Source organism: Alloalcanivorax gelatiniphagus, from assembly GCF_005938655.1.
In the GTDB taxonomy this organism is placed as follows: domain Bacteria; phylum Pseudomonadota; class Gammaproteobacteria; order Pseudomonadales; family Alcanivoracaceae; genus Alloalcanivorax; species Alloalcanivorax gelatiniphagus.
In genome coordinates this window covers 1-109,720 of the sequence record NZ_VCQT01000012.1, presented here as the reverse complement: position 1 = coordinate 109,720, position 109,720 = coordinate 1, and the positions used below count along the sequence as shown (strand labels likewise).

117 protein-coding genes and 1 pseudogene (1 of these 118 cut by a window edge) are annotated in these 109,720 nt (G+C 63.8%); 31 read left to right on the top strand and 87 right to left on the bottom strand.

Going from position 1 to position 109,720, the window contains the following annotated elements; translation table 11 throughout:
- The 3 genes in view from FGS76_RS02485 to FGS76_RS02475 are tightly spaced (at most 17 nt apart) and all read right to left on the bottom strand, a layout consistent with a single transcriptional unit that may run on beyond the window.
- Window positions 1-39, bottom strand: partial view of a fumarylacetoacetate hydrolase family protein gene (locus FGS76_RS02485; protein WP_138771040.1) — the start only. It extends 648 nt beyond the left edge of the window; the window shows 39 of its 687 coding nt (coding positions 1-39); its start codon is at window positions 37-39; its stop codon lies off the left edge, out of view.
- Between the two features lie 17 nt (window positions 40-56).
- Window positions 57-905, bottom strand: a complete 849-nt coding sequence (locus tag FGS76_RS02480; RefSeq protein WP_138771039.1) for an IclR family transcriptional regulator — start codon at window positions 903-905, stop codon at window positions 57-59.
- The gene (locus tag FGS76_RS02475) at window positions 902-1,531 is read right to left on the bottom strand and encodes a flavin reductase family protein (protein ID WP_138771038.1); all 630 of its coding nucleotides are present in this window, start codon (window positions 1,529-1,531) and stop codon (window positions 902-904) included. Before FGS76_RS02475 ends, FGS76_RS02480 begins: the two co-directional genes overlap by 4 nt.
- A gap of 337 nt (window positions 1,532-1,868) precedes the next feature.
- Between FGS76_RS02475 and FGS76_RS02470 the strand changes: the two genes are divergently transcribed.
- The 4 genes from FGS76_RS02470 (at window position 1,869) to FGS76_RS02455 (ending at window position 6,082) form a co-directional block, all read left to right on the top strand.
- Window positions 1,869-2,834 carry a Bug family tripartite tricarboxylate transporter substrate binding protein gene (locus FGS76_RS02470; protein ID WP_138771037.1) on the top strand — a complete coding sequence of 322 codons (966 nt, stop codon included), beginning with the start codon at window positions 1,869-1,871 and terminating at the stop codon, window positions 2,832-2,834.
- 28 nt (window positions 2,835-2,862) lie between these two features.
- Window positions 2,863-3,255, top strand: coding sequence for a RidA family protein (locus tag FGS76_RS02465; protein WP_138771036.1), 393 nt, complete (start codon window positions 2,863-2,865; stop codon window positions 3,253-3,255).
- 57 nt (window positions 3,256-3,312) lie between these two features.
- On the top strand, window positions 3,313-4,188 hold the full coding sequence (locus tag FGS76_RS02460) for an amidohydrolase family protein (RefSeq protein WP_138771035.1): 876 nt from the start codon (window positions 3,313-3,315) through the stop codon (window positions 4,186-4,188).
- Between the two features lie 823 nt (window positions 4,189-5,011).
- Window positions 5,012-6,082: a porin gene (locus FGS76_RS02455; RefSeq protein ID WP_138771034.1), complete on the top strand. Its 1,071-nt coding sequence runs from the start codon at window positions 5,012-5,014 to the stop codon at window positions 6,080-6,082.
- Between the two features lie 63 nt (window positions 6,083-6,145).
- Here FGS76_RS02455 and FGS76_RS02450 read toward each other — a convergent pair whose 3' ends face one another.
- The 3 genes from FGS76_RS02450 to FGS76_RS02440 all read right to left on the bottom strand — a co-directional run bounded on the left by FGS76_RS02450 (window position 6,146) and on the right by FGS76_RS02440 (window position 8,624).
- Complete coding sequence (locus FGS76_RS02450) at window positions 6,146-6,733, bottom strand: LysE family translocator (protein WP_138771033.1); 588 nt, start codon at window positions 6,731-6,733, stop codon at window positions 6,146-6,148.
- Window positions 6,734-6,782: 49 nt separating this feature from the next.
- Window positions 6,783-7,628, bottom strand: a complete 846-nt coding sequence (locus FGS76_RS02445; protein WP_138771032.1) for an AraC family transcriptional regulator — start codon at window positions 7,626-7,628, stop codon at window positions 6,783-6,785.
- A gap of 90 nt (window positions 7,629-7,718) precedes the next feature.
- Window positions 7,719-8,624: a LysR family transcriptional regulator gene (locus FGS76_RS02440; protein ID WP_138771031.1), complete on the bottom strand. Its 906-nt coding sequence runs from the start codon at window positions 8,622-8,624 to the stop codon at window positions 7,719-7,721.
- A gap of 114 nt (window positions 8,625-8,738) precedes the next feature.
- Between FGS76_RS02440 and FGS76_RS02435 the strand changes: the two genes are divergently transcribed.
- Window positions 8,739-9,491 (top strand): SDR family NAD(P)-dependent oxidoreductase, encoded by a 753-nt coding sequence (locus tag FGS76_RS02435; RefSeq protein ID WP_138771030.1) that lies wholly within the window; start codon window positions 8,739-8,741, stop codon window positions 9,489-9,491.
- Between the two features lie 12 nt (window positions 9,492-9,503).
- Here FGS76_RS02435 and FGS76_RS02430 read toward each other — a convergent pair whose 3' ends face one another.
- Window positions 9,504-10,820, bottom strand: coding sequence for an NTP/NDP exchange transporter (locus FGS76_RS02430; RefSeq protein WP_138771029.1), 1,317 nt, complete (start codon window positions 10,818-10,820; stop codon window positions 9,504-9,506).
- Between the two features lie 2 nt (window positions 10,821-10,822).
- Window positions 10,823-11,740 carry an aldo/keto reductase gene (locus FGS76_RS02425; RefSeq protein WP_138771028.1) on the bottom strand — a complete coding sequence of 306 codons (918 nt, stop codon included), beginning with the start codon at window positions 11,738-11,740 and terminating at the stop codon, window positions 10,823-10,825.
- A gap of 150 nt (window positions 11,741-11,890) precedes the next feature.
- On the opposite strand from FGS76_RS02425, the gene FGS76_RS02420 reads away from it, so the two are divergent.
- Entirely contained in the window at window positions 11,891-13,456 is a 1,566-nt protein-coding gene (locus FGS76_RS02420) for an MFS transporter (RefSeq protein WP_138771027.1), read from the top strand.
- On the opposite strand, the gene FGS76_RS02415 is transcribed toward FGS76_RS02420, so the two are convergent.
- The 21 genes from FGS76_RS02415 to FGS76_RS02315 form a co-directional block, all read right to left on the bottom strand.
- A complete protein-coding gene (locus tag FGS76_RS02415; protein ID WP_138771026.1) occupies window positions 13,405-14,400 on the bottom strand; it encodes an ABC transporter substrate-binding protein in 996 nt (331 codons plus the stop codon). The genes FGS76_RS02420 and FGS76_RS02415 overlap by 52 nt on opposite strands.
- A 61-nt stretch (window positions 14,401-14,461) precedes the next feature.
- Window positions 14,462-15,475: an ABC transporter substrate-binding protein gene (locus FGS76_RS02410; RefSeq protein ID WP_138771025.1), complete on the bottom strand. Its 1,014-nt coding sequence runs from the start codon at window positions 15,473-15,475 to the stop codon at window positions 14,462-14,464.
- A 23-nt stretch (window positions 15,476-15,498) separates the two neighbouring features.
- A complete protein-coding gene (locus FGS76_RS02405) occupies window positions 15,499-16,305 on the bottom strand; it encodes an ABC transporter ATP-binding protein (RefSeq protein WP_138771024.1) in 807 nt (268 codons plus the stop codon).
- Window positions 16,302-17,045: an ABC transporter permease gene (locus FGS76_RS02400; protein WP_138771023.1), complete on the bottom strand. Its 744-nt coding sequence runs from the start codon at window positions 17,043-17,045 to the stop codon at window positions 16,302-16,304. Before FGS76_RS02400 ends, FGS76_RS02405 begins: the two co-directional genes overlap by 4 nt.
- Before the next feature lie 14 nt (window positions 17,046-17,059).
- Window positions 17,060-18,448, bottom strand: a complete 1,389-nt coding sequence (locus FGS76_RS02395; RefSeq protein ID WP_170214383.1) for an amidohydrolase family protein — start codon at window positions 18,446-18,448, stop codon at window positions 17,060-17,062.
- A 20-nt stretch (window positions 18,449-18,468) separates the two neighbouring features.
- Complete coding sequence (locus tag FGS76_RS02390; RefSeq protein ID WP_138771021.1) at window positions 18,469-19,248, bottom strand: IclR family transcriptional regulator; 780 nt, start codon at window positions 19,246-19,248, stop codon at window positions 18,469-18,471.
- Between the two features lie 223 nt (window positions 19,249-19,471).
- Window positions 19,472-19,918 carry a RidA family protein gene (locus FGS76_RS02385; RefSeq protein ID WP_138771020.1) on the bottom strand — a complete coding sequence of 149 codons (447 nt, stop codon included), beginning with the start codon at window positions 19,916-19,918 and terminating at the stop codon, window positions 19,472-19,474.
- A gap of 10 nt (window positions 19,919-19,928) precedes the next feature.
- On the bottom strand, window positions 19,929-20,747 hold the full coding sequence (locus FGS76_RS02380; protein ID WP_240692375.1) for a 2-keto-4-pentenoate hydratase: 819 nt from the start codon (window positions 20,745-20,747) through the stop codon (window positions 19,929-19,931).
- Complete coding sequence (gene dmpG, locus FGS76_RS02375; RefSeq protein WP_138771019.1) at window positions 20,740-21,771, bottom strand: 4-hydroxy-2-oxovalerate aldolase; 1,032 nt, start codon at window positions 21,769-21,771, stop codon at window positions 20,740-20,742. Before dmpG ends, FGS76_RS02380 begins: the two co-directional genes overlap by 8 nt.
- Window positions 21,772-21,791: 20 nt before the next feature.
- Entirely contained in the window at window positions 21,792-22,736 is a 945-nt protein-coding gene (locus tag FGS76_RS02370) for an acetaldehyde dehydrogenase (acetylating) (RefSeq protein ID WP_205717156.1), read from the bottom strand.
- Window positions 22,729-23,538 carry a 2-keto-4-pentenoate hydratase gene (gene mhpD / locus FGS76_RS02365; protein WP_138771017.1) on the bottom strand — a complete coding sequence of 270 codons (810 nt, stop codon included), beginning with the start codon at window positions 23,536-23,538 and terminating at the stop codon, window positions 22,729-22,731. The genes FGS76_RS02370 and mhpD overlap by 8 nt, the downstream gene beginning before the upstream one ends.
- A gap of 17 nt (window positions 23,539-23,555) precedes the next feature.
- On the bottom strand, window positions 23,556-25,013 hold the full coding sequence (locus tag FGS76_RS02360) for a 2-hydroxymuconic semialdehyde dehydrogenase (protein ID WP_240692374.1): 1,458 nt from the start codon (window positions 25,011-25,013) through the stop codon (window positions 23,556-23,558).
- Window positions 25,014-25,097: 84 nt separating this feature from the next.
- The gene (locus FGS76_RS02355) at window positions 25,098-25,907 is read right to left on the bottom strand and encodes a DODA-type extradiol aromatic ring-opening family dioxygenase (RefSeq protein WP_138771015.1); all 810 of its coding nucleotides are present in this window, start codon (window positions 25,905-25,907) and stop codon (window positions 25,098-25,100) included.
- Window positions 25,908-25,937: 30 nt separating this feature from the next.
- Complete coding sequence (locus FGS76_RS02350; RefSeq protein WP_138771014.1) at window positions 25,938-26,849, bottom strand: DODA-type extradiol aromatic ring-opening family dioxygenase; 912 nt, start codon at window positions 26,847-26,849, stop codon at window positions 25,938-25,940.
- Between the two features lie 88 nt (window positions 26,850-26,937).
- The gene (locus FGS76_RS02345; RefSeq protein ID WP_138771013.1) at window positions 26,938-27,285 is read right to left on the bottom strand and encodes a nuclear transport factor 2 family protein; all 348 of its coding nucleotides are present in this window, start codon (window positions 27,283-27,285) and stop codon (window positions 26,938-26,940) included.
- A gap of 22 nt (window positions 27,286-27,307) precedes the next feature.
- Window positions 27,308-28,201: an alpha/beta hydrolase gene (locus FGS76_RS02340; protein ID WP_138771012.1), complete on the bottom strand. Its 894-nt coding sequence runs from the start codon at window positions 28,199-28,201 to the stop codon at window positions 27,308-27,310.
- Between the two features lie 79 nt (window positions 28,202-28,280).
- The gene (locus FGS76_RS02335) at window positions 28,281-29,276 is read right to left on the bottom strand and encodes an ABC transporter substrate-binding protein (RefSeq protein WP_138771011.1); all 996 of its coding nucleotides are present in this window, start codon (window positions 29,274-29,276) and stop codon (window positions 28,281-28,283) included.
- A 41-nt stretch (window positions 29,277-29,317) separates the two neighbouring features.
- Window positions 29,318-30,121: an ABC transporter ATP-binding protein gene (locus tag FGS76_RS02330; protein ID WP_138771010.1), complete on the bottom strand. Its 804-nt coding sequence runs from the start codon at window positions 30,119-30,121 to the stop codon at window positions 29,318-29,320.
- On the bottom strand, window positions 30,121-30,864 hold the full coding sequence (locus FGS76_RS02325; protein ID WP_170214382.1) for an ABC transporter permease: 744 nt from the start codon (window positions 30,862-30,864) through the stop codon (window positions 30,121-30,123). The genes FGS76_RS02330 and FGS76_RS02325 overlap by 1 nt, the downstream gene beginning before the upstream one ends.
- A 10-nt stretch (window positions 30,865-30,874) precedes the next feature.
- Window positions 30,875-32,245 carry an amidohydrolase family protein gene (locus FGS76_RS02320; protein ID WP_138771008.1) on the bottom strand — a complete coding sequence of 457 codons (1,371 nt, stop codon included), beginning with the start codon at window positions 32,243-32,245 and terminating at the stop codon, window positions 30,875-30,877.
- Between the two features lie 5 nt (window positions 32,246-32,250).
- A complete protein-coding gene (locus tag FGS76_RS02315) occupies window positions 32,251-33,033 on the bottom strand; it encodes an IclR family transcriptional regulator (protein WP_170214381.1) in 783 nt (260 codons plus the stop codon).
- A 668-nt stretch (window positions 33,034-33,701) separates the two neighbouring features.
- Here FGS76_RS02315 and FGS76_RS02310 point away from each other — a divergent pair.
- Window positions 33,702-34,754: a porin gene (locus FGS76_RS02310; protein WP_138771006.1), complete on the top strand. Its 1,053-nt coding sequence runs from the start codon at window positions 33,702-33,704 to the stop codon at window positions 34,752-34,754.
- 33 nt (window positions 34,755-34,787) lie between these two features.
- On the opposite strand, the gene FGS76_RS02305 is transcribed toward FGS76_RS02310, so the two are convergent.
- The 10 genes from FGS76_RS02305 to FGS76_RS02265 form a co-directional block, all read right to left on the bottom strand.
- A complete protein-coding gene (locus tag FGS76_RS02305) occupies window positions 34,788-35,144 on the bottom strand; it encodes a thioredoxin family protein (RefSeq protein ID WP_138771005.1) in 357 nt (118 codons plus the stop codon).
- 100 nt (window positions 35,145-35,244) lie between these two features.
- Window positions 35,245-36,573 (bottom strand): acetamidase/formamidase family protein, encoded by a 1,329-nt coding sequence (locus FGS76_RS02300; RefSeq protein ID WP_138771004.1) that lies wholly within the window; start codon window positions 36,571-36,573, stop codon window positions 35,245-35,247.
- Window positions 36,574-36,705: 132 nt separating this feature from the next.
- Window positions 36,706-37,323 (bottom strand): immunity protein Imm33 domain-containing protein, encoded by a 618-nt coding sequence (locus FGS76_RS02295; protein ID WP_138771003.1) that lies wholly within the window; start codon window positions 37,321-37,323, stop codon window positions 36,706-36,708.
- Window positions 37,320-38,132, bottom strand: a complete 813-nt coding sequence (locus FGS76_RS02290) for a nucleotidyltransferase domain-containing protein (RefSeq protein WP_240692373.1) — start codon at window positions 38,130-38,132, stop codon at window positions 37,320-37,322. Before FGS76_RS02290 ends, FGS76_RS02295 begins: the two co-directional genes overlap by 4 nt.
- Window positions 38,133-38,216: 84 nt before the next feature.
- Window positions 38,217-38,609 (bottom strand): Imm10 family immunity protein, encoded by a 393-nt coding sequence (locus FGS76_RS19405; protein WP_170214380.1) that lies wholly within the window; start codon window positions 38,607-38,609, stop codon window positions 38,217-38,219.
- 7 nt (window positions 38,610-38,616) lie between these two features.
- A complete protein-coding gene (locus FGS76_RS19400) occupies window positions 38,617-39,039 on the bottom strand; it encodes a hypothetical protein (protein WP_170214379.1) in 423 nt (140 codons plus the stop codon).
- Between the two features lie 65 nt (window positions 39,040-39,104).
- Complete coding sequence (locus tag FGS76_RS02280; protein ID WP_138771001.1) at window positions 39,105-39,437, bottom strand: hypothetical protein; 333 nt, start codon at window positions 39,435-39,437, stop codon at window positions 39,105-39,107.
- Window positions 39,434-40,078 (bottom strand): alpha/beta hydrolase, encoded by a 645-nt coding sequence (locus FGS76_RS02275; protein WP_138771000.1) that lies wholly within the window; start codon window positions 40,076-40,078, stop codon window positions 39,434-39,436. The genes FGS76_RS02280 and FGS76_RS02275 overlap by 4 nt, the downstream gene beginning before the upstream one ends.
- A 71-nt stretch (window positions 40,079-40,149) precedes the next feature.
- Window positions 40,150-41,490 carry a bifunctional diguanylate cyclase/phosphodiesterase gene (locus FGS76_RS02270; RefSeq protein ID WP_170214378.1) on the bottom strand — a complete coding sequence of 447 codons (1,341 nt, stop codon included), beginning with the start codon at window positions 41,488-41,490 and terminating at the stop codon, window positions 40,150-40,152.
- Window positions 41,491-41,684: 194 nt separating this feature from the next.
- Entirely contained in the window at window positions 41,685-42,503 is an 819-nt protein-coding gene (locus tag FGS76_RS02265) for a helix-turn-helix transcriptional regulator (RefSeq protein ID WP_170214377.1), read from the bottom strand.
- Window positions 42,504-42,764: 261 nt separating this feature from the next.
- On the opposite strand from FGS76_RS02265, the gene FGS76_RS02260 reads away from it, so the two are divergent.
- The 3 genes from FGS76_RS02260 (at window position 42,765) to FGS76_RS02250 (ending at window position 48,320) form a co-directional block, all read left to right on the top strand.
- Entirely contained in the window at window positions 42,765-44,765 is a 2,001-nt protein-coding gene (locus FGS76_RS02260; RefSeq protein WP_138770997.1) for a carboxylesterase/lipase family protein, read from the top strand.
- Window positions 44,766-44,801: 36 nt separating this feature from the next.
- Window positions 44,802-46,802, top strand: coding sequence for a carboxylesterase/lipase family protein (locus FGS76_RS02255; protein WP_138770996.1), 2,001 nt, complete (start codon window positions 44,802-44,804; stop codon window positions 46,800-46,802).
- A 111-nt stretch (window positions 46,803-46,913) separates the two neighbouring features.
- Window positions 46,914-48,320: a carotenoid oxygenase family protein gene (locus FGS76_RS02250; protein ID WP_138770995.1), complete on the top strand. Its 1,407-nt coding sequence runs from the start codon at window positions 46,914-46,916 to the stop codon at window positions 48,318-48,320.
- A gap of 13 nt (window positions 48,321-48,333) precedes the next feature.
- On the opposite strand, the gene FGS76_RS02245 is transcribed toward FGS76_RS02250, so the two are convergent.
- The 8 genes from FGS76_RS02245 to FGS76_RS02210 all read right to left on the bottom strand — a co-directional run bounded on the left by FGS76_RS02245 (window position 48,334) and on the right by FGS76_RS02210 (window position 55,890).
- Window positions 48,334-48,873 carry a hypothetical protein gene (locus FGS76_RS02245; RefSeq protein WP_138770994.1) on the bottom strand — a complete coding sequence of 180 codons (540 nt, stop codon included), beginning with the start codon at window positions 48,871-48,873 and terminating at the stop codon, window positions 48,334-48,336.
- Between the two features lie 89 nt (window positions 48,874-48,962).
- Window positions 48,963-49,274 carry a helix-turn-helix domain-containing protein gene (locus FGS76_RS02240; protein WP_138770993.1) on the bottom strand — a complete coding sequence of 104 codons (312 nt, stop codon included), beginning with the start codon at window positions 49,272-49,274 and terminating at the stop codon, window positions 48,963-48,965.
- A 142-nt stretch (window positions 49,275-49,416) separates the two neighbouring features.
- Window positions 49,417-49,632, bottom strand: a complete 216-nt coding sequence (locus tag FGS76_RS19515) for a hypothetical protein (RefSeq protein WP_205717155.1) — start codon at window positions 49,630-49,632, stop codon at window positions 49,417-49,419.
- Between the two features lie 172 nt (window positions 49,633-49,804).
- Window positions 49,805-50,560 carry a DUF72 domain-containing protein gene (locus FGS76_RS02230; protein ID WP_240692372.1) on the bottom strand — a complete coding sequence of 252 codons (756 nt, stop codon included), beginning with the start codon at window positions 50,558-50,560 and terminating at the stop codon, window positions 49,805-49,807.
- A 320-nt stretch (window positions 50,561-50,880) separates the two neighbouring features.
- Complete coding sequence (paoC, locus tag FGS76_RS02225; RefSeq protein WP_138770992.1) at window positions 50,881-53,082, bottom strand: aldehyde oxidoreductase molybdenum-binding subunit PaoC; 2,202 nt, start codon at window positions 53,080-53,082, stop codon at window positions 50,881-50,883.
- A gap of 3 nt (window positions 53,083-53,085) precedes the next feature.
- On the bottom strand, window positions 53,086-54,036 hold the full coding sequence (locus tag FGS76_RS02220; RefSeq protein ID WP_138770991.1) for an FAD binding domain-containing protein: 951 nt from the start codon (window positions 54,034-54,036) through the stop codon (window positions 53,086-53,088).
- Entirely contained in the window at window positions 54,033-54,695 is a 663-nt protein-coding gene (paoA, locus tag FGS76_RS02215; RefSeq protein ID WP_138770990.1) for an aldehyde dehydrogenase iron-sulfur subunit PaoA, read from the bottom strand. Before paoA ends, FGS76_RS02220 begins: the two co-directional genes overlap by 4 nt.
- A gap of 154 nt (window positions 54,696-54,849) precedes the next feature.
- Window positions 54,850-55,890: an NAD-dependent epimerase/dehydratase family protein gene (locus FGS76_RS02210; protein ID WP_138770989.1), complete on the bottom strand. Its 1,041-nt coding sequence runs from the start codon at window positions 55,888-55,890 to the stop codon at window positions 54,850-54,852.
- Between the two features lie 240 nt (window positions 55,891-56,130).
- Between FGS76_RS02210 and FGS76_RS02205 the strand changes: the two genes are divergently transcribed.
- Together FGS76_RS02205 and FGS76_RS02200 are read left to right on the top strand one after the other, a co-directional pair.
- Entirely contained in the window at window positions 56,131-57,378 is a 1,248-nt protein-coding gene (locus FGS76_RS02205; RefSeq protein ID WP_138770988.1) for an MFS transporter, read from the top strand.
- A gap of 7 nt (window positions 57,379-57,385) precedes the next feature.
- A complete protein-coding gene (locus FGS76_RS02200) occupies window positions 57,386-58,279 on the top strand; it encodes a DMT family transporter (RefSeq protein ID WP_138770987.1) in 894 nt (297 codons plus the stop codon).
- A 16-nt stretch (window positions 58,280-58,295) separates the two neighbouring features.
- On the opposite strand, the gene FGS76_RS02195 is transcribed toward FGS76_RS02200, so the two are convergent.
- Window positions 58,296-59,159, bottom strand: coding sequence for an SDR family NAD(P)-dependent oxidoreductase (locus FGS76_RS02195; RefSeq protein WP_138770986.1), 864 nt, complete (start codon window positions 59,157-59,159; stop codon window positions 58,296-58,298).
- A gap of 118 nt (window positions 59,160-59,277) precedes the next feature.
- Here FGS76_RS02195 and FGS76_RS02190 point away from each other — a divergent pair, with 118 nt between their 5' ends.
- Window positions 59,278-60,165, top strand: a complete 888-nt coding sequence (locus tag FGS76_RS02190; RefSeq protein ID WP_138770985.1) for a LysR family transcriptional regulator — start codon at window positions 59,278-59,280, stop codon at window positions 60,163-60,165.
- Here FGS76_RS02190 and FGS76_RS02185 read toward each other — a convergent pair.
- Entirely contained in the window at window positions 60,162-60,584 is a 423-nt protein-coding gene (locus FGS76_RS02185; protein WP_138770984.1) for a helix-turn-helix domain-containing protein, read from the bottom strand. The genes FGS76_RS02190 and FGS76_RS02185 overlap by 4 nt on opposite strands.
- Window positions 60,585-60,660: 76 nt before the next feature.
- Between FGS76_RS02185 and FGS76_RS02180 the strand changes: the two genes are divergently transcribed.
- Window positions 60,661-61,152 carry a DUF2938 domain-containing protein gene (locus tag FGS76_RS02180; protein WP_138770983.1) on the top strand — a complete coding sequence of 164 codons (492 nt, stop codon included), beginning with the start codon at window positions 60,661-60,663 and terminating at the stop codon, window positions 61,150-61,152.
- Between the two features lie 18 nt (window positions 61,153-61,170).
- Here FGS76_RS02180 and FGS76_RS19750 read toward each other — a convergent pair whose 3' ends face one another.
- The 6 genes from FGS76_RS19750 to FGS76_RS02155 all read right to left on the bottom strand — a co-directional run bounded on the left by FGS76_RS19750 (window position 61,171) and on the right by FGS76_RS02155 (window position 63,831).
- Window positions 61,171-61,305, bottom strand: coding sequence for a hypothetical protein (locus tag FGS76_RS19750; protein ID WP_276607919.1), 135 nt, complete (start codon window positions 61,303-61,305; stop codon window positions 61,171-61,173).
- Between the two features lie 17 nt (window positions 61,306-61,322).
- Window positions 61,323-61,790 carry a hypothetical protein gene (locus tag FGS76_RS02175; protein WP_138770982.1) on the bottom strand — a complete coding sequence of 156 codons (468 nt, stop codon included), beginning with the start codon at window positions 61,788-61,790 and terminating at the stop codon, window positions 61,323-61,325.
- Window positions 61,791-61,793: 3 nt separating this feature from the next.
- The gene (locus FGS76_RS02170) at window positions 61,794-62,369 is read right to left on the bottom strand and encodes an NnrU family protein (RefSeq protein ID WP_138770981.1); all 576 of its coding nucleotides are present in this window, start codon (window positions 62,367-62,369) and stop codon (window positions 61,794-61,796) included.
- A 102-nt stretch (window positions 62,370-62,471) separates the two neighbouring features.
- Window positions 62,472-62,702, bottom strand: a complete 231-nt coding sequence (locus FGS76_RS02165) for a DUF1413 domain-containing protein (protein ID WP_138770980.1) — start codon at window positions 62,700-62,702, stop codon at window positions 62,472-62,474.
- 20 nt (window positions 62,703-62,722) lie between these two features.
- A complete protein-coding gene (locus FGS76_RS02160; RefSeq protein ID WP_205717154.1) occupies window positions 62,723-63,265 on the bottom strand; it encodes a hypothetical protein in 543 nt (180 codons plus the stop codon).
- A complete protein-coding gene (locus FGS76_RS02155; RefSeq protein WP_138770979.1) occupies window positions 63,262-63,831 on the bottom strand; it encodes a hypothetical protein in 570 nt (189 codons plus the stop codon). Before FGS76_RS02155 ends, FGS76_RS02160 begins: the two co-directional genes overlap by 4 nt.
- 254 nt (window positions 63,832-64,085) lie before the next feature.
- Between FGS76_RS02155 and FGS76_RS02150 the strand changes: the two genes are divergently transcribed.
- On the top strand, window positions 64,086-65,897 hold the full coding sequence (locus FGS76_RS02150) for a hypothetical protein (RefSeq protein ID WP_138770978.1): 1,812 nt from the start codon (window positions 64,086-64,088) through the stop codon (window positions 65,895-65,897).
- A 75-nt stretch (window positions 65,898-65,972) separates the two neighbouring features.
- Window positions 65,973-67,244, top strand: a complete 1,272-nt coding sequence (locus tag FGS76_RS02145; RefSeq protein WP_276607918.1) for an NAD(P)/FAD-dependent oxidoreductase — start codon at window positions 65,973-65,975, stop codon at window positions 67,242-67,244.
- A 1-nt stretch (window position 67,245) separates the two neighbouring features.
- Here the strand turns inward: FGS76_RS02145 and FGS76_RS02140 are convergent, their stop codons facing one another.
- Window positions 67,246-67,941, bottom strand: coding sequence for a class I SAM-dependent methyltransferase (locus FGS76_RS02140; RefSeq protein WP_138770977.1), 696 nt, complete (start codon window positions 67,939-67,941; stop codon window positions 67,246-67,248).
- 74 nt (window positions 67,942-68,015) lie between these two features.
- Complete coding sequence (locus tag FGS76_RS02135) at window positions 68,016-68,585, bottom strand: TetR/AcrR family transcriptional regulator (RefSeq protein ID WP_420837407.1); 570 nt, start codon at window positions 68,583-68,585, stop codon at window positions 68,016-68,018.
- On the opposite strand from FGS76_RS02135, the gene FGS76_RS02130 reads away from it, so the two are divergent.
- Window positions 68,586-68,813, top strand: a complete 228-nt coding sequence (locus tag FGS76_RS02130; protein ID WP_205717153.1) for an MBL fold metallo-hydrolase — start codon at window positions 68,586-68,588, stop codon at window positions 68,811-68,813. It begins immediately after the preceding gene.
- Between the two features lie 32 nt (window positions 68,814-68,845).
- On the opposite strand, the gene FGS76_RS02125 is transcribed toward FGS76_RS02130, so the two are convergent.
- From FGS76_RS02125 to FGS76_RS02115, 3 genes are all read right to left on the bottom strand, one after another.
- The gene (locus FGS76_RS02125) at window positions 68,846-70,675 is read right to left on the bottom strand and encodes a hypothetical protein (protein ID WP_138770975.1); all 1,830 of its coding nucleotides are present in this window, start codon (window positions 70,673-70,675) and stop codon (window positions 68,846-68,848) included.
- A gap of 143 nt (window positions 70,676-70,818) precedes the next feature.
- Window positions 70,819-71,211 (bottom strand): VOC family protein, encoded by a 393-nt coding sequence (locus FGS76_RS02120; RefSeq protein WP_138770974.1) that lies wholly within the window; start codon window positions 71,209-71,211, stop codon window positions 70,819-70,821.
- Between the two features lie 72 nt (window positions 71,212-71,283).
- Window positions 71,284-71,823: a hypothetical protein gene (locus FGS76_RS02115; RefSeq protein WP_138770973.1), complete on the bottom strand. Its 540-nt coding sequence runs from the start codon at window positions 71,821-71,823 to the stop codon at window positions 71,284-71,286.
- Window positions 71,824-72,124: 301 nt separating this feature from the next.
- Between FGS76_RS02115 and FGS76_RS02110 the strand changes: the two genes are divergently transcribed.
- The 4 genes from FGS76_RS02110 to FGS76_RS02095 are packed head-to-tail and all read left to right on the top strand — an operon-like array spanning window position 72,125 to window position 76,816.
- A complete protein-coding gene (locus FGS76_RS02110) occupies window positions 72,125-73,180 on the top strand; it encodes a TAXI family TRAP transporter solute-binding subunit (RefSeq protein ID WP_138770972.1) in 1,056 nt (351 codons plus the stop codon).
- 22 nt (window positions 73,181-73,202) lie between these two features.
- Window positions 73,203-73,718: a DUF1850 domain-containing protein gene (locus tag FGS76_RS02105; protein ID WP_170214376.1), complete on the top strand. Its 516-nt coding sequence runs from the start codon at window positions 73,203-73,205 to the stop codon at window positions 73,716-73,718.
- Window positions 73,715-75,898: a TRAP transporter permease gene (locus FGS76_RS02100; protein ID WP_138770971.1), complete on the top strand. Its 2,184-nt coding sequence runs from the start codon at window positions 73,715-73,717 to the stop codon at window positions 75,896-75,898. The genes FGS76_RS02105 and FGS76_RS02100 overlap by 4 nt, the downstream gene beginning before the upstream one ends.
- A 51-nt stretch (window positions 75,899-75,949) precedes the next feature.
- Window positions 75,950-76,816 (top strand): PA4780 family RIO1-like protein kinase, encoded by an 867-nt coding sequence (locus tag FGS76_RS02095; protein ID WP_138770970.1) that lies wholly within the window; start codon window positions 75,950-75,952, stop codon window positions 76,814-76,816.
- A 24-nt stretch (window positions 76,817-76,840) separates the two neighbouring features.
- Here the strand turns inward: FGS76_RS02095 and FGS76_RS02090 are convergent, their stop codons facing one another.
- On the bottom strand, window positions 76,841-77,674 hold the full coding sequence (locus tag FGS76_RS02090; protein WP_138770969.1) for an oxidoreductase: 834 nt from the start codon (window positions 77,672-77,674) through the stop codon (window positions 76,841-76,843).
- A 130-nt stretch (window positions 77,675-77,804) separates the two neighbouring features.
- Here FGS76_RS02090 and FGS76_RS02085 point away from each other — a divergent pair, with 130 nt between their 5' ends.
- Window positions 77,805-78,749: an AraC family transcriptional regulator gene (locus FGS76_RS02085; RefSeq protein ID WP_240692371.1), complete on the top strand. Its 945-nt coding sequence runs from the start codon at window positions 77,805-77,807 to the stop codon at window positions 78,747-78,749.
- 127 nt (window positions 78,750-78,876) lie between these two features.
- Here the strand turns inward: FGS76_RS02085 and FGS76_RS02080 are convergent, their stop codons facing one another.
- A complete protein-coding gene (locus FGS76_RS02080; protein ID WP_170214375.1) occupies window positions 78,877-80,379 on the bottom strand; it encodes a hypothetical protein in 1,503 nt (500 codons plus the stop codon).
- A gap of 353 nt (window positions 80,380-80,732) precedes the next feature.
- Between FGS76_RS02080 and FGS76_RS02075 the strand changes: the two genes are divergently transcribed.
- The 3 genes from FGS76_RS02075 to FGS76_RS02065 are packed head-to-tail and all read left to right on the top strand — an operon-like array spanning window position 80,733 to window position 83,209.
- On the top strand, window positions 80,733-81,098 hold the full coding sequence (locus FGS76_RS02075) for a helix-turn-helix domain-containing protein (protein WP_138770967.1): 366 nt from the start codon (window positions 80,733-80,735) through the stop codon (window positions 81,096-81,098).
- Window positions 81,088-82,350, top strand: a complete 1,263-nt coding sequence (locus FGS76_RS02070; protein WP_138770966.1) for a type II toxin-antitoxin system HipA family toxin — start codon at window positions 81,088-81,090, stop codon at window positions 82,348-82,350. Before FGS76_RS02075 ends, FGS76_RS02070 begins: the two co-directional genes overlap by 11 nt.
- A 25-nt stretch (window positions 82,351-82,375) precedes the next feature.
- The gene (locus FGS76_RS02065; RefSeq protein ID WP_138770965.1) at window positions 82,376-83,209 is read left to right on the top strand and encodes a hypothetical protein; all 834 of its coding nucleotides are present in this window, start codon (window positions 82,376-82,378) and stop codon (window positions 83,207-83,209) included.
- Between the two features lie 42 nt (window positions 83,210-83,251).
- On the opposite strand, the pseudogene FGS76_RS02060 reads toward FGS76_RS02065, so the two are convergent.
- The 5 genes and pseudogenes from FGS76_RS02060 to lldD all read right to left on the bottom strand — a co-directional run.
- Window positions 83,252-83,670 (bottom strand): annotated as a pseudogene (locus FGS76_RS02060) (alpha-hydroxy-acid oxidizing protein); the annotation flags it as partial.
- Window positions 83,671-83,717: 47 nt separating this feature from the next.
- The gene (locus FGS76_RS02055) at window positions 83,718-84,443 is read right to left on the bottom strand and encodes a hypothetical protein (protein ID WP_138770964.1); all 726 of its coding nucleotides are present in this window, start codon (window positions 84,441-84,443) and stop codon (window positions 83,718-83,720) included.
- A 5-nt stretch (window positions 84,444-84,448) separates the two neighbouring features.
- Window positions 84,449-85,150, bottom strand: a complete 702-nt coding sequence (locus tag FGS76_RS02050; protein WP_205717152.1) for a hypothetical protein — start codon at window positions 85,148-85,150, stop codon at window positions 84,449-84,451.
- 15 nt (window positions 85,151-85,165) lie between these two features.
- Window positions 85,166-85,819 carry a hypothetical protein gene (locus tag FGS76_RS02045; protein WP_138770962.1) on the bottom strand — a complete coding sequence of 218 codons (654 nt, stop codon included), beginning with the start codon at window positions 85,817-85,819 and terminating at the stop codon, window positions 85,166-85,168.
- A 68-nt stretch (window positions 85,820-85,887) separates the two neighbouring features.
- Complete coding sequence (gene lldD, locus FGS76_RS02040) at window positions 85,888-87,036, bottom strand: FMN-dependent L-lactate dehydrogenase LldD (RefSeq protein WP_138770961.1); 1,149 nt, start codon at window positions 87,034-87,036, stop codon at window positions 85,888-85,890.
- Between the two features lie 110 nt (window positions 87,037-87,146).
- Here lldD and FGS76_RS02035 point away from each other — a divergent pair, with 110 nt between their 5' ends.
- Complete coding sequence (locus FGS76_RS02035; protein WP_138770960.1) at window positions 87,147-87,371, top strand: hypothetical protein; 225 nt, start codon at window positions 87,147-87,149, stop codon at window positions 87,369-87,371.
- A gap of 301 nt (window positions 87,372-87,672) precedes the next feature.
- On the opposite strand, the gene FGS76_RS02030 is transcribed toward FGS76_RS02035, so the two are convergent.
- The 6 genes from FGS76_RS02030 to FGS76_RS02005 all read right to left on the bottom strand — a co-directional run bounded on the left by FGS76_RS02030 (window position 87,673) and on the right by FGS76_RS02005 (window position 91,650).
- Window positions 87,673-88,257 carry a hypothetical protein gene (locus FGS76_RS02030; protein ID WP_138770959.1) on the bottom strand — a complete coding sequence of 195 codons (585 nt, stop codon included), beginning with the start codon at window positions 88,255-88,257 and terminating at the stop codon, window positions 87,673-87,675.
- Window positions 88,258-88,312: 55 nt separating this feature from the next.
- Entirely contained in the window at window positions 88,313-89,197 is an 885-nt protein-coding gene (locus FGS76_RS02025) for a DUF4868 domain-containing protein (protein WP_138770958.1), read from the bottom strand.
- A 3-nt stretch (window positions 89,198-89,200) separates the two neighbouring features.
- Complete coding sequence (locus FGS76_RS02020; RefSeq protein ID WP_205717151.1) at window positions 89,201-89,698, bottom strand: hypothetical protein; 498 nt, start codon at window positions 89,696-89,698, stop codon at window positions 89,201-89,203.
- A 638-nt stretch (window positions 89,699-90,336) separates the two neighbouring features.
- The gene (locus FGS76_RS19825; protein WP_338081320.1) at window positions 90,337-90,891 is read right to left on the bottom strand and encodes a TetR/AcrR family transcriptional regulator; all 555 of its coding nucleotides are present in this window, start codon (window positions 90,889-90,891) and stop codon (window positions 90,337-90,339) included.
- Window positions 90,892-90,904: 13 nt separating this feature from the next.
- Entirely contained in the window at window positions 90,905-91,159 is a 255-nt protein-coding gene (locus FGS76_RS02010; protein WP_138770956.1) for a type II toxin-antitoxin system ParD family antitoxin, read from the bottom strand.
- 113 nt (window positions 91,160-91,272) lie between these two features.
- Window positions 91,273-91,650 carry a helix-turn-helix domain-containing protein gene (locus tag FGS76_RS02005; protein WP_138771103.1) on the bottom strand — a complete coding sequence of 126 codons (378 nt, stop codon included), beginning with the start codon at window positions 91,648-91,650 and terminating at the stop codon, window positions 91,273-91,275.
- A 222-nt stretch (window positions 91,651-91,872) separates the two neighbouring features.
- Between FGS76_RS02005 and FGS76_RS02000 the strand changes: the two genes are divergently transcribed.
- Entirely contained in the window at window positions 91,873-93,273 is a 1,401-nt protein-coding gene (locus FGS76_RS02000) for a Fic family protein (RefSeq protein WP_138770955.1), read from the top strand.
- A gap of 239 nt (window positions 93,274-93,512) precedes the next feature.
- Here the strand turns inward: FGS76_RS02000 and FGS76_RS01995 are convergent, their stop codons facing one another.
- The 7 genes from FGS76_RS01995 to mhpA form a co-directional block, all read right to left on the bottom strand.
- Complete coding sequence (locus FGS76_RS01995) at window positions 93,513-93,848, bottom strand: hypothetical protein (protein WP_138770954.1); 336 nt, start codon at window positions 93,846-93,848, stop codon at window positions 93,513-93,515.
- A gap of 69 nt (window positions 93,849-93,917) precedes the next feature.
- A complete protein-coding gene (locus FGS76_RS01990) occupies window positions 93,918-94,574 on the bottom strand; it encodes a hypothetical protein (RefSeq protein ID WP_138770953.1) in 657 nt (218 codons plus the stop codon).
- A gap of 189 nt (window positions 94,575-94,763) precedes the next feature.
- Complete coding sequence (locus FGS76_RS01985) at window positions 94,764-95,243, bottom strand: hypothetical protein (RefSeq protein WP_138770952.1); 480 nt, start codon at window positions 95,241-95,243, stop codon at window positions 94,764-94,766.
- 10 nt (window positions 95,244-95,253) lie between these two features.
- Window positions 95,254-95,643, bottom strand: coding sequence for a hypothetical protein (locus tag FGS76_RS01980; protein WP_138770951.1), 390 nt, complete (start codon window positions 95,641-95,643; stop codon window positions 95,254-95,256).
- Window positions 95,644-95,845: 202 nt separating this feature from the next.
- Window positions 95,846-96,298: a GNAT family N-acetyltransferase gene (locus FGS76_RS01975; protein WP_240692367.1), complete on the bottom strand. Its 453-nt coding sequence runs from the start codon at window positions 96,296-96,298 to the stop codon at window positions 95,846-95,848.
- 296 nt (window positions 96,299-96,594) lie between these two features.
- The gene (locus FGS76_RS01970) at window positions 96,595-97,254 is read right to left on the bottom strand and encodes a TetR/AcrR family transcriptional regulator (RefSeq protein ID WP_170214374.1); all 660 of its coding nucleotides are present in this window, start codon (window positions 97,252-97,254) and stop codon (window positions 96,595-96,597) included.
- A gap of 67 nt (window positions 97,255-97,321) precedes the next feature.
- Window positions 97,322-98,926, bottom strand: coding sequence for a bifunctional 3-(3-hydroxy-phenyl)propionate/3-hydroxycinnamic acid hydroxylase MhpA (gene mhpA / locus FGS76_RS01965; protein ID WP_240692365.1), 1,605 nt, complete (start codon window positions 98,924-98,926; stop codon window positions 97,322-97,324).
- Between the two features lie 170 nt (window positions 98,927-99,096).
- Between mhpA and FGS76_RS01960 the strand changes: the two genes are divergently transcribed.
- From FGS76_RS01960 to FGS76_RS01945, 4 genes are read left to right on the top strand one after another with little or no spacing between them, the layout of a single operon-like run.
- Window positions 99,097-100,065, top strand: coding sequence for a phytanoyl-CoA dioxygenase family protein (locus FGS76_RS01960; RefSeq protein WP_240692364.1), 969 nt, complete (start codon window positions 99,097-99,099; stop codon window positions 100,063-100,065).
- Between the two features lie 5 nt (window positions 100,066-100,070).
- Window positions 100,071-101,144, top strand: a complete 1,074-nt coding sequence (locus FGS76_RS01955; RefSeq protein ID WP_138770947.1) for a 2,4,5-trihydroxytoluene oxygenase — start codon at window positions 100,071-100,073, stop codon at window positions 101,142-101,144.
- 14 nt (window positions 101,145-101,158) lie between these two features.
- The gene (locus FGS76_RS01950) at window positions 101,159-102,115 is read left to right on the top strand and encodes a fumarylacetoacetate hydrolase family protein (RefSeq protein WP_138770946.1); all 957 of its coding nucleotides are present in this window, start codon (window positions 101,159-101,161) and stop codon (window positions 102,113-102,115) included.
- A gap of 50 nt (window positions 102,116-102,165) precedes the next feature.
- Window positions 102,166-103,200: an alcohol dehydrogenase catalytic domain-containing protein gene (locus tag FGS76_RS01945; RefSeq protein ID WP_138770945.1), complete on the top strand. Its 1,035-nt coding sequence runs from the start codon at window positions 102,166-102,168 to the stop codon at window positions 103,198-103,200.
- A gap of 70 nt (window positions 103,201-103,270) precedes the next feature.
- Here the strand turns inward: FGS76_RS01945 and FGS76_RS01940 are convergent, their stop codons facing one another.
- The 7 genes from FGS76_RS01940 to FGS76_RS19395 all read right to left on the bottom strand — a co-directional run.
- Window positions 103,271-103,702, bottom strand: coding sequence for an acetyltransferase (locus FGS76_RS01940; protein ID WP_138770944.1), 432 nt, complete (start codon window positions 103,700-103,702; stop codon window positions 103,271-103,273).
- Window positions 103,703-103,768: 66 nt separating this feature from the next.
- Window positions 103,769-104,338, bottom strand: coding sequence for a type II toxin-antitoxin system death-on-curing family toxin (locus tag FGS76_RS01935; protein WP_205717149.1), 570 nt, complete (start codon window positions 104,336-104,338; stop codon window positions 103,769-103,771).
- 75 nt (window positions 104,339-104,413) lie between these two features.
- On the bottom strand, window positions 104,414-105,259 hold the full coding sequence (locus FGS76_RS01930) for a hypothetical protein (protein WP_138770943.1): 846 nt from the start codon (window positions 105,257-105,259) through the stop codon (window positions 104,414-104,416).
- Window positions 105,260-105,339: 80 nt separating this feature from the next.
- Window positions 105,340-105,993, bottom strand: a complete 654-nt coding sequence (locus FGS76_RS01925) for a hypothetical protein (protein ID WP_138770942.1) — start codon at window positions 105,991-105,993, stop codon at window positions 105,340-105,342.
- 372 nt (window positions 105,994-106,365) lie between these two features.
- Window positions 106,366-107,367 (bottom strand): virulence RhuM family protein/type II toxin-antitoxin system death-on-curing family toxin, encoded by a 1,002-nt coding sequence (locus FGS76_RS01920; protein ID WP_138770941.1) that lies wholly within the window; start codon window positions 107,365-107,367, stop codon window positions 106,366-106,368.
- Between the two features lie 213 nt (window positions 107,368-107,580).
- Window positions 107,581-108,773 (bottom strand): IS3 family transposase gene (locus tag FGS76_RS01915; RefSeq protein ID WP_138770940.1). Its coding sequence is split into 2 segments (ribosomal slippage): window positions 107,581-108,476 and window positions 108,476-108,773, totalling 1,194 coding nucleotides; the frame shifts between segments, so codons are not numbered across the junction.
- 77 nt (window positions 108,774-108,850) lie between these two features.
- The coding region (locus FGS76_RS19395; RefSeq protein WP_205717148.1) for a hypothetical protein at window positions 108,851-109,720 on the bottom strand (870 nt) is incomplete at its 5' end.

Genomic DNA, 109,720 nt, shown 5'->3' with positions numbered 1-109,720 from the left:
CAGCAGGGGCCCTCCCGGGCGCAGAGTCACGGATGTCATGGTATCTCCTGAAAACGTTAACGGCGGCGGGTCTGAATTTCGTTCAGTCGCTGGGCGATCAGTTCGGTTTGACGGCGGATCAGCGGCACCAGGATGGCCAGGCGCTCCGGGCTGAGCCGGTCGGACATGGCGGACACCGCCACCGAGGCCACCAGCTGCTGCTCGGCATCGAATACCGGCAGCGCCAGGGCGCGGGTGCCCGGCACCACGCCCACCTCGCTGTAGGCGTAGCCCAGGGAGCGGGTCTCGGTGATGCGGCGGCGAACCAGGTCCAGTTCCAGGCCGTGGCTGACCAGCCGTTGCTCGTTGCCGAGCAGCACTTCCTCGCAGTCATCCGGCTCGGCGAAGGCCATCAGCACCAGGCCGGATACGCTCACCCCCAGGGGGCGGCGGGCACCCACCTCGATGGACAGCACCTTGACCGGGTAATTGCCGGTCTTGCGGTCCACGCAGATGGAATCGAAACCGCTGCGGATGGTGAGAAACACGCTGTCGCCGCATTGTTCGGCGATGTGCCGCAGGTAGGGCTCGGCCACCGATTTCACCGGCACCCGGGCGGCCCGGGACAGGCCCAGCAGGGACACTTCCGGGCCCACCATGTAGCGGCGGGTATTGGGGTCCTGCTCCACCGCCTCTTCCTCGATCAGCACGCGCAGGATGCGGTGCACCGTGGGGCGGTTGAGGCCGGTCTGCTGGACGATATCGGTGATCCGCACGCCGTGTTCCTGCCCGGTGGCGAGGATGCGCAGAATCGCCACCGCCCGGCGGATGCTGCGCGCGCCCAGGGTTTTACCGCCCTCCCCGGCTTCGGTCCGGGTCGGTTCCCCCAGCTCGGTGTCCGGCGGAAGACCGTCGCCGGCGTTCATGATTCCGGCTCGATGACGCTCTTGGGCGTCTGTGACACCGGCTTGAGCTGGCGGATCTCACCCAGGGTGGCGTAGTTGGCGCCGGCGATGCGGCACACCGGCTGCAGGGCGCGGGTGTCGATGCGGCCGTTTTCGTAGAGCCGGTCGCTGACATGGATGCGGGTCACCCGGCCGACGAAGAACTCGGCGCCGGTGTTGCCGTAACCGGTCACGCTGTGCAGTAGGCATTCCAGGCTGATCGGCGCTTTTTCCAGGCGCGGCGGCGTCACCGTTTCCGACGGCAGCACCGTCAGGCCCAGGCTTTCCACTTCGCTTTCATGGGCGTCGTATTCCACCGCGCTGGCGTGCACGTCCTCGACCATGGTCCAGTCGGCGATATTGACCACGAACTGGTCCAGGGCCCGGATATTACGGGCGGTGTCCTTTTCACGGCCGGCCTTGCGGCCGATGTTGATACCCACCATCAGCGGGCTGTTGGACACGAAGGTGAAACAGCTGAAGGGCGCCAGGTTGACCACGCCGTCGGCGGACTGGGTGGTGATCCAGGCTATCGGTCTGGGCACCACGATGCCGCTGATCAATCGATAGCATTCCTGTGGCGACAGGGAATCGGTGTCGATTTGCATATTTATTCTCCTGGAAGTCGACCGGCCGCTCGATGGGCTAGCAGGAAAGCTAAGAGGGAGCCTGTGGCGAATCAACATGGCGCTGACAATAGTGTCCACTATGTGGACGTTTCAACCATAACCGATTCCGGGCCAGCCCCCGTATAAGCACCTTTCAGAGTATCCTGCGGTCCATGCCGATCCGGTGATGAACGCCTGCGTCCATTATGTGGACCTTCCGGGAATTTAACGGTTGCCGCCCCGGCGGCGGATTCCGGAAAGTATTCATTCACCCGCACCTTCCAATTGAAACCGGCGCCGAACACGGACGCCGGACAGAGAACGGAGAATAAAAACCATGCGTTTATTCCAACGTTTGACCACCCTGTTGATGCTGCTGTGCCTGGGCGTGGGCGCCCAGGCCGCGGACTGGCCCTCCAAACCCGTTCACCTGGTGGTGCCCTACCCGCCCGGCGGTAACGTGGACCTGGCCGCGCGCATCGTGGCAGACGGTCTGGAAAAGGAATTCGGCCAACCGTTCGTGGTGGAAAACCGCCCCGGCGCCGGTGGCATGATCGCCGCCTCCTACGTGGTCAAGTCCGACCCGGACGGCTACACCCTGTTCGTGGCCCCCAACGGCCCGGTGCTGTTCAGCCCCATGCTGTTCCGCAAGGACAACTACTACTGGAAGGACGATTTCGCGCCGATCGGCTCGATCTCGTTCGTGCCGCTGGTGCTGCAAAGCAATCCGGAGCTGGGCATGAAAAGCGCCGAGCAACTGTTCAAGTACGCCCAGGAACACCCCGGTGAACTGGCCATGGCCTCCCCCGGCGCCGGCACCCAGAACCACCTGATCAGCGAAATGATGCAGCGCCTGCTGAAAACCGAGTGGCTGACCGTGCACTACAAGGGCAACGCCCCCGCCACCACCGACCTGCTCGGCGGCCGCGTGGACTTCAACTTTGATCAGCTCACCGTGGCCAAGCAGTACGTGACCAGCGGCAAACTGACCGCCCTGGCGGTGACTTCTCCGGAGCGCCTGCCCGCCCTGCCCGACGTGCCCACCCTGAAAGAGCTGGGCTACTCGGATGCGGTATCGGAAACCTTCACCGGCCTGTTCGCCCCCGCCGGCACCCCGGACAAGATCGTCAACGAACTCAACCAGGCGCTGGCAAAAGTTCTCGCCGACCCGGCGGTGGTGAAAAAATTCGAAACCGCCGGCGCCGACGCCCGCGCCATGAGCGTGCCCGATTTCAAGTCGTTCCTGCAGAAGGAATACGACCGCTGGGGCACCCTGATTCGCGGCGCCAATATCCACCGCTAAGCCGCTTTTACCGAGAAGGAACGCAACAATGTCACGACGCCAGAGCGTGCACAGCGCCGGCTTCTCCCACCAGAACCCGATCCCGGCGGCCAGCCGGATCGGGGACCTGATGGCCACCGGCGTAATCAACGGCACCGACCCGGCCACCGGCGAACTGGGCGCCGATCTGAAAGCGCAATGCGCGTTCATGTTCCAGCACGTGCGCAACATCGTCGAGGCCGCCGGCGGCGGCACCGACGACATCCTGAAGATGACCGTCTGGATGCAGGACCGCTCCCAGCGCGAAGTGCTTAATGAGCAGTGGCTGAAGATGTTCCCCGATCCGGCTTCCCGCCCGGCGCGGCACGCCATTCAGAACCCGGTGGAATCCAAGTTTCTGATTCAGTGCGACGTGCTAGCGGTGATCACCGCCAGGGACTGATCTTTCCCGTGTACGGGCCGCCCCGCGGCCCTTCCATGTTCAATGGCAGGAGCCACCATGCCTGAGTATTACCCTTTTAATCCGGACCCGCGGGCACCGGTGGAAGCGCCGCCGGCGCGTACCTGCGACTCGCAGTTCCATGTGTTCGGCGATCCGGCGGTGTACCCGCCGCGTCCGGACGCGCCGTTCAAGATGCCTTCCGCCACCATCGACGCGGCGCTGAAAATGCACCGCGCCCTGGGCATCGAGCGCGGCGTGATCGTGCAGGCCACCACCTACGGCTCGGATCACAGTGTGGTGCTGGACGCCCTGAAAAAGGCCGGCCCGGACTACCGTGGCTGTGCCAACGCCATCGCGCTCAAGGAGCGGGATGACGGTTACATCGAGGAGCTGCACGCCGCCGGCGTGCGCGGCGCGCGCTTCACCTTCCGCAAGGAACTGGGCGTGGGCCTGTCACCGCAGGAATTCCAGCGCGCCGCCGGCCGGCTCAAGGAGCTGGGCTGGTACGTGAAGATCCAACCGGAGAAGGACGGCATTCTGGGCAGCGTTGAGCTGTACGAGAACCTGGATATCCCGGTGCTGATCGACCATCTGGGCCGCGCCGACGCCAACCTGGGCGTCAACGATCCCAATGTCCAGAAGACCCTGGAGCTGCTCAAGAAAGGCAACTTCTGGGTAATGCTTTCACTGGGTGAAAAGATCTCCACCCAGGGTCATCCCTGGAACGATGTGCTGCCGATTGCCCGCGCCTACATCGACGCGGCCCCGGACCGGGTGGTCTGGGCCAGTGACTGGCCGCACCCGCTGTCCAAGTCACCGCCGCCTAACGACGCGGAACTTCTGGAGCTGCTTTACCGCTACGCGCCGGACGCCGGCGAGCGGCAGAAAATCCTGGTCGATAACCCGGCGGAACTGTTCGGTTACAACGACTGACGCTGATTCAATCTCTCCCAAACCTCGGCCCGGTGTTTTTTAACCGGGCCTTTTTTTGGCTCATCGCGCTTTGGCGGGAAGTCTCTCCAGCCGGGGCGCGTCTCAGGGCGCGACGCCCTTCCGGGAACGCCGTGAACCCGTCCATGGGGGCTCCCTTTCGAACGTCCTGTTCTCAAGGGTCCCGGAAGGGCGTCGCGCCCTGAGACGCTTAGCAGTGATCTTCCACGCAATGAGTTCTACGGAGCCGCCACCACCACCCACCCTGGTTCATCGTTGTTCTTACCCGGAACGGTTCCGCTACCTCGAAGCGGAGCTGTGTGGGTGCCTTCCGGGACCCTTTTTGGCAGGGATGCCAAAAACGGGAGCGCCCATGGGTGAGGCAAGCGTGTTGCGAAGCACTGCTTCGCGCGCCGCCGAACGCCGCCCATCTGTGATGGGTGGCCGGACCGCTTGCGGGCTTGAGCGATCCCGGAAGGCACCCACACAGATTCGCGTCCCGGATAGAGAAGACCTCCCTCATCAATTTCCCGGCAAAGCGCGATGGACCCTTATTTTTCAGTGCTATTTCATTTCTGCATTCATGAACTCTTATCGTCTATATCGTGGACTTTTTCTTTTTTTCACGATTGCCGACAGTGCACCATAACGACAAAGTAACCCTCAAGGACGCGCACTTTCGGTGCATGCCCGATGACAAAAACCAGGAGTCATCCACACAAAAATCCGATAGCGAACCCGCCCGTCTTACTTGCCAGCGACAATCAAAAAAGGCGCTTTCAGCGGCGTCCCGGGGCGGTTTGTGCTTTTAAAAAGGTATCCAGCTATGAAACGTCATAACAAAACCTTCGCCACCCTGGCCGGTTCCGCTCTGGCCGGCGGCCTGCTGCTGTCCGGCACCGCCGTCGCCGCCCAACCGCAAGCCAAGTTCTACGGTCTGTTGGACCTGTGGGCCGGCAGCATCGAAAAGCCCGCCAATCAGGACAGCACCGCGCAACTGGCCGGCGGTGGCATGTCCACCTCGTTCCTGGGGGCCCGGGTGGACTACAAGGTCAACGAGGACGTCACCTTCATGGCCGTGGCGGAAATGTTCCTGCGCCCGGACACCGGCGAGGAAGGCCGCTACAAAGGCGACGAATTCTTCGGCCGCAACGCCTATATCGGCGCGTCCAGCAAGACCTGGGGTGAACTGAAAGCGGGCCGCACCAAGTCGCCGTTCTTCATTCCCATGGTGGTTACCAACTCGGTGAAGGACTCCTTCGCGTTCTCCCCGATGATGCTGCACACCTTCAACGGTGGTAACGGCGGCGCGGTGATGGGCGACACCACCTGGAACGACAGCATCAACTACACCACGCCCAGCTTCGGTGGCCTGAAGGCCAACCTGGTGTACGCCTTCGGCGAAGAGGAAGGCGAGAGCGGCGAAAACAAGGTGGGCGGTAACCTGATCTACCGGAAAGGCGGTCTGGTGGCCACGGTGGCGGCCATGCGCGTGCGCGAAGGCACCCTGGACAACGGCGGCGGCGCCGGTGAGCGCGGCAACATTCCCGGCGCCACCGACCAGGACGCGGCCATGGCCGGCCTGTCCTACAACTTCGGCGTGGCCACCCTGTACGGTCAGTACATGACCCTGGAGACCGACACCACCGCCGGCGATGTGGACACCGACACCTGGCAAGCCGGCGTGGCGGTACCCGCGGGTCCCGGCAACGTGCTGGCCTCCTACGCCAACTCCGACTTCAGCGGCGCGGTGGACTACGAGCGCAACACCTGGGCGGCGGGCTACGACTACATCGTCAGCAACCAGTTGGACCTGTACGCCATGTACCTGCACGACGACATCGACGACGTGGGCACCGGCTCCACCTACGGCGTGGGCGCGCGCTTCAAGTTCTAAGCCGCCTTCCCCGCGCGGGCTTCGCCGACCGGCGAAGCCCGCTACTCTTTACTACCATCCCGACTATCCGAACACCGCCACCCAGGCGGACAGCAGCAACAGCAACGCCATCCCCCGATTGAACCGCCGCATCCAGCGCGGATCGTGAATCCAACGAGCCGCCCCGGCACCGAGCAACGCCCACACCAGCACGCAGGGCAGCGCCACCACGAAGAACACCCCCGCCAGCACCGTCATCGACACGCCTTCTCCGCCGAACACCCCGGTGGCCGCCACCGCCATCATCCACGCCTTGGGGTTGATCCATTGCAGGCCGGCGGTGGCGATCAGCCCGAGACGGCCGCGCCGGGCGTCATCATCCTGGCTCACCGCCGGCGCCGCCCGGAACAGCTGCACCGCCAGCACCGTCAGCCAGCCCAGCCCCACCGCCGCCATCAGCACACGCACCGAAGGGTGCGCCGCCAGGGGACGGGCCAGGCCGGTGCCCACCAGCAGCAGCACCGAGGCGGCGCCGACGGCGGCGCCCACCACCATCGGCAGGGCCGCCACCAAACCGTGGCGGGAGGCGCAGGCGAGCACCAGGATATTGGTGGGGCCGGGGGTCACCGAGGCGACCAGCGCGAAGGGTATAAAGGGCAACAGGGATTCCATGGCCGTCAACGTAGCGAAAGGAATCGCCACTTTGCCGCCGCCCTCCCCGCTAGTCTGGAAGCTTTGTGCGGCGCCGGTAGTAGGCCGGGGTCATGGCGTAGGCGCGCCGGAACCAGCGGCCCAGGTGGCTCTGGTCGGCGAACCCCACCGCCGCCGCCGTGTCCGCCGGTGACCAGCCCGCCGCCAGCAGGCGGCGGGCGCGCACCAGCCGCAACTGCACCAGATAAGCATGGGGCGGCACCCCGAAGGCGGCTTTGAACGAGCGGGACAGGCGAAACCGGTCCACCCCGGCGGCGGCGGCCAGGTCGTCCAGACCCGGGTCCTCGGTGAGATGGGCGTGCAGATAGTCCCGGGCACGCCGGGCCGGCGAGGGCTCCAGCGGGGTCCGATCCGCCGCCGTCCGCCAGCGGGCATGGTCGGTGAGCCGGGCCAGCAGCCGGTCCACCGCGGTCTGGCGAACCAGGCGCATCTCGCCCTCCTGCAGCGCTTCGAACGCGGTGGCGATGGCCCCGGTCACCCGCCGATCGTCGCAGAGGGTGGCGGCGAAGCTCAGTTCGAAGGTGTCCGGGATCTGGGCGAACAGGCGGCCCATCTGATCGCGCAACCAGCCCGGGTCCAGATACAGCAACCGGTAGGTGAAGCCGCCGGGCACCGGGCCCACGCCATCATGCACCTGGCCCGGCTCCAGCAGCATGGCTCGGCCCGGCACGCTTTCATGGCGCACCCGGCCCACGTGAAAACGCTGCACCCCCTGCTCGGTGACGCCCACCGCATAGGTGTCGTGCCAATGGGGGTCGTAGGCGTGGCCCTCGAAATGGGCGCGGATCGTTTCGATGCCGCTGTCCGCGTCACGGCCGACGCGGACCCAGTTATCGCCTTGGGATGAGGTGGTCATGAACGGCTCTCCGCGCAGCAGCCCCTGAGTTTACACCGGGCACCGGCGCCGATTCTGGAAGATTCGTGCGGTGGTCCTTGCCGGGCACCGTTAAAGCGGCGCCAGGCTGGGCCGCAGCACCTCCGCCAGCCACTCCATGAACACCGCCGTGCGGCGCGGCAAATGTCGCCGCTGCGGGTACAGCAGGGTCACCGGCATCGGCTCCGGGCGCAGATCCGGCAGCACCGTCACCAGACGGCCGGCCTCCAGGTGCGGTCGCAGGTCCGCCTCCGGAGTCTGGACGATGCCCAGGCCGGCCAGGCAGGCGGCTTCATAGCTTTCCGCGCTGTTCACCGTGAGCGCGCCGTCCATGGGCAGCGAGGCGTAACCGTCCCCCTGGGGGTACTCGAAGCCCGGCGAGCCACCGCCCAGGCCGGGCACGTAATGGATCAGCCGGTGGCCGGCCAGATCCGCCAGGGTACGCGGCGTGCCATGGCGGGCCAGATAGGCCGGGCTGGCGCAGTTGACAATGGCGAACATGCCCAGGCGCCGGGCGAACAGATTCACATCGCCCACGTCACCGACCCGCAACACGCAGTCGAACCCTTCGCGGACCGGGTCCACGCGCCGGTCGGTGGCGCTCAGCTCCAGGTCCAGCAGCGGGTGGGCGTCGAGAAACTCCGGCAAGCGGGGGATCACGAATTTGCGGGCGGTGGAGCTGGGCATGTCCACCCGCAATCGCCCGGTCAGGGCATCGCCGCCCACCTGGAACATGGACGCCATATCATCCAGATCGGCCAGCAGATCCTTGGTCCGTTCGTAGAAGGCGCGACCTTCCAGGGTCAGGGCCACGCGCCGGGTGGTGCGCTGCAACAGCAGCACGCCCATTTCCTCCTCCAGCCGCTTCACGGCGGTGGAGGCACTGGCCTTGGGCAGCCCCAATTGCTCGGCGGCCACGGTGAAGCTGGCCAACTCCGCCACCCGGACAAAAGCCCGTAAATCCTGAACACGGTCCATCGCACGCCCCTTTGTTCGCATTCAGTGAACAGTCTTTACGGATTTCACCCATTTATTGGCTTTATGGCAATCAATAAAGTGGACGCCATCTTCCCAATTTGAACGGAGAGAACCATGACCCTTGCATTGATTACCGGCGCCAGTCGCGGCCTGGGCCGCAGCGCGGCCTTGCATCTGGCCGACCAGGGCAGCGATGTGATCCTGACCTATCAGCGCAACCGGGAGGCCGCCGACCAGGTGGTCGAGGCGATCCGGGCCAAGGGCCGCCGGGCGGTGGCCCTGCCCCTGGATGTGGCCGACAGCGACAGCTTTGCCGACTTCGTTGAGCAGGTGCGCGCCGCCCTGCGCGATACCTGGCAAACCGACCGGTTCGACCATCTGATCAACAACGCCGGCATCGGCATCAACACGCCGTTCGCGGAGACCAGCGAAGAACAGTTCGACACCCTGATGCGGATTCACCTCAAGGGGCCGTTCTTCCTGACCCAGCGATTGCTGCCGCTGATCGCCGATGGCGGGCGCATCGTCAATATCTCCAGTGGGCTGGCGCGCTTTTGCATGCCGGGCTTCGCCGCCTACGCCACCATGAAGGGCGGCATCGAGGTGCTGACCCGTTATCTGGCCCACGAGCTGGGAGAGCGCGGTATCGCCGTCAATACCCTGGCCCCGGGCGCCATCGAAACCGATTTTGGTGGCGGCGTGATCCGTGACAACCAGGAGGCCAACGCCCAGGTGGCCGGCGCCACCGCCCTCGGCCGCGTCGGCCTGCCGGACGACATCGGCGGCGCCATCGCCGCGCTGCTGTCGCCGGGCAACGGCTGGGTCAACGGGCAACGCATCGAGGTGGCCGGCGGCGTGGTTCTGTAAACCCGGCCGGGGTCAGCCGATACGTTCGCCGCGCGCCTCGCGGCGGCGTTCGGCGCGGCCCAACAACAGGCCGGTGGCGGCCCAGGCCAGGGCGATGCCGGCGCCGATGAACATGGCCAGCCCGGGCAATTCGCCGAGCAAATCCAGGCCCCGTTTCAGCCAGCCGCTGACCGCGTCGCCGCCCCGGTAGACCACCGTGTCGATAAAGTTCTTGGCCTTGTACTTCTGCTCCGGCGGCACCGAGGTGTACAGCATCTCCCGGCCGGGTCGGACCAGCGCGTACTCGCCGGCCCGGCGCGCCACCATGATCACCACGAACACCGAGAACACCGGCGACAGGGCCAGCCACAGGAAGCCGGCGGCGATCAGCACCGGCACCGCGGTGAGCAGCACGCCGATGCCCAGGCGCTGGGCCAGGCGTCCGGTGACGAACACCTGGGTCAGGATGGCGAGAAACTGCACCACCGTATCGATCAGCCCGAACACCTGAGTCTGGCGGGTGGGGTCCGGAAAGGTCTCCGCCACCAGCCGCGCCTGCTCGAAATAAAGAAAAGTGCTGACACTGGCCAGCAACACCACGAACAGAGCAATGCCCAGCAGGAATGGCGTGCGCAACACCTCCAGGGCGCCGTCGAAGGGATTGCCACCCAGGGCACGGCCACGCTCCGCCCGGGCCGGTTGCGCCTCGTCGTGCAATGGATGGCGGTCGCGCCAGCGGTACAGCCATATCCCGGCCACGGCGCTGGCGGCCAGCAGCAGCGCCGCCAGCAGCACCAGGCCGGCGTGCCCCACCGGTACCACCAGCAGGGTGCCGAGCCCGGGGCCCACCAAGCCGCCCAGGCTGGCGCCACCGGCGATGATGCCGAACAGCCGCTTGCCCTGGGCAATACTGAACACGTCCGCCAGCACGCTCCAGGCCAGCGACACCACCACCAGATTGAACACCGACAGCCAGATGTAGAAGGTGCGCGCCACCCCGACATGGTCCGGGGCCACCGCGAACAGCCCGGCGAACAACAGCAAATTGACCACAAAGAAACCGTAGGCGGCGGGCAGAATACGCCGGCGCGCCACCCGCGAGGCCAACCAGCCGAACAGGGGCAGCACCGCCAGGGTGGCCACGAAGGTGCCGGTGAACAACCACTGCAGGTTGTCCACGCCGCCGGCCACGCCCATGGTTTCGCGTACCGGCCGCAGCATGAAATAGCCGGTGAACAGCAGAAAGAACAGGGCCAGCCCGGCGATCACCGCCGGCGCCTCCGCCGGCTCGATATTGAACAGCCGCGCCGCCAGGCGCGGCAGTGGATGCCCGCTGCGCGCCGCCGCCACCGTTACCAGTCCATGGCCATCAGTTCACGTTGCCGGGCCTCGCTGAGCAGGGCGCCGCGGCCGGCTTGCAGATTGTCGCGCTGGTGCGCCGGCTTGCTGGTGGCGGGGATCACCGCGGTCACCGCCGGGTGGCTGATGGCGAATTTGAGGAACAGCTGGGCCCAACTTTCGGCGCCCACTTCGGCGGCCCAGCCCGGCAGCGGCCGGCCCTTGGTGGCGGCGAACAGGGAACCGTCGTCGAAGGCCCGGTTGATCAGCACCGCCACGCCTTTGTCCCGGGCCAGGGGCAGCACCTCCTTGGCGGCCTCCGGGGCGTTCACCGAATAATTGATCTGAATAAAGTCCAGGGGCTCGCGGCGCAGAATGGCGGCCATCTCGTCCAGGCCCCGTTCCAGGTAGTGGGTGACACCCACGTACTTGGTTTTTCCCTGTTCCTTCAACTCCCGGGCGTAGGGCAGCTGGGTTTTCCAGTGGCGCAGATTGTGCACCTGCAGCAGCTCCACATGGTCGGTGCGCAGCGCCGCCAACGATTGCGTCCATTGGCGTTCGGCGGCGGCGCGGCTGTCGGCGGCGATCTTGGTGGCCAGGAAGCACTGGTCCCGCCAGCCGCCTTCTTCCAGCAGCGCGCCGAGCACGCGATCGGCGCCGCCATAGTTGGGGCTGGTGTCGAACACGGTGGCGCCGCTGTCGAAGAAGATCTTCATTACTTCCTTGAGCCGCTGGTATTTGTCGCCGCCGATGTCCGCCACGAAACTGCCGGAGGTACCGGCGCCGATCACCGGCAGCGTCTCGCCGCTGGCCGGAATCGCCCGGCTACGCAGCGCCGCCGGTTCGCCGGCCCGGGCCGGCCCCGGCAGGCCCATGGCCAGCGCCACCCCGCCCCACAGGGCACCATTGAGAAAATCACGACGTGTCACCATGTTGTCCTCCTTCCCTGTCCGGGATCTCCCTGTTTTGCTTATGGTGTCGCGGGATTGACCGCGATCTGACGTACAATGCCCGCCCGCCGGCTCAGAGTCACCCGGCCCCCGTGTACATACCGTGATCGATTTCCCAGTAGGAGCTTCCCGATGAACCGCCCTCAGCCCGCCCCCGCCAGCCGCCGTGAATGGCTGGGCCTGGCGGTTTTGATGCTGCCCACCGTGCTGCTGGCACTGGATATGACGGTGCTGCATCTGGCGGCGCCGCACCTCAGCGCGGAGCTGCGCCCGACCAGCTCCCAGCTGCTGTGGATCCTGGATATCTACGGTTTCATGATCGCCGGTTTCCTGGTCACCATGGGCACCCTGGGCGACCGCATCGGCCGGCGCCGGCTGCTGCTGGGCGGCGCCACCGCCTTTGGCCTGGCCTCGGTGATGGCGGCGTTCGCGCCCAGCGCGGAAACCCTGATCCTGGCCCGCGCCCTGCTGGGCGTGGCCGGCGCCACCCTGATGCCCTCCACCCTGTCGCTGCTGCGCAATATGTTCCAGGTGGACAGCGAGCGCACCCTGGCGATCACCGTGTGGATGACCGGCTTTATCGTCGGCAGCGCCATCGGCCCGCTGGTGGGCGGCGCCCTGCTGGAGTTCTTCTGGTGGGGATCGGTGTTCCTGCTCGGGGTGCCGGTGATGGCCCTGCTGCTGATCACCGGCCCCTGGCTGCTGCCGGAATTCCGTGACCGGGACGCCGGCCGCCAGGACTGGACCAGCGCCCTACTGTCGGTGGCCACGGTGCTGGCGCTGATTTACGGCCTCAAGGATCTGGCCCGCAACGGCCCCGGCCTGCTGCCGCTGGTGGCGGTGCTCGCCGGCCTGCTGATCGGCGCCCTGTTCGTGCGCCGCCAGCGGCGCCTGGCCACGCCCATGTTCGACCTGGCGCTGTTCTCCAATCGGGATTTCAGCACCTCCGTGGGCGCCATGATGCTGTCCATTCTGGCGCTGTCCGGCGCCTGGCTGATGGTGTTCCAGTACCTGCAGGGGGTGCTCGGCCTGTCGCCGCTGCACGCCGGCCTGACCATGCTGCCGCCGGCGGTGCTGCAAACCGCCCTGTCGTTACTGATTCCGCGCCTGACCGGCTATCTGCCGCGCTGGCAATTGGTCAGCGGCGGGCTGGGGCTGGCGGTGTTCGGCTTTGTGGCGCTGATCGGCGTCAACAGCCTGGACGACCTGTGGCTGCTGATCACCGGCATGACGGTGATGGGGCTGGGGGTGATGCCGATGATGATCCTCGGCACCGATATGGTGGTGGGCGCGGCGCCGCCGGAAAAGGCCGGCGCCGCTTCGGCCACCTCGGAGACCGCCACCGAACTGGGCATGGCCCTGGGGGTGGCGGTGATCGGCAGCCTGGGGGCGGCGGTTTACCGCCACCACATGCTGACCACCCTGCCCGAGGGGCTGACCCCGGAGCAGGCGCTGGCCGCCGGTGACACCCTGGGCGGGGCCGTGGGTGCCAGCGCCGGCCTGTCGCCGGCCCTGGCCGAGCCGCTGATGGCCGCCGCCCGGGCGGCCTTCAACGCGGCCCTGCACACCAACGCGGCGGTGGGCGCGGCGATCATCGCCGCCACCGCCCTGCTTACCGCCTGGCGGCTACGGCCACGACGGGATGATCAGGGCACGAAGCGGGTGGAGAAGGCGTCGTCCGGCAGCTCGTCCAGATAGCCTTTGTCCATCACCCGGTTGGCGCGCTCGGCGAACGCCTTGAGACCGTCGATGTACTGCTCGTTCCAGGTGGTGGCGTAGTCACGGGTGACCCGCTCGGCGAGCATGTCGATGCCGGCCTGATCCAGGCCCAGCTTCTCGCCGTAGGCCTGGAACACCTGCGGGTGGCTTTTCACGTAGGCCACCGCTTCCACCCAGCCTTTCAGGAAGCCGGACAGCGCTTCCGGGTGGGCCTCGGCGAAGTCGTCGTTGGTGGCCAGGGCGATCCACAGGAAGTCGTCGCCGGTTTTCTCTTTGTAGATGTCGCCCAGGTTACCAATGCTGCGGTACTTGCCGGAGGCGATGGCCTTGGTGGCCAGCGGGTCGAACAGCAGGCCGGCGTCGATGTCGCCACTGTCCAGCAGGGTGGGGATAATGCCCGGCCCCACGTACTGCAGGTTACCGTCCTTGGCCGGGTCGAACTGGTAGAAGTCGTTGAGCACCACCCGCAGCAGCACCGTGGCGGTGCCGGCGGCGCCGGCGTAGGAAGCCACCCGCTTGCCCTTCAGATCTTCCAGCTTGTGGATATCGGAATCCGCCGGCACCAGCACGTCCAGGCTGGTGCCACGGCCCACCGGGTAGATGTTGAAAACCGGGAAGCCCTGGGCACGGAACTGGGCGAAGCCGGTCCAGCCGCCGAAGCCCACGTCCACCTGCTTGCCACGAATGGCATTGAACAGGCCGTCCAGCGTCGGGTAGCCCTTGTACTTCAGGTCCACGCCGTATTTATGATCAAGCCCCTGATCGATCATCACGTGGGAGGCGATGCCGTTCAGGGACTGCGCCATATCGCCAATGCGGATTTCGGTATCGTCGGCCCGGGCGTTCAACGCCAGCGTGCACAACGTGGCCACCAGCAGCAGCGCCCCCAGCAGAGTGTTTCTCATCAAACCTTTACCGTTCATGGATCTGTTCTCCCAGCTTTATCGTTATGTGATCAAAACCATTAAAAAACTGTTTCGCCCTTCACCGGTCTTGGTCCGGGTCCGGCACGAAGCGGGTGCTGAAGGCGTCCTCGGGAACGCTCTCCAGATACCCTTTGCCCATCACCCGCCGGGCGCGCTCGGCGAACCCCATCAGGCCGTCGATATAACGGCGGTTCCAGGGCGAGGTGTCGTAGTCGAGAATGGCCCGTTCCGCCAGCAACCGCACGCCGGCTTCATCCAGCCCCATGCTCTCGCCGAAGTCCTTGAACACCTGCGGGTGGCCTCGCACATAGGCCAGCGCTTCCACCCAGGCCTGCAAGAAACCGGCCATGGCGTCGGCGTGGCTGTCCACGAACGAATCATTGGTGATCATGGCGATCCACAGGAACTCATCGCCGGTGCGCGCTTTATAAAGCTCGCCCAGATTACCGATGCTGCGGAACTTGCCAGACGCCATGGCGCGGGCGGCCATGGGGTCGAACAGCAGGCCGGCGGCCACGTCGCCGCTTTCCAGCAGGCTGGGAATGACACCGGGGCCGGCATATTGCAGGTCGCCGGTGGTGGCCGGGTCAAAGCCGTAGAAATCGTTAAGCAGCACTCTCAGCAGCACCGTTCCGGTGCCCGCCGCGCCGGCATAGGACACGATGCGTTTGCCCTTCAGGTCTTCCAGGGTTTGCAGGCCCGAATCCACCGGCACCAGCACGTCCAGGGTGGCGCCCCGGCCCACCGGGTAGACATTGATCACCGGGTAGCCCTGGGCCCGGAACTGGGCGAAGGCGGTCCAGCCGCCGAAGCCCACATCCACCTGCTCGCCGCGCACCGCGTTGAACAGCCCCTCGATGGTCGGATAGGCCTGCCGCTCCAGGCGGATGCCGTGTTTCTTGTCCAACCCCTGGTCGACGATCACCTGGTACACCACGGTGATCAGCGACTGGGGCATATCGCCCATGCGCACCGTCGCCACCTCGGCCCGGGCGGTCACCGCCAGGGCGCCGATCAGCAGCCCCACCAGCGCCCAACCAAGGGCACGCCCCCGTGTTTTTTCTTTGTACATGGTGTTCTCCTTTCTCGTTGTTGTTAGTGGGAGGAACGGGTCCCCCGCGCGCGTGCCCGCTCCGCCGCCTCGGCGGCCTCGATAAAGGTGGCCGAAACGGTTTTGCCGACCTGGAACAGGGCGGCATCGTCGTAGTCCCGGGGGCGCGGCACGTCCACGCTGATCTGGTTATGGATGCCCCCCTGGGACAGTACCACCACCCGGTCGCCCAGAAAGGTGGCCTCGTAGCTGTTGTGGGTGATGAACAGAATGGTCTTGCCGGTTTCCCGCCAGATGTCGAGCAGGTCCACCCGCAGCCGCCGGGCGGTGAGTTCGTCCAGGCCGCTGAACGGCTCGTCCATGAACAGCACGTCCGGCTCGATAGCCAGGGCCCGCACCAGCGACAGCCGCTGGGCCATGCCGCCGGACAGTTCATGGGGGTAGTAATCGCGGAACGGCTGCAGCCCGGTGAGGGCGAAATAGCGGTCCTTGATGTCGCCCCAGCGGGACCGGGGCACCCGGGAATTTTCCAGGGCGAAGTCCACGTTGCGCTCGGCGCTGAGCCAGGGCAGCAGACGGGGCTCCTGGAACAGATAGCCGATGGTGGCCGGCGGCTTGCCCCCGGGCACCATGGGCCGGCCGCCGAAATGCACGCTGCCACGGTAGTCGCTGTCCAGACCGGAAAGGATGTTCAGCAAGGTGGACTTGCCGCAGCCGGACGGCCCCAGCAGACAAACGAACTCGCCGTTGCCCACGGTCAGATTAAGCCCGTCGAGGACCCGCTGGCCGGGAAACTCCTTGATCAACCCTTCAACCCGGATACCGTTGTCGGCTTCCATCTCTTGGCTCACAGTCTCACCTCCGGGCGCCAGGCGAACAGCCGGCGTTCCAGCCGTTGCAGAATCACCAGTTCGATAAACAGCATCACCAGCGTGAACAGCAGGGTCCAGGCCAACACCTGGGCCATGTCCGCCAGCTGATACCAGTAAAACAATTGGAAGCCGACCCCATCGGGGCGGCCCAGCAGTTCCACCAGCACCGTGATCTTCCAGACGATCCCCAGGCCGAAGCGCAGCGACGCCATGATGTAGGGCAGCACCTGAGGAAACAGCACCCGGCGCACGATCACCCAGCGCGAGGCATTGAACACCCGGGCCATCTTGAACAGACGGGTGTCGATGTTCTTGACGCCTTCCCACAGATTGATGGTGATGGAGGGGGCCGAGGTCAGGCCGATGGCGACGATGGCGGCGGTCTCGTTAAGGCCGATCCAGATAAAGGCGAGGATCGCGTAGCACAGGCTCGGCACGGTGAGCGCCACCATCACCCACACGTCCAGGGTTTTTTCGGCGAACCGGTTGAGCCCCATGATGATGCCCACCGGCACCCCCACCGCCATGGCCAGGGCCAGGCCGCCCAGCACCCGGCCCAGGGTGGCCAGCAGATGCTGATGCACCTGACCGTCGGCGATGTTTTCCAGCAGCACATTGAGGGTTTGCCAGGGACCCGGCAGTACCGTTGCCGGCAGCAGCAATGACAACCCGAACCAGGCCGCCACCACGGCCAGCATCGATCCCAGTTTTAACAGCACAGGCTTTTTCCTTGTTATTGTTCCGCCATCCGCCGGCCCTCATCGGGCAGCTTGATGCCGGCCGCCTCGGCGCAACGCCGGGCCAGTTGTTCGGCCTGCCCGAGCAGCGCCGCCTCGTCGATCAACAGGGCGCGGCGATTTTCAATCAATAAGCGACCATCCACCATCACGTCACGGACGTCGGTGCCCCGGGCGCTGTACACCAGCGCCGCGCTCACATCCAGGGTCGGCGCCAGGTGCGGTTGTTGCAGGTCGAGCGTGATCACATCGGCCTTCATGCCCGGCGCCAGGCAGCCCACCTGCCCGTCGCGGCCGATGGCCTTGGCGCCTTCCGAGGTGGCCATGCGCAACGCCCGGGTCGCATCCAGAGCATCCGGATCGCCCTTGGCTGTCTTGGCCGTGGCGCAGGCGTATTTCATGCTTTCAAACAGGTCCTGGCCGCAGTTGGCGGCTGGCCCGTTAGTGGCCAGACCACAGGTGATGCCGGCCTCCAGGAACGGGTGAATGGCCGGGAAACCGGTGCCCCAGAACAGCCGGGTGGGCGGGTCCAGCAACACGCGGGTGTCGCTCTCGGCGAGCAGCGCCACCTCGCCGGCCGAGATGTCGTACACCGCCGCCAGTTGCACGTCCGGACCCAGGCAGCCGGTTTCGGCCAGCAGTTCCACCTGGCGGATGTCGCGGCCAAAGTGTTTGGCGATCAGGTTGTTGAATTCGGTGGTTTCGGCACCGTGCATGTGCAGGCAGATGCCCAGATCGTCGGCCAGCGCGCGGGTCTGGCGGAACATGGCCTCGGTCATGCACCAGGGCAGCAGCGGGCCGGTGGCCAGGCGCAGGCGATCGTTGTCGGCGCCGTGCCATTCGTGGGTCAGGTCGGTGATCCGCCGCGCCTGCAGGTCCAGGCTTTCCATATAGCTGGGGCGGAAGTTGCGGCCGAGAAACCCCGGCGCCAGGGTGGCGCGCACGCCGGCGTCGCGCATCGCCTGGAGCACCGCGTTTTCCGGCGTGTAGGCCGGCGGGTGCGGCGCCACCAGGTTCTCCACCAGGGTGGTGTTGCCGTTCTTGAGATTTTCCAGGCAACCGAGCAGCTGCGCCACGTACATGGCTTCTTCGTCGAACGCTTCAATGATCGGCAGTTGCTGGTCGAGCCACTGCATCAGCCGCTTTTCCGGGCCCAGGGTACGGCCGAACACCATGCTCAGATGGGTATGGCCATTGACCAGGCCGGGCATCACCAGTTTGCCGCTCATATCGAGGGTCTGATCCACCGGCGTGTCCGGTAGCTGGTGGCGGGGGCCCACGTATTCGATGCGGTCATCGCGGACCAGCACGCAGCCGTCCGGGTAATCGTTTCCGTCCGCGTCCAGCGTCAGGACCCGGCCCCCTTGAAACAATGTGGTTGTCATCCGTCCCCCCTGAGGTTGGGTTAAAACAGTTCCAGGGGCTTGGCCCGGTCCCATTCCCGGTTGATGCGGGCGGCGGCGATGCGCAGGTGATCGAGCAGTCCGTCTTCCGGGGATTGCGCGCGCTCGCCCACCGACGCCACCGCCACCACGCCGAGTATGTTGTTGTCGGAGCCGATGATCGGCACCGCCACGCTGACCACGCTGGCTTCCAGCTCACCGGCACTGGTGGCGTAGCCCCGTTCACGGATCTCCAGCAACTCACTCTCCAGGTCGTCCACCTGCCGAGGAAACTCCTCCGCCGACAGGGTGCGGCAATGGTCCAGCACGTCACGAATATCCGCCTTCGTCATATAGGCCAGGTGCACCTTGGCGGAGGCGCCTTTGTACAAAGGCGTGTTGGCGGCGGGGCCCAGCCCCACCCGGACCGCCCGGGGCCCGTCCTGAAAGCGCACGCACAAAACCCGGTCACCGGCTCGATGGGTGACCATGGCGCTCTCGCCGGTGATGCCGGCCAGCTCGCGCAGGATCGGCGCGGCGATTTCCGACATGTCGCGGCCGTATTCCTCGGTGAGCGCTGCCAGCCGCACGAAGCCGGGGCTGAGCACGAACTCGCCACTGCGCGCCATGGCGGTGATCAGGCCGCGCCGGCGCAGGCTGTGCAGGTAGCGGTAGGCGGAACTGCGCGACAAACCGAAGCGTCGCTCGATTTCCCTGCGGGTCACCACCCGGCCATGACCGGCGAACATCAGCATGATGTCCAGGATCCGGTCCAGCGATGAGACGTTGTCGTTGTTGTTCATAGTTGTGTTCCGGAAAGTGGGTCGGGCTGAAAATCCAAGCCGTCGGGACCGGCCGGACCGTCAGGACGCAGACGCCGGCACACCGACCGTCCCACCATTTAAAACTCCCTGGGCCCTGGTTTCCATACCCGAGAGCGGCAAATTGTGTGATCGCCGGGAACAAAGGGGGGCTGAGACGGGGCGCTGGAGCGCCCCGCCGGGGAGGGGTAAAAAAGCGGGGATGTCAGCGGGGCAGCGGCTTGTAGGCCAGCGCCTTCATTTCCACCAGCAGCAGGGGATGGGGCAATTGGTGCACGGCCACGGTGGTCCGGGTGGGGCCGCCGCCGTGGAAATACTCGCCCCAGACCCGGTTGAAGCCGCCGAAGTCATTCATGTTGACCAGGAAGCAGCTCATTTCCACCAGGTCTTCCAGGCCGGCGCCCTCGCTGGCCAGGATATCGGCGATATTGTCGATCACCGCCCGGGTCTGGGCCTCGATATCCAGCCGGGTGACGCCCATTTCATCCACCTCGGCGCCGACAAAGCTGTTGTCCGGGCGGCGCGAGCTGGTGCCGGAGACGAACAGGAAGTCGCCGGCCCGCTTCACATGGGGAAAACGGCCCCGGGGTTTGGCCTTGTGGGCCAGGGTTTTGCCGTGGGACGCGGTGGCGTCCCGGGATTGCTCGCTCATGGCACGCTCCTTATCCGGCCACCTGGAATTCGGCACCGCCCAGGTGCTGCACCCGCAGTTCCACATGCTGGCCGCGCCGCAGCGGTTCGGCGGCGGTGGCGGCGCCGGCCAGCACCACGTCGCCGGGCCGCAGGCTCAGCCCGGCCTCCCCCACCAGCCGGGCGGCGGCCACCAGGGCGCGCAGGGGGTGGCCGAGGATGGCGGCGGAGGAGCCCACCTGGCGCACCTCGCCATCCAGGCTCATGACCATGCCCAGGTTGGCGATATCCAGGTCGGCGCGGCGCCAGGCGCCGAGCACCAGGCCGGACGACGAGGCGTTGTCGGCGACCACGCTGGGCAGGTCGAATTTGAAGTCCCGGTAGCGGGAATCGATGATTTCCATGGCCGGCGCCACCGCGCCGATGGCGGCCTGCACCTGGGGCAGGGTGACCAGTCCGGTCAGCGGCTTTTCGATCAGAAACGCCAGTTCCGGTTCCACCCGGGGGTGAACATAGGCGTCCAGGTCGATCTGGCCGCCCTCCTCCACCAGCATGGCGTCGGTGAGCCGGCCCCAGATCAGATCCTCCACGCCCATCTGTACCATCTTGGCGCGGCTGGTAAAGCCGAGCTTGATGCCGATGGGCGCTTCGCCGCGCCGCAGCCGGCGCTCCACCGAGGCGGCCTGCACCGCGTAGGCGTCGCTGACGTTCAGGGTGCCGGCGGCGAACTGGTCGATGGCCTGGCCCTGGCGGGCGGCCTCATCCACCCGTTCCGCCATGGCCTGGATATCCTTCGGGTCCGTGCCTTTGCGGCGCGCCTTATTTCGCTCGGGCGTTTTCTTGTCAGGCATGGTCGGTCTCCGGTTGGCGATTCTTGAGCATGTCCAAAGCAACATCCACGATCATGTCTTCCTGGCCCCCCACCATGCGGCGTCGGCCCAGCTCCACCAGGATGTCCACGGTTTTCAGCCCGTAGCGGGCGGCGGCGTTCTCGGCGTGGCGCAGAAAGCTGGAGTACACACCGGCATAGCCCAGGGCCAGGGTTTCCCGGTCCACCCGCACCGGCCGGTCCTGCAGCGGCCGCACGATGTCGTCGGCGGCGTCCATCAGGGTGTACAGGTCGCAGCCGTGGTCCCAGCCAAGCCGGTCGGCGGCGGCGATAAACACTTCCAGGGGCGCGTTGCCGGCGCCGGCGCCCATGCCCGCCAGGCTGGCGTCAATGCGGTCGCAGCCCTCTTCCACCGCGACGATGGAGTTGGCCACCCCGAGGCTCAGGTTGTGGTGGGCGTGCATGCCGGTGCCGGTTTCCGGCTTGAGCACGTCCTTGAAGGCGCGGAAGCGGTCACGCACATCATCCATGGACAGGGCGCCGCCGGAGTCCACCACGTAGACGGTGGTGGCGCCGTAGTCCTCCATCAATTTGGCCTGGCGGGCCAGTTCCGCGGGTGTGGTCATATGGCTCATCATCAGAAAGCCCACGGTATCCATGCCCAGTTGTCGGGCCAGTTCGATGTGCTGTCTGGAAACGTCGGCTTCGGTGCAGTGGGTGGCCACCCGCACCACCGAGGCGCCGGCGGCGTGGGCGTCGCGCAGATCCTTCACCGTGCCGATACCGGGCAACAACAGGGTCGCCACCTTGGCGTGGGAAACCGTGTCCGCCACCGCCTCGATCCATTCCAGATCGGTATGGGCGCCGAAGCCATAGTTGAACGAGGAGCCGCGCAGGCCATCGCCGTGGGCCACCTCGATGGAATCCACCCGGGCTTGATCCAGAGCGGCGGCGATGCGGCGCACGTCCGCCACGCTGTATTGATGGCGGATGGCATGGGAACCGTCACGGAGGGTGACGTCGGAGATGTAGAGTTTTTTAGTCATGCTTATTTCTCCCTTGCGACCTAGGCGGCCGCGCCGGCCAGCCGGGACGCCATCCGTTCACCGGTGGCCAGCGCCGCCGAGGTCATGATGTCCAGGTTGCCGGCGTAGGCCGGCAGATAGTGGGCAGCCCCTTCCACTTCCAGGAACACTGTGATCTTCAGCCCCACCCGGTCGCCTTCACCGGGCATGTACAGGGGGCCGTCCTCGCCGTACTGCTCGAACTGCACCTCCTGCTTGAGCCGGTAGCCGGGCACGTAGGCGTTGACCCTGGCCACGGTTTCCGCGATGGCGTCGGCGATGGCCTGCTGGTCGGCCGGTTCGCAGAACACATAGACGGTGTCGCGCATCAGCAGCGGCGGCTCCGCCGGGTTAAGCACGATGATCGCCTTGCCATGCTCGGCGCCGCCCACTTTTTCCAGCGCCAGGGAGGTGGTTTCGGTGAATTCGTCGATATTGGCGCGGGTGCCCGGGCCGGCGGATTTGCTGGCGATGGAAGCCACGATCTCGGCGTAGTGCACCCGTGCCAGGCGCGATACCGCGTGGACAATGGGAATGGTGGCCTGGCCACCGCAGGTGACCATGTTGACGTTGAGTGCGTCCAGGTGTTCGTCCAGGTTGGCCACCGGCACGCAATAGGGCCCGATGGCCGCCGGGGTCATATCAATCACGCGGATGTCCGGCCGGGCGGCGCGCAGCACCCGCTCGTTGTGGCGGTGGGCGCCGGCGGAGGTGGCGTCGAACACCAGGGCGATATGTTCAAAGACGGGCAGCGCCACCAACCCTTCCACGCCGGTGTCGCAGGTGGCCACGCCCAGGCGCCGGGCACGGGCCAGACCGTCGGATTCCGCATCGATGCCCACCAGGGCGGCCATCTCCAACCGTTCGCCGGTGCGCAGAATCTTGATCATCAGGTCGGTACCGATATTGCCGGAGCCGAGGATCGCCACTTTGATTTTGTCAGTCATGGTCATTCTCCTTTCCGAAGCCCACCGATACCGAACCGAGGCCTTCGATATGGGCGCGGAAGCGATCACCGGGGGCCGCCGCCACCATCGGGCCGAGCGCGCCGGTGAGAATCAGGTCACCGGCGCGCAGCGGCCGGCGGGCCCGCGCCAGGGTGTTGGCCAGCCACAGGGCGGCGTTGAGCGGATTGCCCAGGCAGGCGGCGCCGGCGCCCACCGACACCGGCTCGCCCCGGCGGGTCAGCTTCATGCCGCACAGGGTCAGGTCCACCTCGCGCAACGAGCGCGGCGTGGTGCCCAGCACCCAGGCGCCGCAGGAGGCGTTGTCCGCCACCGTATCGGCGATGGTGATGTCCCAGTTGGCGATGCGGCTGCCCACCACTTCCAGCGCCGGCAGCACATAGTCGGTGGCGGCGATCAGCTCCGGCAGGGTGATCTGGTCGTGGCTCAGGTCACGGCTCAGCACCAGGGCCACTTCCGCTTCCACCTTGGGCTGCGAAACCTGATGCCAGGGAATCAGACCGCCGTCGGCCACCCCCATATCGGCGAACAGCAGGCCGTAGTCCGGTTGATCCACGCCCAGTTGCTCCTGCACCACCCGGGCGGTGAGGCCGATCTTGCCGCCCACCACCCGGCGGCCACGGCTTTCCCAGTAACGGCTGTTGATCTCCTGGACCTGATAGGCGCTGTCCAGATCGTCGGCGCCGATCAGGTCCCGGACCGGCTCACAGGGCTGGCCGGTTTCGTGGGCGGCGCGCAACCGCTGAGCGGCGCGGGCCAGGGTTTCGGTAATTGTCGTTTGCATGGCAACGCCTCCCGGCTTTATTGCGACATCTGCACGCAGACGTTTTTCAGTTCGGAATAGAAATCCAGAGAATGGCGCCCGCCCTCGCGGCCCAGGCCGGACAGCTTCATGCCGCCGAACGGGGTGCGCAGGTCGCGCAGGAACCAGGTGTTCAGCCACACCAGCCCGGCATCGATGCGCGCCGCCAGGCGGTGGCCGCGATCCAGGTGGGTGGTCCAGATGGCGCTGGCCAACCCGTAGCGGCTGTCATTGGCCAGCGCGATCGCCTGCTCCTCGGTGTCGAACGGCATCACGTGGCAGACCGGGCCGAACACCTCCTCCTGCAGGCAGCGGGCGGACTGGTCCAGGCCGGTCCAGATGGTCGGCTCCACATAGCAGCCCTGGTCGAGTTTGCCGCCCAGGGCCGGCACGCCGCCGCCGGTGACCACGGTGGCGCCCTCCTCCCGGGCCAGGGCGTAGTAGGACAGCACCTTGTCGCGGTGCTGGCGGGAAATCAGCGGCCCCAGGGTGGTCTCCGGGTCCAGCGGATCACCGGGGCGCAGCGCGCGGGCCTGTTCCGCAAGCGCCGCCACGAAGCGGTCGAAGATCGGCCGCTCCACATAGACCCGCTCGGTACACAGGCACACCTGGCCAGTATTGAGAAAGCTGGAGCGGGCCACGCCGGCCACCGCCTTGTCGAAGTCCGCGTCGGCGAACACCAGGGCGGCGTTCTTGCCACCCAGTTCGAAGGACACCGGCCGCACCTTGTCGGCCACGTTGCGCATGATGGTGGCGCCGGTTTTCGATTCGCCGGTGAAGGTGATGCCGTCCACGTCCGGGTGATCGACGATGGCGGCACCGGCGGAACCGGGCCCGAAGCCGTGCACCAGATTGAAGACCCCTTCGGGCAGGCCCACCTCGTCCATCACCTCCGCCAGCAGGGTGGCGGTGCCCGGTGTTTCCTCGGAGGGTTTGGCCACGATCACGTTGCCGCAGGCCAGGGCCGGCGCCACCTTCCAGGTGAACAGCAGCAGCGGCAGGTTCCAGGGCGAGATGATGCCCACCACGCCGAGGGGCTGACGCAGGGAATAGTTGAGCGCCCGGCCCTCCGGGGTGGGTGTTTCATACACCTCACCGCCGCTCATGCGGATCATGGCGGCGAAGGCGCGGAAGTTGGCGGCGCCCCGGGGGATGTCCACCCGCGATGCCACGGACACCGGTTTGCCGGTGTCGGCCACTTCGGCGGCCAGGAAATCGTCGGCGCGCCGTTCGATCACGGCGGCGATGCGCTCCAGATACTGGGCACGCTGTTCGGCGCTGGTGTTGCGCCAGGCCGGCAACGCGGCACGGCCGGCGCGCACCGCCTGGTCCACCAGCGCGGCGTCGGCCTCGTGGACCCGGGCCACCAGTTCGCCATTGGCCGGGTTCAGATCCTCGAAGGTGTTCGGGGATTCCACGAACCGGCCATTGATGTAGTTACGGTATTCGGAAATCAATTGCGCACTCCTGAAGACAGCGAGGATCGCGGTAAAAAAAAGCGCGGCCCGCGGGCCGCGCGGATCGTGAGCGCGATCGAAAGGTTACAAATTGAATTCCACCACCGCGGCGCCGGCGCCATAGGTGGGGCCGTAGGCGTGCAACCGGGCGCCTTTGAAGTCGCCGGTGGCGCCCAACAGCCAGGACAGATGTTTCATGCCCATGTCCGCCTTGGTGGTCTCATTGAAGCGACCCAGGGCCTCACTGGCGGAACGTCGGTCGCCGTTGGCCAGCGCATCGAGCAGCTGGCGGTTGGCGGCGTCGTCCGCGTCGTGACGAATGCGGTCCTCGGCGATATCGATCTCTTCATCGAAATAGGCCGCCGACAGACCACCGATGGCCAGCACCGCCAGGCGCTTACCCTGCTTGTCGGCCTGCTCCACCGCCATGGCCGCCAGCTTCTCGGTCTCGCCGGGGCCGTGGTAAAGGTTGTTGGCGGCGATCACCAGCGGGATTTTTCCGCCGGGATTGACGAAGTTGTTGGCGACGATGGTGCCGGTGTCCACCGGGAAGTGGTCATAGTTGACGCCCTTGGCGCGGATGCCGATATCGGCGCAGCCGCCGATGCAGGCGTCCACCAGGTCGGTGTCGGAACGCAGGTCGATGGTCAGGTCACCGTACTCGTACCAGTTCTCGTCCACGTGCTCGCCGGTGAGGTGCGGGCGCGCCTGCCACAGCTGGTCGAGCACCGCGAACCATTGGGTGGAGTAGATCAGCAGCGCGTCCGGCCGGGAGGCCTGCAGCGCTTCACGGACTTTTTCATAACCGGCGGCCAGCGGCTGCCAGGGCGCGTTGTCCTGACGCAGGTAGGGCAGCGGGCTGCCGGGCACCAGAAAAGCGGATACAACGGTCATCTTTGTTCTCCTCGTCTGTGGGCGGCCGCTTCAGGCCACCGCCGCGTCGCGGGCTGCCGCTTTTTCCAGGTTCCACTCCATCACCGCGTTACCGGTACCGATGACGGTGCCGTAGCCGTGCAGTTCGGCGGGAATCTCCGGGTAACCCATGGCCGACAACATCCAGGGGAAGGCGCCGGATTTCACTTCGGCGAACGCTTCCTCCACCCATTGCGGGAACAGGCGCATGACTTCCTTGAGGTTGCCCTGGCGCATCAGCTCGATCATTTTCATGTCCCACTTGTAGCCTTCGTAGCTTTGCGGGTGCTCCCGGGACATGTCCTCGGGGACATCGGGCTCTTCATGGAAATGCCAGTGGGAGAAGGTGTTGGAGGCCAGCAGCACGGCGCGCTTGCCGCTTTTCTCGATGGCCTTGCGGGTGGCCACGCCCAGGGTGTCCATCTGCTCAACGCCCTCGTCCACGCTCAGGTAGTAGGGGGAGTTGTTGGCGGAGATGCCGACGATGGGAATGTCCCACTGCGGGCGGATCATGTGCAGGGTGGTGATGGTGCCGTAGTCCACCCGGAATTTGGGGTTACGCATCATCTTGGTGGTCAGCCCCATGGCCGCCGCTTCCTGGCAACAGGCTTCCGCCAGTTCCACGTCCACATCCAGGGAAAACTTGTAGCGGAACAGGTTGGAAAAGATCGGGTCCACGGATTTGCCTTCCAGATGCGGCACGCCGAGAAAATGGTGACCGACCAGGGTTTGCCAGTGCGGCGAATGCACCAGCAGCACATCGGGCTTCATCTCTTCCAGGCTCTTGCGGGCCCGTTCATAGGCCCAGCGCAGCGGTTCCCAGCCACCTTCGGAGCGTGCTTCGTTCTGCGGCGGGTTCTCGCCATACACCAGGTGGGGCGGATGCGGGGCGACGAAGCCGCCTACGATCTTGCCTTGACTCATGACAGTTTCTCCAGGTTATTGGCCCCGGCTTTCTGTTGGCACGGGGTCGTCGGTAGCGACAGATACAGACGCTTCCTGCGAGCCGTCCTCAGGACGGTTTGAACACAATCGACAGGTGGCCGATGCGTTCCGAGTCCGGGCGGAATCGGAACAGATCCACCATGTCCACGTGCATTCGGGACCCGTCCTGGCGTTCCCAGATGTAATCGATGTGCGCGGCGATGCCGTCGCCGTCTTCACTGAAATACAGTTCCCGCAGCCCTACCCTGGCTTCCACCGTGTCGGCGAACAGGGTTTCGTAGAACGGCCCCACCGGTACCTCGCCGTACACCGGCGACATCACGGTGCCGTCTTGCTCGAAGCAGCCCATCACCGTGGCCAGGTCGCCGGCCTCCATGGCCCGCAAATAGCGCTTTACCGTGTCCGAACGTGCCATGGTCTCTCTCCTGTCATGGGGCTCAGTGCAGCGGGCCGTCGAAGCCGCAGGGTCCGTGCCGCAGCCAATCGCGCAGCGTCCGCATCACCGGCGAGCCCGGGTCTTCCATCTGCAGGGCCAGCCCGAAGTGGGTGGCGCCGGGTTCCACATGGGAGCGCACCGCCGCGCCGGCCCGGGCCAGGGCGGCGATCATCTTCTTGTTGCTTTCGATGATGCGCGGGAAATCGTCGCCGCCGTGGGCAATGAAAAACGGCGGCGGGTTGGCGCCAATGCTGTGCAACGGGCTGGCCGCCCGGTCGTCGGCCCGGTCCGCCAGGAACATCTCGTAGATGCGCGCCTCGCCGCTGTCCGGGGCCGGGTCGTCGAACACCAGGTTCAGTTGCGAACAGATCGGCATGCAGCCTTTGATCAGGTTGGCGGGCAGACCGGCGCGGGTCAGCATTTCCGGCTTCAGCGCCGCCAGCGCGAACAGGTGGCCGCCGGCGGAATGCCCGCCCACGTAGAGGCGGTCCACATCGCCGCCGTATTCACCGATGTGGTCGTACACCCAGGCCAGTGCCTCTATGCAATCTTCCAGCGGTCCCGGGAAGCGGCACTCCGGCGCCAGCCGGTAGGACACCGACACGAAGATCGCCGGGGTATCGACGATGGCCGGCGCCATCAGCGCCAACCATTCCTTATAGCCGTGGGTCCAGGCACCGCCATGGGCGAACAGCAGCACCGGCAGATCGGTGGCCTCGGTGTCATCCGGCAGATAGATATCGATCTTCTGCCAGTAGTCATCCCCGTAGCGGATGTCCATATGATTCCTGACCCGTGCCGAGGCGCGGCGGGACCTGTCCAGGGCCTGCCGCGCGTAGTCCTCCGCTTCACGCGGATAGATCGGCGGCTGGTCGGGAAGATCATCGAAAGACATTTCAGCTGGTTCCTTATTTGATTCAATGGAGGGTCGGCGGGGCTCCCTGCGATCAGCACCGCCGCCGGCCCGCTTCAGGTCATGGGGCGTACTGGGTGGAGAAAGCGTCGGCGGGCAACTGGTCCAGGAAGCCCTTGTCCATCACCCGGCTGGCGCGGTCGGCGAATGCCTTCAGGCCATCGATGTACTGCTCGTTCCAGGTGGTGGCGTAGTCGCGGATCACCCGTTCGGCCAGCATGTCGATGCCGGCCTGATCCAGGCCCAGTTTTTCGCCATAGGCCTGGAACACGGCGGGATGCGCTTTCACGTATTCCACCGCTTCCAGCCAGGCTTGCAGGAAGCCGGCAACGGCTTCCGGGTTGGCGTCGGCGAAGTCGTCGTTGGTGGCCAGGGAGATCCACAGAAAATCGTCGCCGGTTTCTTCTTTATAGATGTCGCCGAGATTGCCGATGCTGCGGTACTTGCCGGAGGCAATGGCCTTGGTGGCAAGCGGGTCGAAAAGCAGACCGGCGTCCACATCGCCGCTGTCCAGCAGCGCGGGGATAATGCCCGGGCCCACGTATTGCAGGTCGCCGGTGCTGGCCGGGTCGAACTGGTAGAAGTCGTTGAGCACCACCCGCAGCAGCACGGTGGCGGTGCCGGCGGCGCCGGCGTAGGAAGCCACCCGCTTTCCTTTCAGGTCAGCCAGGCTTTGCAGCTCGGAGTCCACCGGCACCAGCACGTCCAGGGTGGCGCCGCGCCCCACCGGGAACACATTGACCACCGGGAAGCCCTGGGCGCGGAACTGGGCGAAGCCGGTCCAGCCGCCGAAGCCCATATCCACCTGCTTGCCACGGATGGCGTTGAACAGCCCATCCAGAGTCGGATAGCCCTTATAGGTCACGTCCACGCCGTGCTTGTGATCCAGCTGCTGGTCGATCATCACCTGGGAGGCGATGCCGTTCAGGGACTGGGCCATGTCCGCCAGACGAATCGGTGTGTCGTCGGCGCGGGCGCCAAGCGCCAGCGAGCCGAACGCCACCATCAGCAGGGACAGCGCCAGTCGTACCGTTAGCCGTGATTGATCGTTTTTCATCGGTATGCTCCCAATTGTTTTGTCGTTTTTTTTGGCCGGCTTCAGCCGGCTTGTGGTTGCAGTCGGGCCCGCTCCGCTTCTTCGGCGGCGGCAATGAAATTGGCGGACACCTGCTTGCTGATCTCGAAAAGGGCGGGGTCGTCGTAATGACGGGGGCGCGGCACCTCCACCGGGATTTCCTCGCGGATATTTCCCTGGGAAAGCACCACCACCCGGTCGGCCAGAAAGGTGGCCTCGTAGCTGTTGTGGGTGATGAACAGAATGGTCTTGCCGGTGCGGCTCCAGATGTCCAACAGGTCCACCCGCATGCGCCGGGCGGTGAGTTCATCGAGGCCACTGAACGGCTCGTCCATGAACAGCACGTCCGGCTCGATGGAAAGCGCGCGCACCAGGGACAGGCGCTGGGCCATGCCGCCGGACAGCTCATGGGGATAGTGGTCGCGGAACGCCTCCAGGCCGGTGAGCGAGAAATAGTGGTTCTTGATCTCCGCCCAGCGGCTCTTCGGCACGTCGGAATTTTCCAGCACGAAGTCCACGTTGCGCTCGGCGGTGAGCCAGGGCAGCAGGCGCGGGTCCTGGAACAGATAGCCCATCTTCACCGGCGGCTTGCCGTTACGGCCCACCGGCTGACCACCGAAGCGGACTTCGCCGCTGTAGTCGTTGTCCAGCCCGGACAGGGTGTTCAGCAGGGTGGATTTGCCGCAGCCGGAGGGCCCCAGAATGCAGACGAATTCGTTGTCGGCGATGGACAGGTCCAGGCCATTGAGGACCCGTTGTCCGCGCTCGCCCTTGCGATGGCCCGGGTAGTCCTTGACCAGGCCTTTGATGCTGATTCCTTTATCCATTAGATCTTCACCTTGGGACGCCAGGAGAACAATTTGCGCTCCATGTTTTGCAGGATGACCAGCTCGATAAAGAGCATCACGATGGTGAACAGCAGGGTCCACGCCAGCACTTGCTGCATGTTGGCGAGCTGGTACCAGTAGAAGAGTTCGAAGCCGACGCCGTCCGGCCGGCCAAGCAGTTCGACCAGCACCGTGATCTTCCACACGATGCCCAGACCGAAGCGCAGCGAAGCCATGATGTAAGGCAGAACCTGGGGGAACAGAACGCGGCGGATGATTACCCAGCGCGAGGCGTTGAACACCTTGGCCATCTTGAACAGCCGGGTGTCGATGTTCTTGACGCCTTCCCAGAGGTTGATGGCGATGGAGGGCGCCGAGGTCAGGCCGATGGCGACGATGGCCGCCGTTTCATTGAGGCCGATCCAGATGAACGCGAAGATCGCGTAGCACAGGCTGGGCACGGTGAGCGCCACCATCACCCAGATATCCAGGGTCTTTTCGGCGAAGCGGTTGACGCCCATCAGCACGCCCACCGGAATGCCGATGGCCATGGCCAGCGCCAGCCCGCCCATTACCCGCCACAGGGTGGCGAACAGATGCTGAAAAACATCGCCGTTGGCGAAGTTGTCCGCCAGCACCATTGCCGTTTGAAACGGCCCCGGCAGGATCGTTTCCGGAAACAGAAAGGACAGCCCGAACCATGCCAAAATGGCGGCAATAATGGATCCCACCTTAACGAACACTGAATTCTCCTTATTGATGCAGGTAACGGTGCAAACCGGCGTCACGCAGACAACGCCGGGCGATGACATCGGCCTGACGCAACAGCGCGCCCTCATCGATGAACAAAGCTTCGCGGTTTTCGATCAGCAGCTTTCCGTCCACCATCACCTCGCGCACGTCGGTGCCCTTGGCGCTGAACACCAGCGCCGAGGCGATATCCAAAGTGGGAGAAAGATGGGGTTGCCGCAGATCCACGGTAATCAGGTCGGCTTTCATGCCGACTTCCAGGCGCCCGGCCTGATGGTCACGATCAATCGCCCGGGCCCCTTCGCTGGTGGCCATGCGCAGCACCCGGTGGCGGCTTAGCGCCAGCGGGTCGTCGGCGGCGGTTTTGGCGGTGGCGCAGGCGTACTTCATGCTTTCGAACAGGTCCTGGCCGCAGTTGGCGGCGGGACCGTTGGTGGCCAGGCCGCAGGTCAGGCCGGCGTCGAGAAAGGGTTTCAGGGCCGGGAAGCCGGTGCCCCAGAACAGCCGCGTGGGCGGGTCCAGCAGCACCCGGGTGTCGGTCTCCGCCAGCAGTTCGATTTCCCGCTGGGACACGTCCGACACCGCCGCCACCTGCACGTCCGGCCCCAGGCAGCCGGTCTCGTGAAGCAGTTCCACCTGGCGAATTTCGCGGCCGAAGTGGCGGGCGATCAGTTGATTGAACTCCGGCGACTCGGCCACGTGCATGTGCAGACACAGGTCCAGGTCGTCGGCCAGGGCACGGGTTTCCCGGTACATTTCCTCGGTCATGCACCAGGGCAGCAGCGGCCCGATGGAAAGCCGCAGGCGGTCGTCGCCGGCCCCGTGCCAACGGTGCGCCAGGTCGGTGACCCGCCGCGCCTGCTGGTCCAGGGTCTCCATGAAGCTGGGCCGGAAATGCCGACCTTCAAAGGCCCGCGCCACCGTGCCCCGGATGCCCGCGTCGCTGATCGCCTGGAAGGCGGCGTCCTCGGGCATGTAACCGTCCGGGTGGGTGGAGAACAGGTTTTCCACCAGGGAGGTGTTGCCGTTCTTGAGGTTTTCCAGGCAGCCCAGCATCTGCGCCACGTACATGGCCTCCTCGTCGAAGGCCTCCATCAGCGGCATCTGCACGTCGAGCCATTCCAGCAGCCGTTTTTCCGGCCCCAGGGTGCGCCCGAAGATCATGGAAAGATGGGAGTGGCCATTGACCAGGCCGGGCATCACCAGCTTGCCGGTGACGTCCAGCACCCGGTCCACCGGCCGGCGCGGCAGGTCGGCACAGGCGCCGACGAACTGGATGCGGTCATCCACCACCAGTACGCAGCCGTCGCGGTATTCGTGGCCGTCGGCATCGAAGGTCATCACGTGACCGCCACGTAGCAGGGTCGTCGCCATGGTGATCAGCCCGCCTGCCGGGCCTGGTGCTGCGAGCGCGGCCACTCGCGGGCAATGCGCGCGGCGGCGATGCGCAGGTGATCAAGCAGGCCATCCTCCGGGTTCTCGGCCCGGTCGCCCACGGCGGCCACGGTCACCGCCGCCAGCAGGGAGCCGTCATGGCAGAACACCGGCACCGAAGTACTGAAGACCCCCTCTTCCAGTTCGCCGACGCTGGTGGCATAGCCCCGCTCTCGAATCTCCACCAGTTCCTGTTCGAGACGCTCCACGTTACCGGACCATTGCTCCGGACTCAGGGTGGCGCAGTGATCGAGCACCCGGCGGATGTCGTAATCGGGCATGTGCGCCAGGTGCACCTTGGCGGAGGAACCCACGTAGAGGGGGGTTTCCAGGGCCGGCGCCAGCCCCACGCGTACCACCCGCGGCCCCTCCTGGCAGCCGACGCACAGCACCCGTTCGCCAACCCGGTGGGTAACCAGGGCGGTTTCCCCGGTCATGCCGGCCAATTCTCGCAATATGGGACGGACCAGGGCGCACATGTCGCGCCCGTTCTCCTCGGTGAGGGCCACCAGCCGGGCGAACCCGGGGCTGAGCACATACTCGCCGCTGCGCGCCATGCCGGTAATCAGGCCACGGCGGCGCAAGGTGTGCAGATAACGGTAGGCGGAGCTGCGTGAGAGGCCGAAACGCCGTTCAATCTCGGTGCGTTTGACGACCTGCCCGTGCCCGGCGAACAGCAGCAGAATGTCGAGCACACGATCCAGCGAGGAGGCGTTGTCTTTTTCCATTCTCATGTCCCACATTACGAACCACCCAAAGTGTCCCCTTAAGATGCTCGCCCTCATTTCAGGATGTCAAATGTGGGAAAATTGACTTAAGACACTGTTTTATCTGTATTTTTTATAAAATCCTGTTCGCCATCTGACACTGCTCAATAATAAATCATATTTTTTGTCTCTCATAAGAGGACGGAAAGGGCAATAGATATGACCTTAAAACGAACCCGTGGTCGGTCCTCCACGCGGACCGCTCCCGCCCCGGCATCGGCCAGCGCCTCCCCCTTCAATAGTTGTTCCCAGAAGATAAGACGAGTCTGGCGTATACCTTGATTCGTCCATGTATACATGATTAGCTTTCTGCTCTTCCGGAAAAACAAAACGATCTAAAATTAACTAAAAACAATCACTTAAGATAAAAACAAAGGGATAGAAAAGCGCTCGCCGGAGCCAATCCGGGCAAACACCCCATGGAACACGCCAGCAAGTACCGCCAAAGCATCAAGCAGAAGCGGTTTGGCACGGCTTTTTGGCCGCAAGGAGTGCACCAAGACGGGTTATATTAGCCACCGGGAGCCCCGTCAGATCCAACAAAAACCATTCTTGTATGCAAGAAAAAAGCGGCGTTTCGGCCTGTCTGAGCCGGCCCGCGAGACTCATTCGAATAAGAGGAACCACTAATGAAACGCACTCTGAACACCACCTTGCTGGCGGCCGCCACCTCCTTGACCGCACTCAGCGGCCTGGCCCACGCCGATACCGAAGCCTCCTTCTACGGTGTGCTGGACGTCTGGGCCGGCAGCAAGGAGCTGCCCGGCGACGACGACAGCACCGCCAAACTGGACGCCGGCGGCATGACCACCTCATTCCTGGGGGCCAAGATCAGCACCGACCTGCCCAATGGCATGAAAGGCGTAGCGGTGGTGGAAAGCTTCCTGCGCCCGGACACCGGTGAAGACCGCCGCTATGGCGGCGACGAGTTCTTCGCCCGCAACGCCTATATCGGTGTGGTGGGGGACTTCGGCACCCTGAAGGCGGGCCGCAGCACCGCGCCCATGTTCGTGCCCACGCTGATCGCCAACCCGTTCGGCGGCGCTTTCGGCTTCTCGCCGCTGATCCAGCACTCCTTCCTGGGCGGCAATAACGGCCCCATGGCCGGTGACTCCACCTGGGCCAACGCGCTGTCCTACACCACCCCCACCCTGGGTGGCGTGACCGCCAACGTGATGTACTCGTTCGGGGAACAGGAAGGGGATAACGGTGCCAACCGGGTCGGCGGTAACCTGACCTACCGGGCCGGTGGCCTGATGCTCACCGCCGCCGGGCACAGCATCCAGGAAGGTGCCATCGATACCAATGGCGGGGTCGGTGACGCGGGCGCGCTGGGCGCCCTGGAGCAGGATGGTCTGATGGCCGGCGCCAGCTACGACTTCGGCGTGGTCAAGGTGTTCGCTTCCTACCAGCAGCTTGAGACCGGCACCGCCAGCGGCGACATCGACACCGATACCGGCCAGGCCGGCGTGTCGGTACCGGTGGGCAAGGGCTTCGCGCTGGCTTCCTACGCCACCACCGATTACAGCGGCAGCCGCGACACCGACCGGGATACCTGGACGGTGGGCTACGACTACCCGTTCAACGAAGTGCTGGACGTGTACGTGGCGTTCATGCGCGACGACCTGGAAGATACCGGCGACGGTAACACCTACGGCGTCGGCAGCCGCTTCAAGTTCTGATCCGCTTTACCCGGTCCACTTTTCGGCGGCTCCTCAGGAGCCGCCGCTTTGTGCGCTGCGCGCCGGGTTGGCATCGATGTCCTCCATCCGGTCGCGGATCGCGTCCTCGTTTTCCGGCCGTACCAGACGGCTCACTTCCCGCCCTTCCTGAATAAAGATCAGCGTCGGCCATTTGTCCACGTTGAACGCGCGCCCCAGCATCTTGTCCTGGTGATCCGCCAGTTTCACGTGGCTGATACCGGGAAAGTCCTGGAACGCGGCCTTCACCATGGGCTCGGTTTTCTGGCAGTAGGGGCAGTCCGGGCTGCCAAACTCCAGTACCGTAGGTTCGGCGATACCCTGGATTTCATCCCGGGTGGGGTGGTTGGTTGCGTATTCCGCGCTGTACATGGTGCCTCCTTTCGTTGTTCAGCTGCCCCCAGTGTGGAGGGCGAAACCGCCCCCCGAAACCCGGGTTTTGCAAAACACTATAAAGACCGCCCCACGCCACTCAGCGGTGTATGAACACCTCCTTCTTGACGGTGCCGTGCACGCCCCAGTTGCCGTCCACCACCTGGGTGATGCCGAAGTCGGTGCCCACCGACATCAGGCTCACCGCCTCATCCTCGGTGAGGCCCTGGGCGGTCATCAGGAAGTGGCGCATTTTGCGGAAGGCGTCGCGCATGGCCAGATCGATGGACGATTTCTGATAGATCGTCTGTTGCGGCTGGTCCAGCTCGGCCAGGTAGTTGGGGTAGCTGAAACCGTGCACCACCCAGGCGTCGTCGGTTTCCAGCAGCGGATAGTAAAGGCCGCTGAGCCGCGTGCCTTTCAGGTCCGCCTGCTTGTGCAGAATCAGCTGGAATACCCCGGTGAGCGAAGTTTCGATGGCGGTGCCACTGAGTTCGGAATCGCCCTGGGCGGCGTGCGGGTCACCCACGGAGAACAGAGCGCCGTCCACCGCCACCGGGTAGTACATGGTGGCACCCTTGCCGATGCGCCAGTCGTCGATGTTGCCGCCGAAGTAGGCCGGCGGCACGGTGTCCACCATGTCCGCTTCCCGGGGCGCCACGCCCATGGTGCCGAAGTGCGGCCGGGCGCGAATCTGCACGCCTTCCAGTACCGGCTGCTCGTCCACGGTGTCGTGGTCGACCACCACGCCGGGGTAATCGATGGTCTCGTGCTCCACGCCATAGGGGTCGGTCTGCGGCGTCCAGCGGAAGTTGTAGAGCGGCTTGGCCCAGACATTGGCGCCGCTGCTGTCCAGTTCGAAGATGGTGACCACTTCGCGCTGGTCCGGCGACTCAATCAGATCGTTGTACTGGAAGCCCCAGTTGGCGGCCACGTTGGAGCCGAAGGTCTTGCCGGCGAATTCCTGATTGCCGCTGGGGCGCAGGTGCACGTCGAGGATGCGCACCTCCAGCACGTCACCGGGTTCCGCGCCGCACACCTTCACCGGGCCGGTCATGATGTGCACGCCGAAGCCTTCGCCAGCGCCGCGCCCGTATACCGAGGCATCCATGGGACCGGCGCCACGGCGCTCCACGCCCTTCTCGTCCTTGGTCCAGTGGAATACGCTCTCGGCGCCGTCGTCGCCCTTGATCATGCGGTCGTAGTCGTCCCCGGCATGATGGGTGAGCGTTTCCAGGGTCACGAAGTCGCCGGAGTTCACCTCAATCAGCGGCTTGGCGTCCTTACTGAAATAGCCCCAGTGCACCGTGTCCTTGTTGGCGGCCAGGGTGAAATGCCGGGCGTCGCCGGCGGCGCAGTCCGCGGCGTGGGCCGGCGCGGTGAGCAGCGCCAGGCCGACGCCCAGCAGGGATGTTCCGATAACGCGCATGATCTTGCCTCCCAGTACCCAAAATCGGGCCCTCCGCCCCGGGCACGGCCCGTGCCCGGTAAGAAACGTCAGGCCACTGATGGAAGAGCAAGCTTCATGCCACCCAGACGCGGCGATTCGCGCCGGTGACGCCTATTGGGGCATCGACACTTCCCGGAAGGTGCCGTCCTCGGCGCGTTCGAAAGCCACTTCCGGCGGCCAGGACAGCAGCGCCGCGAAGCTGTCGTCCTTGGCCAGTACCGCGCCCAGGGGCAGGTTCAGCACATTGGCCGGGTCGTCCAGGTAGTCATTGCTTTCCTCGCCGCTCATAAAGCACCAGCCACTGTCCTGGTCGTCCACCGGCTGTTCCCGGTACATGAAGCCCACGTTTCCACCGTCGTCATAGGCGTCCCGGGAAACCAGGCAGTAGCGGGCGTATTTCCGGGCCATGGAAGGCTCCGGATCGTCCACGCTCACATCGATAATATGGCGCGCCTCGAAGCGCACCGTCTCACCCGGCGCCAGGCCCTGGATGTACAACGGCTCATTGGCCAGCCGCCCTTCGAACACGCCGTCGCCGATGCTGAGGATTTCCACCCACATGCGCTCGCCGGTGGGCGCCTCCGGGTCGTCGCTGTCGAACAGAAAAATCAGCTTGGCCCGTTCGCCGGGCGTCAGGGCGCTCACCGCCGTGGCGGACGGTTTGTGGAAGGTATAGGGGTTTTCATCGGCAACCGCTTGGGCGTCATCCAGACGCCAGGACGTGGTCATGGGGTTTCTCCAGGCAGGCAATCACGGAAAAATTCATTGAGCGATTCCAGTTCGCCGCCGGCCGGCGCGTCGCCCTTGGCCTGATAGCGGGAAAACCGGGACAGCTCCTGTTCGATAAAGTCGTTGAGCGCCGGCATCGCCGGCACGAATTCCTTTTCCTGGCTGCGCTGCTTGCGCGCCAGCAACCGCTCGATGTCCTTGCTGACGGCACTGTTGTCCGCCACCAGTTGGCGCAGCCGGTCGAATTCGATGGGCGCCGGTGTGCGGTAGCGCTCCAGCCAGCGGATCGACAGCAGCGGGCGCAACGCATAAAAGTACTTTTTCAGCGGCACCAGTTGAGCCTTCAGATAGCCGTGAAAATTCTTGTCGGCCATGCTCCGGTAATGGAACACACCGCTGTCCACCGCGTAAACCCGGGGCAGCAGTTCCCGGGCGCGCTCGGCGAAGCCGGCGTCGTCCCGGTAGACGATGGGTGACTGAATCCATTCCACGAAGGACGGATTGGATCTGGCGAACAGTTTCAGCGCCTTGCGCAGATCCCAACCGTTCAGGTCGATGTCGTCGGTGATCTCGTATTCGATCACGTCACGGCGGTCTTCCAGGTCCAGGGACAGATACCAGTCCCGCGGGTGCGCGTACACGAAACGCACGTCGTAATCGCTGTTCGGCGAGGGGAAACCCCAGGCACGGCTGCCGGATTCCACCGCCATCAGAATGCGCACCCCGTGCTCGCGCTCGGCGGCGGCCAGGCGCGCCATGATCTCTTCGCGGACCGCCGGCTTGATCACAGGTTGTTCGGGTTCGTTCATATCAGTTATCCAGGTGCCAGCCGACGTTGCCAGAGTTGCTGCTTGCGGACTTTGTCCATGCCGCGCGCTCCATGCACCGGAGGTTTAAAGAAGGGATAGTTCCACGCCACAGTCGCGGAACATCCGCCGCAACCGCGCCGCCAGGGTGGCATGATCCACGCCACCGGCGTCGAAGGTGATGGTCAGACAACGGAAACCCAGCATAGCTCCCACCGCCGGTTCGAAGGTGAACGTGACGCGGTCGGCGGCCTGGGTCACGGTATCCACACCGCCCCACCCGGCCTGCTCCGGGCCGCACCATTCCAGGTAATAGCCGGGCGCTTCCTCCACCGCCTCCAGGGGCTCGAAGTCGCGCTGCAGCATCAGGTAGTGCCGCGGGCTGTCCGGGTCGTCGGCGAAGCCGAGCAGATAGCTGGCGCCGCGCGGATGCTCGAGCACCACGGAGCGGGCGTGGAAGGTGATCGGTGCTTGGTCCATAGGTGGCTCAGCCGTGGCGGGCGAGAATCTCGCGGCGGTCCATGAACTGCAGGGCCCGCGCCAGTTCGCGGTGGCCACGCCGGGCGGCGTGCAGGGCATACCATGCCTGCAGGCATTCGCTGTCACCGGGTACCCGCTCCAGGGCGTGCTCCACGGCGCGCAGATAGGGCGTGCGCAGGGCCGCCGGCAGCGACGGCGCGCCCTCTTCCTCGCGGCCCAGTTCGATGGCCGCCACCAGCGCCAGCTGGCCGGCGTCCACCAGCCGCGGCACCGCCGCGTAGGAGGCGGTGCCCACGGCGCCGTTGTGCACCAGGTGGTCGCGCAGACGGTCCAGCGCGCCAGCATCGCCGGCGGCCAGGGCGTCCAGTACCGGAAAGGGGTCGTAGGGCCGGCCCCGGGCACAGCGCCAGGGGGTTTGTTCATCGCTCATGGGGCAGGGCTCCCATCAGTATTCCTTGTTCAAATGTTCCGGCATCGGATCGGGCCGGCGCCGGATCAGGCCAGCGAATCAGGAAAATGGCGCCCGATCCATTGCAGAAAAACGGTCTCGCCGTGGTCTCCGGCGCCCGGCACCATCAGGGGCGCGGCGCCGGGTTCGTGCAGCTCCAGGGTACCACCTTCACGCAGACGCCGGTGCAACACAGTCAGCCGATTGGTCAACCAGCTCATGGGGGTGGCGGTGCCGTAGCCGTGGGCCTCGCTGAAGCGGGCGAACAGCTCCGCGCCCACCCGGCCGGTGCGGGCCAGGGCCGCGTCCTCGGCGGCCAGCGCGGCGCGCTGTGAGTGGCGCCGGGCCCGGGCACGGCGCCAGGCAGCGAACCGGTTCACCGCCGCGCCACCGGGCCCAGGTGTTCGACCACCCGGGCGGCGACCGCCGGCAGGCAGCCCTTGAAGAAATGGTCCGTGCCCGGGAACACGGTGACCGGGTGGCGGGCGGCGCGCAGATGGGCCAGCAGGTCCGCCAGCGGCGCGCGCTCGTCGTCCTCGCCGTGCAACAGCAGGGCGCCGTCGGGCACCGCCACCGGTTGATAGTGACGGCCATCGGGCACCTGCCCCACCGGCATGCCGAGCAGCGCCAGGGCCGCCACCGGCTGATCCAGGCGCGCCGCCGCCCGGGCGAACACCCAGGCGCCAAAAGAGAACCCCACCAGCGCCAGGGGCAGCTCCGGCCAGCGCCGGCGCAGGGCCTCGATCATCACCAGGGTGTCGTCGGTCTCGCCCTCGCCGGCATCGTGTTCGCCGTCGGAGCCGTCCACGCCCCGGAAGGCGGGCCGCACCGCCAGCCAGCCGGCCTCGCGCAGGGCCCGGGCCAGGGCATGGGGCACCGGGTGGCGGGGCGAGCCGCCCAGCACCGGCTGCGGGTGCCCCACCAGCACCACGCCAGCGGGCTCACCGACGGGATGATCCAGAGTAAGACGCAGGCGGCCCGCCGGGCCGGTGAGATCCAGGGTTTCGCGGGCGGGTTTCATCGGCGGAGGTTACCGTGTCGGCGGCAGGGGGGCGCCATCCTAACATGGCCCGCCGGTGGCGCGGACGGCGGCTAGTCGCCGGCCACGCAAAGGCGGTTACGGCCACTGTTCTTGGCCTGGTACAGCGCCGCGTCCACCCGGTGCAGCAGCGGGGCCACGGTTTCCTCGGGGCGGAGCAGGGCCAGACCGGCACTGAACGTCATGGTGATACGGTCCTGGTCGGACACCTGCAATGGCGTGGCGGCCATGGTGTCGTACAGACGTTCCGCCACCGCCCGACCGCCGTCCAGGTCGGTATCCGGCAACACCATGATGAACTCCTCGCCACCCAACCGGCCGCAGCGGTCCACCTCCCGGCAGGAGCGCACCAGCACCCGGGCGAACGCTCGCAGGGCGCTGTCACCGCCGGCATGCCCCCAGGTGTCGTTAACCTGTTTGAAATGATCCAGGTCCATGGACAGCACACACAGGGGCAGCCCGGAGCGGCGCGCCCGGGCTATTTGCCACTCCAGGGTTTCCATGATCGCGCGGCGGTTGGCCAGGCCGGTCAGTTCATCGGTGCGGGCCAGGGCGCGCAGTTGATCGTTCATCTCCCGCTCGTGGATTTCATGGCCCACGGTGTCCGCCAGCAACTGCATGAAGATCAGATCGTCCGGGGTAAACGGCGAGCAGGGCTCCGGGGAGGAGAAGTTGAGGGTGCCGTATACCCTTCCGCCCACGTGAATCGGGCTGCCGATGTAGGATTCCAATCCGAAGTTCAGGTAGCAGGGGTGCTTCTTGAGTTCGCTTTGCGCGGTGTGGTGAAACCCGACCGGGCGGCCGGCCCGCAGGGTGGTCACGCAGTAGGTGCCCGGCAAATCGAAACGGGCGCCCGGCACCACCGCACCATCCGGGCTGACACAATGCTCCACCAGGTATTGCTCACCGTCGATGCGCGACTGAATCGCCAACGGCAAATCAAAGTGACTCGCGCCCAATGCCAGAATGGCGTCGATCCGCGCGCCCCTGTCCAGGGCCGGATTGGCGCTGATGGCGTGCAGGCGCTGCAGCGTATCAATGGATTTTTCCATCGGCCGGGACGGCCGCACCAGCGCGATATAGCCACTGGGCTTTCCTTCCAGGTCACGCAGCAAGCCGCCGCAGGTGTGCGCCAGAAACACGCTGCCGTCGGCGCAGCGATAGGACATCCGGTAATTGTCCATGCCGCCATTGACGTTGGGGTTATAGCGCTGCTCTCCCTGCTCGTTGAAATCCTCGGAATGGGCATAGAACAGGGAAGTCCGCTGGCCAATCATTTCCGATCGGCAGTAGCCGAACAGGCGCTCGGTGGCGGGATTCGCATACACCACCCGGCGGCTCATATCGGCCACCACCACCGCTTCCGGCAGCTGATTGAAAATGTCGGCGAGCAAAGAGGGGGAAAAGGCATTCAGCCCCGCAATGGAAGGGGGCTCATCCTTGTCGCCTGATGACATGTCAAAATTAATGCGTTTGCTCATAACTACGGGGGACCGGGTTTGTGCGGGTGCTGATAGGTTTATCGTTCATTCTCTCACTGTCAAAAAAAACCGCCGTGAAGACGGTGACATTCAGACCGGCGGGGCGTCTACCAGCAACGCAGGATACGCACATGGTTTCTGTTACGGCTGTAAGAAGGCGGCTGGCCGAACCAGCGTTGGTAGGTGCGTGACAGGTGGGCGGAATCGGTGAAGCCGGCGGCGTGGGCGATGTCGGTGAGGCTGCGGCGCGAGTGCAGCAGCTCGAACACGCACTGAAGTTTGCGCCAGGCCTTGTAATCGCGCAGCGACATACCGAACACGTCGCGCATCAGGCGGGACGCCCAGAAATACGACATGCCCAGCTGCTCGGCCAGTTGCGAGAGGCTCAGTTCCGGTTGCTGCTCCAGCAGGGCGCGAATGCGCGGGCCGCGCGGGTCACCGTGGGGCGGTGCCTGCAGGTGGCGGAACGGTTCCCGCAGCACCGACTGATACAGCGCCGGCGCCCCGGCGGCGGGATAGTGGCCATGAAACAGCGCGTCCAGGGCCCCGTCGAAGTCACCGAACCAATCCCGCTCCAGCGGGCGCACCCGGCCCGCCGCCAGCTGGGCAAGCCGGTCGTAACAGCAGGAACTGGGCGTGACGTGGAACCCCACCACCGGCACGTCCCGGGCGATCAGGGCGCGGGGCACGAACGGTGGAATCAGCACCGCGCCGGTGTGAATTTCCCGGCCGCCAGCGTTGACGGCGAAACGGCCGTTTCCCACAGCCAGCAGCAATGCCGCCGACGGCGGGCGGGTGGTGCCGGTGCTGATCCAGGGCGCGGTATAGATAAAACCGCGCCGCCCGATCATGTACACGTGATCCTTGACCCGGTGCGACAGCAGCCCGAAGCCGGGGCCGTCGCCGGGCACGCTTCTCAACGCCATGGCTGTTCTCCTTCGCGGCGGCGGGGGCCGCCGGCATAGAGCCCGCCCGTCATCATAGCCCATGTCTCAAACGGTCCACCTTGTACGTTTTTGCGGTGCGGCGGCCACCGTCCGGCGGTGTGAGGCAAAACCGTTCAATCCTTCCGCTTGCGCATACGCCACCCTGAATGTTCGACACCGGAAAGAAACCGGACTGCGCCTCGGCGGCGATGCGCGCCGGTTCTCATTCCCGGAAAAAATAACAAACGGGAGTCCATTACTATGAAAATAAGCGCTCTTCAGAATCCCTGGCGCGCCACCTTCAGCGCCACCGCGCTCACCTCGCTGGCCCTGGTGATGGCCGGTTGCGGCGGCTCATCCTCGCATCACGACCCGGCCCCCCAATCACGCAACGGCGTATTCGGTGCCATCCCGGTGGCCGGGCTGGACTACCGCCAGGGCGATGGCGCCACGCGCACCACCGACGCCGACGGCCGCTTCGTTTATACCGGCGACGCCTCCCTGACCTTCGCCATCGGTGCCTTGACCCTGGGCCAGGGCGCCCCCTCCGCGCGGCTCACCGAAGCCGACCTGGGCGGCGAGAGCAGGGCTGCCCTGGACACGCCGGCGGCCAATACCCTGGTGCTGCTGCACAGCCTGGACGCGGACGGCGATCTCAATAACGGTATTCAGCTCACCGAGCGGATCCGCCAGCAGGTCTCCGACGCCGCCGCCAGCCTGGACCCGGCCCAGGACAGCGCCGACTTCAACAGCGCCCTGGGGGAGGTACTGACCACGCTGGAGAACGCCGGCGCCTTCTCCGACACGGACCCGCGCCCCCGCCCCCTGACCTCGGCGGCGGATGCCCGCGACACCTTTCTGAGAGCCGCCGGCCCGCGCCATGAGGTGGCCACCACCGGTGGCCGGCTGCTCGGCTTCGAGGGCAACGCGGACACCTGGCAATATCTGGCCATCCCCTATGCCCGACCGCCCCTGGGCGAGCTGCGCTGGAAACCACCGGTGGCGCCGGAGCCCTGGCAGGGGGTGCGCCAGGCGGTGGCCTGGAGCGACCAGGCGGCGCAGCACACCGCCCTGGAACGCTTCGGCGAAGGCGGCATGAGCGAGGACTCCCTGTATCTCAACGTGACCGCGCCCAAGGACGCCGAGGGGCTGCCGGTGATGGTCTGGTTCCACGGTGGCGGCTTCACCGCCCTGACCAGCAACACCCAGCCGTTCAATAATCCTCAGGCGATGGCCAGCCGGGGCGTGGTGCAGGTGTCCGTCAATCACCGGCTGGGGCCGTTCGGCTACATCGCCCACCCGGATCTGAGCGCGGAAAGCGGCTACAACGGTTCCGGCAACTACGGGCAGATGGATCTGATCGCCGCCCTGCAATGGGTCCAGGACAATATCGAAGCCTTCGGCGGCGACCCGGACAACGTGACGATCTTCGGCGAATCCGGTGGCGGCCGGAAAACCCTGTCGCTGATGGCCTCGCCCCGGGCCGCCGGCCTGTTCCACCGGGCCATCAGCCAGAGCGGCACCCTGATCCCCGACACCCGTAGCCTGGCCGACGCGGAGGCCATCGGCAGCCAGCTGCAGACCAACCTGGGCGCCGCCTCCCTGGAGGACATGCGCAACGCCGACTGGCGCCAGGTGGTGGCCGCCGCCGCCACCCTGACGCCCTATACCAATGTGGACAATCACTACCTGCCCTATACCGAACGGGTGGCGTTCGAGTCCGGCAACCAGAACGACGTGCCCTTTATGTTCAGCGTCAACGCCAACGACACGCCGGACCCCACCAGCACCGCCATCAACGTCTTCCCGTGGATGGCGCCACTGTGCTCCGCCAACCACTACGCCACCTACTTCACCCACCAGCCCGCCGGCTGGAGGGACCGGGGCGTGCAGGCCTACCACGGCGCCGAGCTGGCCTACACCTTCAACATGCCGGAGAGCGTGGTCACCCATTACCTGCTGGGGCTGGTGATCGACCCGGCCACCGGCCAGTCGCTGGTGATCGGCGACCTGAACGGCAACGGCGTGAGCGGCTCCCAGGGCGACCCGGCGGACATCATGGCGTCGGCGGGCTTCAACGCCACCGACGATCAGGTGATCGACCGGATGCTCACCATCTGGACCAACTTCGCCAAAACCGGCAGCCCGGACATTCCCGGCGAACTGACCTACCCGCTCTACGACGACGCCACCGAAAGCTATGTGGAAATCAGCGCCACCGCCGAGGTGAAAAGCGGCCTGGGCGCGGTATTGGAAGACTGACGAACAATAAAAATCGAGGAGAACAACATGCGATCCATGGCACGAATAACCGGCCTGGCCCTGGCTCTGGCGCCACTGGCGCTGGTCGGCTGCGGCGACAGTGACAGCCGGTCCCCCGGCGGCGCCAGCCGCCAGGGCACCTTCATGGACGGCCCGGTGGCCGGGCTTGGCTACCGGGCCGGCGACCGGGACGCCGCCGTCACCGACGGCCAGGGCCGGTTCCGCTACCGGGACGGCGACACGGTGAGCTTCTTTATCGGCGAGCTGGCCCTGGGCGGCGCCCGGGGCGCCGGGGTACTGACCCCGTTGAGCATCACCGACGGCGCCGCGGCCGCCGACCAAGCGGAGGTGCACAACAAGCTGATCCTGCTGCAGACCCTGGACCAGGACGGCGACCTGAACAACGGCATCCAGATCAGCGAAGCCATCGCCGGAGTGGTCTCCGAACACGCGGCGGACATCGACTTCAGCCGCGACACCGCCACGTTCCGGACCGAGCTGCAGCCGCTGCTGGACCAGCTCAACCAGCGAGCGCTGTTCAGCGACACCGACCCCCGGCCCCGCCGGGTGCGCTCCGCCGAGACCGCCCTGGCCCATTTCAGCCGCGCCACCGGCCCGCGCAAACAGGTCACCACCAGCGGCGGCGAACTGCTGGGTTTCGAAGCCGACCACGGCACCTGGCAGTTCCTTGGCATTCCCTACGCCACCCCACCCCTGGGCGAGCTGCGCTGGAAGCCGCCGGTGCCGCCCCGGCCCTGGCAGGGCGTGCGTCAGGCCACCGACTGGGCGGACCAGTCCGCCCAGGACCCGGCGCTGGAAAGCGTCAATGAGGGCGGCATGAGCGAGGACTCGCTGTACCTGAACGTGACCGCGCCCAAGGACGCCGAGGGCCTGCCGGTGATGGTCTGGTTCCACGGCGGCGCCTTCGCCATCCTGTCCGGCAACTCCGAGCAGTACAACAACCCGGACAGCCTGACCACCCGGGGCGTGGTGCTGGTCACCGTCAATCATCGCCTGGGCCCGTTCGGCTACATCGCCCACCCGGCCCTTACCGAGGAGAGCGGCTACAACGGCTCCGGCAACTATGGCCAGATGGATCTGGTGATGGCCCTGGAATGGGTGCGCGACAACATCGCCGCCTTCGGCGGCGACCCGGACAATGTGACGATCTTCGGCCAGTCCGGGGGCGGCGGTAAAACCTACTCGCTGATGAACTCACCCCAAGCCTCCGGCCTGTTCCACAAGGCCATCGTTATGAGCGGCTTCGCGCCCCTGGAGGAAGACAGCGCCGCCAACGATTCCCTGGCGGAATCCGAGGCCATCGGCCAGGCGTTGTTCGAGCGGGTCGGCGTGGAGACGTTGGAACAGGCCCGCGCCCTGCCCTGGACCGCCTTTACCGACGCCGACCGCGCCGGCGAGATTCCCAGGCAGACCTACCGGCCCAACGTGGACCACTTCTATCAAACCAAAACCTACTATCAGAACGTGATCGACGGCCTGCCCAGCGATGTACCGCTGATGGCCGGTGTTACCGCCGGCGACTACCCGCACCTGCGCGCCGCCCTGCCGGTGTGGCTGGAACAGCGCTCGGCGGCCTACCAGTCCAACCAGTACATCTACAAGTTCACCCGGGTGCCGCCGGGCTGGGAAGACCTGGGCCTGCGCAGCTGCCACGGCTGTGAACTGCCCTACCTGTTCAACCATCCCGCCGGGCTGGTGCAGAACTTCCTGCTCGGACTGGTGCTGACGCCGCAGGGACAACGGCCGGTGATCGGGGATCTCAACGGCAACGGCGTCACCGGCTCCCAGGGCGACCCGGTGGACCTGTACCTGTCCATGGGCTACGACCAGGACGACGAAACGGTCAGCGACCGGATGATGACCCTGTGGACCAACTTCGCCAAAACCGGCGACCCCAGCCCCGACGACCTGCATTGGCCCGCCTACACGCTGGCCAACGACAGCTACCTGGAAATCCGCCAGGACACCGGGCTGTCCGTGGAAACCGGCCTGGAAGCGGCGATCAATCCGCCCTAGGCCAGCGCCGCCCCGGGCCGCCCCCGGGGCGGTCCGGGCTTGCCACACCGGGTATATACCCAGTATACCTGGGGCACTGTCCGTGGACTGCTACCGCCGGAGGGCGCCCGCATGGACCGATGCCATGATCACCGCGGCGGTTTCGCCAACCTGGAACAGGAACGGGACCTGCGCATCCCGGCGACGGCCATCCGTGGCCGGGTGCCGGCGGCGGTGCGCGGCACCTTTTTGCGCATTGGCCCGGGCCGCAGCCAACTGGGAGGCCAGACCTTTGGCCACTGGTTCGACGGCGACGGCATGGTCCATGCCCTCACCTTTGACGACGGCGGCGCCCGCTACCGCAACCGCTTCGTGCGCACCCCGAAATACCTGGCGGAAACCGCCGCCGGCCGCATCCGCAAACGGGGTTTCGGCCACAATGCCCCGGGCGGCCCGTTGGCCAACCTGGGCCGGCCACCGGCCAACGCCGCCAACACCAGCATCGTGCGCCACGGCAACCGGCTGCTGGCGCAATGGGAAGGGGGCCGCCCCTGGGCCCTGGACCCGGACGATCTGAGCACCCTGGGCGAGGCCGGCTTCGGCGGCGGCCTGCGGCCGTTCGAGCCGTTCAGCGCCCATGGCCACCACCACCCGGAATCCGGCTGCTACTACAACCATGGCGTCAGCCTGGGCCGCCGGGGCGCGCGGGTGAACCTGTACCGCGTCGGCGCCGACGGCCGCATGGCCGCGCGCGGCCATTTTCCGCTGCCGCGCTTGAGTTTCCTGCACGGCTCCGCCATGTCACAGCGCTACTGGCTGTTCCTGGAGCAGCCGGTGGCAATCACCGGCATCGGCCGCCTGCTGCTGGGCCTGCGCACCCTCAACGATTGCCTCACCCATAACCCGGCCTGGGGCATGCGCGCCCATGTGGTGGATCTGCACACCCTGAAAACGGTGCGGGTGTTCGAGCTGGACCCGTTCGTGGTGTTCCATTTCGGCAACGCCCGGGAGATCGGCGACGAACTGTTCGTGGAACTGGTGCGCTTCAAGGATTTCAGCATCAACCAGGGCCTCACCCACTTCACCGACCATGTCCAGGGAGAAGCCGGCGAACCGGTGCGGTTACGGCTCAACCTGCGCACCGGCGGCCACCGCCTGGAAGCCTTGCCCCACGCCGCCGGCTGTGAGTTTCCGATCTTCGACCAGCGCTATCAGGGTTTGCCCGGCCGCTTTCTCTACACCGCCGCCCTGGCCGACCACGGCGGCTTCTTCAATGCCCTGCAACGGCAAGACACGGAAACCGGCCACACCGCCCTGCATCGCCTGGGCCCGGGACGCTATATCTCGGAACCGGCGTTCGTGCCCGAAGGGGAGCGCGAAGGCGACGGCTATCTGTGCGCCGCCGTCTACGACGCCCGGGTGCACCGCAGCGAGATCGTGCTGTTCGACGCCCGCGACGACGACCTGACCGAGGTGGCGGCGGTGCCCCTGCCCCATCACATTCCCCACGGCTTTCACTGCGGCTGGGACCCGGCCTGATCCGCCCTACCTCTTAATGCCAGCGGTCACCGCGCTGGTAGCACACCTGATCCGGCGCCAGACCACGCTTTTCTGTGGCGTCCAGGTAGGCCCGGGCGGCGGCTTTGTCGGGGATGATCCAGCCCACCGCCAGGCCCACCCCCTCGTTGGCGGGCACCTGGTTGTAATCGGCCACCACGGCGTTCACCGGGATCAGCGGCAGGGCCCAGAGCAGGCCGTAGAATTTGTGCACGCGGGCGGAGTACTGGTAGGTGTCGATGGGCTCTCCCTGGTGGTACAAGCGGGCTTCCGCTTTCAGCGGCGACAGCCAGTAGGTGGGCAGCAGGCCCAGGGTCCAGCCGGACAAGCTGCCGGCCGGGTTATCGTCCAGGTAATCGTTGCGGGCGTCCGCGTCGAGTTCGAAATAGTAGGGCGTGGGGCCGGTGTCCGGGTCACAGATCGGTACCGCCACCGAGGTCTGGTCCACCCGGGCCAACTCGCCGCCGACGATGCCGGCGCAGCCGGTGACGGACAGAGCGGCGAGCAGCATCGCGGCTTTGCTGACGGAATTCATGGACTTGCCCCCGTTGAAAAGCCCGCGACATTACACCGCCGCCCGGCCCCGCGCCAGCGACCGGAACACGCCGTCGCCCGGGCGCGGAACTACAGCCCGGCCAGGCGTTCCAGGGTGTCCGGGTAGCGTTCGATCAGGCGGATCAGGGTGGCGGCCTGGGCGTTGGGTCGGGCGCGGCCCTGCTCCCAGTTTTCCAGGGTGCGCGGGTTGGTGCGCAGATACATGGCGAACACCGCCCGGGACAGATTGAGACGCTCGCGCAGCGCCAGCAGGTCGTCGGCGTCGATGGACGCCACCGGCGCCAGCCGCGCCTCCTGACCACGCAGCGTCAGCTTGCCCTGACGCTGCGCCTCCAGTTCCTGAAAGCCTTCCTTCAATTCCGCGAACAGATCCCGCTTCATGTCATCGTCCTCCCATCTGGTTACGCCGGGCCATCAGCTCCGCCTTCAGCGTCTGCCTCAACATGCGGCGCTCCGCCGGCGTCAAATCCTCGGCCTCGTCCTTGCCGTAGAGCGTGAACAACCAGAACTGACCGCCCGTGGGCTACCAGTAATAGATCACCCGCAAGCCACCGCGCGTGCCTTTGCCGCGCCGTTCATCGACGAACCGCAACTTGCGCAATCCGCCAGTGCCCGGAATTCGGGGGCCGGCCTCGGGATGCAGCATCAGAATCCGCTGCAGCAGCCAATAGGTGTCCTCGTCCAGATACGCCGCCCGGTGGCGCCGGAATGGCGTCAACTCCACGAATACCGCTCGCATACTATACGTTCCTTGCGTACAAATAAACCCCATCCGCGAGGATGGACCATCCAGGTGCTTAATGTACGCAGGCGGCAACGGCGGCGGAGTCGGACGATGGCCCGTGGTGTTGTAGGAAATCAAAGAGCAGGAATGTCAGCCGATCGCCCTGATTGACGTCGGCCGGTTGCGATCAGCGCGACCCGCCGGCGGCCAGCACCGCTTCCGCCAGGGCGGCCACGGAAAGCGGCGCGCTGCCCTCCGCCTTGTTGCTGAGGGTGACGAAGGCCGGCCAGCCGGCGCCGGTGGTGCCGGCGATCACCCGCGCCAGGGCGGCGCGGGTGTCCGGGTCCGGGTCCACCAGTTTGTCGTAGGGCGCGTACTGGTCGCGGGCGGTTTCGTAGCCGTAGGCGCCGTGTTTCAGGTTCAGGTTCCAGCGGCACACCAGCGGGCCCGGCCACAGCGCGCGCAGGATCGGCAGCTGCTCGGCGATGGGCGGCATCTTGCCGTGCAGCCCCAGGCAATAGGTGGCGCCGGTGTCCTTGAGCGCGGCCACGAAGTCCGGTGTCAGCCAGTGCGGGTCGCGCACCTCCACCGCCAGCAGCGCCGCCGGGGCCCGTACTCGCAGGGCGCGCAGCAGGCTGTGCAGCCGCTCGATCACCGGCGCCATATCGTTCAGCCACACCGCCGGCAGCGGGCTGATCTGCAGCACCAGCGCGCCCAGTTTGTCGCCCAGCCCCTCCCCGGCCGGCGCGGCCAGATCCCGCCAGGCCAGTTCCAGGTCGAGAAAATCCGGATTGGGCTGCAGCCCTTGCCCACCCCGGCCGCGCCGCAGGGCATCGGTGACCTGCCCCGGCGCCTTCACCAGAAAGCGGAAATCCGCCGGCACCTGGTCGGCGTAGCCGGCGTATTGCTCCACCGTCAGCGGCCGGTAGAAGCCCCGGTCCAACCCCACCCCGCGGAACAGCGGATGGCAGGCCGTGGCGGGACAGCTGCTCTTCCGTGTAGGTCCGGTCCCAAACCCGCCCGGCCCAGCCGGGGTAATGCCAGGACGAGGTGCCCAACCACAGTCGCGGCGGCAGGGCGCCGGCCAGGGGCGCGAGGGCCGGATCCGGGTCGGCGGCGCCCACCACCGGTGGCAGGGTGCCGTCATCGTCGAACAGGGAAGCGGTAAAAGGCGGTGAGTGATTCATCGAAGACCGGGGGCGATCAAGGAGCCATCAAGGGTACGAAAGCCGGCGCGCGAATCAAGCCACGCCGGCCTGCGGGTCAGGCCGGCCGGGGCAGCCGGTCGAGAAATTTGTCCAGGGTGATCGGGTAGTCGCGCACCCGGACACCGGTGGCATTGTAGACCGCATTGGCCACCGCGGCGCTGACCCCGCAGATGCCCAGCTCACCCACGCCCTTGGCCTTGAGCGGCGACGAGCAGGGGTCCTCGCCGTCCAGGAAGATCACCTGCTGCTCGCCGATGTCGGCGTGCACCGGCACCTCGTAGCTGGCCAGGTCGTGGGTGGCGAAAAAACCGTAGCGGGTGTCCACCTTCAGTTCTTCCATCAGGGCCGCGCCCACGCCCATGGTCATGCCGCCGATCACCTGGCTGCGGGCGGTGATCGGATTGAGGATGCGGCCGGCGTCGCACACCGCCAGCATGCGGCGCACGCGGATCTCGCCGGTGTAGGCGTGCACGCCCACCTCCACGAAATGGGAGGCGAAGGTGGCCAGCACATAGTCCTTGTCACGGAAGTCGCCGAACTCGATGCGGTCTTCCGCCACCAGGTCACCATCGCCGCCGATGCCGGCCAGCGGCGTGGTTTCGCCGCCATGACGCACCTGGCCGTCCTCAAACGCCAGGTCCCCGGGTTCGGCGCCGAGCCGTTCGGCGATCCGTTCGCGCAGCGCCAGGCAGGCGGCGTACACCCCGGCGGTGGCGCTGGCCGCGCCCCACTGGCCGCCGGAGCCGGCGGACACCGGCGAGTCGGAATCGCCCAGGCTCACCTGCACCGCCTCCAGCGGCACACCCAGCATCTCGGCGGCGGTCTGCGCGATGATGGTGTAGGAGCCGGTGCCGATGTCGGTCATATCGGTTTCCACGCGCACCCTGGCATCGGGCTTGAGCGTGACCCGGGCCCCGGACGCCTGGGCCGGCGAGCCCCGGTAGGCGCCGGCCATGCCGTGCCCCACCAGCCAGACGCCGTCGCGGCGCCCGCCGGGGGTGCGGTTACGCTTGGACCAGCCAAATTCCCGGGCGCCGCGCTCCAAGCATTCCACGAAGTGCCGCTGAGAGAAGCGCCGCTCCGGGTTGCCCGGGTCCACCTGGGTGTCGTTGAGCACCCGGAAGGCCACCGGGTCCATGTGGAGCTTTTCCGCCATCTCGTCCATGGCCACTTCCAGGGCCATCTGGCCGGCGGTGTCGCCGGGGGCACGCATGGCGTTGCTTTCCGGCAGGTGCATCTCCAGGGGCCGGTGCACCAGCAAACGATTGGCCCCGGCGTAAAAATGCTCGGTGGGAATGGTGGCTTCCTCGCCACCGCCGCCCGGCGGCGTGTTGGTGGTGTTGTCGTGGCCGATGGCGGTGATGCGCCCGTCTTCATTGGCGCCGATGCGCAGGCGCTGAATGGTCAGGCCGCGATGGGTGGCGTTGTTGGCGATCATGGGTCGCGGCAGCGCCACCTTCACCGGCCGACCGGTGGCCCGGGCGGCCACCGCCGCCAGCACGGCATCGGCGCGCAGGAACAGCTTGGCCCCGAAGCCGCCGCCGATATAGGGGGAATCCAGCCGCACTTTTTCCAGCGGCAGATCGAACGCCTTGGCCAGGGCCTTGCGGCTCCATGCCACCATCTGGTTGGCGGTCCACAGGGTCAGGGTGCCGTCTTTCCATTGGGCAATGGAGGCGTGCGGTTCCATCTGCGCGTGGCATTGCCCCGGCGTGGAATAGGTGGCGTCCAGTTTCACCGGCGCCGCCTGGAAGGCGCTGTCGAAGTCACCGACCCGGGACGCCGGCTCCACCTCGTCATCCTGATGGGCGCGGCGCTCGGCGGCCAGATCAAAGCGGGCGTCCGGGTCCTGGTGGTAGTCGGTTCGCACCAGGGCGGCGGCGGCCCGGGCCTGTTCGAAGGTCTCCGCCACCACCACCGCGATGGCCTGGTGATAGTGCTGAATATCACGGCCGCCGAACAGGTGGACCACGTTCATCCTGGCCTTGGGCAGGGGCTCCCGGTCCAGGGTGGTGATCACCGCCACCACGCCGGGGGCGGCCTCCGCGGCGCGGGTGTCCATGGCTTTAATGCGGCCCTTGGCGATGGCCGACACCACCGGATACCCGACCAACTGCCCGACGGCCACGTCGTGGCGTTCATAGGCGTAGGGGGCGGTGCCGGTGGTTTTCAGCGGGCCGTCGATACGCGCGTGGGGGCGGCCCAGCACCCGGCCCTGGTCGGCGGCATTGGGATCCGCGGGTTGATCGAATCGCATGGGCTACTCCTTCGCTTCCGCCAGCACGGCGGCCAGGGTGCGCTCGGCCAGGGTTACCTTGAAGCGGTTTTCCTGGGTCGGGCGGGCGCCGTCCAGCAACCGCTCGATCACCGCGCCGGCGCCCCGTGGCAGGGCCGCCTCCGCCCGTTCGTCCCGCCAGGGTTTGGGAGCCACGCCGCCCAGGGCGACCCGGCCGCTGCCGTCCGCGCGCAGCACCAGCGCCACCGACACCAGCGCAAAGGCGTAGGACGAGCGGTCCCGCACCTTGTGGTAAAAATGCCGGCCGCCCGGGGGCGCCGGCAGGGTCACGGCGGTAATCAATTCGCCTTTTTCCAACACCGATTCGATGTGCGGCGTCTCGCCGGGCAGTACATGGAAATCCGCTAACGAAATGTGGCGGGTGCGCCCCTGGCCGTCGATGGTTTCCACCCGGGCGTCCAGCACCCGCAGGGCCACCGCCATGTCGCTGGGGTGGGTGGCGATGCAGTGCTCGCTGGCGCCGATGATCGCCAGCTGGCGGCTGGCTCCCTCGCGGGCGGCGCAGCCGGCGCCGGGCTGGCGTTTATTGCAGGGCATGTTGGTGTCTTGGAAATACGGACAACGGGTGCGCTGCAGCAGGTTGCCACCGGTGGTGGCCTTATTGCGCAACTGGCCGGAGGCGCCGGCCACCAGCGCCCGGGTGAGCACCCCGTAATCCCGGCGCACCCGGTGATCGGCGGCCAGGTCGGTGTTACGCACCAGGGCGCCGATGCGCAGCCCGCCGTCGTCGGTGGCCTCGATGGTGTCCAGGCCCAGCCCGTTCACGTCGATCAGATGGGTGGGGGTTTCCACCTCGATCTTCATCAGGTCCAGCAGGTTGGTGCCGCCGGCGATAAACCGGGCGTGGTCGGTGCCGGCCGCCGCCAGGGCCGCTTCTTGCGGGGAGGCGGCGCGCTGGTAGGTAAAGGCTCTCATGGGGTCTCCTTGGCCACGTCCCGGACCGCTTCCAGAATGTTCGCGTAGGCGCCGCAGCGGCACAGGTTGCCGCTCATGCGCTCGCGGATTTCCTCCGGGGTCGCCCTTATCGGCGCGCTCAGATCCGCGCTCACATGGCTGGGGATGCCGGCGCGGATTTCCTCCAGGGTGGCCTTGGCCGAACAGATCTGCCCCGGCGTGCAGTAGCCGCACTGGTAGCCGTCGTGTTCGATAAACGCGGTCTGCATCGGGTCCGGATTCTCCGGCGTGCCAAACCCTTCGATGGTGGTGATCTCGTCGCCTTCATGCATCACCGCCAGGGACAAACAGGCGTTGATGCGGCGGCCGTTGACCATCACCGTGCAGGCGCCGCACTGGCCATGGTCGCAGCCCTTCTTGGTGCCGGTCAGATGCAGGTGTTCGCGCAGGGCGTCCAGCAGGGTGACGCGGGTGTCCACGGTGAGCGTGCGCGGTTCGCCGTTGACGTTGAAGGCCAGCTCGGCCCGGTGAACGCCCGGCGACTCGCCGCCGGCGGACCCGGGCGACGGGCCACCGGGCCGGCCGAAGGCCAGCCTGGCCAGACCCAGGGCGGCGGAGGTGACGGCGCCGACGATCAGAAGATCGCGGCGTGAGATTCGGAAACGAGAGAACTTGGGCATGGTCACCGATCCTTGTGGCTGGCGCGGCGGCCTCGTGGCAAGGCCGGGGCTGGCGAGGTTCCGCGCGCGGAACCCGTGATTTCACCTTACCGGAATCGATAAGCGCGCCGCGTCAGGAATCCATAAATCGATGTAAAAATAGCGGGCCCGGCGCTCAGCCCATGACCTGTTCAAAGAACGAGAACAGGGAGTCCTCCAGCGACCGGTACCGAATGCCCAGTTCCTCGCGGCTGCGCCGGTTGTCCGCCCGCCAGGGAAGGTTCACGTTGCGGGACACGTATTTGCGGGTCAGCGTTTTGTTCACCACCGGGCCGAACAGCCACACCGCCGGCTTGGGCAAGGTGCGCTTGGGCAACGGGTAGTCCTGGCCGAAGCGGTGACGCAGCACCCGGGCGATGTCCGGAAAACTGGTGTTGTGGCCGGACAGAATGTAGCGGCCGTGGGCGGCCGGCAGAAAGGCGGCGCGTAAATGGGCCTCGGCCACTTCACGCACATCCACCACGCCCAGGCCGATGTCCGGCACGCCCATGCGCGCGGTGCCGTCGCCCAGTTGTCGCAGAATACTGAAGCTCTCCGAGGTGGCGTTGGGATTGATGCCCGGCCCCACCACCAGGGATGGATTGATGGTGACCAGATCCCAGCGTTGCTGAGCGTCGGCGATCTCCCAGGCGGCCCGTTCGGCCAGGGTCTTGGAATAGGCATAGGCCTGGTGGTCCAGGGACGAACTGGTGTTCCAGTCCGCCTCGGTGAACACACCGCCGGCGGTATCTTCCCGATCCGCGTTGTCACCGTAGATGGCGGCGCAGCTGCTGGTCAGCACCACCCGGCCCACGGTGGCCGTGTCGTTCACCGTTTCCAAAACGTTGCGGGTGCCCTGCCGGGCCGGCTCCACCAGTTCCTTGAGCGGGTCCTTCACCGAGGTGATAAACGGCGAGGCGGTATGGAACACCACCGAGCAGCCTTCCATGGCCGCCGCGTAGGAGCCCGGCACCAGCAGGTCCGCCTTGAAGTAACGGATCTGGCCGGGGGTGCGTTCGGCAATGGCGTTCAGATATTTGAGCTTGTCCGGGTTGTCCGGGTCGCGCACCGCCGCGTGCACGGTGAGCCCCTCTTCGAGCAAACGCTCCACCAATCGCCCGGCCACGTAGCCGGTGGCGCCGGTAACCATCACCGGTGTGCTCGTATCGATTTGCATAATCGGCTCCCTCACCCTGATTCCAGGCATCATGGCCGCCGCGCGCGGCGCTGTAACTGACAAAGGGAACCCGCCCCGGGGGCGGTACGGTCACGATTGCGGCTGCCCGTGCATGGCGAAGGTGTGCCGCTCATATTCAGCGCAACTGAACCGGTGTTTCAGCGTTATTCGATTCTGAGCCCGATTAGGCGCTGCTAGTATTCGTGGCTCGTGCAGGGAGAGCTGTTGAAGGGAGGCGCCATGACGGGACCAGCACAACCGGCCGAAACCGGCCTCCGGGATACCCGGACCATCGTGGTCGCCGGCGGCGTGGTGCTGGCGCTGGCGTTCGGCGTGCGCGCCGTGTTCGGTGGCGTGGTGCAGCCGTTGTCCGATGAGCTGTTCGGCGGCCGCATCGAGGTGTTTTCCCTGTCCATCGCGATCCAGAATCTGGTGTGGGGGCTGGCACAACCGGGCTTCGGCATCATCGCCGACCGCTACGGCGACCGCCGTGCCCTGTGGCTGGGTTTCATCTGCTACCTGGCCGGCATGCTGATCTGCGTGGCCGCCAGCAGCGCCTGGGCCCAGCACCTGGGCGCCGGGGTGCTGGTGGGCATGGGCATTTCCGGCACCGCCTTCGGCGTGGTGCTGGCGGTGGTGGGCCGGGCGGCGCCGGAGCACAAACGGGCCCATTACCTGGGCATCGCCTCGGCCATCGGTTCCGCCGGCCAGGTGGTGCTGCCGCTGCTCACCGCCTGGCTGATCGAGTGGCTGGACTGGCGCATGACCCTGCTGGTGATCACCGCCACCCTGCTGCCCATGGCGCTGTGCATTCCGCGCCTGCGGGTGGCCGATCCGGACGCCGCCGCGGATGGCGCCGGCACGGCGCTGGCCGCCACCGTGCGCGGCGCCTTCCGCCAGCGCGACTACCTGCTGCTCAACGCCGGCTTCTTCGTTTGCGGTTTCCACCTGGCCTTTATCACCGCCCACCTGCCGAACTATGTGCAGAATTTCTGCGTGTCCACCGCCTCGCCGGCGGAGCTGCGCGCCCTGGGCCTGCAGGCTCTGGCGCTGGCCGGGCTGGCCAATATCTTCGGCACCCTGTTCGCCTCCCGGCTGGGCATGCGTTTTCCCAAGCCCTATGTGCTGGCCGCCATTTACGCCCTGCGCGCCCTGGTGATTCTGATCTTTATCACCCTGCCACTGACGCCGGCCTCGGTGATGATCTTCGCCCTGGTGATGGGCGTGCTGTGGCTGTCCACGGTGCCGCTGACCAGCGCCCTGGTGCTGATTCAGTTCGGCCCCCGCGCCATGGGCACCCTGTTCGGCTTCGTGTTTCTCAGCCACCAGCTGGGCAGCTTCGCCGGCGTCTGGCTGGGTGGCGTGTTCTTTGATCGCTTCGCCAGCTATCAACAGATATGGTACCTGGCCATTGTGCTGGGGGTGCTGTCCGCCCTCGCCCATTTGTTCGTCCACGAGCGGCCGGCTCCGGCCGCCGCCATGGCTTGAGTGTGTTATGCCGCTGCAACCTCTGACATCCCGCGCCATCCTGATTCTGATGCTGGTGTTCGCCGCCTTCGGCGCCCAGCAAGTCGCCGTGAAAGCGGTGGTCGGGGACATGGCGCCGCTCACCCAAACCTTCCTGCGCTCCCTGGGCGGCACGGCGTTGCTGGCGCTGTGGTTTGTTAGCCAGCGGCGCAACCCGTTCCGCGCCCCCGCCGGCCCGTCCATGCTGTTGGGCCTGCTGTTCGCGCTGGACTTCGGTTTTCTCTATCTGGGCCTGGCGCTGACCAGCGCCGCCCACGCGGCGGTGATCTATTACACCGCGCCGATGATGATCGCCCTGGGCGCCATGTACATCATCCGCGACGAACCGGTGCGCCGTTTCAAGGTGCTGGGCATTCTGTTCGCGTTTCTGGGCGTGGCGCTCACCGCCTTCTCCGGCGCCAGCGGCAGCGGCGCCGCCACCCTGGTCGGCGACCTGCTGTGCTTCGCCGGCGCGGTGTGCTGGGCGGCCACGGTGATGGTGATCCGCGCCACCCGCCTGCGCGATCTGGACGCGCCGGTGGTGCTGTTCCACCAGCTGTTCGGCTCGGTGCCGCTGCTGGGGCTGGCCACCCTGGTGCCCGCCGGCGGCTGGGCCATCCACTGGAGCCCGACGCTGGTCGCCTCTCTGGCGTTCCAGACCGTGGGCGTGGCCTTCCTGGGCTATCTGGTGTTCTTCGCCATGCTGCGCCGCCACTACACCTCCCAGGTGTCCGCCATGAATTTCCTGGCGCCCCTGTTCGGCGTGGTGTTCGCGGTGGTGCTGCTGGGCGAGCAGCAGAACGCCCTGTTCTGGCTGGGCGCGAGCGCCATCGTCGGGGGGCTGTGCGTGGTCAACCAACGGCGCGCGGAAGTTCCGGCCTGACCGGGGACCGCCGGGTTCAGCGCGGCTCCACCGCCGGCACCGCGATGCGCGGCCAGGCGGCGGCGATCTTTTCCACCCCGGCGGCGGGCACCGCGCGCAGGTCCCGGGGGTAGTCCACGCCCGCCGCTTCCACCGCCCGGGTGGCGTGGAACTGGCCATTGGCGGCGCGCAGAATCCAGCCGCCCTCCGGGCAATCCGAGGACGCCAGAAACGCCACCCCGGGTGCCACCTGGGCAGGGTGCAGCTCGTCCGGCTCGCCTTCCACGCCCCACATGCGCGTCTTCGCCACCGGTGACACCGCGTTAACGCGGATGCCATGGGCGCGCCCCTCTTCCGCCAGCACATTGACCAGGCCCACCACCGCCATACGCGCGGCGGCGTAGGCGGCCAGCCCGGGCTGCACGTACTGGGGATACAGGGCCCGGCAGGAAGTGGTGAACACCAGCCGCCCGCCGCCGGCGGCCTTCATCCCCGGCCAGGCGGCTTGGGCCAGCCACAGCGGCGCCTTGGCGGCCACGGCCATCATGCGGTCGAAGGCCTCCTCGGTGATCGTCTCCACCGGTTGATAGGCCACCCAGCCGGCGTTGTGGATCATCGCGTCCAGGCGGCCATCCTGCTCCCCCACCTGGTCCACCAGGGCGCGGCAGTGGTCTCGGTGGTCCAGCCGTCCGGCTACAGGTTGCACGTCCAGGCCCTCTCCGCGCAGCGCCTCCGCCGCCGCCCGCGCCACCGCCGGGTCCTCGCCGTCCCCGTCCCGGTCGGCGCCGGTGTCCTGCAGCCACACCCGGGCGCCGAGCCGCCCCAGGCAGCGGGCGTAGGCCAAACCCAGGCCCCGGCCCGCGCCGGTGATCAGTACCGTTTGCCCCGTGAAATCCACCATGACCGGCTCTCCGTTGTGATTGACCGGGCCAGTGTGCGGAGCGGCATCCGATACATCCAATACCGATATTGACGGCCCGTGATATCTTTCAGGTATCACCCAATCAGAAGGGAACGGCATGACCGTGGAACAGCGATCCCGCATCAGCCTGCGGGCCATGGAACAGTTCATCGCCGTGGCGGAAGAGCTGCACTTTCACCGCGCTGCGCGGCGGCTGGCCATGTCCCAGCCGCCGCTGACCCTGGCCATTCGCAAGCTGGAACAGCAACTGGGGGCCTCGCTGCTGGAGCGGGGCAACCGGGTGCTGGGCCTCACCGCCGCCGGCCGGGTGTTCCTGGACGAAGCCCGCGCCACCCTGGCCCAGGCCCGGCGCGCCGCCACCGCCGCCCGGGACATGGCGGCGGGCCGTACCGGCCTGATGCGTCTGGGCTATGTGGGCAGCGCGCTCTATGGCCGGCTGCCGGACGTGATCCAGGGCTTCCGCCAGCGCCACCCGGCGGTGCGCCTGGAACTGCACGAGGCCACCACCGCCGCCCAGGTGGCCGGGCTCCGCGACGGCACCCTGGATCTGGCGGTGCTGATCCCGCCGCTCACCGATGCCGACGACCTGCACCTGACACCGTTCGACCGGGACCGGCTGTGCCTGGCCCTGCCCCGGGACCATCCCCTGGCTAATGGAGAGCCGGAGCTGGCCGCCGTGGCCGAGCAGCCCTTTATCCTCTGGCCCAGGGAAGAAGGCCGGGGTTTCCATCTTCAGGTGATCCGCCTGTGCGCGGATGCCGGCTTCGTGCCCCGGGTGGCCCAGGAAGCCCATGGCATGCACGCGGTGCTGTCCCTGGTGGCGGTGGGGGCCGGTGTCTCGGTGGTGCCGGCCAGCATGGCCGGCTTCCGCGCCGACCGTATCCGCTACCGGCCATTGCCCGGCGACGGCGTCAGCTTCGAACTGAACCTGGCGAGCCGCGAACCGGCGCCGCCGGCGGCGCGCTTCCTGCGCGAGGCCGGCTAGCGCAGCGCCTCCCCGCGCCGCCGGGAGCGGCGCGCCACATCCGCCACCGCCAACCCCATCAAACGCTGGAAGGTGGGGCACTCCAGATGGCTTGGCGCCGTGCACTCGGCGGCATGACGCAGGCCATCGCGCATGGCGGTGAGCTGGCGGAGGGTGCGGTCCAGTTCGTCCGCCTTGTCGTTAAGCGCCTGCCGGTCGATGGTGGGCCGGTCCGCCTCGCCCAACATTGAGCGGATCTCCTCCAGGGAGAACCCGGCGGAACGGCCCAGGGCGATCAGCGCCAGCCGCTCCAGCACCCGGGGGCTGAACTGGCGCCGCAGGCCGCGCCGCCCCACCGAGCGGATCAACCCTTTCTCCTCGTAGAAACGCAGCGTCGACGCCGGCAGCCCGGCCCGTTTCGCCACTTCGGAAATATCCATGCGCCACCCTTTACTTCAAGTGAACTTGAAGTCGTAGGCTAGCGCTTTCCCACTGCCACTCCCAGCGGAGAACACCATGGAAACCTTGCTGTTTATCCTGATCATCGGCGTTGCCGGCACGGCGGCGATGGACGCCTGGAGCCTGGCCCGCAAGGCGTTGCTTGGCCTGCCCGCCCCGGACTTCGCCCTGGTGGGGCGCTGGCTGGGCCATATGCCCGGCGGGCGTTTCCGTCACGATCGCATCACCGAGGCAACGCCGATTGCCGGCGAACGGGCCCTGGGCTGGGCCACCCACTACCTGATCGGCATCTCCTTTGCCGCCGTGCTGGTGGGGCTGGGCGGCCCGGCCTGGCTGGCCCGGCCCACCCCGGGGCTGGCGCTGGCGGTGGGCATCGCCACCGTGGCCGCTCCCTTGCTGGTGATGCAGCCGGCCATGGGCGCCGGCCTGGCGGCCCGGCGCACGCCTCGCCCCTGGCTGGCGCGACGGCAAAGCCTGCTTAACCACGCGGTATTCGGAATGGGACTGTACGGCGGCGCCCGGGTGGCGCACTGGATCATTGGCGGGTAGCCGCCGGGACCGGGCCGCTTACAGAAAGCCCGGCACCGCCCAGCCGCCGCCGTCGTCGGCCAGCACCGCCTCACGCCGCTCCGGGTCAGGCTGGTCCAGGCCGGCCAGCAGCTCGCCGTTGGAGGGGCCATCCGGCTGGTAACGGAAGTTCAAACGTCGCGGGGCGGCGGCTATTCCTGAATGTCCGCCCCGCGCCGGGCCACGGCGATCTGCAGGCCCTGCACCAGGCAGTAAATCAACCCGGCGGCGAACGGCGCCACCAGCCAGCACATCCAGTTCTCGAACGCCTTGGCGACGCCGAACGCCGCCGCCAGGCCGGCCCCCACGGAAATAAAATCGGTGGCGGTGGCCACCAGCAGCACCGGCGTGCGTTCGCTGTCGTCGGGCTCGTCCCGTTTCAGGAAGGCGACCATCAGATTCAGGAACGACAGGGACGCCACCGCCGACAACGCGAAACCGATCAGTTGGAACGGCGTGGGCTCGTCGGCGACGCTGGACACCACCCCATAGCTCACCGTGATTAGAATGGAAAAGCCGAAGGCCTGGGCGTTGTGGCTGACCGACACCCCCAGGCCGTGCAGATACAGCTGGGTCCATGGCAGCTTGCTGCCATCATCACTTTTGCGGGTTCGGGTCATGTTTTATCCGAACGGCCTCACGCCGATCAGCGGAGCGTGCAGCAAGAACGCAAACAGGCCCCAGGCCACCACGCCCACCACCACGGTGATCACATCCCCCTTGAGGGTGCCCGGCGCCGGCGTCACGCCCCGGGCCCGGTCACGGCGGCGCAGCCGGGCGAAGGCAACGATGGCCCACACCAGAAAGGCGCCGAACAGCACCACATCGCGCAGAAAGCCGATGGACAGCAAATGGCCCAGGGCCCAGATCTTGGTGCCGGCCACCATCGGGTGGCCCAGCTTGGCCTGGATGCGGTTGCCGGGCACGTAGGCGGCGGCCACCAGAATAAAGGCGATCAGCGTGAACAGGGCATTCAAATGGCCCAGCCAGGCCGGAGGGCTGTACAGCAGCACCGGGTTCAGGCGCGCGGCCTGAAAGCCCCAGATGATCAGCACGAAGCCGGCCAGCGCCACCAGGCTGTACAGGCCCTTCCAGCCGTTCGCCCCGAAGCGGGCCACCTGGCGGTCGCGCCAGGCCGGCGCGAAGCCGGTGCAGTGAATGCCCAGGAACAGGACCAGGCCGAGAATCAGCATTGTCATCGTTTTTCTCTCTTCGGACGCGGACGGTTGCGCCTATAGTGCCGGAACCGGTGCGCCGGGAGAATAACCCGGCGAAAAATCCGGGATTGGCCGGCGCTGTGGCTACCGGCCCGTTTTGCGGTACAAGCGGCCGCCGCCTTTCTTCTTGCCGGTGTCCTCGATGCCCGGAAAGCGCCCCAGGCGCACCAGTCGCAGGAAGGTATTGCCCAGCTTCACCTTGTCGCCGATGTAAAGCTGGTCCCAGCCGGCGCCATACACCTGGGGAAAATGAAACTCCCCGGGCGGACGTTTTTTCAGGGCCTTTTCCAGCCGTTGCTGTAGGGCTTGGTCCATGGCGTGCTCCTGTTGCGCCGCTAGTGATTTTCCAGGCCGTTCTCCCGCCGTTGCCGGCGGATCTCGTCCTTGCTGGCGGCGATTTCGTCGCGCATATCCTTGAGGCCGGCGATTACCGAGGCGTACAGGGCGCGGTGCTGGTCCTTACCGAGAAAGCCGTCCGGGTGGCTGTCGTGCCAATCGATGGCGTCATCGATGGTCGCCACCCATTGATCCACATCGCCACCGATGTACTCGTTCAGGGGCCGCCCCACCGATTCCATCAGCGAGGCGAACAACGCCGGGTCGCCGGACGGGTCCAGATCCGGGTTCGCCTTCAAAAAGGCCCGGTAACGAATCTGCCCCACATAGAACCACTTCACCGCTTCCGGCTTATCGCCCTGCTGGAACAGCCGCGCCGCCAGCACCATGTAGGTGGCGGGGTGCTTGTCGGTGATGCCGGCGCGCAGTTCCGCCACGCTTTGATCGGCAAGCGCCTTGTCGTCCAGGCCGTCGGTATCGGCCCAGGTGGCCGGGGCCAGCAAGGCGATCAGCAGCATCGCCAGCTTCATTCCTCGCATCATATGTGCACCTCCACCACACGAATATCGGTCCCGTACAGGCCACGCATACTGTCCAGAAACTCCGGACGAAACGCGCCGCCGTGGTCATTCCACAGGGTGATGCCCAGATTACTGAACGCCCAAGGCGTATCGGAGCCGCCCCGGTCGGTGGCGTAGCGGTTGATGTGGAAGCGCTCGCCGCAGGCCGGGCACGCAGGCTCATCGTCCTCGCCGGCGAACCAGGCGCCGATGGCGTCCACCGCGTCCCAGCCCTGGTCGTGGCCGCAGCCCGGACAGACAAAACTCAGCTCCGCCCCTTCCATGGGATGGAACACCTTGCGCTCGCCGGCGTGCAGCGCCAGCCCGCGGATCGTGCCGTCGTGGACGCGGGGGTCCATGGGTTCGATAAACAGCGTCTGGATCATGGGCGTGAACGCGTAGCCGGGCCCGTCCAGGGTGCAATCCGAAAGTTCGGACGCCACCAGATCCCGCGCCAGGAACCAGGCCAGGATCTCCCGCGCCTTGGCCTCCGCGTCCGGGTAATCGCCGGTGTGCACCGGCACGATGTGTGTGCAACTGTCGCTCAAAGCTCGCCTCCAACAACCGCCGGTTCCTTTAGCAGATAGGAAGGATAACGCGGCGCTCCACCCGGTGGCCGCCGAGACGTTCGCTTTTTTACAGGAGATTGCCATCGCCCGGCGATCACGGTTGCCCGTGCCCGTTCACCACTTTGCCGGCGATATTCGTGAAGCCTTTCGAGACAATGGCGGCGGTCACCGGATACCCTTTCCGGGCCGCCGGGAAAAGGCCGAAATCCACGAGCAAATCAGGGAGACACGCCATGGGAAGCAGCACACCGACACGGACGTCCGAGCGCGTCAGGCGGGGCCTGATCGCCGCGCTACCGGTTCTGGTGGCGCTCCATTCCCACCCGGCCAGCGGCGACGAGCCGGACTATGACGCCATCATGGACGCCATGTTCGACACCAGGGACGCCCGCCTGGACCGCATTGAAAATATTGCCGACGCGGAGGTTGGCAGCACGCTGCAGGATCTCAGCCAGGACGCCCTGTACAACGACCTCAACAACGTGGACTGGGCGATGCCGCCAGCGCAAACCCGCCATGGGCGTTCCGCCCTGGCCAGGCTGGACGACTACGCCGATATCCAGGCGATGACCGAGGTGTTCCTCGATAATCTTCTTGCCACCACCTGGGCGGATTATCTGTGCGTGGAGGCGCGCCGCCCCTTTGCCTATCCGTTACCGCATCGTATCGACTGGCACGGCCTGCGCATGGACAACGGCGATACCCTGCCCTTCGCCGGCCAGCCCGGCGCCGCCGACCATGAACAGGCTCTGATGCGCCATCGCTTCGACGAGCGCTACTGCTTTGAAAAAAGGCCCGCGGCGGACGATGCCAAGCCCATGGCGCTGCTCGGCGAATTCATCGGCCGCGTCCCTGAAAAGCGCGAGACCTTCACCTTCCCGTCCCCGGAAGCGGGCCAGCAGCGCACACAGGGCGGCTACACCGTGACCCTGACGGCCACCACAGACCATGGCTACGCCATGGAAGTCCGCGCCGAGGACGGCGGCCCCATGCCCCTGGACAAACGAGATGTGATCGCCGAAGGGCTGGACCAGGACGGCCGGCCCCTGGCGCGCACGCTGGTGCAGACCGGGGCGCCGGCACTGTTCGAATTGGCCGGCGAGGAAGTGGACGGCCTGATTGACCGGGCCCTGAAGGAAGACCTGACGGCGGCGGCCCTGGAGCAGCATCTGGCGCAGGCGGAAGCGCGCATCCGTGAACGCACCGGCGACACCCATTACACCCGTGTCGCCTTCAAGGGACCGGTGGCCACCGCCCGCATCACCCTGCTCGACCGGGACCCGGAGCAGCCGCTGATGAAGCGGAAGCTGGCGTTGCCGCTCAAACAGGTGGACGGCCTGAATCCCACCGCGCAATTCGACCCGGAGGCGATTCAAGCCGTGCCTCTGCCGGGGCCGGTGTACCGATCCGCCGTGGACGGCCCCATGGAACTGACCGCCGAGGAAGTGCCCTCTCGCCTGCGCATCGTGCAGAACGACGGCCGCACCCCGCTGTACACCCACAGCGTGGATTTCCGTTATCCGAAGGTGGAGAGCCGCCGCTTCCTGGAACGGGACTCCGAGCGCATCGTCTTGAAAGACGGCCCCAACCCGATCACCTTCCTGGACGCCGACGGCCAGCCGATTCCGTTACCGGACGGGGACCATTCCGACTATTACCGTTTTACCGTCAACCGCATCGACTACAACCCGCAGCGGTTTTCCAGCAAGCCCGTGCGGGTGTCCGCGGACCTGCGGGTTCGGGTGTTCCGCGACGTCCATAAGAGCCGCCACGCCCGGGGCGAGCTGCCGGAGGGGCTGCAACTGCAAGAGAACCGGCTGGTTGTGGACACCGAAGTGATCGACACGCCCCTGTTCGCCGTCGACGACCAGGGACGCTTCCTGAAACAAGCCCTCACCCGCACCTACCAAAGAAAGGGCCAGGCACCGGTGGAGGTGATTCATTTTTACGGCACCCCGGCGGCCCTGGAGATCTGGACCAGCGACGGACCCACGGAAGACGCTTACCGGGCGGAGGTGGAGCTGGAGGAGCGCACCGACATTTAGTCGACGATATCGAAAGCCCGCTGCCTGTGGGAGGATGGGGGCCGACACCCACGCGTTTTGCAGGAGGCCGCCGCCGTGGCCGAAGTCCGTTCAGTCGCTCAACCGCACCGCTCCACCCTGGTACTCGGCGCCGGCATGGTCGGCGTGTGCGCGGCCTGGCACCTGCGCCGGCGCGGCCACCCGGTGACCCTGGTGGACCGGGCCGCGCCGGGCCGGGAAACCTCGTTCGGCAACGCCGGCATTATCCAGCGCGAGGCGGTGCGCCCCTACCGGTTCCCCCGCGACCTGCCCACCCTGCTGAGGGTGCTGCCCAACCGGGAGATCGACATCCGCTACCGCCCCTCCGGCATGGCCGGCGCGGCGGCTCCCCTGTTCCAGTACTGGCGCCACTCGGCGCCGCAGAACTACGCGCGCATCGTGCCGGAATACGCGGCCCTGATTACCCGGGCCCTGGACACCCACGGCGAGATGATCCGCGCCGCCGGCGCCGACGACCTGATCCGCCGGGACGGCTATCTCAAGGTGTTCCGCACCGCCCGCGCCCTGGATGAGGAATGCCACCTGGCGGAACAGATCGCCGCCGCCCATGGTGTCACCTACCAGGTGCTCGACCAGGCCGCCCTGGCGCGCAAGGAACCGGACCTCGGCAAGGGCGGCCTGGCCGGCGCGGTGCACTGGACGCAACCCTGGACCGTCACCGACCCGGGCGCCCTGGTGGCCGCCTACGCCGACCACTTCCAGCAACAGGGCGGCGACCTGGTGCGCGGCACCCTGGAAACCCTGACGCGCACCGAACACGGCTGGCGGGCGATGGTCGACGGCGAGGCCCTGGACGCCGAACAGGTGGTGCTGGCCCTCGGCCCCTGGTCCGCCCCCTGGCTGGCCCGCCAGGGGCTACGGGTGCCGCAGTTCGTGAAGCGGGGCTACCACATGCACTACGGCAGCCGCGACGGCGCGCAGCTGCATCACTGGATCATGGACGCGGAAACCGGCTACCTGCTGGCGCCCATGCGCGCCGGCATCCGGCTCACCACCGGCGCCGAGCTGGCCCGCCAGCAGGACGCGCCCCATCCCCAACAACTGGACGCGGCGGAACGGGCCGCCCGCCGGCTGTTCCCCCTGGGAGACCGGCTGGACCCGCAGCCCTGGATGGGCGCGCGCCCCTGCACTCCGGATATGAAACCGATCATCGGCCCGGCCCCCGGCCTGCCGGGCCTGTGGCTGGCCTTCGGCCACGGCCACCAGGGGTTCACCCTGGGGCCGGTGACCGGCAAGCTGCTCGGCCAGATGATGGACGGCGAAGACACCGAGGTGGACATGGCGCCCTACCGGGCGGACCGGTTCTGATTCAGGCGCGCCGGGAACACCAGGCGTGGATCAGGCCGGCCTGAAAGAACGGCACCGGTGATTCGAAACCGCCGGCGGCGATCATCGAGGCGATCCGGGTCGGCGGCAGTACGCCCACATCGTTGGCGTAGGCATGGCGCATGCGCTCGATCATCTCCGGGGAAACCTCCGAGGTGGCCATCATCGTCATCCAGGCCCGCAGCAGCACCTCGTACTCCGGCGACGCCACGTCCGAGGCCAGGTCGGAACTGGCCAGCGGCGCGCCCGGCTTCAACCGCCGGGCGATCTCGGCGAAGAAGCGAACCCGCTCCGCTTCATCCACCAGGAACTGGGAGACCAGAAAACAGGTGGCCGCATCGTGAATCGGGTCGGCGGGCAGCGACTCCAGATAACCTTCGAGGAAGGTGCAGCGATCCGCGAAGCCTTCCCGCTCCGCCTTTTGCCGACAGGCTTCAAGCATGGCGCCGGAGGGCTCCACCGCCACGAAATGCCAACCGGGGTGCCGAGCCGCCAGATGCGCGATCTCAGCCCCGGTGCCCGCGCCGACGCACAGAATGCGCCCGTCGTCCGGCAAATCCGCGAACAGGGAATCCAGCAGAAGATGCAGGCACTCTCGGATCGGCGCGGTCTTCGCCCACTGCGCGTCGTAACCTTCCGCCTGTTGATCGAACAGGGCTTTGATCTGATCCTGATTCATAGGGTGGCTCCCTGGTGAAAAGTAACGAAAAATCGGACCCGCCCAGCACGGCGACACGTCGAACCGGGCCGTGATCAGTCGCCGCGGCCGTAATGCCCCAAGAACATCGCCACCGCGGACTCCGCCACGCGCTCGCGTTCGGCTTCAGCGAGCGGCGCCTGCCCCATCATGATCTGCGGCCAAAGCGCGAAGCTCTTCACCAGACCCTGCAATTGCTGGCCGGCGAAATCCTCATCCACACCCTGCAGGCGCCCATCGGCGATGGCGGCGCGAATCCACCGCACCAGCCCGCCCTCCTTTTCGTCCATACGGCCGACGATCTCCCGGGCCCGCTCCGGCGCGTGGATGATCTCGGCCATCGCCACCCGGGCCAGGTCGATGAAATTCGGGTCGCCGAGAAGCAGGAGCTTCTGCAACAGCAGTTGCTTCAATTGTGGGGCCAGAGGCTGGTCCGCGCGGTAAGTCAGCGCCACGCCGCCCACGCTGCTCTCCCAAAGTTGTTCAAGAATGCGGGCGAACAGCGCTTCCTTACCGGGAAAATGATTGTAGACCGTGCGCTTGGATACGCCGGCGGCGGCGGCAATGCGATCCATGCTGGTGGCCTCGAAACCGGCGCCTACAACGAGCGCTGGACCTACGTGCACATGCTGCCCGAGCAATCCCTGCAAGCGCACCTGGACCTGCGCGGCCGCTGGATGCTGCCGATCCACAACGGCACCTTCAATCTCGCCCTGCACCCCTGGCACCAGCCGTTCGAGCGGATCACCGCGCTCGCCGCCGAGCACGGGGTGTCGATCACCACGCCGATGATGGGCGAGCGGCTGGACCTTCACGCACCGGCGCCCGGCACGCCCTGGTGGCGCCCGGCGTAATCCACGCGCGGGCTCGCCAACCGACGAGACACTTATTCTGACTCCTGAAGAGAGACCTGGAACGCATAAGGCACTTTCTGCCCCGTTCCCCGCGAAACGAACACGAAACCCTCAGGCATGCCGTAAAAGTGGTAGGCACGACGGGGCCAGCCTTCGTCGAACCCATGACGCACCGTGGTGATTTTTTTCAGATAGTTCTCTTCCGCATCATACGCCAGGACCAGGTCCGGAACCTGATTGTCCGCCGCCTGCGGACCGAACAACACCGGCCCATGCATCTCATAACCCTCTGGCAAGGCGTCGATCGAATAATCGCTCACATTGATATTCGTATACAGGGTGATATCGATTTCACCGCGCAGTCTGGCTGGCGGGGCATCGAATCGGCCGGGCTGATACTCAACGCGATCAACCGTGAACTTCAAGGGTGCATCGCGATCAGCCGGATCATATTCGTAAAGCACCTTCCCGCTCTCATCCAGGAGCGCCAGAGCATTCACTTCATCAAAGCGTTCGAAGGTGGAAACCAAACGATTGCTCATCCGTTCCGGGAAATGAAAGTAAACCTTGTCAGTGACTTCGAAGCCTGGCGTGCCAATATCCTCACCGGCACTAAAAGTGGTCGTAATCAGCGACGCCAGCTCATCCGGCCTGGCTTCCAGCGGCTGGTTCAGCAACCAGTCGGCGGCATCGTGATCGTAAACCCGGGCAGTCACTCCAAACGGCTTCGGCCCATTCAGATTATCCGGCACCTCGAATTGCACCGGAGTCATATCCAGAGGCACGGTGAGCACGCTTTCCTTGGCCAGACCGGGTATACGAAGCTGAATCCGGTTCACCATGCCGCGAAATGCGACCTCGTAGTAAAGCTCCGGATGATCCTCATCCAATAGATTCCGCTGTTCCCGAACCAGGCGCTCCTGCATGTCTTGGTCGTCCAGTTTGCCGGCCTCGGCCGCCTCGATCAGCGTATCGAGCACGTCCAGCATACTGCCTTCGCGGCCCTCGGGGCCCTGGGAGCTGCCGCTGCGAGAGAGAAAGCGGCCACTCTCGTCACTGGCTTCCACCACCATCGAATCCAGCACCGTGTCAACGTTCTCCTGATCAAAATCCTTCGGCAAGCCGATGATCAGGCGCGCTCGATGCCCGTCTATCTGCTTGAGGGTAAAGCTCCAGCCCGCCACTTCCCTTGTCTCACCCACCTCGGCCGTGGTGAACGCCAGCAGCGGCAACGACTCAGGCACCTTGAGCGTGAGCTTGCCCCGCGCCCGGACCACCGGCGCGGGCTGCGCGGGAACCTGCCCGGGCGGCAGGTTACGATGTCGTTCCAGCCGCGTTTCCAAACGCTCAAAGGCGCTGTTCCACAGTACGATCGGGGCCAGACCAGTTTGATCGGCGAAAGGGTCACGCTTCACCACCGACAACGCCGTTCCGTCTTTCAACGTTACCGATCGCCATTCCAGTCGGCTCTCGAAGGGATATTCAAAAGGGGAGAGTACGCGCGTTTCCGACGGGCGAGAACGCACATCGTTGACCAGCATCAGGCCGGCGGCCCATTGTTCCGCCATGTCCCGGGGATTCTCATAATCGTCCAGGATCGTGAACGCCGATGGCTCGTATTCCACTTGCTCGGGGGGCACTTTTTGCTCCAGCTCCGAGCGCTCAATCCAGAAGGACATGTCGTTCAGATGAGTCAGTGTGCGCCGCGCCTCTTCATCGCTGATACCGTCGATACGTGCCTGATACTCCTTCTGTTTTTCCTCCAGCGCCTGAAGTTTCTCTTCCGAGGTGCTCTCCGCGCACCCGACCAGAAAAACAATCATCCAAAACAGCCCGAAAGAGGCTCGCCGCACTATTTCCATATAAGAGTTCCCAAGGCCCGAGTAAGGAATACTACCGCCGCTGGCATTCCCTGTGTTCCCGCTCACTGCGTGCCTGGCGTATCTCGGCAGGCGGCCCACGCACCCACTTCCGGGTGGCATGACCGCCCCGGCACGCTCCGGTGTCAGCGTACGCGGTAGATGCCGCACAGCTTGTTGCCGTCCGGGTCCAGCACGTAGCTCAGGTGCATGGCGCCCATGGCGCTTTCACGCAGCCCCGGCGGATCTTCCACGGACTTGCCACCGTGGGCCACGGCCACGTCGTGGAATTCCTTCACCTGCTCCGGGGAGTCGCATTTAAAGCCAATGGTGCCGCCATTGGCGCCGGTGGCCGGCTGGTCGTTGATCGGCTGGCTCACCGCGAAGGTGTTGCCGTTATGAACATAGAACAGCCGCACATGGCCGGTGGCGGACTCGTTGCGGACCGCCTCCGGGGCGCCGAACACCGCCAGCACCGCGTCGTAGAAACGCTTGGAGCGTTCAATGTCGTTGGAACCGACCATAATATGGTTGAACATCTTGCTCTCCTTATAACGCCGGCTGGCCGCCGGCTTTTTTGTGATTGGCCAGAAACTATATCGTAACTCCGATCAGTCCGCCTGCCACCGCAGCGAGGCGGTGGCCGAGGCCACCAGCACCACCGGGAACAGCGGCTCTCCGGTGGGCAAGGTGACCCGGGCTTCGCGGTCGGCGACGCGGATGTAAACCGCGCCCCCGGCGCCCCGCACCAACTGGACCCGCATGGTCCGCGAACCCGGTTCGCCGGTGACCAGCGTCACCTGCTTCGTCACTTTGCCCGCCTCGATCACCTGATAACCGCCGCTCAGCGTGTCCGAGTCCCGATCCGGCGCCGCCACGAAGGCTTTCACCTGCCGCAGCTTGTCGATAGAGGTAAAGCCGGCGGTCACCCAGGGCGACCAGTCGGTGCCGGTGTTCAGTTCATCGAGGGTCACCGCCAGGGTCAGACGGGATTGCCCGGCCTCGCCAAGAAACGGCACCACGAACTCACCCTCCGGCGCCGCCACCACCTCGGGCGCCACCGAGGACGCCAAGGGCAAATAGTCCACGTCATATCGCTGCTCGCAACCAACCAGTGCGAGTATCAGCAAGCCCCACGCCAGCCTCTTCATCCTTCCCCTCCCAAAGACGTTCAACCCGGGCGTCTTCACCCCGGGCAATAAAGAATATTGCGGCTAGAAGAACGCCAGTGCCACCGCCGCCAGGAATTTATGCACCAAAACGAGCCAGGTAAGGTACCGCCACGGGCCGAAGTAAATCAATTTTTTGAATAGCCCTAAGATCCGCTGTCTCAGTGCCGTTCGACCTTAGTCTTAACCGCCTTTCCTGGCGTAGTATCGGGAAGACACCGCTCGTAAGCTGTGGGCAGTCTCGATAACAGCAATAAACCACCGTGAACATCAGGAGAGACCCATGCTATCTCGCACTCTGATACTGGCCGCCGCCCTCGGGCTGTCCGGCATGCTGCTCACCGGCTGCAGCGACAACGGTAACGACGCCGCCAAGAAAGACGCCGCCACCGGCGACACCACCGCCAAATCCGCTCCGGCCGACGCCAGCCAGAAGGAAGTGAATCTGATCTTCGGGACCGGCGGCACCTCGGGCTCCTACTACCCCATCGGCGGCGCCCTGAAGCCGATCTTCGAAGCCAGCGATATGATCGGCGGGGTGCAGGTGGTGTCCACCGGTGCCTCGGTGCAGAACATTCAGAACATTCAGGACGGCCTGAACCAGATCGCCATTGTCATGAGCGACGTGGCCTACGACGCCGTCAACGGCAAAAACCAGTTCGAAGGCAACCAGGCTGATATCGCCACCCTGGCGGGCCTGTACCCCAACGTGGTGCAGATCGTCGCCACGGCGGACAGCGGCATCCAGGGCGTGGCCGACCTGAAAGGCAAGCGCGTCGGCGTGGGCAAGGTGGGCTCCGGCGTGGAGCAGAGCGCCCAGAAGGTGCTGGAATCCGCCGGTATCAGCTATGACGATCTGGCCCGGGTCAGCCACACCGGCTACGCCGACAGCGTCACCGAAATGAGCAACGGCAACCTGGACGCGGCCTTCTTTACCTCCGGGGTGCCCAACTCCAGCATCACCGGCCTGATGCAGACCAGCGACGTGACCTTCGTGCCGGTGGACGGCGAGGTGTCCGACAAACTGCTGGAGGCCTACCCCTACTACGAGACCTACACCATCCCGGCGGGCAAACCCGAGCGCTACGGCCTGGATAACGCGGTCACCACCGTGGCGATCCGCAATATTCTGATCGTGCCCAGCTCCATGGACGACGCGGTGGCCGAGGAGCTGACCAAACGCTTCGACGACTATCTGCACTCCGACAAGGTGTCCGTGGGCGCGCTCAAGGACATCGACCCGGAAAGCATGAATCAGAACCTGGTGGTGCCGCTGCATCCGGGCGCCGAGGCCTATTACGACGAGCGTGCAAGCGCGGCCGACGGCAACGACGGCTGACGTCCCAGGCGACCGGCCACCGATGATCGGGTCCCGTCGCCGTGGCTGGCTGGCGCTGGTCCTGGCCCTGGTGGCCACGGCGGCGCTGCTGCCGTTGCCCTGGCTGGTGGTATTGGAAGGCCAACGGCCGCGCCTGGCGCTGCCCGGCCCCACCGGCACCACCTTCGTGCTGCGCTGGACCCACTCCGTGGAGCGGGAAGACTGGGAAGAACGCTTCCGGATTGAACCGGACGGCGGCCTGATGCTGGTGGCCACCCGTTTTAAAACCTTTGGCGCCGGCGTGCCCGATCAAGCCGGCACCGAAACCCATCTGCAAAACGGCTGGGTGGTGATGAGCGGCATCCGCCGACCGGTGGACCCGCTCCACGTGCAGGCCGCCGCCGCGGAGCACTACCGCCTGCGCTACCGGGGCTGGACCCTGGCGCTGACCGGCCCCGGCACGCCGCCGATTCTGACCTTCACCACCCGGGATGCCCCCCTGTTAACGATGTTGCCCGCCCTGCTGCGGGCCGTGGGAAGACACTGGAGAACCCCATGAAGCCGACCTCCTCGCCCTCCTCGGTACCGGACGAGACCGACCCGTCAGTGAAGGAAGCTCTGGAAAAGTACGACCGCGAGAGCGTGGTGCGCGACGCCCTGCCGCGCTGGACGGTGGTGTTCGTCACCACGGTGTGCGTGCTGTTGGCGGCGTTCCATCTTTACACCTCGTTCTCCGGGCCGCTGGTGGACGTGGCCCAGCGCAGCATCCACCTTTACACCCTGCTGGCGCTGACGTTCATTCTTTACCCGATCACCAAGAAAGGCGTCCGTGACCGGGTGCCCTGGATCGACCTGCTGCTGGCCGCCACCGCCTTTGGCATCGGCATTTACATGTTGGTGGTGGCGGACCGGGTGATCGCCTCCGGCGGGCGCGTGAACACCACCGATATGATCGTCGGCGCGGTGGCGATCCTGATGGTGCTGGACGCCACCCGCCGGGTCACCGGCTGGGGCCTGACCCTGCTGGGCGTGCTGTTTCTGATCTACGGCTTCTACGCCAAGCTGTCGTTCTACCCGGAACTCAACCAGACCATCGTGCTGGCCACCGGCCGGCAGATCATGTCGCACCTGGTGTTCATCACCGAAGGGCTGCTGGGCACCGCCATCGCCGTGTCCGCCAGCTACATCATCCTGTTTATTCTGTTCGGCGCCTTCCTGGTGAAATCCGGCCTGGGCCAGCTGTTCAACGACCTGGCCCTGGCGGTGGCCGGCCACACCCGGGGCGGCCCCGCCAAGGTGGCGGTGCTGGCCAGCGGCCTGCTGGGTTCCATCAACGGCTCCGCCATCGCCAACGTGGTCACCACCGGCGCCTTCACCATTCCGTTGATGAAACGCACCGGCTACAAGCCCAACTTCGCCGGCGCCGTGGAAGCCTCCGCCAGCGTCGGCGGCCAGATCCTGCCGCCGATCATGGGCGCAGCCGCCTTTATCATGGCGGAGGTGCTGTCGGTGCCGTACACCCAGGTGATCCTGGCCGGCATCATCCCGGCGCTGCTGTTTTACCTGGGCGTGCTGTTCCAGGTGCACCTGCGCGCCATGCGCAACGGCCTGGAAGGTATTCCCCGCTCCCAGCTCACGCCGATCCGCGAAGTCCTGCTCAAGCGCGGCCACCTGCTGGTGCCCATGGCGGTGCTGCTGTGGTTGCTGTTCGAAGGCCGCGCGCCGTTCTTCGCCGCCTTCTGGTCGATCGCCGCCACCGTGCTGATCTGCGGTACCCGCAAGGTCACCATCGGCTTGAGCGTGCTGCTGGCGCTGCTGATTTTCGAGCCGCAACTGCGCGCCCTGGCCCTGTCCCACTCCATGCCCAACATGCCGGCCAGCCGCTGGAGCCTGTTCGCGGTGATCGCCCTACCGGTGGCGGTGAACGCGATCCGCGCCCGGCTCGGCCTGGAAGCCGAGAAGATCAACCTGACCGACTGCCGCGACGCCATGACCACCGGCGTGCGCAACTCCATCCCGGTGGCCCTGGCCTGCGGCGCGGTGGGCATCGTGGTGGGCGTGGCCACCCTCACCGGCATCGCCCTGGACGCCGCCGACGCGGTGGTGCAGCTGGGCCAATCAATCCCGTTCCCGACCCTGCAACTGCTGGTCACCCTGCTGCTCACCATGATCGCTTCCATCGTGCTCGGCATGGGGCTGCCCAGCATCCCCACCTACATCATCACCAGCACCATGGCGGCACCGATCCTGCTCAACCTGCCCCTGTTCCGGGAGCTGGCCGGCAGCAACGACACGGCCATCTTCGTGGCCCACATGTTCGTGTTCTACTTCGGCATCTTCGCCAACCTGACACCGCCGGTGGCCCTGGCCGCCTACGCCGCCGCCGGCATCAGCGGCGGCTCGCCCAACGCCACCGGCTTTCAGGCCATGAAACTGGCCATCGCCGGCTTCCTGGTGCCGTACATGTTCGTGTTCGCCCACAGCATGCTGATGATCGACGCCACCCTGGCCAATACCCTCTGGGTGATCGTCACCAGCGTGATCGGCGTGCTACTGCTGGCGGTGGCCGTGGAAGGCTACCTGCGAAGGCCCCTGACCCCACCCTGGCGGGTGCTCGCCCTGGCCGGCGCCCTGGCGCTGATCTATCCGGGCCTGTGGAGCGACGCCATCGGCGCGGTGGCCGCGGTGGTGCTGTTTTTGCTGGCCAAACAAAAGGGGGAGATCACCGATCCGGTATGAGCCACCAGCCCATGGATGCCGGGGCCCGGCGAATAGCGTATAACGGGCGGCATGAAAACGCCGAAACGCATACAGCCCCTGGTCGACGACGGCCTGGTGGACGAAGTGATCAGCCGCCTGATGAGCGGCAAGGAAGCCGACATCTACGTGGTGCGCTGCGGCGACAAAGTGCAATGCGCCAAGGTTTATAAAGAAGCCGCCCAACGGGGCTTCAAACAGGCGGTGCACTACCAGGAAGGGCGCAAGGTGCGCAGCACCCGCCGCGCCCGCGCCATGGAGAAGGGCTCCCGCTTCGGCCGCGACCAGCAGGAGAAAATCTGGCAGACCGCCGAGGTGGATGCCCTGCGCCGCTTGGCCGCCGCCGACGTGCGCGTGCCGCGCCCCTACGACATGCTCGAAGGGGTGCTGCTGATGGAGCTGATCACCGACGACCAGGGTGACGTGGCGCCCCGGCTGTGCGATGTGGTGCCCTCCGAGGAGCAGGCCCTGGAAGACCACGCCCAGATGATGCGCTACGTGGTGCGCATGCTGTGCGCCGGCCTGGTCCACGGCGACCTGTCCGAATTCAACGTGCTGCTGGACGCCTACGGCCCGGTGGTCATCGACCTGCCCCAGGCGGTCAACGCCGCCGCCAACAACCACGCCAAGGCCTTCCTGCTGCGCGACGTCCACAACATGACCCGCTACTACGGCCAATTCGCCCCGGCCCTGCTCAACAGCCGCTACGGCGAGGAAATCTGGGCGCTCTACGAAGCCGGCGAGCTGCACCCGGACACGCCCCTCACCGGCGAATTCCAGGACTCAGGCCAGGCCGCCAACGTGGAAGACGTGCTCGCCGAAATCAAAGCCGCCTTCGAGGAAGAGCAGGAACGCCTCCGCCGCGCCCGGCCGGACGAGGACGACGGCGCCGCCCACTGACCGGCGGCCTGTGGCCCCCCGGGCCTACCCATCCGTGGACCGGCTCAACGCCTCCCATTGATCAATCTCGGCGGCCAGGGCGGTGAGCTTGTCGCGTACCAGACCCAGCGCGTCACTGCCCAGCAGCAGATGGGCCGGCGGCGCCTCGCTGTCGATCACCGCCAGCATGGCGCGGGCCGCCTTCACCGGATCGCCGAGCTGCTGGCCGCTTTTTGCCTGCCGCGCTTCGCGGATCGGATCGAACAGGGCGTCGTAATCCGCGATCGAGCGGGGTGTGCGGACCATGGAACGGCCGGCCCAATCGGTGCGGAAGGAGCCCGGCGCCACCGCCGTCACGAACATACCGAACGGCGCCACCTCCTTACCGAGCACTTCGGAAATCCCTTCCAGGGCGAACTTGCTGCCACAGTAATAGGCGATGCCGGGCATAGTGATATAGCCGCCCATGGAGGTGATATTGAGAATGTGCCCGCGGCGACGGCGGCGCATGTAGGGCAGCACCGCCCGGGTCATCGCCACCGCCCCGAACACGTTAACGTCGAACTGCCGGCGCATGGCGTCCAGCGGCGACTCCTCCAGCACGCCTTCCTGACCGTAACCGGCGTTGTTCACCAGCACGTCGATCTCGCCGACACTCTCTTCCACCTCGGCGATCACGCCCTCGATGGCCCCGAAGTCGGTCACATCGAGAAGACGCCCGAAGGCGCGGCCGGCGTCGAGCGCCTCGAAGGCCCGCTTTGCCTCGGCGTTGCGCACGGTGCCCACCACCCGGTGGCCATCGGCCAGGGCCTGTTCCGCCAGCGCCCGGCCAAAGCCGCTGCTCACACCGGTAATCAAAAGGGTTTTGGAAACAGCCATCTCGATACACTCCAATCGTCACGGAAGAGTGCATACTATTCTCCCGGCGCCACCTGGAAACGCTCCCATCTTCTCCTTTTATTGCCTATTCTTATAAATACCTCAGCCGCGCCACCGAGCCTCCACCACCGTGAATCCCTCCAACACCCCGGCCCGTACCACCCTGGTGGAACTGCTCGCCGCCCTCGCCCCCCAGGAAGGCTACAACCTGACCGCCCTGCCGGACGTGCGCGTGCTGCGCTCGGACCGGCCCCTGGCGCGCACCCCGGTGCTCTACGACCCCGGCATCGTGATCGTCGGCCAGGGCCGCAAGCGCGGCTATTTCCGGGACCAGGTCTATACCTACGACGCTCGGCACTACCTGGCGGTCTCCGTGCCGGTGCCCTTCGTGATGGAAACCGATGCCGCGCCGGAACAGCCCCTGCTGGCGGTGTACATGCATCTGGATTTTCAGGTGGCGGCGGACGTGATGATCCAAATCGACCGCCAGGGCGGCCCAGCGCCCACCGCCGCCCCGCAAAGCATGATGTCCAGCCCCCTGGACCCGGCGCTCACCGACTCATTACACCGTTTTCTGCAAGCGCTGAACGATCCTCTCGAAGCCGCCGTGCTCGGCCCGGCGCTGGTGCGGGAACTGTACTTTCGCGTGCTCACCGGCCCGCAGGGCCAGACCCTGCGGGCGGCGCTGACCCTGCAAGGCCGGTTCGCGCAAATCCGGGACGCACTGCGGCGCATCCACGCCTGCCACGCCCAGCCGCTCAACCTCTCTGAACTGGCCCGCGACGCCGGCATGAGCGTGCCCAGCTTTCACAGCCACTTCAAAGCCATCACCGGCATGGCCCCCATGCAATACGTGAAATCCACCCGGCTGCACCAGGCGCGGCTGCTGATGGTGCGCCAGGGCATCACCGCCAGCGCCGCCAGCCACGCCGTGGGCTACGAAAGCCCCTCGCAATTCAACCGCGAATTCAAGCGCCTGTTCGGCCTGCCCCCGGCCCGGGAAGCCCAACGCCTGCGCGACAGCTTCGCGCTACCGCCGGCCCATGAGGGCGCGGAGTTTGTTTCTTCGCATTAGGGGTTGGCGGGCAGACCTCAAGGCCAATATAAAGCAGAGACCAATCGGGCTCGGCGGTCATGCCCTCGAAGTGATGGGTATGGTCGTGCCGGTCAGCGCCACCAGCGCGGCGTGCTATGCGACCGAATCAATGCGCATTGACACCAATCGCGGCATCATCGGCCACCTTCACCTGGGTAAAGGTTTGATCGTCCCCGTTGTACACCCACAACTCTTTCCAACCATCCGGGTCGCTGTCGGCCAATACGAAATCGCGGGCGCCCAGGGAGAAGGCGTAGTCCACCACGCCCGGGAAAGACCGCAAGGCGGTCAGCTCATGAGTGGCGCCGTTGATCAGCGAAACAAGGTATTCCTCGCCGGAGGCCCTTGTGACCGCGAGGACCCGATCCCCGTGGGCGTAGAGGTCCGCCGAATCCGTATAAACGCCGATCATTTGCGTGCTCTCCGCGGTGCCCTGGGTTCGCCAGATTTCACAGGTGCCGGAGCCCTCCGGCCGCGCCACGAAATACGCCGTGACACCGTTGCTGACCAGGCTGCTTATGGTGGTCGAACCGGGATGCAGGTTCTTGATCATCCGCGTGCCGGCCGGGGTGCCGTCGCTGGCCCAGATTTCCATATTGTCGTGTGAGCTGTTGCTGTTGTCGTCGGCGGCGTCGTTGGCCGGGAAAACGAAATCGCTGCCGATGCTAACCATCTTGCCAATCCGCGCGTCGCTGTCCAGATCGCCGGTCTCGTTGATGTCCGCCAGGACCTGCGTGCCCTCGGGCGTGCCATCACTCTTGTAGAGAACGTTGCCCAAACCGCCACTGCCATAGGAGCCGGCGCTGGCCTGGAAGTAAAGATCGCCTTGGAAGAGCAAGGCAGAGTCGGTATTGAAGCCGTCCTGCGAGGCCACGGCCGGATCGATCAATTCGTGATTCTCCGCCTTGCCGGTGCCGATCAGTATCTTGTGGTCGGTGCCGCCCGCGCCATCGTCCTTGAGCGCGTAGAAGAGCAACTGACCGTCATACGCCAGAAACTCGGACGGGTCGGCGTCGTCGGTGCTCGCGCTGCGCGTATTGGTCACGAATTCCGGGCTGTCCTGCCCATCCTCCAGCTTCCACAGGCCGGTGCCCGGGTAAGCCGGGCTGACGGCGCTGAAGTAAAGGGCACGGTTATAGACGATGCCGCCGCCGCCCGGCAGGCCACTGGCGGTGCCCGGGGCCAGATCCTGAACGATATAGGTACCATCGCGGGTGCCGTCGGTCCGCCACAGCTCCCGCCCCTCGGTATCCGTGCTGGCGCTGAAATAGGTGATCCCGTTCAGCTCGCCCAACATCACCGCGTCCACCACGCCGGTATGGTCCATGTCCTTAACCAGTTCGGCGGAGCCGTCCACGTCGAACCGATAAAGCCCCACGTCGTAGGACGTCAGGTTCAACAGCTCCCGATAGGCATGGGTCACCGGCCGGTCGGTGTCCGGCGGAGCGCCACCCGTGGCGTTATGGTCATTGCCCCCACAGGCGGCCAGCAGGGCCAGGGGCAAACACAGGGCGGCGTAACGCACAAACGGGATGGCGAAACAGTATGCTTTTTTCATGTGATCTTCTTTTTTATTCCAGCGGGACGCGCCAATCAACAACATCGCCAACCGGTAGCCAAGGCACCGGTGGCTGCGCAACCCCAGACGGATCGCGGCAACAAACCGGAACAAAGAGTCATTTTTTTCATAGTGCCCGTATTGGCGGAGCAGCGAAAGGGCCGAGGCACAATGGTTGTGTGCTTTCTCGGGCCAGACTCCTAACGGCCTGGCTTCGCGGTGGAAGCCCGGATTTGTGGGCCATCTGAGTCCGGGGCCAGCTCTTTATTTCTTGATCACTAAAACGTACAAAACAGAGCCTCATGTACTCTTATAAGTACACAAAGCATGGAGTTAATCTTGACGCATCCGAAAGAACACCATAGCGTACATTTAACGCCACTTTGTACGGTTTAGTGATCAAAATGCCCCGGACAGTCGATTCTCCCGTTTATCAAAAGGCGCAGATCCTCGATGCCCTGCGCGACACCGGCGCCCTGATCGCCGAGGCCCGCAAGGCGCGCGGCTGGTCCCAGACCGACCTGGGTGCGCGCCTGGGCAAGGTGGACCGGCGGCACGTGAGCGCCCTGGAAAAAGGCGACCCGAAGGTCGACGTCGGCCTGGTGGTGGCGGCCCTGTGGCTGCTTGACCTGCCCCTGCTGGCGACCCTGCCGCAACCCGGGCACGCCGCCCCCACGGGGTATTACCGGGTCGCCGAGGGCCGCGCAGGCGCGCGCCGCCCCGCCAGCCGGCGCCGGTTCCGGCCTCAGGACGTCGACAATGATTTCTGATCGCGCCTACCTCTGGCTGTTTCCGCCCGGGCAGGTGGAACCGGTGGTATGCGGCGTGGTGGCCTGGGACGGCGCCGAATACGTGTTCCGCTACGGCAAAAGCTATCTCGCCCGGCCGGATGCCATCCCGCTCTCAATCCCCGGCCGCCCGTTGGGCGAGCTCACCGGCGAGCCCTACGTCCTCGACCATGAGCTCAGCGGCGCCGTGCGCGACGCGGCACCGGACGCCTGGGGCCGGCGCATCATCCAGCGGGAAATCGCCAAAACCCTCGACCCCACCGGCCAGGCCCCTTACCACCTAGAAGGCGAGCTCGGGGAGATTGATTATCTCCTCGGCGCCGGCGCCGACCGCATCGGCGCCCTGGACGCCACCGACAGACCGGACACCTATAAACCCCGCGCCAAGCCAATCCGCCCGCTGGCGGACGCCCTGGAAGCGGCGGACCGGATGGAACGCGGCCAGGAACTGGATGACGACCTGGACGCCGCCCTGAACCACGGCACCAGCATCGGCGGCGCCCGGCCCAAGGTGCTGTTCCGGCGGGGGAAATCCTGGCTGGTCGCCAAATTCAGCTCAAGCCGGGACACCCTCAACATGATCGCCGCCGAGCACGGCGCCATGCGGCTCGCCGCCAAAGCCGGCCTGACCGTGGCGGACACCCGGGTTCTCGGCGTCTCCGGCAAGGACGTGCTGCTGGTCCGCCGCTTCGACCGCGATACCAACACGAACGGCGCCCCCACCCGCCGCCACATGCTCAGCGCCATGACCCTGCTCGACCTGGACGAATACGCCGTCCGCACCGGCGAAGCCAGCTACCTGGAACTGGCCGACGTGCTGCGCCAATACGCCCGGGACTTCGAACAGGACGGCCGGGAGCTCTTCCGCCGCATGGTCTTCAACATCCTGATCGGCAACACCGACGACCACGCCCGCAACCACGCCTGCTTCTGGGACGGCGCCGCCCTCGACCTGACACCCGGCTACGACATCTGCCCCCAGCCCCGGCTGGGCTACTCGGCGGACCTGGCCATGACCGTCGGCCACCAGGGCCGCGCGGCCACGCTCCACAACGCCCTCAGCCAAGCGGAGCGGTTTGGCCTGAGCGAACGGGAAGCCGCCGAATGCGTCGACGCCATGAAGCAGGTGGTGGAGAAACACTGGAAGGCGTTGTTTTCAGCGGCGGGGATGGAGGCCGGGGATATCGAGTACCTGGCGAAGGCGACGGTTTTGTCGCCGTCGATTTTTGATTAGGCGCCTTCCACAAGGAAAACGACACATGCTAGAACAAGAGCGACTCGAGGCCTTGCTGAAATTGCTCATGGAGATGACGCTCTGCTCAAGAAAACCGCGAGTGCCGGATTTTTCGAGGCGGGCAGAGCAAATCGAAAACATACTTCTTACGGCCTTCGCTGGCAGCATGATCCTCACCGTCCTGCTCGCGGTAGGATATTGGTATGTAGGCAACACCCCAGATGGAAAAATACCAAAACTCGTTGACCAATTTTATCTTTTCAGCGTGCTTATAGCGGCACTGTATGCGATTACTGCCTTGATCCACACAGCTTATCTCATTTTCAGATTTCAAAAGAGACGTACATCTCCCATCCTCGCACGCCTTGAAATGGACCTGTCCGCAGACGCGACCTTCGTCAAACAGCTGCAAACCTTCGATAGAGCCACGTTGGAGTACGCCCTGAGCCAATACCGCCATCATTGGGAATCGGCGAGCGGGCGCGTCACCCTCATGGCGGGCGAAATTCGCAAGGTCGGCCTCTTTCCTGCCCTGGTCGCTGCGTCCATGGCGGCATCAACACTCCTGGACAAAGACGGCAATCTGCTCCTGTGGGCTCCCCTGATCCTCGCCTGCTGCTTCTACCTTTTGGGAACCATGGTTCTCAGCCGAACCGAACGCAGCGGACAAGTGATCAAGCTACTGGAGTACGCGATCAGTCAGCATCACCAATCACTACCCGCGCAAAACTCCAAGGCTCAAGACCCCGGCGAAAACGGTGAGTCGGCCGAGGCGCCTCCGTCAACGGGTACCCCAAAAACCTGTGCGCTTTCAGACGGCCAAGAAAGGGATCAGGCTCCCCACAAGCACAACCAGTGAAGGCGGACAGTAAGCCTGCAACAACCCCACCTTCGGTGCCTTTCAAATCACCTTGGCCCCTCTGGGCATCATCGCCACCTTCATCTCGCTGGCGATCAGGTCCAGCACATGGGCCACGCCCTGCTCGCCGGCGGCGGCAAGGGCGTAGACAAAGGCGCGGCCGAGCAGCACGCCGTGCGCGCCCAGCGAGCAGGCGCACCACGTCCAGGCCGGAGCGGACGCCGGAATCCGCCAGGATCGTCAGGTCGCCCTGCACCGCATCGGCGATGGCCGGCAGGGCCCGGGCCGAGGACAAGCACGCCATCGAGCTGGCGCCCGCCGTGGTTGGACACCACGATGCCGTCCGCGCCGAACCGCACCGCCTCGCGGGCGTCCTCCGGGTCGAGAATGCCCTTGAGCACCATGGCGCCCTGCCAATACTCCCGAATCCACGCCAGATCCCGCCAGCCGATGGACGGATCGGATGTCGAGAAAACCACGGAATAACAGGGGAATTAAAGAGAAAAAATTAAGGCGTTGCCCGGTAGTTCAAATAAAAATTTGGGCTGTCACTTAGATTCCGAACAGTCCAACTCTCAAATTTCCCCAAAGAAGGATTTATTATTAGGTAGCTAGAGTCATCGTCGGCATCACATTGAGCAATCTGCCTTGAAAACACCTCATACCAATATCCATCTGTCCCCAGAAGAAGAGGCCTATCACAAACAAAATTTATACTCACGACATCCGGAGCGACAAACCTCCGAGCATTTAGTGAGCGAACCAAGCATGACGTGGCACTATCAATATCAAATTGGCTCAACCCGAAGATATTTGGCAGTTCATCGATTAGACGATGAGGGTTTGTTATCCAGCTTATGCCATTCGTGCCACCAACTCCTAGACGACAATCACCAACATGAAAAACACGCAAGCAGCCCTCACTGTCAATTATAAGCAGTTGATAACTAGCAATATCTTTTATATATGCAGGACGGAGACCGCTGTGCAGCCTAACAAGAAGGTTATGAATTTCCCGATTACTACAGCCCGCTCCTAGCAGGCGAATTTCATCCACAAGAGATTCAGCCCAATAGCAAGATAAATTCTTTCGCTCCAAACCACCACTTGATTCAGATTTTTTAGCACCATCGACAACACAAGCTGCCATACCCTCAGATGTAAGCCACAAAGCCGCAGCATCGTTATTCCTATTTCGCATATTTCCCTTACGGCTTCCCCATATGATTTCCATAAAACTCAACTTCCATTTAAATTTATTATTTTTTTCAGCTTCCCATATAATACCTTTTCTTCTTCCTCCCCATTAGCCTGACTAGAAATTGCCCATTCGAAGCCGTCACTATCCATAAGCTTGCCAAGCTCCGAAGATATATACTCCCTGACAGCGACTTCCGAAGCGCGAATTTCTTCAATGATCTCCTCACGACCATCCACAATATTTAAAAGATCTTCAATATCTCGACTGGTCAAAGGATCATTACCTCCTCGCCCCTTATAAGCCTCGATCTTTGTCGCCAAGAAGTAAACTGGGCTAACAAGCCTTATATTTAATTTGCTATTTAAATTATAATCAGATGCGCTTTTTATTGCGTCTTTATACCACCGATTAGTAAACCCCAATATGGACGCATCATCTGGCATAAAGTCGACCCTCAAATTTCCAATTTTCATAGCACATATAGGCATATTTTCACTAGGGTCGGGCTCCCCCACACTAAAACCCTGGCTTCTTAACTGATTCTGCAAATCAAGATATCCAACATAGCCCATAACATGGAAAATTAAATCCACATCGTTGGTGTTTCTTACTCTTTCTTTAGCAAATTCATCGGTAAGCAGCAGTCCAGTGGTACATCCTCCAACGAATGTAACCTGCTTTAATAAGTCATCCCCCAGAGCTTGAGCCACCATTTCTAGCATTTTCTTTTGTATGGCCATTGTTCTCATAATTCACTAACCTATTCGATCTTCGAGAATTTTCATCGCCAAGTTCGCTTCACGAGGATTACCCATACGAATCGCGTCAACTAATGCAAGCGCCGCATACATATGAGGGTCAATTTTGGCTGCATATATAGCACCCTTATATAGTGGCTCGACACTAAGCCCCTTTCTATTGCCCTCAGGATCAGCCCAGACTGGATCGAACTCTCCCGCACTCATGAGCTGCCCGGCCAGAACGGGGGCCGCATAAGACGTACCAATTCCACGCGTTAGCTCTTTTGGAGAAGCAGGGAAAACATAGCGCAAGCCGTAAGCAATGAATTCCAATAAACCTCGAGTATTCGCCATTGGCAGATCATCTTTCCGGCTAAACTTCGCCAACCCGACTTCCACACACCGTTTAAGAGACAGGCTGACTTGTGTTTTGCTGATCCCCGTTTGGTGCGACAACCCACGAACGGTCAAAATTTGGTTTAGTGCCTCATCCTTAAGAGGCCCTACATAATCGAGCTGTATCCAAGCTTCGTTACCGGTCTCCGTCTCCCAATCTTGCCAACCATCGGGCCAAGCTTTACGCGCTCGCTTGCCACCATCGTCACCGGGAGCACCGTATTTTTGTAAAATTGACAGCTTCAGCAGCAGACCAATATCTTGACTTTTCATCTGATTTGCCCCGTCTCAGTCCCGGTTTCCGGGACACGGGACATTGATATTGCTTCGCCTTTCTCTTGTCAAGGATACAAGGAAGACCAATTCAAACTCTCCCTCGAAATCTCCCCAACCGCCCGCGCTCCGGTGAGCGTCATCGCCACCTTCATCTCGCTGGCGATCAGGTCCAGCACATGGGCCACGCCCTGCTCGCCGGCGGCGGCGAGGGCGTAGACGAAGGCGCGTCCGAGCAGCACGCCGTCCGCGCCCAGGGCGAGCAGGCGCACCACGTCCAGGCCGGAGCGAACGCCGGAATCCGCCAGGATCGTCAGGTCGCCCTGCACCGCGTCGGCGATGGCCGGCAAGGCCCGGGCCGAGGACAGCACGCCATCAAGCTGGCGCCCGCCGTGGTTGGAGACGACGATGCCGTCCGCGCCGAACCGCACCGCCTCGCAGGCGTCCTCCGGGTCGAGAATGCCCTTGAGCACCATGGCGCCCTGCCAATACTCCCGAATCCATTCCAGATCCCGCCAGCCGATGGACGGATCGAAGTTCTCGCCCAGCCAGCCGATGTAATCCTCCAGTTGGATGCGGTGGCCCAGATAGGCCGACACATTGCCCAGATCGTGGGGCCGCCCGCGCAGGCCCACGTCCCACGCCCAGCGCGGGTGCGTCACCGCCTGCAGCATCCGCCGCCAGGCCGCGAACGGCCCGGACATCCCCGAATGCCGATCGCGATAGCGCGCCCCCGGCACCGGCATATCCACCGTGAACACCAAGGTCCGCCCCCCCGCCGCCCAGGCCCGCTCCAGCGCGTTCTTCATGAACCCGCGGTCGCGCAGCACATACAGCTGGAACCACATCGGCCGCGTGATGGCCGGCTGCACCTCCTCAATGGGACACACCGACACCGACGACAACGTAAACGGCACGCCCCGCGACGCCGCCGCCCGCGCCGCCTGCACCTCGCCCCGCCGCGCGTACATCCCAGTGAGCCCCACCGGCGCCAACGCCACCGGCAGGCTCACCGCCTCCCCGAACAACCGCGCCGACAAATCCACCTCCCCCACCTCTTTCAACACCCGCTGACGCAACGCCAGATCGCGCAGATCCGCCACATTGCGCGCCAGGGTGTGCTCGTCGTACGCGCCCCCGTCGATGTAGTGGAACAGGAACGGCGGCAGGCGGCGTTTGGCGGCGAGGCGGTAATCGTGGGTGGAGGAGATGATCATGGTTGTCTCAACAAAACGGGAAAGTGCTACTTATCGGCTGTAGACCATAATTCGTGGTCTGCGCTCTACTGGATGGGTCGATTTAAGGAGAGTAATGGAAGGAGGCGGAGATGACCAAGCCGTACGATGTGGAGCGGACCGAAGTATGCGACATGGCAAGTTTGGCTGTTGAGCAGTTTAACTATTTGGAGGCGCTTTTCTCGGCACTCGCGAACCGATTGGATGCCTTCGACCCGGAAGACAGGACGCTTCGGGATGCCAAAAGACTTGCTTTATTAGGCCGCAGTCATGCGGAACAGTGGGCCTGTGCCTTTCTGGATGAAACCAATGGCTAACCAAGCAGAAAGAGGAAGCATCATGAAGAAGCGCAAGCCAGACATTGAGATCGGGCACTATCGTGGGAGCCGCTATTGGGGCGTTTGGGTTGATTCGGAGCTACTTGCGGTGGTGTGTTATCGGAAGGGAGCGGAAGCAATCAAATCGGCTTTGCTGAATCGTTCCAAACCAAAGCTGTAGCCGACAAGGCGCATGATCAGCCTGCGCGCCTTTACGCGTTTGTTCAGCGGCGACCTCTTTGCAGCGAAGCGGAGAAAATGGCGTCCGGTGGAGGGCCAATAGGCCCAGGACGAACTGGCACTATTGGTTAGGGATCAACTTTCCGCAGATTCCCCGTGCCAGCCGTATAAAGTCGTAAGCTTCACGCGTAGAAACTCCACCAAAAGCGTTCCAACGCTCATGGATCGCAACATTTCGAAGCCGCTGCATCCCGTGTAGTACCTCCAAGGTGCGCCTGTCTAAAATATTTCTGTCAGCCAGAAATTTGATATTCCTACTAGGTGAAAATTCACGATGCTGATCAGAATCCGCATGGGACTCGGCCGCCTCAATTAAAGCACTTTCAACCGCGGACCACGCCACTGCGACTGCAGGCTCTGGAAATTCCTCAGCTAGCTGTTCGGCTTCATCAAGCAACTCAGTCGGCTCTTTTGGGCCACCGCGACTCTCTCGCTTTTTCTCAGTGACAAGATGGGCCTCTTCTGCTTGTTGACCAAGCTCCCTGAGTTCGCGCCCAAAATCCAACTCTAGGTCTTTGTAACGTAGCTTGGTGAGAGTCAGTAGAATTGAAGCAAGGTGTTTCCTCAGAAAGAAAACCGCCACGAGCACTACTGCGGGCCACGCAGTTGCTTCAATAACCCCAAGAATGAATTCAAGAATTTCCATAAACCCCTAACGCCCCGATCACCCGCTTGTCGGGTGCATTGCTTGTTAACCCTTCTTATTGTTCAGTAACTAGCTGCTTAGAATTGGTCACGAAGTTGGTTTTCGAAAGCGGTGATTTGTAGTAGTCCTCATCAAGAAATCTTAGTAGCTTTTTTAAATCGGATTTATTGTCAGGAATACCTATCACTTCAGATCCGCCTTCATCTATTGTCTCAAACGGAATATTGAAATCTATTGCCGCAGCTCTCATCTCATGAAGAGGAACATTTTGCAAAATACCACTTTGTTGAATCAAAGAAATCTTCCTTCGGACCCATGAATCAGCCATGTCTAGGAACCCATGAGAATCCACCGATTGAATCTGATCGACCTGCAAGAATTCAAAAACATCGTCATCAGTCGCTACCTTATAGTATTCACTTAAATCGAACATCTGGCGCGTGGTGTGGAAACTGTAGAACTTTAATTTTCCGGCTTCCAGGGTCGCTGTAAGCTTGTGGTCTACCGTGATTCCTATCCCCTCAATCTTTTTGTAAACGTTGTTTGCATGAAATATCGACAAACCGTTTGTTGATATTATCTTTCTTCGGTCAAAGTTCTGAAGAAGTATTTTGATAGTACCCGATTCGGTCTCATACCCAGTGAACAGTGCCTTTATCTCAAGAAAGAAATCTTCATCTGGATTAACCGGCTCGACTCCTAGGGGCGCCCTTATCGCACCCTCAAGTCCATCAATATCGTCATACCCATTAATACACAATATCTCGTCTGATTCAGGCTTATATTTTCCGTCAAATTCTATTTCTTCTTGAGCTTCATCAAACTGCTGCTCTTGTTCTTTTAGGTACTCTGTTAGCTCAACCTGAACAGGCGCTGAAATATCGAATTTTACAATCCTGCTTGATGGGTTGCTAGTTAAGGCAAAAAGGCTTAAGGCCATAAATTACTCCATAATCATTCCATCGGAAATCTTGGTGATTTGCTTGATATCTTTGGGGCTTCTAATTGTTCTCCGAGTAATCAGCATGTATACCATCCCTTCACTCGATTCAACCTTGTAAAATCTGAACTTAACTAGGTAAAGCATGGGGTGCGACGGAATATTTGACACGAACCACGCGACTACAAATATTACCGCAACAACAATTGACGCCGTGAAAAAACTAATTTCCGCCATTTTCATAACAACGGGCGCAGCATAACTGGCTAAGAAGACAAGAAGAAAGTAATCTGCCGATTCCACCTTCTTCGCTGAAAAATTTTCTTTCTGGGCCTCCTTGCCTACCAAATATAGTATTAGTAACGGCAGAACGGTGCCTATCAGGGACACGATAGTGAGCTGAATCGAGAGAACGTCAAAACTGCCGATTGAGTAGACGCGAACCGCAGCCACCACCAAAAGCGCTGGAGAAAAGGCGGATACAAAAAGAACGGTTTTCAACCAATTTCGCACTATATAATATCCTTGGTTAACGCCCCACTTCACCCGCGGCCCTGACGGCTCGAAGCGGCGGCAGGGACGTCGGGTGGAAGTGATGGTAGGGCCACGCCGCGCTCACGAGAAGGTCACTTTTCCGGGCGCGGCTCGGGCAATGTCTATTAGTTCCAGCTTTTTTTTCGACTGGCAGTTATACAAACGTAGAGTACATGCGCCCTGGAGGGCTCGTGCAACGTCAACCAATTCGAGCTTTGTGTATTTTGAACTGTCGACCTCCAAATTGGCGCTCGCCCTAGCAATGTCGATCAGTTCTAGCTTTGTCTTATTCACGAGGTAGTCCTTCTTGAGGTGATTTCTTTGCTTGACCCAACGGGCATTAGGACGCCGGCTCGAATATCCAATGCACGAGCCGGCGTCATATCTCTTTTCTTGATTCCCCTAGCACAAAATAAGACCAGAAAAATCACCCACTGACAAACGCTTCAAACCACCACCTTCCTGGCATCTCGGCCAATCATCTGCCGCCAAAAACAAAAAGGCCGCCAACGCGCAAGCGCCAACAGCCTTTTAAGTAAGCCCTCACTAATTACCCAAATCAGATAAACCGCAGGTCAGCCTCTCCCACAGAGCGGCGAGGCTATCTAGCTGGCCTCCCCCGGCAACGCCAACCCAGCAATCCGCCCAGCCTCCTCCCGCGACACCCCCAACGCCTGCAGCACCATCTCCGCCGCAATACGGTCGGCGTGTTCCACCTCGCCGTCTTCCACGAGCAGGTTCATGGCGCCCAGCGTGGCGGGAACGACCATCCTCATGCCCATTTCTTCGGGGGCGTAGTGGAAGTCGCTTTGGCGGCGGCCCGCTTGGAGGTCGGCGCGGAGGTAGGTGGCGAGGGCGGAGCGCATGCCTTCGGCGTAGCGGACGACGGTGATGAAGGCGCGGGTCCAGTCGGGGTCGGTGCGGGCTTTGTTCATGAAGGTGCGCACGGCGATGCTGAGGCGTTCGGTGCCGTTGTCGACGGCTTCGCTGACGGTGAGGATCTGTTCGGAGAGTTGGACGGCGAGTTCCAGGCCGACGGCTTCGAGGACTTGTTCGCGGGAGCGGAAGTAGTTGTAGACGGTGCCGTTGGAGACGCCGGCTTCGTCGGCGAGGGTGTTGAGGGCGAGGTCGCCGATGCCGGCGCGGGCGTAGATGCGCAGGGCGGCGTCGGCACTACTCCGGCGCTTTCATCCGCTTACGGCCAGCCGCCTTGATCGCCGCCATATCGGCAGGTTTGGGCTCGCCGCTTGCTTCGCCCTCAACCAGGGCCTGCCTCAGCCTGGCAAGCCGTTCCTGGGCTTGCTGGTCCTGCCGGATGAGATGGCGAATGTACTCACTGTCATCGCCGAACTGGCCGCTTTCGATCCGGCTCTTTACCCAACCGTTCTGTTGTTCGGTCAGGGGGGATGGTTTCCGGTGCATGCTCATAGTGGGTACTCCTGAGCCTCAAAAAGTATGACAAGGTCACACCAAGCCTTTTGCGCCGGATCAATTCCGTCTTCCGACCGGCGGCGGCAGGCAGGGTGCTTGTTCAGGCGCCCTCAAAAGCCTTTGAGCTCGTCATCGTCGGGGGTGGCCTGACCGTCTTCCGCCGGGGCTCCGGATGGTCTCGCCTTTGCCTTCTTGCCACCGGCTGACCGCACCCGTTGAGGCAACTGCTGCTGCATCAATTCCAGGCCCAGGGCGTCCTGGTCCAGCGCCATAATCCTGACCATGTCCTCAAGGCGACCGAGCACGTGCAGGGCGCGCAGGAAGGTGTGCAGGGCGGTGCCCGGATTGCCGTCTTCCATGCGCCGGACCGTGCTCACCGATGTGCCCATCCGCTGGGCCAGGTCCTGCTGCGTCCAGCGGCGCGTACGACGGGCCACCGACAGGTCATGGCCGAGCTGGCGCAGTGCGCGCGCCACGGGCGGTGGCATCGCGGGCGGACTGCCGGAACCTTTGGGGACTGAGGTCATCGTCTATACTTTATATACGAGCATCAAAGTTCAATTCAATATCATATTTGAGTACTTATTAGAATAAATCCAAATCTTAGAACGGCCTTAAGTCTATGCGCAACATTAACTGCGCATAGCATTGATAGCTGTGTATAGGCGTGCTTTACTTGCGCATAACCCTCAATGCGCAACATACCAACCATGGCGAAATCTATACCCGAAAAAGAGCTACAGGACATTGAGGCGGTGGTCTCCGCCCACCCCGAGGGTGTCGGCCTTCAAGCCGTCCTGGACGCTCTTGAGCAATCGTTGCCCCGGCGCACGCTTCAGTACCGTTTAAAACACCTGGTGGACGCGGGCCGGCTCATCAAGACCGGGGAAAAGCGGTGGGTCCGATACTTCCCTGCGGATACCGAGCCCAGAACAGGCAGCAGCGTTCGGGAACCTTCCTACGAGGAAGCGGCGGGCGCTATACCCGTCTCCCGCCAGGCCGCTGAGATCCAAAATGCCTTGCGCAAGCCGCTTCGGTCACGCAAGCCGGCAGGGTATCAACACCGCTTCCTTGACCAGTACCGGCCCAACCATACGGCGTATCTTGCACCCGCCGAGCGCGCGCATCTTCGGGAAATCGGCACGCCGCCCTCGGGGCCCCGGCCCGCAGGCACCTATGCGAAACAGATTCTGAACCGCCTGCTGATCGACCTTTCGTGGAACTCCAGCCGCCTGGAGGGGAACACGTACTCTCTGCTTGATACGAAACGACTGATCGCTTTCGGGGAAGAGACAGCGGGTAAGGAGCACGTCGAGTCGCAGATGATCCTGAACCACAAGGACGCCATCGAATTTCTTGTGGGTTCGGCGGAGGAGATCGGCTTCAACCGTTATACGATCCTGAACCTTCATGCATTGCTGGCCAACAACCTGCTGCCCGACCCGGAGGCAACCGGTCGCTTGCGCCGAATCGCGGTTGGCATTGAGAAGTCCGTGTTCCACCCCCTCGAAGTGCCACAACTGATTGAAGACTATTTTGATCAGATCCTGGCGACGGCCAGCGCCATCGCCGATCCCTTCGAGCAGGCGTTCTTTATCATGGTTCAGTTGCCGTATCTGCAGCCGTTCGATGACGTGAACAAGCGCGTTTCCCGGCTGGCGGCGAACATACCGTTCATCAGAGCCAATTTGATTCCCCTCTCCTTCACGGAGGTGCCCGCTGATATCTACACCGAAGCGATGCTCGGCGTGTATGAACTGAACCGGATCGACCTGCTCAAGGACGTCTTCGTCTGGGCTTATGAGCGGTCGGCGTCGCATTACACCGCCGTCAGACAATCGCTCGGCGAACCCGACCCGTTCCGGCTGAAGTATCGTTCGGCATTGCAGGAAGTGGTCCAGAATATCGTGCTTGAACGGCTGGATAGGAAAACCGCGTTCAACCGCATTGTTCAATGGGCGGAACAGCATATTCCGCAAGAGGACCGGCAGCGGTTCCGGGAAGTGGCCGAGAATGAGGTGCTGAGCCTGCACGCCGGCAACTTTGCCCGGTACCGGATCAAACCTTCGCAGTTTTCAGCTTGGCAGGCTGCCTGGTCGCCAAATCCATGAGCATCATCGATATCCGCTTTTCGCGCACGGCAACGCCATGACCATGTCACCCACCGGTCAACGGCGCGCCCAGCCCGTGCCAGGCATTGCGCGAGGCATTTGAGGAGCGGCCATTCCCTCACTGGAAACAGCACAGGCCTTCGCCACTGAATACATCATGCAGCCAGACAGCCCTCCAGCCAAGCTGCAAGCGCAGCGTAAGCCATGCAAGTCGTGTAGCGCCGGCCAGCACCACCTAGTCAGGCATTCTTGTGCCTACCAAAGAAGTAGCCAACAACAGAGCCCAGCAGCATTCCCACTGTTGGGTTTAGCTTGTCCATAACGCTTAGCAGGACAACCGAGCCAATTACCACGACGATGACTCCGGCTTCCATCCAGCGGTTGAATTTTGCGTGGGAGAAATTCTTATCTAGAGTAACCTTCTTAACTTCTTCGATTATCCCTACTAGCCGTGATGCTATTTCATGCCCCTGAGAGCTCTGTAAATAGTCTAGGAAAGGAGAAACATCTATTTCCTCCTCTGCCTCGACCGGCGCCTCTGGAGCGGCCGATAACTTCGATTCTTCTTCGGTCATAGTTTTCTCTTTTTTTCCTAACGCCAGAGCGGACCGACGCACATCAGTACGTCCGCGCGCCGCGAATTTTTATGTGCCATTTCGACTGACAACATAACCGCCCGATAGCATAGCTGCATCCACTTGCTTGCAGAGTTCTCTCACAGCGTTTATCGCTGATTCAACCAGTGGATAACCCATCGGAAGTTTCTCCCCTACCACAGCCGGCACCATCCCGCTATATTTTCTCACGAAGTCCCCATCTGCTATTCCGAAAGAATGAATTAGAAGGTGCCGCATCTCTAAATAAGCCATAGCTCTACGCTTAACATCATCATCAACAGCAGCATTCCCTTTGCTCAAAATATCGTCCAAAAGTTTCTGTGTGCTTCGTTGGTTTTCCAACTTTCTGAATACAGACTCTATCATTTCACGGTTGATTGCATCGATACTGCCAAGCTCAACAATTTTCTTGTACGGGATATTGCCTCCATGGCCACCAACCACTCTCAAAGGGTTATTGTGGTATATTTCTGAGAGGAGCCCCTTAACGTACTCAGAAAAATGGGTATGAAGAATGATAATGGTGTATTGATGCGTACAAGACTTTGAGTGGTTTAGAATGCGTGGGTTAACGCGAATTGGGTGGTTCAGCTCCGTGTATTTCCTTGACGAGTACCCCAAAGCCTCTGAAATTTTCTTATTCTTGTCAGGTTCTGCCTTCATCATTTTGTAGGCATTAACCATTGCGATGTCCACAGTTTGGACATGCTGTTTTAGATCGTGAATCCTACCCCTAAATCTCTGAAAAGAGCGCGTCTCTGGTCTTGCTGGCACTATCGCCTCCTTAGCTCACAACGTCGAAGCCCGGTTTCCGGCGCGAAGCGCGCCAACGCTTTGAGCGGCCAACAGCAACGACCAGGAGATTTGTCCTGCTTACTTTCTTTTGTTAGCTGCTTTTGCATCAATAGTTACAACATTGCCATCGTCATTGAAATTAATGACGCCGATAAAATCTTTGCCGATCATAAGTTCGTGCTTATCCATAACTAGCTTGGCGCCTACACGAGTAATTTTTAATTCGGAATTATCATTAGACATATATACTGCGGACAGCGCAACACCTGTAACGAACAACAGCAACGAAAAGAACGACAGTAATTTTGTCTCAGTCGTCTGAATTGCCAAATAATTCGATCTATAGACCTTGTTTATAATCGAATTTATATTCAATACCGAGACAAATGCAGAGGCGGAAAATAAACCAACAGCCCAATAAAATGATTTATTCGTTACCGCCTTCCCACTTTGAAAGGCAATTAGCCCACCAATAAATATGGCACATATAGTAACTAATGTTTTCAGGGATTCAGTTAAGTAATCTGTAGCCTTTATTTTGTATTCATCATCTGTCATATGCAGCCGCTCAGCATGGGTAGATATCACAGCCAGCTTGCCTGGATGCCTTTAATTCTGTTTTAGCCCGCCTAGCATTGGACTCCGTGATTATGGGAGGACTCACACCTCCCCCAGCAATCGATCTATGGCTGGAAATTATATACACATATTGTTTTACAATTTCCCTAATTTTTTTCTTGTGGGAATTTGTAATCCTATCTATTTCGCGGTACTGAAGAGCTCGATTGTATCGGTTTTTTCTAGAAGCTGCGTCGATGTCTTCTATAATGTATCGTTCAACCGCATCGATATCGAACTGCTTTTTAGCATTCCTAATAGAGTGTCCATCTATACGCACACCTCTATTCGCGAATTCCCGGATAAATTCTTTAATAATATATTCTTCAACATCGAACATTAATGAAATTTCCTTATATGTCTGACGCCAGCATAAGCAGCGGCCTTTAGTCCGTCCGGTGGAGACCCGAAGGGCCGGAACAAACTTAATGCATACACAGAGACTCGGTGATGCCCTGATCCCGATACCAGTCTTTATCTGCGATGACAAAGCTCATAATGACCTCAGTATCGGCACATAACGTAGAGGTGAGCTGCGGGCTTTAACCCGTCGGCTCCGCCGACGTGTTAGCTGCTGCGCCGAGATCGGCCTGCGTGGCCGAGGGCGCCAGCTCCCAACACTGCTGATTTCGAACAAATCCTAGCTTTGGGTAGTAATCCATCGCCGCAGGCGCACTGATGAGCCTGATTTTGCAGCGCGTACCCAACTCCCGTTGCGTTCGATGGATAAGCCCCCTGCCGATGCCGACATGCTGGTAGGCGACATCTACGGCAAGATCGGAAAGATAGCAGGCATAGTGGAAGTCAGTGACCGAACGCGCAATGCCGATGAGTTTATCTGCGTCCCAGGCAGTTACAGTTAAGTTGCCGTGCCTGAGCATGCCCTCCACGCATTCCCGGTCGTCAGCCGGGCGTCGTTCGGCTAGAGTAGATCGGTTCAGCACGTCAATGAACTGCTTCGGGCTTATTACGTAATTGACCTTGTACTCGACCACCACAGCCTCTTCTTGTCATAGCTAACAGGCATTAAGACGCCAGCGCGAATATCCAATGAACGCGCCTGCGTAATATCATTATTCTTGGGTTTCCCTCGCCCAAAATAAAACCAGAAAAGTCAGCCACTTACAAACGCTTCAAACCGCGCTCTTCCTGACATCTCGGCCAATCATCTCTCCCCAAAAAACAAAAAGGCCGCCAACGCCCAAGCGCCAACGGCCTTTTAAGTAAGCCCTTACTAATTACCCAAACCAGATAAATCGCAGGTCAACTACCCACGCTGCGACAAGGCCGTCTAGCCTGCCTCCCCCGGCAACGGCAACCCAGCAATCCGCTTAGCCTCCTCCGCCGGCACCCCCAATGCCTGCAACACCATCTCCGCGGCAATACGGTCTGCATGCTCCACCTCGCCGTCTTCCACCAGCAGGTTCATGGCGCCCAGGGTGGCGGAGATGACCATGCTCATGGCCATTTCTTCGTGGGCGTAGTGGAAGTCGCCTTGGCGGCGGCCGGCTTGGAGGTCGGCGCGGAGGTAGGTGGCGAGGGCGGAGCGCATTCCTTCGGCGTAGCGGACCACGGTAATGAGGGCGCGGGTCCAGTCGGGGTCAGTGCGGGCTTTGTTCATGAAGGTGCGCACGGCGATGCTGAGGCGTTCGGCGCCGCTGTCGACGGCTTCGCTGACGGTGAGGATCTGTTCGGAGAGTTGGACGGCGAGTTCCAGGCCGACGGCTTCGAGGACTTGTTCGCGGGAGCGGAAGTAGTTGTAGACGGTGCCGTTGGAGACGCCGGCTTCGTCGGCGAGGGTGTTGAGGGCGAGGTCACCGACGCCGGCGCGGGCGTAGATGCGCAGGGCGGCGTCGAGCAGTTGTTGCCGGGTGCGGGCTTTCTTTTTGTGGCCCCGGGTGAGGGTGTTGGCTGGGGTTTTACGGGTGCCGGGCGTGGTGTTTTTGGCCATGTGTCCGTTCCAACCGTGGGCTTGGGTGGGGCCATGATACTGGGAAAACCTCAATATTGAGACCCCTTCATTGTGAACTTGTGGACGCCGCCGTGAGTGCTTGGAGGCATTCGTCGACGATGCGGTTGGCGTGGCGGGCGGGGCCGTCGTGGAGGATGACGCGGTCCGGGCGGCATACCACCAGGGTGCCCCGGGAGGGGCCGTTGGCCAGGCAGTCGGAGAGGTCCTCGGCGAAGGGGGTGAGGTTGGCCGGGTGCTGGCCGCGCAGGCCGATCTGCAGGAAGGCGCCGCCGTGGGCTTGCCAGCGGGCGCGGGTGTCGTCGTCCAGGGATTGGCCGGGGTCGACGCCGAAGCCGATCAGGGTGAAGTGGTCGCCGAGCACGTCGTCGCTGGGGCGGATCTGGCCGTCCTGGCGGACCAGGCCCTGGGCCAGGGTGGCACCGCGGGTGACGCCCTTGCGGCCCCGGCCTTTGATCAGGAAGCCTTTGTTGAAGCGGTTGGGCGGTTTGATTTCCAGTTCTTCGAGCTGGCGGCGCAGCCGGGGCACCAGGCGGCCCAGGCGCATGGCGCCGTGCACGGTGATGGCTTTGAAGCGGCTGCGGGGCATCACCAGGCTGCCCATCAGTTTGGCCAGGCCAATCATCTTCTTGGCGTGGGGGCGGCGTTCCTTGTCGTAGCTGGCGAGCAGGGCCGGGGCGGCCTGGCCGTGGACCACCCAGGCCAGCTTCCAGCCCAGGTTGGCCACGTCGCGCAGGCCGGCCACCAGGCCCTGGCCGACGAAGGGCGGGGTGATGTGGGCGGCGTCGCCGGCGAGAAACACCCGCCCCTGCTGGAAGGTGGTGCAGCAGCGGGCGTGGAAGCGGTACACCGCTTTGCGTTCCACCACCAGGTCCTCGGGGGCGATCCAGGGGGCCAGCAGTTCGGCGACTTTTTCCGGGCGCTCCATGTCCTCGTGGGTTTCGCCGGGCAGGAGCATGAATTCCCAGCGTTCGCGGCCGCCGGGGGCGGGCATGTGCGGGGTGGGCCGGGCGGTGTCGCAGAGGAATTCCACGTGGTCGATGGCTTTGCCTTCGCGGGCCTTGGCGTCGACGATCAGCCAGTCTTCCGGGTAGGTCTCGCCCTGGAAATCCTGGCCGATCAGCCCACGGACGGCGGAGCTGGCGCCGTCCGCGCCCACCAGGTAGCGGGCGCTGACTTGGTGGCGGTGGCCGTCAGCGTCCTTCAGGTGGGCGGTGACGCCGGTGTCGGACTGGCTCAGGTCCACCAGCTCATAGCCGTGGCGGAAGGTGACGTTGGGGTACGCTTCCACCTGCCGCCGCAGGGCCCGCTCCAGGTCCGGCTGGTAGAAGGTCACCAGCTTGGGGTGGCCGTCGAGGGTGCCGGAGGTGTTGGCGCGGCCGAATTCGCCCAGGTAGGGGCAGTGCATTTTCACTTCCGGGATGGCGATGCGGTCGAAGGCGTCTTCGCCGAGGCCGGCCATTTGCAGGATGCGCAGGGCTTCGTTGTCCAGGGCGATGGCGCGGGGCGCCAGCATCACCTCCGCCACCTTGTCCACCACCAGGGTGGTCACGCCGTAGCGCCCCAGCAGCGCGCACAGCGCGGCGCCCACCGGCCCATAGCCAATCACCAGTACGTCCGTGGTCCGGGGCAGAGCCTCTTTGTTGTTCGTCATCGCCATCTCACCCATTCGCAAAAGACGGGCGGCCCGGCCGTGCGGCCGGTGATCCACCCTGGAAAGCGGTCTTTGTATCTTTTATTGACATCCATTTCAATATTGAATCTAATCTCAATTAATCGAGTCGGCAAGCCGCTCGCTATCAATGACAACAACGGACGAGGTGCATGATGACCTTCGCGGCCCAGCCCAAACGCGACCTGACGGCGGAGGAGATCCGCGCGTTTCAGGAAGACGGCGTGGTGATGCTGAAGCAGGCTTTGGAGCCAAACTGGATAGCCATGGCGGAAGCCGGCATCGAGCAGGCCCGCCGGGAGAGCTCCCTGCTGGGCCGCTTTATGTCGCGCAAGGTGGAGGGCTACCAGATGGATATCTTCCTGTGGAAGCGCATCGATATTCTGCGCGACCTGATCTATTACAGCCCCTGCGCGCACCTGGCCCGGCAGTTGATGGGCGCCGAAGAAGTGCGCTTTTTCTACGACCAGATGTTCGTCAAGGAGCCGGGCACCGACGCGCCCACGCCCTGGCACCAGGATCTGAGCTTCTGGCCGATTCGCGGCGAGCAGATTTGTTCGTTCTGGATTCCCTGCGACCCGGTGAACCGGGACAACAGCGGCCTGCTCTACGTGCGCGGCTCGCACCGCTGGCCGCAGCGCTTTAAAGCCATTTCGCCGGACTATGTGGCCAGCCTCATCGACGACGACATGGAAGATATCCCGGACATCAACGCCAACCCGGACCAGTACGATCTGGTGGACTGGGATATGGAGCCGGGGGACATTCTGGCGTTCCACCCGCTGACCCTGCACGGTTCCTACGGCAATGCGTCACGCACTCGCCGCCGGCGCGCGCTGGCGCTGCGCTGGACCGGCGACGACGTGGTCTATGCGCCGTCGAGCAAACGGATGCCGATTCATTACAAGCACGACTCGGTAGCGGGCGGCCCGCTCCGTGGCGCCGCCTTCCCGCGCATCCTGCCGGAGCAGGAACCCCGGGAGCGCGCCGCCCGGTTGCAGGCGGAACGGGCCGATCCTCGCAAGCTGCTGAGCTCGGGCTTTCACAATGCGGTAGCGGCCGCGCGCCAGACCTTGCGCGCCAGGAAGACGCCCACGCCGAAACAAACCTGGACGAGGTAACCGCCATGGCCACACTGACCACGCCCCAACCGGCCCGGCATCCGGCGCCGACGGTGAAGGCCCGCAAGCTGGCCTACCTGCTGTTCGAGCGTCCCGATCTGAAAAAGGCGGAGCGCTTCCTGAACGACTTTGGCCTGCACACGGTGTCGCGTTCGGCGGAGGCGCTCTACCTGCGTGGCACCGGCCCGGAGCCGTTCTGTTACCGGGTGACCAAGGGGGGTGACGCGGGTTTTATCGGCATCGGTTTTGAGGTGAGCGACCGCCAGGACCTGGACCGGCTGAGCCAGCTGCCCGGCGCGTCGGCGATCGCGCCGGTGGACTACCCCGGCGGCGGCGATCGGGTGCGCCTGACCGACCCGTCCGGCTTCACGGTGGAAGCGATCCACGGGCAAACGCCGGCGGCGCCCCTGCCCCACCGGGAGGCACTGCCGATCAACTTCCCCGAGCAACAGCCCCGGGTGAACGATACCCAGCGCCCGCCGGTGGCGCCGCCGGAGGTGATGCGTCTCGGCCATGTGGTGCTGGAGGTGGCGGACTTTCAGGCCACCTGCGGCTGGTACACGCAACACTTCGGGCTGATTCCCAGCGATGTGCAGGTGCTGCCGGACGGCTCGCCGGCGGTGGTGTTCCTGCGTCTGAATCTGGGCGACACCCCGGCGGATCACCACACCATTGCCATGGCCCAGGGCTTCATGCCGCTGTACAGCCACAGCGCCTACGAGGTGATGGACACCGACGCGGTGGGCATGGGCCAGCGGGTGCTCAAGGCGGCCGGCTGGACCCACGCCTGGGGCATTGGCCGGCACGTTCTCGGCAGCCAGATTTTCGATTACTGGGAGGACCCCTGGGCCGCCAAGCATGAGCACTATTGCGATGGCGATGTGTTCACCGCCGAGCTGCCCATGGGCGTGCATCCGGTGAGCCGGGAAGCCATGTCCCAGTGGGGCCAGCCGATGCCGGCCAGCTTCACCAAGCCCAAACTGTCGCCGACGGCCCTGCGGGCGCTGACGCGCAATCTGCGCCGCAGCCCGGACCTGTCGGTGAAAAAACTGATCACCCTCGCCAAACTGTTTGGCTGATAGGAGAAAAGAACATGGCACTGCACCTTGTCCGCTTCCAACACCAGGACCAGCCCCGCTGGGGCCTGCTGGAAGGCACGCGCATTACGCCCCTGGATCTGCCCTGCACCACCACCGCCGCGCTGATCGAACAGGGCCACGAGGCAATCCGGGCGGCGGCCGGCGATGGCGCCGAGCTGCCACTAGAGAGCACCACGCTTTTATCGCCGATCACCAACGAGGCCAAGGTGCTCTGCCAGGGCGCCAATTACCGCCAGCACATGATCGACTCCGGCATGGACCCGGACGACAAGAGCTTCAACATGTTCTTCACCAAATCCTCGGGGTCGATCACCGGCCCCGGAGGCGAGATCGTCAAACCCGCCCACGTGCGGCTGCTGGATTACGAGGTGGAGCTGACCCTGGTGCTGGGCAAACAGACCCACCAGCCGGTGGACGTCACCGCCGACAACCTGCACGAATTCGTGGCGGGCATTTGTATTGGCAACGACGTGTCCGCCCGGGACGTGCAGATTCCACAGATGCAGTTCCACAAGGGCAAGAGCTACCGCACCTTCTGCCCGCTGGGGCCGGTGCTGTGCCTGCTGGAAAAAAGCGAGATGCATTACCTGGACGAGATGCAGCTGAAGCTCACGGTGAACGGCGAAACCCGGCAGCAGGACAGCACCGCCAACCTGGTGTTCAAGCCCGCCGAAACCCTCAGCGAGTATTCGCTGATTCACAACTTCGCCCCCGGCGACGTGCTGATGACCGGCACGCCCGCCGGCTGCGCCCTGGGCCTGCCCAGCCCGGCGGTGACCAAAGTGGCCGCCTTGCTGCCCGAGTCAAAGAAATGGCAGCTTTTTATAAAATCCCAAAAGCGCCGCCGGCAGTATCTGCAGGCCGGCGATGTGGTGGAATCCACCATCACCAGCCGCGACCAGGTGCTGGACCTGGGCACGCAACGTCATACGATCAAGGACGGGGTCTGACCGAGATCCGTTTACGGCCAACGCGAGACCCGGCCCGCAAAGGAGAAAAGATGAAGGCTTTCACTATCGTCGATCACAACACCGGCACCCTGCGCCCGGCGGATATCCCGGCGCCGCCGGCGCCCAGCAAAAATCAGGTGCGTCTGGAACTGATCGGCACCTCCATCAACCCCATCGATCCGCTGGTGGCCAAGGGCTACGGCGCGCCGCTGCTCAATACCAAGCGGCAAGTGCCACTGATCCCGGGGCGGGACGCGGTGGCGCGGGTGGTCGACGTGGGCCAGGGCGTCACCGACCTGCGGCCCGGGCAACGCGTGCTGGTGGCCGCCTCGCCACGAACCGGCGGCACCTATGCGGCGGTCTTTAATTTGCCCCGGAAATGCGTGGCGCCCATCGAGGACAGCCTCAGCGACGCCACCGCCGCCGGCCTGGGCTACGCCGGGCTCACCGCCTTGCAGGCGCTGGCCGCGGCCGGCCTCTCCGCCGACAACGCCCGGGGCAAGAATCTATGCATCAACGGCGCCAGCGGCGGCGTGGGCTCCATCGCCCTGGTGCTGGCCCGGCGCTGGGGCGCCACCATCACCGCCGTGGCCTCCCAGCGCAATCAGGACTGGGTACGGCGCCTGGGCGCCGACCAGACCGTGGACTACCGCGACCCGGCGGCCATGGCCGCCATCAACGCGGACATCATTCTCAACTTCGCCGCCCCCGACGACACCCACCGCAAAGACCCGCTGCTGGATGGGCTGCGCCAACGGAACAGCCCCGGCCGCGCCTACGTGAACACCACCAATCCCCTGCTCAGCTCGGTCACCAACAAGGGCGTGGTGGGCGGCCTCGCCACCAGCGGCGGGATCTACCTCAAGAAACGCCTGGCGGCACGTCGCGCCGGCATCCGCTACCGCTGGGTGCTGTTCAAGGAGGACGCCGAACAGCTGGCGTACCTGGCCAAGGTCTTCGCCGACCCGGACACCCCGACCATCGTCAGCGGCAGCCAGCCGCTTGAGGCGCTGCCGGAGGCGTTCAACGATCCAAAAGGGGTGCCGTCACCGGGGAAAGGGGTTTTTATGGTGGATGCGCCCTGAGCCTGGCAGCCCAAGACGTTTTGCTTTTTTTGAATACCATTCGGATCGACTGAAGCGCCGCAAAAGCCTTTTATAACTCCATATGCAACAGTGGGTAGGGCTTGCCCTGCCCGTCCAGCGGGGAACGGCTCGTGACTTTAAAGCCTATATGCCGGTAGAAACCCAGCGCCTGCTCATTCTGCTCATTCACGTCGACCTTTGACGCGCCCTGCTCGTTGATAGCGTGTGCCGCCAACAACGCCCCAACGCCTTTCCCTCGGGCATCGGGTGAGATAAACAGCATCTCGATACTGCCGTCATGGACGCCGCAGAAGCCCTGGATCTCGTCATCGCCGTCTTTGGCACACCTTAAATCAACGGCGTCAAAGTACTGCTCCAGAATCAGCGGCTTTAATTCCTGCAGGTCATCTTCCGCCAAAAAGTCATGGGTGGCTCTGACCGATGCCTCCCAGATCTCTATCAGCTTTCCATGATCCGCTTTCTTTACAATTTCGATATTCATCACTCAACCCGATTGAAATTGAAAGCCCGGTCCGCTGGACAGCGGGCAGAATGATACCAAAGGCTGCTAAGCCCTATTATCGTCCGCAATCAGGTTCATGACGAGCCGAGCCATCAGATCCTTGGCCTTCGGGTCGCTTTCGGCGATCAGCAACGTCAGGGCGGTCAGGCCCTGCTCGTTCAAGGTCAGGCGCATGCCTTCCTGGCGCAGATAGAGCAGAAACAGGAAGGCGCCGGAGCGCTTGTTGCCGTCCGAGAAGGGGTGGTTCTTGATCACGAAATACAACAGGTGCGCGGCGCGTTCCTCGCGGGTGCCGTAGAGGGGCTCGCCGAACATGCTTTGTTCCAGGTTCCCGAGGATAGAGGCCAGGCCGTCATCCCGGTCCCGTGTAAAAAGGTCACTCGCTTCTCCCCTATCGCGCAGTTCGCCGGCCAGGGCATCCAGGGCGCGGCAAGCTTCATCCACGCCCAACACACCACGGGCCGGGCGGGCGCCGGCAGGCACGCCCAGCGCGCCTTCGTCATAGTCCTGGAGCAGGCGCCAGGTGCGCGCATAGCCGAGGATCAGACCGACCACTTCCTGACCGATGTCGGAGACCAGTTCCTGCCGGGTCAGGGTCTGGCCGAGCAGCTCCACGGCCTGCTCCAGCTGAGTTAAGCGGCGCGCTGCTTTTTTGAGCGTCCGTTTGGAAGAATTGTTAGACCGCGCGCCTCAGTCCTGCGAATTAAAGCCTGACAGCCAAGATTCATAGTCGGCGCGTGATGGCATGAGCCCTGATTGATGAGCGCCAGAAAAGTCCACGGAGTTGACTTCTGGAACCTCACGGCGAATCTTCAGCAGCTTTTCGCGAATGCGCGAAGCGTGAGTCTGAAGTTCCTCGGCGAGCTCCGCACTGAAAAATGCGACGTCATTTGTGTACTGACAAACAGCAACCATGATGTCGTGATACATGGCGTTTGTATTCCCGTCCGATCGCCTCAACCCATAGTAGTCGAAGCAAAGAATATGCGAGGGGAGACTGGACTTATGGAACGCATCTATCATATCAGATCTGGTTTCGATCGCATGCGTGAGCTCAGTAATGAATTGCTCGACCATCGATACCAGTGCTAGTGCCCGACCTGGCATGAGATGGGCGGAGAACGTTAGGCTCTTGAGCGTTTCGATTGGAATCGTTAGCGGAGTGATTTTTGTAAGTTGAACTTGAAAGGTGGTTGGCTCGGCCTGCGCACCACCTGCCAAATTGCCCCGTAGGGCCTCGGCGACATCACGATCCTTGAAGTACTGGTCAGATAGTGGCTTTACTTGCTGCCTCTTTAACGCTAGTGCCTGATTCGTGATTGTGGATGCTAGAACGACTATCGCGTTCGCTTGTCGTAACGCTTCCAACAGCTCTTTGGCTTTTGCAGATCGCTCTGCGAGTTTTTGCGCCCCCCAGACGCCAAGGCCAGCACCAGCGAGTGCGGATAGTGAGGCACTAATGAAAGACGAGTTAAGGAATCCGACAATGCTTACCCATATAGCGTTCAAAGTACTTGGCAGGTCGAAACACGGCATATTGTACGGCCTAACGTCCGGCTCACGCGCCGGTCTGGAGCTGCGAAGCAGCGGGAAATCGGTCGCTGTGCAGCCGATTGTTAGAAAAAAGTCTGTTGCCCGAGATCGCCAAATCGGATCTCGCCAGCGCCATCGAAGTGGAAACCGAGTGCAGCGATAAGTTGCTCCGTAAGTGAATAAAATTCATTTGCTACGGCCAGTGAACGTTGAGCATCGGCCACACTACAAAACTCTGCTCGATGAGCAACAGCGTTCCGAGTTTTTTGAACTAACTCCCTCTCTTTCCACAGGGACATCTCTGACTCGGCACGACTGTACTTTGCGGCGCCCTCATTGATCTCAACGTACTCTTCCAATATTTTAAATATCAGATCCTTAAACCGATCTACCCCAGTCTGTTTAGTCAAAACATTTGCGACCAGCTCCGAAATCGACTCACTGTGCACCAATCCGGAAACAATCGGTTTAAGGATAACGGTTTTTAAAATCACTTCCGTGGAGATCGACGAATAGAGAAGCGAGGCCGTTGGCTCCTTGTCTAATAGGCATTTCGAAGTTTCTAGAAACCTCAGCGCATTGACGGCGATGGAAGGGTTACGTTCATAGTATGACTTAAGCCTTTCAGTTATGAACTCTTCAATCGCTTGACCCCGATGCTCGTCGTAAAGTTCTTCTGCTAGCGAAGCCACAAATTCAGCATATGCGGCCTCTTGCTCGGCTTCCTCATAGTTCATAGACATTCCGGAAATACCCTCTTTCTAACAGGTATTGGGACGCCGGCTCGAATACTCAATGAACGCGCCAGCGTCATATCACTTTTGCTGAATTCCCCTAACGCAAAATAAAACCAGAAAAGTCAGCCACATACAAACTCAGCGAGCAGTGCCTTCCTGATACCTTGACGAATTCTTTCTTTCAAAAATCAAAAGGCCGCCGGCGCTCTCCCGCCGGCATCCCTATAAGTAGGCCCTTACTGTCTGTCCGGTTCAGATCATCCACGCTCAATCACCGCCGATGGCTTGGACGAGTTGTCGTAAGTGCCCCTACCAATCCTCGAGATTCGATCTCCAGAAACTCACAGGGTAGGTGCAGCGAGGGGACGGCGCTTATTCAGTACTCGCCTCATCTCCGTTCGCACCGCCGACATCGTCCGCGATCAGGTTCATGACGAGTCGGGCCATCAAATCCTTCGCCTTGGGGTCGCTTTCGGCGATCAGCAGCGTCAGAGCGGTCAGGCCCTGTTCGTTCAAGGTCAGGCGCATGCCTTCCTGGCGCAGGTAGAGCAGGAACAGGAAGGCGCCGGAGCGCTTGTTGCCGTCCGAGAAGGGGTGGTTCTTGATCACGAAATACAACAGGTGCGCGGCGCGTTCCTCGCGGGTGCCGTAGAGGGGCTCGCCGAACATGCTTTGTTCCAGATTCCCGAGGATAGAGGCCAGGCCATCACCCCGGTCCCGGGCGAAAAGATCGCTCGCTTCACCCCTATCGCGCAGCTCGCCGGCCAGGGCATCCAGGGCACGGCGAGCTTCATCCACGCCCAGCACACCGCGAGCCGGGCGGGCCCCGGCAGGCACGCCCAGCTCGCCTTCATCATAGTCCTGGAGCAAGCGCCAGGTGCGCGCATAGCCGAGGATCAAACCGACCACTTCCTGACCGATGTCGGAGACCAGTTCTTGCCGGGTCAAGGTCTGGCCGAGCAGCTCCACGGCCTGCTCCAGCTCGGCGAGGCCCTGCCGGGCCAGACGGTGCTCGTTGAGGCTGTAGCCCTGGGTCAGGTGTTCGCGGAGGACGTGGGTGGCCCATTGGCGGAAGCGCGTGGCACGCCGGGAACTGACCCGGTAGCCGACGGATATCACCGCATCCAGGTTGTAGTGCTTGAGCCGCCGCCGGACCTGGCGCTTGCCCTCCTGACGAACTACCGAGAAATCCTCGGTGGTTGCCGCCTCGTCCAACTCGGCCTCCGCGTAGACGTTTTTAAGGTGCAGGCCGATATTGTCCGTGGAGGTATCAAAAAGCTCGGCCATCTGGCCTTGCGTCGCCCACAGGGTCTCGCCCTCCAGGCGAACCTCCACCGGACCGGCGCCCTCCTCGAAAATGACGATGTCACTCACACGACCTCCTCAGCGCAACCATTCGCACTGGCCATATTGACAGTACATTACACGAAGGTACACTGGATTCAGGAGCCTAGAAACTCCAACAGGCGGGCAAAGCCGCACCCCGGAAGCATTGCGGCTTTTTTGTGCCCGAAATCCGGGACGTAATGGCCGGGAGGTCCGGCGAATACAACTGATCTTCCCCCGATAAAATGGACACGCTTCGTTTCACGCTGCCATTCTCTCGTATTCTGCCGGCGCCATATACCCAATGCTAGAGTGTAACCGTTTCTGATTATAGAATTGGTTGATGTAACCGCTCAGGACCACCCTCAGTTCCTGCTCGCTTTTGAACGATACGCCGTGAATGACTTCCGCCTTCAGGCTGTGGAAAAACGACTCCATATGCGCATTGTCCGTGCAGTGGTTGGGCCGATTCATGCTCGGGCGGATTCCGTGTCTGCCCAACTCGTTCTGGATCAGATACGCCCCGTATTCCACGCCTCGGTCCGTGTGGAAGATCAACCCTGGCTTGGGCTTCCTTACCCGCAATGCGTGACGTAACGCTCGCAAAGTCAAGTCCGCTGTCTTCCTGCTACCCAAAGACCAGCCGATTACCTTTCGCGAATACGCATCGAGTACAGCCGCCAGGTATCGCCACTCATTTCCAACCCGGATGTAGGTGAGATCCGCCACCCATTGCTGATTCAGCCCCGTCGGCGCCGGCTGATTCAGCCGGATATTCCTGTGGCGCTCATAAAAGCGCTCAATGCCAGGGATTCGGCGGTATATCCTGCCAGCACGTCCGATCAGCGACGCCTCGCGCATCAGCCTTTCCACACGTTTACGACCAACGCTGATGCCCTCACGGCGCAAGGCCTGATGCACTCTTGGGCTACCATAGACGCCTCGGGTGGCGCGGTGTATTCGCCGCACCTCCTTCAGCAAGTAGCGGTTCGCCCGAGACTGCTGCGACTCCCCACGCTTACACCAAGCGTAATAGCCACTTCGTGAGACGCCCAACCAGCGGCAAAGGTATCTGACACCTAGTTCTCGTCCGTGGGCTTGGATGAATCCAAACCTTTCTGATGTTGATCCGCCAGATACCGTTGCCACTTTTTTAGAAGGTCGTTCTCCTTCTTCAGGCGCGCATTATCTCGCTTCAGCCTATCCAGCTCTTTTAACTCCTCAGCCGGTAGCGCTTTCTTCTCTTTCATCACATCCACACGTTTTCGACCATCTGGCCTGATTCTGCCTTCGCGGTACTCCTTACGCCACCGTGAAAGCATAAACGGCTGGATATCCAGACCTGCAGCGACCTGCTGGACCTCAATGCCTTCTTGATGGCTCAGTTCGACAGCCTTCACCTTGAAATCCGCCGAGTACTGCCAGGTCTTCCTCGGATGCTTATATCTGGGCATTGCCCACCTCCTCTTGTTAGGAGAAGGTGTCCACTAAAGCGGGGGAAGTACATCGCCCGGTGTAACGCCTTGTTAGCTCATTTAAGTGTATCCAGTTGATCCATGTTCATGGATGACCAAAAATTCCTTTCAAAATGAAAGTTATACCACCTATCCGTTCCCAGTCGCTGATGGCCTTCTTTAACTTTTTCTCTTAGCTCATCAGCAGAAGTTATGCCGGTGACGATAGAAAGTTTGATAAAGTTTTTATGCTGTGCTGCTCGAACAAAAAACGGATACCCTTTGCTGTAAGAAGAATAATGTAAGGTCTGTGGATACCAACGAGTTTCTATTGTGATAAAGGACATCAAGAGAACCATCAGCTCTGCCTGCATAATGTCTGCAAAGGGAATATCCTCACGATCCGCTTGGCGCTTCACCAATTCAGCGGCTGGCGCATGCAGCTTTCGTCCTTCTGGGGCTAATACTTGTAGTGTCTCTGAATACCCGTAGAAACAGTCAAATCTTTCAAAATTTCCCCCTCCGTGGTTATCTGAAGACGGCCTCAGGTAATGAGAAGTAAAAACCTCATGCAAGACACCATAAGCTCCGGTTCTTATTAAGGCGGCAACTATATATAGGAACGTTTCGTAAACAAATATCGAGTGAGCCTCAAACCACGAATCATTCCAACTATTTATCTCCGGCGGCCTAGATTTTAACTCTCTCAGTTTTTCAAGCACCTCCACTAACGTCTCTGAGAATTCCCGCTCATCGCAAACTTCGCTCTCCAATAAGACCCAATCGCAGATATGATCTCGTATTGCCTTTAGTTTACCGCAGTCTTCTAGCACCTTCTTACCCATAGACGTAACATCTGGGCGTTCCCTTACCCGCAAGCTATCAGCATAGGAAATACAGGCTTCAATAAAATCTCGCCTGTAATGTGAACCGCCCCGTATTTCGCG

What these genes read in the sequence shown, in the direction of transcription:
- FGS76_RS02170 (WP_138770981.1), bottom strand. Translation starts at nt 62,369, where the DNA reads ATGACAATGCTGATTCTCGGCCTGGTCCTGTTCCTGGGCATTCACTGC.
- FGS76_RS02055 (WP_138770964.1), bottom strand. Translation starts at nt 84,443, where the DNA reads ATGGAAATCATATGGGGAAGCCGTAAGGGAAATATGCGAAATAGGAAT.
- FGS76_RS02320 (WP_138771008.1), bottom strand. Translation starts at nt 32,245, where the DNA reads ATGGCGACGACCCTGCTACGTGGCGGTCACGTGATGACCTTCGATGCC.
- FGS76_RS02345 (WP_138771013.1), bottom strand. Translation starts at nt 27,285, where the DNA reads ATGGCACGTTCGGACACGGTAAAGCGCTATTTGCGGGCCATGGAGGCC.
- FGS76_RS02050 (WP_205717152.1), bottom strand. Translation starts at nt 85,150, where the DNA reads ATGGCCATACAAAAGAAAATGCTAGAAATGGTGGCTCAAGCTCTGGGG.
- FGS76_RS01980 (WP_138770951.1), bottom strand. Translation starts at nt 95,643, where the DNA reads ATGTTCGATGTTGAAGAATATATTATTAAAGAATTTATCCGGGAATTC.
- FGS76_RS02100 (WP_138770971.1), top strand. Translation starts at nt 73,715, where the DNA reads ATGAAGCCGACCTCCTCGCCCTCCTCGGTACCGGACGAGACCGACCCG.
- FGS76_RS19400 (WP_170214379.1), bottom strand. Translation starts at nt 39,039, where the DNA reads ATGAGCGATGAACAAACCCCCTGGCGCTGTGCCCGGGGCCGGCCCTAC.
- FGS76_RS02340 (WP_138771012.1), bottom strand. Translation starts at nt 28,201, where the DNA reads ATGTCTTTCGATGATCTTCCCGACCAGCCGCCGATCTATCCGCGTGAA.
- FGS76_RS02355 (WP_138771015.1), bottom strand. Translation starts at nt 25,907, where the DNA reads ATGACCGTTGTATCCGCTTTTCTGGTGCCCGGCAGCCCGCTGCCCTAC.
- FGS76_RS02160 (WP_205717154.1), bottom strand. Translation starts at nt 63,265, where the DNA reads ATGATGCGAGGAATGAAGCTGGCGATGCTGCTGATCGCCTTGCTGGCC.
- FGS76_RS01940 (WP_138770944.1), bottom strand. Translation starts at nt 103,702, where the DNA reads ATGAATATCGAAATTGTAAAGAAAGCGGATCATGGAAAGCTGATAGAG.
- FGS76_RS02420 (WP_138771027.1), top strand. Translation starts at nt 11,891, where the DNA reads ATGAACCGCCCTCAGCCCGCCCCCGCCAGCCGCCGTGAATGGCTGGGC.
- FGS76_RS19515 (WP_205717155.1), bottom strand. Translation starts at nt 49,632, where the DNA reads ATGCGAGCGGTATTCGTGGAGTTGACGCCATTCCGGCGCCACCGGGCG.
- FGS76_RS02290 (WP_240692373.1), bottom strand. Translation starts at nt 38,132, where the DNA reads ATGAACGAACCCGAACAACCTGTGATCAAGCCGGCGGTCCGCGAAGAG.
- FGS76_RS01995 (WP_138770954.1), bottom strand. Translation starts at nt 93,848, where the DNA reads ATGACCGAAGAAGAATCGAAGTTATCGGCCGCTCCAGAGGCGCCGGTC.
- FGS76_RS02210 (WP_138770989.1), bottom strand. Translation starts at nt 55,890, where the DNA reads ATGCAAATCGATACGAGCACACCGGTGATGGTTACCGGCGCCACCGGC.
- FGS76_RS02435 (WP_138771030.1), top strand. Translation starts at nt 8,739, where the DNA reads ATGACCCTTGCATTGATTACCGGCGCCAGTCGCGGCCTGGGCCGCAGC.
- FGS76_RS02425 (WP_138771028.1), bottom strand. Translation starts at nt 11,740, where the DNA reads ATGGTGACACGTCGTGATTTTCTCAATGGTGCCCTGTGGGGCGGGGTG.
- FGS76_RS02480 (WP_138771039.1), bottom strand. Translation starts at nt 905, where the DNA reads ATGAACGCCGGCGACGGTCTTCCGCCGGACACCGAGCTGGGGGAACCG.
- FGS76_RS02330 (WP_138771010.1), bottom strand. Translation starts at nt 30,121, where the DNA reads ATGGATAAAGGAATCAGCATCAAAGGCCTGGTCAAGGACTACCCGGGC.
- FGS76_RS02250 (WP_138770995.1), top strand. Translation starts at nt 46,914, where the DNA reads ATGGACCGATGCCATGATCACCGCGGCGGTTTCGCCAACCTGGAACAG.
- FGS76_RS02240 (WP_138770993.1), bottom strand. Translation starts at nt 49,274, where the DNA reads ATGAAGCGGGATCTGTTCGCGGAATTGAAGGAAGGCTTTCAGGAACTG.
- FGS76_RS01925 (WP_138770942.1), bottom strand. Translation starts at nt 105,993, where the DNA reads ATGAACTATGAGGAAGCCGAGCAAGAGGCCGCATATGCTGAATTTGTG.
- FGS76_RS02110 (WP_138770972.1), top strand. Translation starts at nt 72,125, where the DNA reads ATGCTATCTCGCACTCTGATACTGGCCGCCGCCCTCGGGCTGTCCGGC.
- FGS76_RS01985 (WP_138770952.1), bottom strand. Translation starts at nt 95,243, where the DNA reads ATGACAGATGATGAATACAAAATAAAGGCTACAGATTACTTAACTGAA.
- FGS76_RS01970 (WP_170214374.1), bottom strand. Translation starts at nt 97,254, where the DNA reads ATGGCCAAAAACACCACGCCCGGCACCCGTAAAACCCCAGCCAACACC.
- mhpA (WP_240692365.1), bottom strand. Translation starts at nt 98,926, where the DNA reads ATGACGAACAACAAAGAGGCTCTGCCCCGGACCACGGACGTACTGGTG.
- FGS76_RS02310 (WP_138771006.1), top strand. Translation starts at nt 33,702, where the DNA reads ATGAAACGCACTCTGAACACCACCTTGCTGGCGGCCGCCACCTCCTTG.
- FGS76_RS02395 (WP_170214383.1), bottom strand. Translation starts at nt 18,448, where the DNA reads ATGACAACCACATTGTTTCAAGGGGGCCGGGTCCTGACGCTGGACGCG.
- FGS76_RS02075 (WP_138770967.1), top strand. Translation starts at nt 80,733, where the DNA reads ATGCCCCGGACAGTCGATTCTCCCGTTTATCAAAAGGCGCAGATCCTC.
- FGS76_RS02190 (WP_138770985.1), top strand. Translation starts at nt 59,278, where the DNA reads ATGACCGTGGAACAGCGATCCCGCATCAGCCTGCGGGCCATGGAACAG.
- paoA (WP_138770990.1), bottom strand. Translation starts at nt 54,695, where the DNA reads ATGCCCAAGTTCTCTCGTTTCCGAATCTCACGCCGCGATCTTCTGATC.
- FGS76_RS02300 (WP_138771004.1), bottom strand. Translation starts at nt 36,573, where the DNA reads ATGCGCGTTATCGGAACATCCCTGCTGGGCGTCGGCCTGGCGCTGCTC.
- FGS76_RS02260 (WP_138770997.1), top strand. Translation starts at nt 42,765, where the DNA reads ATGAAAATAAGCGCTCTTCAGAATCCCTGGCGCGCCACCTTCAGCGCC.
- FGS76_RS02380 (WP_240692375.1), bottom strand. Translation starts at nt 20,747, where the DNA reads ATGCCTGACAAGAAAACGCCCGAGCGAAATAAGGCGCGCCGCAAAGGC.
- FGS76_RS02390 (WP_138771021.1), bottom strand. Translation starts at nt 19,248, where the DNA reads ATGAACAACAACGACAACGTCTCATCGCTGGACCGGATCCTGGACATC.
- FGS76_RS02195 (WP_138770986.1), bottom strand. Translation starts at nt 59,159, where the DNA reads ATGGTGGATTTCACGGGGCAAACGGTACTGATCACCGGCGCGGGCCGG.
- FGS76_RS02370 (WP_205717156.1), bottom strand. Translation starts at nt 22,736, where the DNA reads ATGACTGACAAAATCAAAGTGGCGATCCTCGGCTCCGGCAATATCGGT.
- FGS76_RS02120 (WP_138770974.1), bottom strand. Translation starts at nt 71,211, where the DNA reads ATGTTCAACCATATTATGGTCGGTTCCAACGACATTGAACGCTCCAAG.
- FGS76_RS02275 (WP_138771000.1), bottom strand. Translation starts at nt 40,078, where the DNA reads ATGAAACCCGCCCGCGAAACCCTGGATCTCACCGGCCCGGCGGGCCGC.
- FGS76_RS02475 (WP_138771038.1), bottom strand. Translation starts at nt 1,531, where the DNA reads ATGCAAATCGACACCGATTCCCTGTCGCCACAGGAATGCTATCGATTG.
- FGS76_RS02180 (WP_138770983.1), top strand. Translation starts at nt 60,661, where the DNA reads ATGGAAACCTTGCTGTTTATCCTGATCATCGGCGTTGCCGGCACGGCG.
- FGS76_RS02315 (WP_170214381.1), bottom strand. Translation starts at nt 33,033, where the DNA reads ATGGAAAAAGACAACGCCTCCTCGCTGGATCGTGTGCTCGACATTCTG.
- FGS76_RS02410 (WP_138771025.1), bottom strand. Translation starts at nt 15,475, where the DNA reads ATGTACAAAGAAAAAACACGGGGGCGTGCCCTTGGTTGGGCGCTGGTG.
- FGS76_RS02140 (WP_138770977.1), bottom strand. Translation starts at nt 67,941, where the DNA reads ATGAATCAGGATCAGATCAAAGCCCTGTTCGATCAACAGGCGGAAGGT.
- FGS76_RS01990 (WP_138770953.1), bottom strand. Translation starts at nt 94,574, where the DNA reads ATGGTTAATGCCTACAAAATGATGAAGGCAGAACCTGACAAGAATAAG.
- FGS76_RS02450 (WP_138771033.1), bottom strand. Translation starts at nt 6,733, where the DNA reads ATGGAATCCCTGTTGCCCTTTATACCCTTCGCGCTGGTCGCCTCGGTG.
- FGS76_RS01960 (WP_240692364.1), top strand. Translation starts at nt 99,097, where the DNA reads ATGATGACCTTCGCGGCCCAGCCCAAACGCGACCTGACGGCGGAGGAG.
- FGS76_RS02000 (WP_138770955.1), top strand. Translation starts at nt 91,873, where the DNA reads ATGGCGAAATCTATACCCGAAAAAGAGCTACAGGACATTGAGGCGGTG.
- FGS76_RS02090 (WP_138770969.1), bottom strand. Translation starts at nt 77,674, where the DNA reads ATGGCTGTTTCCAAAACCCTTTTGATTACCGGTGTGAGCAGCGGCTTT.
- FGS76_RS02415 (WP_138771026.1), bottom strand. Translation starts at nt 14,400, where the DNA reads ATGAACGGTAAAGGTTTGATGAGAAACACTCTGCTGGGGGCGCTGCTG.
- FGS76_RS02125 (WP_138770975.1), bottom strand. Translation starts at nt 70,675, where the DNA reads ATGGAAATAGTGCGGCGAGCCTCTTTCGGGCTGTTTTGGATGATTGTT.
- FGS76_RS02350 (WP_138771014.1), bottom strand. Translation starts at nt 26,849, where the DNA reads ATGAGTCAAGGCAAGATCGTAGGCGGCTTCGTCGCCCCGCATCCGCCC.
- FGS76_RS02005 (WP_138771103.1), bottom strand. Translation starts at nt 91,650, where the DNA reads ATGCCACCGCCCGTGGCGCGCGCACTGCGCCAGCTCGGCCATGACCTG.
- FGS76_RS02105 (WP_170214376.1), top strand. Translation starts at nt 73,203, where the DNA reads ATGATCGGGTCCCGTCGCCGTGGCTGGCTGGCGCTGGTCCTGGCCCTG.
- FGS76_RS02470 (WP_138771037.1), top strand. Translation starts at nt 1,869, where the DNA reads ATGCGTTTATTCCAACGTTTGACCACCCTGTTGATGCTGCTGTGCCTG.
- FGS76_RS02385 (WP_138771020.1), bottom strand. Translation starts at nt 19,918, where the DNA reads ATGAGCGAGCAATCCCGGGACGCCACCGCGTCCCACGGCAAAACCCTG.
- FGS76_RS01955 (WP_138770947.1), top strand. Translation starts at nt 100,071, where the DNA reads ATGGCCACACTGACCACGCCCCAACCGGCCCGGCATCCGGCGCCGACG.
- FGS76_RS02070 (WP_138770966.1), top strand. Translation starts at nt 81,088, where the DNA reads ATGATTTCTGATCGCGCCTACCTCTGGCTGTTTCCGCCCGGGCAGGTG.
- paoC (WP_138770992.1), bottom strand. Translation starts at nt 53,082, where the DNA reads ATGCGATTCGATCAACCCGCGGATCCCAATGCCGCCGACCAGGGCCGG.
- FGS76_RS02455 (WP_138771034.1), top strand. Translation starts at nt 5,012, where the DNA reads ATGAAACGTCATAACAAAACCTTCGCCACCCTGGCCGGTTCCGCTCTG.
- FGS76_RS02460 (WP_138771035.1), top strand. Translation starts at nt 3,313, where the DNA reads ATGCCTGAGTATTACCCTTTTAATCCGGACCCGCGGGCACCGGTGGAA.
- FGS76_RS02065 (WP_138770965.1), top strand. Translation starts at nt 82,376, where the DNA reads ATGCTAGAACAAGAGCGACTCGAGGCCTTGCTGAAATTGCTCATGGAG.
- dmpG (WP_138771019.1), bottom strand. Translation starts at nt 21,771, where the DNA reads ATGACTAAAAAACTCTACATCTCCGACGTCACCCTCCGTGACGGTTCC.
- FGS76_RS02010 (WP_138770956.1), bottom strand. Translation starts at nt 91,159, where the DNA reads ATGAGCATGCACCGGAAACCATCCCCCCTGACCGAACAACAGAACGGT.
- FGS76_RS02245 (WP_138770994.1), bottom strand. Translation starts at nt 48,873, where the DNA reads ATGAATTCCGTCAGCAAAGCCGCGATGCTGCTCGCCGCTCTGTCCGTC.
- mhpD (WP_138771017.1), bottom strand. Translation starts at nt 23,538, where the DNA reads ATGCAAACGACAATTACCGAAACCCTGGCCCGCGCCGCTCAGCGGTTG.
- FGS76_RS02150 (WP_138770978.1), top strand. Translation starts at nt 64,086, where the DNA reads ATGGGAAGCAGCACACCGACACGGACGTCCGAGCGCGTCAGGCGGGGC.
- FGS76_RS02175 (WP_138770982.1), bottom strand. Translation starts at nt 61,790, where the DNA reads ATGACCCGAACCCGCAAAAGTGATGATGGCAGCAAGCTGCCATGGACC.
- FGS76_RS02115 (WP_138770973.1), bottom strand. Translation starts at nt 71,823, where the DNA reads ATGAAGAGGCTGGCGTGGGGCTTGCTGATACTCGCACTGGTTGGTTGC.
- FGS76_RS02185 (WP_138770984.1), bottom strand. Translation starts at nt 60,584, where the DNA reads ATGGATATTTCCGAAGTGGCGAAACGGGCCGGGCTGCCGGCGTCGACG.
- FGS76_RS02130 (WP_205717153.1), top strand. Translation starts at nt 68,586, where the DNA reads ATGCTGCCCGAGCAATCCCTGCAAGCGCACCTGGACCTGCGCGGCCGC.
- FGS76_RS01945 (WP_138770945.1), top strand. Translation starts at nt 102,166, where the DNA reads ATGAAGGCTTTCACTATCGTCGATCACAACACCGGCACCCTGCGCCCG.
- FGS76_RS19405 (WP_170214380.1), bottom strand. Translation starts at nt 38,609, where the DNA reads ATGGACCAAGCACCGATCACCTTCCACGCCCGCTCCGTGGTGCTCGAG.
- FGS76_RS02465 (WP_138771036.1), top strand. Translation starts at nt 2,863, where the DNA reads ATGTCACGACGCCAGAGCGTGCACAGCGCCGGCTTCTCCCACCAGAAC.
- FGS76_RS02200 (WP_138770987.1), top strand. Translation starts at nt 57,386, where the DNA reads ATGCCGCTGCAACCTCTGACATCCCGCGCCATCCTGATTCTGATGCTG.
- FGS76_RS02165 (WP_138770980.1), bottom strand. Translation starts at nt 62,702, where the DNA reads ATGGACCAAGCCCTACAGCAACGGCTGGAAAAGGCCCTGAAAAAACGT.
- lldD (WP_138770961.1), bottom strand. Translation starts at nt 87,036, where the DNA reads ATGATCATCTCCTCCACCCACGATTACCGCCTCGCCGCCAAACGCCGC.
- FGS76_RS02030 (WP_138770959.1), bottom strand. Translation starts at nt 88,257, where the DNA reads ATGGAAATTCTTGAATTCATTCTTGGGGTTATTGAAGCAACTGCGTGG.
- FGS76_RS02255 (WP_138770996.1), top strand. Translation starts at nt 44,802, where the DNA reads ATGGCACGAATAACCGGCCTGGCCCTGGCTCTGGCGCCACTGGCGCTG.
- FGS76_RS02220 (WP_138770991.1), bottom strand. Translation starts at nt 54,036, where the DNA reads ATGAGAGCCTTTACCTACCAGCGCGCCGCCTCCCCGCAAGAAGCGGCC.
- FGS76_RS02305 (WP_138771005.1), bottom strand. Translation starts at nt 35,144, where the DNA reads ATGTACAGCGCGGAATACGCAACCAACCACCCCACCCGGGATGAAATC.
- FGS76_RS01950 (WP_138770946.1), top strand. Translation starts at nt 101,159, where the DNA reads ATGGCACTGCACCTTGTCCGCTTCCAACACCAGGACCAGCCCCGCTGG.
- FGS76_RS02295 (WP_138771003.1), bottom strand. Translation starts at nt 37,323, where the DNA reads ATGACCACGTCCTGGCGTCTGGATGACGCCCAAGCGGTTGCCGATGAA.
- FGS76_RS01930 (WP_138770943.1), bottom strand. Translation starts at nt 105,259, where the DNA reads ATGCCGTGTTTCGACCTGCCAAGTACTTTGAACGCTATATGGGTAAGC.
- FGS76_RS02445 (WP_138771032.1), bottom strand. Translation starts at nt 7,628, where the DNA reads ATGACCACCTCATCCCAAGGCGATAACTGGGTCCGCGTCGGCCGTGAC.
- FGS76_RS02335 (WP_138771011.1), bottom strand. Translation starts at nt 29,276, where the DNA reads ATGAAAAACGATCAATCACGGCTAACGGTACGACTGGCGCTGTCCCTG.
- FGS76_RS02205 (WP_138770988.1), top strand. Translation starts at nt 56,131, where the DNA reads ATGACGGGACCAGCACAACCGGCCGAAACCGGCCTCCGGGATACCCGG.
- FGS76_RS02045 (WP_138770962.1), bottom strand. Translation starts at nt 85,819, where the DNA reads ATGAAAAGTCAAGATATTGGTCTGCTGCTGAAGCTGTCAATTTTACAA.
- FGS76_RS02265 (WP_170214377.1), bottom strand. Translation starts at nt 42,503, where the DNA reads ATGGCGTTGAGAAGCGTGCCCGGCGACGGCCCCGGCTTCGGGCTGCTG.
- FGS76_RS02035 (WP_138770960.1), top strand. Translation starts at nt 87,147, where the DNA reads ATGACCAAGCCGTACGATGTGGAGCGGACCGAAGTATGCGACATGGCA.
- FGS76_RS02440 (WP_138771031.1), bottom strand. Translation starts at nt 8,624, where the DNA reads ATGGACCGTGTTCAGGATTTACGGGCTTTTGTCCGGGTGGCGGAGTTG.
- FGS76_RS02025 (WP_138770958.1), bottom strand. Translation starts at nt 89,197, where the DNA reads ATGGCCTTAAGCCTTTTTGCCTTAACTAGCAACCCATCAAGCAGGATT.
- FGS76_RS02095 (WP_138770970.1), top strand. Translation starts at nt 75,950, where the DNA reads ATGAAAACGCCGAAACGCATACAGCCCCTGGTCGACGACGGCCTGGTG.